Origin of the sequence: Bradyrhizobium sp., from assembly GCF_047605465.1 — a bacterium.
Lineage (GTDB): Bacteria > Pseudomonadota > Alphaproteobacteria > Rhizobiales > Xanthobacteraceae > Bradyrhizobium.
The window spans coordinates 166,381-278,031 of the sequence record NZ_JASGFS010000005.1 but is presented as its reverse complement, the minus strand read 5'-3'; the positions used below and the strand labels follow the sequence as shown (position 1 = coordinate 278,031).

Here is a 111,651-nt window from a genome sequence, read left to right as displayed (position 1 = left end):
GTTGATCGGCTTGGTCGAGGACGTGGTCTGGCGGAAGCCGTTGTCCCAGATCTTCTCCATGACCTCGAGGCCGGCCTTGTTGATCTCGCCCCGGACATAGGCGCCGAGGTCGCCGTCCATGGCCTTCCAGACCGTGGGATAATCCGGGAACGCGAAGCCGATGCCGTTGATCGAGGCCGCCGGCACCAGGGTCGCCAGGATCAGGCCGGACAGCGTGAAGAACTCGACGCCGCCGGAGCGCACCTGGCTCAGCATGTCGGTGTCGGAGCCGAGCTGGCTGTTCGGGAAGACCTGAAGGTCGAACCGGCCATTGGTCTCAGTCTTGATCGCAGCCGCCATCTCGCGGGCGCGTGCCACGAACGGGTGCGACTCCGGCAGGTTGTTGGCGAACTTGTAGGAGAACTCGGCGGCCTGGGCACGGGCCACGTAGGGCGCGCTGACGCCACCGAAGACGGCGGTCGCGGCGGAGGCCTTCAGAAGCGTGCGTCGGGAAAAGCTCATTGGGTTTGCTTCCTCAAAAAGTTTGTTGTTGTTCTGAGACGCAAACCATACGGACGTCGGGTCAGAAGGTCATCTGCGATCTCGCGGAACTTCGCTTATTGCAGCCGGACAACGTCGCGGCAATATCGGCTTTCGGCACATGGACCCCAATGGCCGGCGCGGATTCAAAATGCGAAAAACAACCCCATGCACAGTAGCGGTCAAGCGCTGAGGCGATGGTCGAGGCTCAAGCCGAAAGAGCGCTGCAGCGAAGGCTGAGTTGCAGGAAGTCCGGCTAAATATCTGATCTAATTGTACATAAAGATATTCCATAATATACCTTATGCGAATTGTGGATATGGGTTGAGGTCCTTGGCCATCCGCCGACCTGGCTTGATCTCCCATTCCTCCCTCGCGTCTGCCGGACGGCTCGACGCGGGTTTGCCGGCGGCGCTGGAGGCCGCCGGCAACCGCCATCCGGTTTGGTCCGCTCGCGTTACCGTTCGGCGCGCTGCGCGGCCTGGTGGACGTCGGCGACGGCCACCGCAACGAAGGTGATGGCGACGCAGGCGGCGATCACGGCAAAGAACATCGGGGCACCGTAGTTGAGGGCGAACGTGCCGACATAGGCGCTCACGATGGCCCCTGCTCGGCCAAATCCGGCGGCGGCGCCGACGCCGGTCGACCGGACGTTGGTCGGGTACACATAGGCCGCCAGCGCATACAGCGAGCCCTGGGCGCCGAGCAGGAAGAATCCTTCGGCGCACAGCAGTGCCATCAGCAACGGCTGGGTTTCGGTCGACAGCGGGATCGAGGCCAGGATGGCCGCGCCGACGGCTGCAGCGCCCGCGACGGTCAGGATCGCGGCGCGGGAGCCGTAGCGGCCGATGGCCCATCCGGTGACGATGCAGCCGCCGACGCCGCCGAAGTTGAACAGCGCCAGGCCGAAGCTGGCGGTCTGAACGTCGAAGCCCTTGCCGGTCAGAAGCGTCGGCGCCCAGGCGTAGAGCACATAGACCGGCAAGAGGCAGAAGAAGAACGCGATCCAGAGCGCCGTCGTGGTCCGACGGAGGCCGGCCACGAACAGCGCGGTGAGCGATGCCCGTTCGCCCCCGGCGTCGCGCCGGTCGACAAAGACGCTGGACGCAGCGACGTTGCCGTCGAGGATCCGCACGGATTTGGCGACTCTCTTGGCGTCGGCGCCACGCGCCAGCAGGTATTGCGGCGATTCCGGCAGCGCGGCCGCGAGGACCAGCGCGACGATGATCGGCAACACGCCGCTCACCACGAACAGCATCCGCCAGCCGTACTCAGGCTGCAATTGCGCTGCGAGCACGCCGCCGATCATGCCGCCGATCGGAATGCAGACGATTCCCAGCATCACCGAAAGGCTGCGGTTGCGGCTGGGCGTGAATTCAGCGATCAGGGCGGTTGCCGCCGGCAGCGCGCCGCCGAGGCCGAGCCCTGCCAGGAACCGGTACAGGCTCACCTCACCCACGCCGTGTGCGGCAGCAATGGCCAGGGTCGCCGCGCCGAACAGGAACACCGATGCGATCAGGGCCACCTTGCGGCCAAGCCAGTCGCCGACGATGCCGCCCAGCGGAGTGCCGACGGTCATTCCGACGAATCCGAGCGCGAGCGCCGGCGCGAAATCACCTCGCGTGACGCTCCATTCCTTGATCATCGACGGTATGGCGAAGCCGAGGATCTGGTTGTCCAGACCATCCAGGATGATCGCCAGGGCGCACAGCAGAAGCACCTGCTTGCGCGAATTGGTCCACGCCCCCTCCTCTGCCAGTGTTCCGATGTCGATGACCGGTTGCTGCGTCGTCTCCAGGACCTGCGTCGTCACGATGTGTCTCCCCCTTTGTGTCAATCGTTGCGAAGTCTCGTCATCCGCGGAGCCGCGCGAGGCAGTTTCCGCGGAGGCGTGGTGTCTTGTTGCCGTCGCGTCCGATCAGGCTGCCGCTGAAGCGTCGGCTTCCGCCGCCTTCGATCGCGCGACCGCCATGCGCGCGGCACTCAGCGTGTTGGCGAGCAGGCAGGCGATGGTCATCGGCCCGACGCCTCCGGGCACCGGCGTGATCGCGCCGGCGACCTCGATCGCCTCGTCGAAGGCGACGTCGCCGACGAGTTTTTCGTTGCCGGAGCCTGATCTGATGCGGGTGATACCGACGTCGATGACCGTTGCGCCCGGCTTGATGAAGCGGCCACGGATCAGGCCTGGGACGCCGGTGGCGACGACGAGGATGTCGGCCTCCCTGCATCGACGTTCGAGGTCGGTCGTCCGGATATGCGCGATCGAGACCGTGCACAGCTCCTGCAGTAGCAACCGCGCCATCGGGCGGCCGACGACGTTCGAGGCCCCCACGACGAGCGCGCCAAGTCCCGCGATATCGGCGTGCACCGACCGGATCAGGCGCATCACGCCGAGCGGCGTGCACGGAACCAGGGCGTCCTCCATGCCGGCCGCGGTTCGCCCGACGTTCAGCGGGTTGAACCCGTCGACGTCCTTGTCCGGGCGGATGGCCGTCACGACGCGTGCCGTATCGATGTGGGACGGCAGCGGAAACTGAACCAGGATGCCGCTTACCGCCGGGTCGCGGTTCAGCGTCTCGATCACGTCCAGAAGCTGCCGTTCCGTCGTCTCGGCATCGAGAACGAATTGGCGAGACCGCATGCCGACGGCTTCGGTCTGTCTGATCTTGTTCGCGACGTAGACGTGGCTGGCGGGATCATCGCCGATCAGCACGACGGCCAGTTCCGGCACCGCGCCGCCACCGGTAACGAGGGCGGCGACGCCCTCGGCCACCTCTTGCCGGACCACGCCGGCAAGCGCCTTTCCGTCGATGATGCGCGCGGTCATGGCTGCCGCTCAGATCGCGGACAGATCGGCGCGCCGGTTGTCCTTCTTGTAAGGCGCCGGTGCCACCTTGGCGCTGATCTGCTTCTGCCGCCGTCCGGGCTCGCCCCAGAGCACCGTGACCTCAGTGCCGATCTCCGAATGATCGACGTCGATCGTGCACAGCGACAACATCTCGCGGAAGAAGTAGCTGTACCCACGCGAGGTGGTCACGCCGACGTCCCTTCCGCCGCTCAGGACTCGATCGGCATACATGAAGCCGCGCTGGTCGCGGGGCATCTCCATGTACTGATAGGGCTCCTGATCCTTCCGGAACAGCGAGGCGTGGACGTCGGCGACGTCGTCGCCATTCCAGACCAGGGTGCGGATCACGCGTTTCGGATTGGCGACCTCCTGCTCCAGCGCCGCGCGGCCGATGAAGTCGTGGTCGAACTTGATGTTCTTGCTCCAGCCGAGTTCGACCGGGCTGCGATACCAGTCGCGGATGTCGTCGGACTGATAGCTGCCGGCGATGTTGAAGGTCGAGGCGAAGCCCGGCATCGCGGCGCGGAATTCATCCTGATAGTCCTTCATGTCGTCGTCGAAGATCGCGGGCATGTAGTCGGTGACGATGGTCGGGAAGCAGGCCTCGAGGTGGTTGATGAAGATCGCGCGGCCGCCGATGCGGCGGAGGCCGAACTCCTGCCCGGCGGCGACGATGGCGTCGTAGACGGCGGCGGCCTGGGCCATGGGACCCTGAAGCTCGAAACCGATCTCGCCCGACATGCCCTGCCGCAACGCGAGCATCCTGCACCCGGCGATCTCGATCTCACCCGAATGCATGAACTTCACGTCGCGCAGGGACCGCCCCGCGACCTTTTCGAGAAGCGCCAGCGACGTCGGTCCCTGGACCTGGAAATTGAACCAGTCGTCGGCCGCGGAGGTGACGTCATAGTTGCCGTGACGGCGGATGTAGTCGACCCAGAACGTGCCGCGGCCGAACAGCATGAATTCGTCTTCGGACAGGCGCGTCAGAATGCCTTCCGCGATGACCTTACCCTGCTTGTTGGTGTGCACGACGTGCTTCGACTGCCGGATGTCGAATTTCTGGAAACTGTTGACCGACGTATCCGAGAACAGCTTCAGGGCATCCGGCCCCTTGAAGCGCCGCTCCCACAGGAACGACCAGTCGCCGAGTGCGCAGGTCTCCTTCCACGACATGCTCTCGTCGATCCAGTCGGTGTATTCGGGAAGGCCCCAGCGCGAGGTGAAATAGCCTTCAGGCGTCCTGCGCATGCCCTTGGGGGTCAACATGATCGTTCTCCGTTATGCTCTAGTCGGCGAAGACAATGGTCCGGTCGCCATTGATGATGACGCGGTCCTCGAGGAAGAGATGAACCGCGCGTGAAAGGACCCGGCGCTCGATGTCGCGGCCCTTGCGGACCAGATCTTCCGGCGTGTCGCGATGACTGACGCGTTCGACGTCCTGCTCGATGATCGGTCCTTCATCGAGATCGCCGGTGGCGAAGTGTGCCGTCGCACCGATCAGCTTGACGCCGCGCGCATGCGCCTGGTGATACGGCTTGGCTCCCTTGAAGCCCGGCAGGAAGCTGTGATGGATGTTGATGCAGCGGCCCTGGAGATGGCGCGCGAGATCGTCCGACAGGATCTGCATGTAGCGGGCGAGCACGACGAGATCGGGTCTCGTCGCATCGACGAGCGCCTTGATCTGCGCTTCCTGCTCCGCCTTCGTTTCCCTGGTGACCGGGAAGTGATGGAATGGGATCTCGCCGACCAGGCTGACGGCAAGCGCCGAACGCGGGTGGTTCGAGACGATCCCGACGATGTCCATGGGCAGTTCGCCGAGCCGATGGCGGTACAAGAGATCGCCGAGACAGTGATCGAATTTGGAGACCAGCAGCAGCACCCGCTTGCGTTCGGCCTGAGAGCGCAGCGTCCATTCCATGCCGAACTTGCGCGCGACGGCCTCGATGCTCCTGCGCGCGCCGTCCGCGCCTTCGCCCGAGAGCGTGACGCCGACCCTCATGAAGAAGCGCTCGCTCATGATCTCGTCGACCTGCGCGGCTTCGACGATGTTGCCGCCGTTCTCGAACAGGCAGCGCGTGACGTCGGTGACGATGCCGGGAACGTCGCGGCACGACAAAGTGAGGATGTATTTCTCTCTGAGAGCAGTTTCAGCGTGCATGAAGATGCGGCCCCTCGCGGCCACGGCGATCGATTCCAGCGGCACCGGCGCGGTGAGCGGATGGGTTGGGAAAACCGACGGGCGGATCAGGGAACGGTGTCAGGCAAGCCAGCGCGACGGCGACGCTATGCCTCTGATTTCACTCCCGGACCGCCCCCTTCGGGGCGTTGTGGGGAGACCATCGCCTAGATCTCAGACATTGAAAATCCTGTATTCTTCAATACAAGCTATCCGCATGATGGATATCAGGCGGCTCGATCTGAACCTGCTCCTGCTCTTCGACGGGCTGTTCCGGACGCAGAATCTCTCGGCGGTCTCGCGCCAGCTCGGCGTGAGCCAGCCGACGGCCAGCGCCGACCTGCGCAAGCTGCGCGATTTCTTCGGCGACCCGCTGTTCCTGTCGACCGGACGCGGCATGCGGCCGACGCCATTCGCGGAATCGATCTCGGACGCCGTCCGGACGGTCCTTGCGACGATCGACCAGCAGATCCTGCGCAAGCCGCGCTTCGTGCCCGAGGAGAGCGACCGCGTCTTCACGGTGACGGCCTCGGACATCGGCGTCCTGATCTTCATTCCGCCGATCCTGCAGAGGATACGCACGATGGCTCCGGGCGCGAGCCTGAGATGCGTGCCGACGTCGCATGAGCATCTGGAGGACGCGCTCGAAAGCGGAGAGATCGACCTCGCCATCGGCTACTTCCCGGATCTCGTCGGTCCGAACATCGCGACCGAAGACCTGTTCGATCATCCCTTCACCTGCATCGTCCGGAAGGATCATCCGACGATCGGCGACAGCCTGTCGCTCGAGCAGTTCCTGGCCGCCGACCATATCGTCGTCAATCAACAGGGACGCAGTCAGGAAATCTTCGAGAGGCGCGTCCGCGATCTCAAGCTGCAGCGCCGCGTCGTCCTGCACCTGCCGCATTTCATGAGCGTGCCGCAACTGATCGCGACGAGCGACATGATCTCCACCGTGCCGTTCTCGCTGGGAGCCTGGTACGCGAACGCGGGCCTGAAGCTGTTGCCGCCGCCGGTCTCCATTCCGCTGATCGAATTGAAGCAGCACTGGCATCGCCGGATGGACAACGAACCCGCCGTGCGGTGGCTGCAATCGATCGTCGCCGAAGAACTGCGCGATCGCGATCCGGCTCTGGCGATGTCCGCGGACTATGCCAAGTCGCGCGCGCAGGCGACCGGGCCTGCCGTGTCGCGGCCGGCGCCGGAGGGCAAGACGCGCCATCGATGAGCCGGCTCCGCGCGCCCGGACCGTCGCTTCGGATCCGGCCAGGCGCTCCGCGGCAACGCTCTAGCGCAGTGGCAACAGGTCGAGCTGGCTCTGTGCCTTGCCGACAGCCGCCGCGAACCAGCTCTGTCCCGGCGCTTCCCTGGCGAAGCATTTGGTGTAGGCGTCCATGGCCTGGTCCTCGCGCGCCATGTCGTCGCGCGGGTCCTTCTTGTTGAGCGGCCTCGCCATCATCTGCTTCCAGACCTTCTCGCAGCCCGGAATCTCCGCGGTCTTCACGGCGTCGGTGACGGCGAGGAAGAAGACCTTCTCGCCCTGGATCGCGACGACGTCGATTTCGTGCGGCGGCCCCTTCAGGTCGCCATTGCCGCGCACGCCCAGCACGGCGACCGCGACGCTCGCCGATGCGGGTTTCGCGATCGGCAACTCCGCATATTTGGCGAAGGCGGCATCCTGGATCGCGTAATAGTAGAAGCGGTCCGACCTCAGCGCGGCGCCGATCTCCTGCGGCATGCCGTCATGGCGATGCTCGGCAAGCCAATGCTTGAGCAGGCCGGTCGTCGAGACCACGGCTTGCATCTTGTCGCCTTCGGAGGCGAAGCCGAGCCCGTCGAGATGGCCGAAGCCGATGTCACCCTTGAAGAGCGTGTCGACGTTCGACTTGCCGTCCACGGCCAGCCCCTTGATCGTGGCAGGTCCGATCAAGCCGCGCAGTACGCCTGTCAGCTCGTTGAGCGCCGCATCGTGCTGCTTCATGGTCTCGTCGTTCTCGGGGGCCTTCGAGAACTTGGCGATGAAGCCATCGCGAAGGTCGAGATAGCGCTGTTCGGGAGCGGCAGCATCGGCATTCGTGGCGAACACCAGCAGGCAGAGCACGGCAGGCCATTTCATCGAAATTTCCGGGACAGGACAGACCTGCAGCTTTGTACCGGGGACCGGCCCGAAGGTTCATCGGCGAACGCCCGCGCCGATCCCGGATCGGCTGTCACGGCCAGTCGGCGAAATTCAGCGTCGGCCTCGATCGTCCGGCCTTGGTGCGCGCGGCCACGCGTTGCCGCCACGCGCCGGGCGCCTCGCCGGTGTGCTTGCGAAAGAACCGGCTGAAATAGGCCGCATCCTTGAAGCCGAGCGCGAAGGCGACCTGCTTGACCGTGCTGGTGCCGGACTCCAGCCGCGTCGCGGCTTCCCTGACCACGCGTTGCTGGATCAATTCGCTCGGCGAGCGCCCGAGTTCGCGACTGCACAGGGAATGCAGCCGGTCCGCTGTCATGCCGAGCAGGTTGGCGTAGTCGGTCATGCGCAGGTGCTGCTGGTAGCGTTCCTCGACCAGCCTGCGGAAGCGGCTCAAGATCTCGGTGGTGCTGCCCTCCTCGCCCTGATCCTGGTCGCCGGCGAAGAGCCGCCAGAAGCGCAGCACGCACAGCGTCAGTTCGGCGGACATGATTGATGCCGCTGCGGTCCGCGCCGGCGTTGCGATCTCGGTTGCGATGGCCGCGATCGAACGCGACATCGAGATGATGAGATCGGGCTCCGCCGGAAGCGCCAGGATGCCGCTGGCGCCTTCGAGCGCCAGATAGGCCGGCTCGGCCGACGGCGGCAGATAGCGATGCCACAGTCCCGCGCGCAGCCGGAGCAAGTCGGCCGTCGCTCCCGCCGAGACCTCCATGTATTCCGCCGAGCCCGCCGGGAGCCAGACGATGGTCGGTCCGGTCAGCGCGACGGTCTTGCGGGCCTGACGGACCTCGCCCGTGGCTCCGGCGTGCAGGCAGAAGACGTGGATGAACGGCCGTGCCGCCTTGGACTCGAGCATCCAGCGGCGCGCGGCATAGTGCGATGCCATCAGCTCGGCACCGATTGTCGCAGGCCCGCTGATCACAGCCTGCGGCGGCTGCGCATCGGCCCCCGCGACCCCTCGACGCAGATGGCCCGTGTGGCCAGAATTGTCCAATCTTTCCCCCGATCTGTCCATTGTGCGAACAAATCCGACGGTGCTTCCTAGGTCAAGCCCTGGATCGGAGGCGCGCCCGCAAGGCCGCCGAACAAAGAACGGGGCGAGAGGAAACGACCCACTTTCACCGTGCGAGCAATCGCCGGCGAAACACCAAGGAGGCTCGAGATGTTTTCGGCGAACCGTCGCAAATTGCTGCGCGTCACCGGTCTGGCTGCGCTGACCACAGCTCTGACGGCCTTTGCGTCGACGGCCGACGCGCAGGAAAAAATCCGGATCGGCTACGCGATCTCGAAGACCGGCCCCTATGCCGGCGGTGCCGGCATCACCACCCTGCCCAATTACGAGCTGTGGGTGAAGGATGTGAACGCGGCCGGCGGCATCAAGCTCGGCGACAAGAAGCTGCCCATCGAAATCGTCGAATACGACGACCGCAGCAGCTCCGAGGAAGCCGTCAAGGCGGTCGAGCGCCTCGCCAACCAGGACAAGGTCGATTTCATTCTTCCGCCCTGGAGCACGGGCCTCAATCTCGCGGTCGGCCCGACCCTGAACCGTCTCGGCTATCCGCACCTCGCGGTGACCTCGGTGACCGACAAGGCGCCCGAGCTCGCCAAGCGCTGGTCGAACGCGACGTTCTGGCTCGGCACGTCGGCGCAGATCTCCGAGGCGCTCGCCGACCTGCTCGGCAAGTTGAAGAGCGAGGGCAAGGTCGGCGCGAACATCGCGATGGTCAGCATCGCCGATCAGTTCGGCATCGAGCTTGCGGCCGCCGGCCGCGAGGCCTTCAAGAAACACGGCTTTACGCTCACCTACGACAAGACCTATCCGATGGGCGCGCAGGATCTCCAGCCGCTGCTGAAGGATGCGATCGCGTCCAATCCTGATGCGTTCATCGCTTTCAGCTACCCCCCGGACACGATCGCGCTGACCGAGCAGGCGCAGCTGCTGAAGTTCAATCCGAAGGTGTTCTATGTCGGCGTCGGCACCGCCTTCCCGCTCTACAAGGGCAAGTTCGCCGCCAACAGCGAGGGTGTGATGGGAATCGGCGGCTGGGATGCGGACTCTCCCGCGCTGAAGGACTATCTCGTGCGCCACAAGGCTGCGACCGGCAAGGAGCCCGATCGCTGGGCCAGCCCCATCACCTATGCGAGCCTGCAGGTGCTCCAGCAGGCCATCGAGAAGGTCGGCAAGATCGATCGCGCCGCCGTCGCCGCCGAGATCCGCTCGGGCACGTTCGACACCATCATCGGCAAGATCAAGCTGAAGGACGGCCTGCTGCAGGAGGTGTGGAGCGTGGGCCAGTGGCAGAACGGCGAGTTCTACGGCGTTGCGCCGACCTCGCTCGCCGGCGCGCGCGCACCGGTCGTGCCGAACCCGCAGTGGCAGTACGGGCCGGCGGGCCTCGTCATCGAGGCCCGCCTCCCGTCCGCCGATAGGACGCCGTTTCATGTTGTTCGTCGACATCGTCCTGCCGGGCCTCGTGCTGGGAGGCATGTACGCCCTGATCGCGCTCGGCTTGACGCTGCAATACGGCGTGGCGCGCGTGATGAACCTCTCCTACGGGGAATCCCTCGTTGCAGCCGCTTTCGGCGCGCTGTCGCTCTATTCGGGCCTCGGCCTGAGTCCGCTCGTATCGTTGCTGCTGGCCGTTCCGGTTGCGGTCGGGCTGAACTGGCTGCTCTACCGCGTCCTGCTCGGGCGGTTGCTGCGCCGGGGCAAGGACAAGGGCGCGCAGGAAATCGACGGCATCCTCGTCACCTTCGGCGTCCTGTTCGTGATCCAGGGCGTCATGCTGGTGGCGTTCGGCGGGCAGTACTACAGCTACAGCTATCTCTCCGTTCCCGTCGTCGTGCTGGGATCGACGCTGGCGGTCAACCGGCTCGTCGCGCTGCTGTTCGCTGCGGTGGTCGGCATGGCCGTGTATCTGGCGCTGACGCGGACGCGGATCGGCACGGCGGTCCGCGCCATCGCGGTCGACGCCAACGCGGCGCGGCTCGTCGGCATCGACGTCGCCGCCCTGTCGGGCTGGGCGTTCGCCTTCGGCGGCGGCCTCGTTGCCGTCGGAGGGGTGCTCGTCAGCATGTTCCTGACCTTCAACGCCTCGATGGGCGTGATCTTCACCATGAAGGCGCTGGTCGTCGTGATCATGGGCGGCGTCGGCAACGTGATGGGCGCCCTGGTCGCGGGACTGTTGCTCGGCGTGGTCGAGACCGCGGTGGCACGGCTCGTCGATCCCGGCCTCACGCTTGCCGCCACCTATGCGCTGTTTCTCGGCGTGCTGCTGGTCAAGCCCACCGGCCTGTTCGGGAGGGCATCGTCGTGAGAGGCGCCACGGGAACATTGCTGTGGGGTGCGGGGCTGCTGCTCGCGGCGGCGACCATCGCCTATCCGTTCTATGCCAACGGCTATTATCTCGCGCTCGGCATCAGCATCCTCTACTTCACGATCCTGGCCACGGCCTGGGCGATGTTCTCGGGCCCGACCCGTTACGTGTCGCTCGCGACCGTCGCCTTCTTCGGGCTCGGCGCCTACACCGCGGCGGTGCTCGGCGAGACGATGCCGTGGCCGGTCGTGCTGCTCGCCGCGGCCGGGTTCGGCGCGCTGGTTGCCGCCGTCACCGGGCTGTCGACGCTGCGCCTGTCCGGAATCTATTTCGTCATCTTCTCCTTCGGTCTGGCCGAGCTCATTCGCCAGCTCGTGATCTGGTACGAGGTCAACGTCCACAAATCGGTCGGACGCTATCTCTTCAGCGCGGTGACCCAGGAGGTCATCTACTGGCAGCTTCTCGGTCTTGCGGCCCTCGTCTTCCTGGTCGGCTGGCTGCTCGGGCGCTCGCGCTACGGACTGGCGCTGCGCGCCATCGGCGCGGACGAAACTGCCGCCAGTCATTCCGGGATCGACGCCACGCGGGTCAAGCTCGCCGTGTTCGTCCTCAGCGCGACCTTCATGTCGGTGACCGGCGCGGTGATGGCGCCGCGGTGGACCTATATCGACCCCTCGATCGCGTTCAATCCGACGATCTCGTTCCAGGTCGTGATCATGGCCCTGCTGGGTGGAGCAGGCTCGCTGTTCGGGCCGGTGCTCGGCGTCATTCCGCTCGTGCTCTTGTTCGAGGTCCTCACCGCGACGCTGCCCAATCATTTCAGCATCGTGCTCGGAATCATCTTCGTCCTCATCGTCATGCTGCTGCCCAACGGCGTCATCGGCCTGATCGGAACGGGACGGCGGCGGACGCCGCCTGATGGCGCCCCGACCAGGCGCGCCTCGGACGCGCCGCGGCTCACGGTCGAGGGCGTGAGCAAGTCGTTCAGCGGGCTTCGCGCCGTCGACGGCGTGAGCTTCACGGTCGCGCCGGGGCAGATCGTCGGGATCATCGGCCCCAACGGCTCCGGCAAGACCACGCTGTTGAACACGCTGTCCGGCGCCCTCGCCCCGTCATCGGGCACGATCCGGCTCGGAGATTCCGTAATCAACGGCCTGCGCCCGTACCGGATCGCGCGGCTCGGCCTGGCGCGCACTTTCCAGCTGGTCCGGGTCATGTCGGACCTGACGGCCGCCGAGAACGTCGCGGCCGCGCGCCTGTTCGGAACCGCTCCGGCGTCGTCCGCCGGCACGAGCGCGACAGGCCGGGAGCTGCTCGATCTCGTCGGGCTCGGCGCGATGCACGACACGCCCGCCGGAGAGCTCACCTATATCGATCAGAAGCGGCTGGAGCTTGCCCGCGCGCTGGCGCTGCAGCCCCGCATCGTGCTGCTCGACGAATGGCTGGCGGGTCTCAATCCGAGCGAGCTGGAAACCGGCATCGAGCTGATCGCGAAACTGCGCGAGCGCGGTATGACCGTCATCATGGTCGAGCATGTCATGGATGCGATCCGCGCGCTGTGCAGCCACTGCATCGTCATGAGCGCCGGCAGCGTGATTGCCCGCGGCGTACCGGACGACGTCCTGTCCGATCCGAAGGTCATCGCCGCCTATCTCGGAGACGAGGATGCTTGAGGTCTCCGCCCTCTCCCACTTCTACGGCAAGCACCGGGCCCTGGCCGACGTCGCGCTCGGTACTACGCAGGGCGAGATCGTCGCGATCCTCGGTGCCAACGGCGCCGGCAAGTCGACGCTGCTCAAGAGCATCGCCGGTCTGGTCAAGCCGGCCCCCGGCGCGATCCTCCGTTTCGACGGACAGGACATCGGCGCGCTGCCCGCGCACCTGATCGTCGAGCGGGGCATTGCGCTGGTTCCGGAGGGGCGCGGCGTGTTCGGCGAACTGACGGTCGCCGAAAACCTGCAACTCGGCGCCTATCCCGCCCGGGCACGCCAGGGGGAAGCCGACCGGCTCGCCGGCATCCTGAAGCTCTTCCCGCGGCTGTCCGAACGGATGAGCCAGGCCGTCCGCACCATGAGCGGCGGCGAGCAGCAGATGGTCGCGATCGGCCGCGCGCTGATGTCGAACCCCCTGCTGTTGCTGCTCGACGAACCCTCGCTCGGCCTGTCGCCCCTGCTCAGCCGCGAAGTGTTTCGCGCGCTCGGCCAGATTCGCGCCGGCGGCGTCGGCGTGCTGCTGGTCGAGCAGAATGCGCGCGCGAGCCTCGACATCGCCGACCGGGTCTATCTGATCGAGTCCGGCCGCAACGTCGGCAGCGGATCGGCGCACGACATGAAGAACAATCCCGACATCCAGCGCGCCTATCTCGGCAAGGCGCGCACCGCGTCAACCTCACGCAGCTAACCCGCAACCCATGGAGAGCTCCATGAACGCAATCGGCCTTCTCATCGGCGGCAAGGACCAGGCAGCCAGCAACCAGCGAACGTTCCAGCGACACAATCCGATCAGCGGCGAGGTCGCGACCATCGTCGCGGCCGCCTCGATCGACGATGCGATGCGCGCCGCCGATGCGGCGGCCGCGGCGTTTCCGGCCTGGTCGCAGCTCGGCCCGTCCGAGCGGCGCAAGCGGCTCAGCGCCGCCGCCGACATCCTCGCCCGCCGTGCGTCCGAGTTCACGGCCCTGATGGTCGCCGAAACCGGCGCGACCGCCGGATGGGCCGGCTTCAACGTGCATCTCGCCGAAGGCATGCTGCGCGAGGCCGCCGCCATGACGACGCAGATCTCCGGCGAGGTCATTCCGACCGACAAGCCCGACAACCTCGCGATGGCATTCCGCCAGCCGGTCGGTGTCGTGCTCGGTATCGCGCCCTGGAATGCGCCGGTGATCCTGGGCGTGCGCGCGCTCGCGATGCCGCTCGCCTGCGGCAATACGGTGGTGATGAAGGCCTCCGAGATGAGCCCCGGCGTGCACCGGCTGATCGGAACCTGCCTCAACGAAGCGGGCCTCGGCGACGGCGTCGTCAACGTCGTCACCAACGCGCCGGAAGATGCGCAGGCCGTGGTCGAGGCGCTGATCGCGCATCCCGCCATCCGCCGCGTCAATTTCACCGGCTCGACCCGGGTCGGGCGCCTCATCGCCCTCGCCTGCGCCAAGCACCTCAAGCGCGCGCTGCTCGAACTCGGCGGCAAGGCGCCGCTGGTCATCCTCGACGACGCCGATCTCGACGCGGCCGTGAACGCGGCGGCCTTCGGTGCCTTCATGAACCAGGGCCAGATCTGCATGTCGACGGAGCGGATCGTCCTCGACGACAAGATCGCCGACGCCTTCATCGCCAAATTCGCCGCCAAGGCGAACAGTCTCCCGTTCGGTGATCCGCGCAAGGGCAATGTGGTGCTGGGCTCGCTGGTCAGCGGCGCGGCCTGTGATCGCGTCGCAGGCCTGATCGAAGATGCCGTCGCCAAGGGCGCGGTGGTGGCGGCCGGCGGGCGCGGCAGCGGCACCATCATGCCGGCCACGATCGTCGATCACGTCACGCCCGCCATGCGCATCTACAGCGAGGAGAGCTTCGGTCCGGTCGTGACCGTCGTTCGCGTCAGCGGCGTCGATGAGGCTGTTCGTGTGGCCAACGACACCGAATACGGCCTCTCCTCCGCGGTGTTCGGGCGCGACATCCCGCGCGCGCTCGCGGTGGCAAAACGGATCGAGGCCGGCATCTGCCACATCAACGCGCCGACCGTGCATGACGAGCCGCAGATGCCGTTCGGCGGCACCAAGGCGTCGGGCTATGGCCGCTTCGGCGGCAAGGCCGCCATCGACGAGTTCACGGAGCTGCGCTGGATCACGCTGCAGACCGGGCCGCGGCACTACCCGTTCTGACCCGGGCCGGATGGGAAACGCCGTCGCCCTGCTGTAAGCTCGATCCGAGGCAGGATCGGCGCGGAGATGATGGCATGACGGAGCCCGGCTTTGGTCGGTTCATGAAGGACCACAGGGAATTTTTCGACGCGCTGGCCGACGATGGCTGGCGCGCCGTTCCCGGTTATGTCGGCGTCGAGGAAAAGATCCTGTCCGGCCGCTTCGATCATCCGGCGCGAGCCGGCGCCGTGACCCGCCTGTCGCGCTGGGCCGCCGGCGCATCGGTCGATCATCCGGTCTCGCATGAGTGGTGCGAGGAGGTCTTTCTGGTATCTGGCACGCTGTCCATCGGCTCGGCGTCGCAGGAAGCACGGCAGCTGGAGGCCGGCACCTACGCCGTGCGGCCGGCCCATGTCGAGCATGGCCCGTTCTTTACCCGCGACGGGTGCCTGATGATCGAGTTTCTTTACTACCCGCCACAGGCGTAGCGATCGATCCGGTGGGTCAAGCTGCCGTTGGCGCGCCTAGCCCTTGTGACAGCACGAGCCACTCGCGCCGTCGGTCTCGCCCGCGAGCACGCTGCGGCTGTTGCGATCCGGCGGGATGTCGCCGGCGGCATTGGCGGCGAAGAAGCCGGTCGGCTTCAGCGTGAAGCCGGCATATTCGACCGGCATGATCGGGAAATCCTCGGGCTTGCAGACATGGGTGTGGCCGAAGGAGTGCCAGACCACGATATCGGCGTTCTCGATGTTGCGGTTCTGCGCGGCGTAGCGCGGCAGCCCGTCGCCGCCGGCATGGACGTTGGGGTAGTCGCCGCTGGCGTATTTCTCGTCCGTGTCGAACGCGGTGACCCAGACGTGCTTCGTGGCGAAGCCGCCGCGCTTGCGGACGTAGCTGCCCTCCTGCGCCAACATCAGCGGGCTCGGATTGACGACGAGCTTGTAGGCCGGCGGATTGCCGACCGAATTGGTCTGGTTTGGATTGCTGATCTTCCAGAACCGGCCGGTCTCGCCATTGGCGATCGCGGCCGCGTCGCGCTCGCGCGACAGCACGCGCGTCGTGGTGTCGAACACGTTGCCATGCGGATTGTCCCGGCCCCAGGGCCGCGGCACGAAGTCGTGCTCGGTGACGGTGTTGCCGCCGCCGTCGAGATCCATGTGCAGGCGCACGTTGAAGAAGTGCTGATGCGTCGGCCCGCCCAGATTGTCGTCGACCATGCCCCCCCATTTGTATGTCTCGCCCGGCCGCACCGCGGCGGTCTGGATGATGCCGGTGAGCTTGGTCTCGAGCTGGACCGTGCCGTCCTGGTAGAGATACCAGTAGAAGCCGTAATCGTAATTGCCGACCGTGGCGAAGAACGAGATGACGAGCCGCCGCGAGCGCCGGACCTCGAACAGGCCGTTGCGGAATTCGTAGTGCTTCCAGGCAATTCCGTAGTCTTCTTCATGCATGCAGATCGCGTTCTGCATGACGAAGGGCTCGCCCTTGCTGTCGGCCGCCGGCACGTCGAAATAATGGATGTGGCCGAGGCAGTCGCAGCCGAGCTCGAGTGCGTTGGCGAGCATGCCGAGCCCATACTCGCCGGCGTCGAACGCCGACTTCCAGAAATGGTTGGCGGTCGGATCGGCGTAAGGCACCACCATCTCGGTGACGCTGGCACGGTGGATCAACGACCGCTTGCGCGCGCCGTCCTGATAGCCGAGCTGGTGCAGCACCAATCCCTCGCGCGGCGTGAAGCCGATACGGAAGCTCCATTTCTGCCAGTCGACCTTCCAGCCCTCGACGCGGAAGCTCGCGCCCTCTGGCTGCTCGATGTGCAGCGGCTTGATGTCGGTACGCGGGTTGCTGACCTCGTGGGCGCCGTAGTTCCGCTTCTTGCGCGGGATCGGCACGATCGGGTCTTCGTCGGTGAGGTCGATGACCCTGCCCCCGATCAGGTCGACGACGGCGACGACGCCCTCGATCGGATGGGCATAGCCGTTGTCCTGGGGATGCTCTCGGAAATAACTCACAGCGCGCACGATGCGGGCGCCGCGCTCGAACGCCATGTCGAAGAAGCCCGAGGAGAACGGATCGATCTGGACCAGCTCGATCTCGGCATCCGTCAGGCCGCGCCGATGCATGGCTGCGCGCCAGCCGGGATCGGCCTTGACCACGGCCTCGCACTTGAAGAATTCCTCCAGCATCACCGACGGCTGCCCATAGGGCGCCTCGCGGTTCGGCACGACCTTGCGTGCGACGATCTCGCCGCGGCCGAGATCGACGACGTGCTCGATCGCCTCGCCGGTCACGACGTCCAGGGTCAGCGCGAAGGCGCGGCGCGGCAGCGCTGACTCACCGGAGGCCAGCTCCTGCTTGGTCGGCTCTTCGAGCCGCACCGTCGGAAAGCGACAGTTCTCCGGCGAGGCCGCGGCGGCACGCACCAGCGTGCAGGCCGCCGTGATCTCCTCGGCGGTCAGCGGATCGAGCGGATGAGGTGCGGCGGCTTGCGTCTGCGATCTGGTCTTGACGGTGTCGAGCATGATGATTGCCTGAGGTCAGCGCGGAGCGAGATGCGTGGTGATGGCACGGAAGGCGGCGAGCCAGCGGAGATCGAGCGGCACGTCCATCGCCTTCGGCTGGGTCGCGAACTTGACGATGACGGTGTCGGTGGCGGCATCGACATAGAGCCACTGGCCGTGGATGCCGATCGCGGCGAGATCGTTGCGCGAAGGATCAATCGTGTACCATTTGCTGCGGTAGCGGGCGCCCGGGAAGATGTCGGCGAGATCGCCGTCGGCCCACGCCTTGGGGTCGCCGTTCTCGTGGATGTCGTCGATCCACCAGCCCGGCACCACCTGCCGCCCCTCGACCACGCCGTGGCAGCGGATCATTTCGCCGAAGCGCAGGAGGTCGCGCGCGGTGACGGACAGGCCGCCGGCGATGCGTCCCATGCCGTGGCTGTCGAGCGTCATCGAACCGTCGTCCTCCGCGCCCAGGGGCTGCCAGAGATAGTCCGACAGAATCCGCGGATAGGGCATCCCGCAGGCGCGCTCATAGACCCAGCCGAGCACCTCAGTGTTGGTCGAGACGTAATGGAACACCTTGCCGTGCGGCTTGCCGGTCCCGCGCAGTGTCGCGAGATAGGCGCGCTGGTGACCCGCCTCGACGCCGGGCGGCGGCACATCCCAGCCCGAGGAGAAGCGATAGCGTGCCACATCGCCGGCCGGGTCTTCGTAGTCCTCTTCGAACTTGATGGCCACGGCCATGTCGAGGACGTCGCGGACGGTGCAGCCGCCGTAGACCGACGTCTCGAGCTCCGGCACGTAACGCACCACCCTCGCCTCGGGATCGACCAGGCCGCGCGCGGCCAGCACGCCGCCGAGCGTGCCGGCGATCGACTTGCTGATCGAGCAGATCAGGTGCGGCGTGATGGCGCTCATGCCGTCGCCGTACCATTCGTGGACCAGCGTGCCCCGGTGCATCACGAGCAGCGCATCGCCGAAGGTCTCGCGCAGCGTGGCTTCGATCGTGGTCGGCTTGCCGTCCGGCCCGGTGAAGCCGAGCCTCGAGAGGTCGCGCGGCGCGCTCGCGATCGGCGTCGGATGCGCCGAGCGGCGCACCTCCGCGGTCGGCAGCACCTCGCGGACATGGGTGAAGCCCCAGCGGATGGCGGGAAAGGTACGCCAGTTGGCGTGGGTCACCTGGGCCTCGGGCGCAGGCGGACTGCCGCGCATGATCTCGGTCGGTCGCATCTCGATCCTCCGCAAGGCGATCCCGACGGCGGTGTCGGGCGCGGCACGGAACACTGCATCGGCGCGATATGAGGCGTTATCGAGATCCGGCAATATTTTGCTGGACACGGGCCATGGCCGTGCCAGTCTGGCGCGGTTCTTGCTAGCAGTTCGGCTTATAGATTCTGACGTGCTGTCATGGCCTTAAGCGCAACTCTTCCGATTCAGGACTCGCCTGCGGACCTGTTCCAGGCCAGCAGCACGGATGTCGACGAGCATTGCGCGAGCCTCGGCCATTGGCGGCTCAGCTACGACCAGATCAGCCCGGGCGCTTTCCGGGGCAGTTTCACGCAGCTCTCGCTGCCCCGTCTCGAGGTGTTCCGCGAGGTCACCAGCCAGCAGGTCCGCCAATATGGTCAGCTCGGCGCCGACAGCTTCGGCATCGGCCTGCCCTGGGACGGCGACGGCGAGGTGAATTGCAATGGTGCCGATGCCACCGGGGCCAAGGTGATCGCCTGCATCGACGCCGAGGTCGACATGTGCACGCCGAAGGCGTTCGAGTTTCGCGGCATCGTCACCAGTGCGGCGCTGATCGAAGAGCTGGCGGCACGACTCGACATCGGATTGCCGCGCAGCGTCTGGCATCAGTTGCGGGTGATCGAGATGGCGGAGGCGCCGGTCGCGCGGCTGCGGCAGCACCTTGCCGTGATCCTCGACACCATTGCGACCCGACGCGGACGGCTCGACGATCCGGCCGCCCGGCAGGCGCTCGAAGACGCCCTCCTCGTCGAGATCATGGACATGCTGCCGACGGCGCGGCCCTGCGATCCCGGCCGCAGTTCCGCCGCGCGCCGGCGCACCGTCGACCGCGCCCGCGAACTGATGCACGGCAGCGGCGATCGCTCGCTCTCGCTGCTGGAGGTCTGCAAGGCCGTCGGCGCCAGCCCGCGCAAGCTGGGCTACTGTTTTCAGGAGGTGCTGGGCACGAGCCCGATGCACTACTGGCGCGCGATGCGCCTGAACCGCGTGCGTCGCGAGCTCAAGCGTTCGGGCGACGCCGCGACCTCAGTCTACGACGTCGCCGTGCAGCAGGGCTTCTGGCACTTCAGCCAGTTCTCGCTCGACTACAAACGCCACTTCTCGGAGCTGCCGTCGGAGACGCTGCGACGCGCCAGGGCAGCGGCCTGAGCGCTACCAGGTCGGCAGATACGTGCCCTTGAAGCGCGTCTCCAGGAACGCCTTCACGGCATCGGAGTGGTAGGCCTCGATCAACTGCTTGACCCAGGGCTTGTCCTTGTCTTCCTCGCGCACGGCAAGGATGTTCACCCATGGACCGTCGGCGTTCTCGCGGGCGATCGCGTCGACCGCCGGATTGAGGCCGGCCTGCACCGCGTAATTGTTGTTGATCGAGACGACGTCCACGTCCTGGAGCGCGCGTGGAAGCTGGGCGGCATCGAGCTCGACGAACCGAAGCTTCTTCGGGTTGTCGGTGATGTCGGCAATCGTCGAGCTGACGTTGTTCGGATCCTTCAGCTTGATCACGCCATGCAGCGCCAGGATCATCAGGCCGCGGGCACCGTTGGAGGGATCGTTGGCGATCGCCACGCGGGCGCCTTCCGGCAGGTCGGCGAGCTTCTTGTATTTCTGGGAATAGACGCCCTGGGGCGAGCCGATCGTGGTCGCGACCTTGACGAGCTTCCAGCCGGTCTTGGAGATCTGGTTCTTCAGGTACGGCTCGTGCTGGAACGAGTTCGCCTCGAGGTCCTTCAGCGCCAGCGCCTGGTTCGGGATCACGTAGTCGGTGAACTCGACGACCTTGATGTCGAGGCCGCGTTCGGCACCCACCTTCTTCACGACGTCCATGATCTCGGCATGGGGGCCGGCGGTCACGCCGACGCGGATGGTTTCGGCCTCAGCCGTATTCGCGAGCAGGAAGGCCGCAGCCGCGAGGGTTGCCAGTAAACGCATAAGTCTCTCCAATGTCAGAAAATGAGTGTCAGCGATTGCGCAGCCGGCGGTTGACCCGGCGCGCGAGATAGTCGCCCGCGCTCTGAACGAGCTGCACCAGAGCGATCAGCACGACGACGACGGCCAGCATCATCTCCGGCATGAAGCGCTGATAGCCGTAGCGGATGCCGAGATCGCCGAGCCCGCCGCCGCCGACGGCACCGACCATGGCGGAATAGCCGAGCAGGCTGACCACCGCGAGCGTCAGCGCCAGCAGTAGGCCGGGGAGCGCCTCGGGGATCAGGACCTTGAACACGATCTGGATTGGCGAAGCCCCGAATGAGGATGCCGTCTCGATCAGGCCGCCATCGACCTCGCGGATCGCGGCTTCGACCAGACGCGCGATGAACGGCGTCGATGCAATCGTCAGCGGCACGATGGCCGCGGACGAGCCGATCGACGTGCCGGCGACGAGCCGCGTGAACGGGATGATGGCGACGACGAGGATGATGAAGGGCGTCGAGCGCGTCGCATTGACGACGATGCCGAGCAATCCGTTCACGGCAGGCGCGGCGAACAGCTCGCCTTTCCGGCTGGTGGCGAGAAACACGCCGAGCGGCAGGCCGAAGGCGGTGCCGAGCAGCGCCGCGATGCCGACCATGTAGAGGCTCTCGCCCGTGGCCTGGACGATCAGGTTGATGAGTTCAGGCGACATAGCCGAGACGCTCCGCCGAGAATTGATATTGCGACAGCCAGGCCAGGACGCGCGTGGTCGCGCCCTCCCCGCCGGGACTGCCGATGGACGTACCAAGGGGGATGCCGAGTGTCAGCGATCCCACATGCTGGCCGCCGATCTCGTCGATGCGCGCCGACAGAAGCGACACGTCGAGGCTCAGTTCGCGCGCCAGCCGCGCGACCACCGTGTCGCCGGCGCCTGCGCCGCGGACCTGGACGCGGATCACCGCCTGGCCGCCCGCAACCGGCTCGGCCACGATCCGGCTCGCCAGCGACACCGGCAGGTTGTCGCCGATCACTTCGGACAAGAACGACTGCGTGATGGGGTGCTTCGGATGGGTGAAGATATCGGCGACATGGCCGCTCTCGACGACATGGCCGCCGTCGAGCACCACGACCTCCTTCGCAAGCTGGCGGACGACGGACATTTCATGCGTGATCAGCACGATGGTTACGCCGAGCTCACGGTTGATGTTCGCAAGCAGGTCGAGGATCGCACGGGTGGTCTGCGGGTCGAGCGCCGAGGTCGCCTCGTCCGACAACAATACGCTCGGCCGGGTTGCCAACGCACGCGCGATGCCGACGCGCTGCTTCTGGCCGCCGGAGAGCTCCGACGGATAGCGATCGTGCTTGTCGGCGATGCCCACGAGGGCCAGCAGTTCGTTCACGCGCGCCCTGATGTCGGCTTTGCTCCAGCCGGCGATCTCGAGCGGCAGCGCGATATTGTCGGCTGCCGTGCGCGACGACAGCAGGTTGAAGTGCTGGAAGATCATGCCGATCGAACGCTGCGCCAGCCGCAGCTCGTGACCGGCCAGGGCGGAGATGTCGCGGCCATCGACGACGACGCGCCCCGTGGTCGGCTTCTCCAGCCCGTTGATCAGCCGGACCAGGCTCGACTTGCCGGCGCCGGAGCGCCCGATCACGCCGGTGATCGAGCCGCGCGGAATCGCGAAGTCGATCGACTGCAGCGCGTGGACGCCGGGCTTGCCGCGGAAGGCCGGATAGACCTTCGAGATGCCTTCGAACCGGACCATCGCGTCCGGCGAAATCGCTTGTGGGGTTTCGACCGGCTGTCCGATCGCAAGCGATTGGTGCGCGTTCATGGAAAAGGCTTTCATGTACGACAGGCCGCCTGCCCGCACGCCTTGAGGCGCGCGAGGGCCAAGTCGCCTCTGCGACGGGAAATCGGCCAGCACGGAGCACCGATGCGGCGCGCTGCACTGCAGCACACACCATCGCCCGATCCGGTCTTTGTTGCAATTTCAGATATTTGGGAGGGGTTGGATGAAGTTTTCCCGATTCCGGTCGCTGGAAGAAAAATCATCTGCACCGGCGGAGACGGCTCCTGCGTTGCCTACTGGGTTACCTGCAGCCAGGGCAGTACGATTAGGAGCAGCCCCGCGAAGTAGATCAGCCCGAAGATCAGGCCGAAGCCCCAGAACTGGGCCTTCCCGATATAGCCGCTGCCGAAATACATCGGCGCGGGTCCGGTGGCGTAAGGCGAGATCACGCCCATCAGGCCGAGCGAATACATGCAGAGCATGGCGAGCGTCGCGACCGGCAGACCGGCGATGCCGGACCCGACCGCGAGCACGACGGGCAGCACGGCGGCCGCGTGCGAGGTGATGCTCGAGAAGAAATAGTGGATCCAGAAGAACAGCGCGACCAGCAGGATCATCGCGGCCGAGGGCGACAGTCCGGCGAGCGGCTTGGCGTATTCGTTCGCGAACCATTTGATGAAGCCGATCTCGTTGAGACCGGATGCCAGCGTCAGCAGCGAGGTGAAATAGAAGAACACCTCCCAGGCGCTCTTCTCGCTGACGATGTCCGAGAATTCGATGACGCCCGTCACCAGCATCAGCGAGATCACGATGAACACGACGGTGGTGGCATTGACGAAGTTCGATCCGAGCAGCGGCACGCGGATATCGGGGCTCGAGCCCGCGATCCACAGGAACATCGCCAGCACGATCAGGCCGGACATGATCCACTCGTTGCGCGACATCGGCCCCATCGTCGCGAGTTCCTTGGACGCCCATGCGGAGATTTCCGGACTCTGCTTCACCTCCGGCCGGCACACGACGTAGCTCAGCAAGGGCACCAGCAGCATCAGGAGGATGCCGAGCGGCGCGAAGCCGACGAACCACTGGCCCCAGCTGACCTCGACACCGACCGTTTTCTTGGCGATCGCGAGCGCCGCCGCATTGGGCGCGAGCGCGGTGAAGAACAGCGAGCTGGTCACGGCGGTCGCCGCGAACGCGGTCCACATCACATAGGTGCCGATCTTGCCCGCGGTCGGTCCCGGCTCGGAGCCGTAGATGCGCGGAATGTTGCTGATGATGGGATAGACGATGCCGCCGCTCCGCGCCGTGTTGGACGGCGTCGCCGGCGCGAGCAGGAAGTCGGACATCGCGACTGCATAACCCAGTCCAAGCGTATTCCGCCCGAGCTTTTGCACCAGCACCAGCGCGATGCGCCGGCCCAGCGCGCTCTTGCGATAACCGATCGAGAACACGAAGGCGCCGACGATCAGCCACACCGTGCTCTCGGCGAAACCGGCCAGCATCCAGCGCAGCGACTTGTTGGGATCGGGGTCGATGTAGCCGCCGACGCCCGCGACCGTGAGCCCGATCAGCCCGACGGCGCCGACCGGCATCGATTCCAGAATGAGCCCGGTGATGACGGCCGCGAAAACCGCGAAATAGTGCCATTGATTGGCATTGAGACCCGCGGGGACCGGCCACAGATAGACCGCCAGCCAGACCACCAGCGGGGCGATCAGCCTCCAGCGAAATCCCTTCGCCTCAGGCGCCTGTGAGCCAGCGGTCATGAGCCCTCCCCCTTGATGTTGGTCGCAATCGCGGGCCCGTTGGCCGGGCCGCTTCTGTTGTCTGGCCTATACGAACTGCCCACGGTCCGATCAATGGTCCGGGTCCGGTTCTACCGTCCCTTGAACCGTGGCTTGCGGCGGCCGAGAAACGCCTCGACACCTTCCCTGTGATCCTCGCTGAGACTTGCGAGCGCGAACTGATCGACGTCCATATGGCTCGCCAGATCGTCCAGCGCATGCGCCAGCCGGTTGACGGTGAGCTTGGTCATGGCGACCGAGAGCGGCGGCTGCGCGGCGACCTTGCGGGCCAGCTCCAAGGCCGCATCGAACGCCCGGCCGGGATCGGTGACTTGCTCCACGAGACCCCAGTCATGAGCCTCGTCCGCCGAGATGCGCTGATCGGCGAGGATCACCGCCTGTTTGGTGCGGGCCGGCCCGATCAGATGCAGCATGCGCGGGACGCTCTGCCAGCTCATGTTCATGCCGAGCCCGATCTCGGGCACGCGCAGATGCGCATCGCGCCCCATGATGCGAAAATCGAGCGCCACGGCCAACGCGACGCCGCCGCCGACGCAAAAGCCCTCGATCGCGCCGATCGTGATCTGCTCCATCTCCTGCCACGCATGGGTCAGGCGAGGCCCGAGCTTCAGGTGCCGCCTGAGCGAGCCGAGATCCATGTCCTTGCGTGCGCGCCCTTCGGCGTCCTTCAGATCGAACCCCGCGCTGAACGCGTTGGCGCTGCCGGTGAGCACCACGACGGAGGTCGCCGCATCGTCCTCGAAGCTCCGCGCCGCCGCTGTGAGCTGCCGCAACGCCTCCGGCGACAAGGCATTGATGCCGTCGCCGCGGTCGAACCGAACCACGGCGATGCGTCCCTCGGGCCCAAGGCCTTTCTCGATGCGTACAAACTCGGTCATGGGCGTCTCCAAGGCTGATTTTTCCGGATGCTAGCGCACAAATGGCGTCACGAATATGGGACGGGTTGCGCGGCAACGAGTGCTCGACAGGCAAGGACCATTGCGCCTATCCTCGGCGACATGAGCCATGATCACGACCACCACCACGATCATTCCGAGTTGTCGGAGACCGAGCTGCGCGTGCGTGCGCTCGAGACGATCCTGACGGAAAAGGGCTATGTCGAGCCGGCCGCGCTCGACGCGATCATCCAGGCCTATGAGACCAAGATCGGCCCGCACAACGGCGCGCGCGTCGTCGCCAAGGCCTGGACCGATCCGGACTTCAAGGCGGCGTTGCTGGCGGACGGATCGCAGGCGGTCGGGACGCTCGGCCATGTCAGCCGCGTCGGCGACCATCTCGTCGTGGTCGAGAACACGCCGCAGCGGCACAACATGGTCGTGTGCACGCTGTGCTCCTGCTACCCCTGGGAAATGCTCGGTCTGCCGCCGGTCTGGTACAAGGCTTCGCCCTATCGCTCTCGCGCGGTGAAGGATCCGCGCGGCGTGCTGGCCGATTTCGGCGTCACGGTGCCCAAGGACATTGAAATCCGGGTGTGGGATTCGACAGCCGAGACACGCTTCCTGGTGCTGCCGATGCGCCCGGAAGGCACGGAAGGCTGGAGCGAAGAGCAACTCGCCGAACTCGTCACGCGCGATTCCATGATCGGGACCGGCTTTCCCCGAAAGCCCGGAGCGCCGTCATGAACGGCGTGCACGACATGGGCGGCATGGATGGCTTCGGCAAGGTCGAGCCCGAGCCCAATGAGCCGATGTTCCACGCGAACTGGGAAGCGCGCGTCATGGCGATGGTGCGCGCCATGGGCGCCGCGGGCGCCTACAACATCGACACCTCGCGCTTCTACCGCGAGACGCTGCCGCCGCACGTCTACCTGTCGAGCTCCTACTACAAGAAATGGTTTCTCGGGCTCGAGGAGATGCTGATCGAGAAGGGTTACCTCACCAGGGAGGAGGTCGTCGCCGGCCATGCGATGCAGCCGGCAAAGGCGCTCAAGCACGGCAAGTTCGATCTCGACGACGTCGATCGCGTCATGGTGCGCGGCAAGTTCGCGCGCCCTGCCCCGGCGGCTGCGAGGTTCAGCATCGGCGACCGCGTGCGCGCGAAGAACATTCATCCGGCCACGCATACGAGACTGCCGCGCTATGTGCGCGGCCATGTCGGCATCGTGGAATTGAACCACGGCTGCCACGTGTTCCCGGATTCAGCGGCCATGGAGCTCGGCGAGAATCCGCAATGGCTCTACACGGTGGTGTTCGAAGGCCGCGATCTCTGGGGCGCGGACGGCGATCCGACCGTGAAGGTTTCGATCGACGCATTCGAACCCTATCTGGACTCGGTGTGATGAGCCGCAATGCTGCGGACGCAACGGCAGCCATTCCGAGTATCCCGCGTGACGACGACGGCCCGGTGTTCCGCGCGCCCTGGGAGGCGCATGCCTTCGCGATGGCATTGACGCTGCACGACCGCGGCCTGTTCACCTGGACCGAATGGGCTGCTGCCCTGGCTGACGAGATCAAGCGCGCGCAAGCCGCAGGCGATCCCGACACTGGCGAGACCTACTACCTGCACTGGCTCGCGACGCTGGAAAAGCTCGTCGCCCACAAGGGCGTCGCATCGAGCGAGACCCTGCACCGCTACCGTGATGCCTGGGATCACGCCGCCGACCGCACGCCCCACGGCAAGCCGATCGAGCTTCGGCCCGAGGATTTTGGTTAGCGCGCGCCGGCTGCCCATGATATGCAGCCCTCCGATGGACTTGGCGCTCGGTTCCGCTTGAGCGCGTCCAGCTGTGACGCCCTGAGCGGCGTCTCGTCCGCACACGGCTGTTGCTATGATTGACATGAACGAACGACAAAAACTCACCCCGCCCGGCGGCCACAAGCGTGTGCTGCTGCATTCCTGCTGCGCGCCGTGCTCAGGCGAGGTGATGGAGGCGATGCTGGCCTCGGGCATCGACTACACCATCTTCTTCTACAATCCGAACATCCATCCGCAGAAGGAATATCTGCTGCGCAAGGACGAGAACGTGCGCTTCGCCGAAAAGCACGGCGTGCCCTTCGTCGATGCCGACTACGACACCGAGAACTGGTTCGCGCGGGCCAAGGGCATGGAATGGGAGCCCGAGCGCGGCGTTCGCTGCACCATGTGCTTCGACATGCGTTTCGAGCGCACGGCGCTGCATGCGCACGAGCACGGCTTTCCGGTGATAACCTCCTCGCTCGGCATCTCGCGCTGGAAGAACATGGCCCAGATCAACGATTGCGGGCATCGCGCGGCCGGCCGCTACGACGAGCTCAGCTATTGGGATTTCAACTGGCGCAAGGGCGGCGGCGCCGCGCGCATGATCGAGATCAGCAAGCGCGAGGAGTTCTACCAGCAGGAATATTGCGGCTGCGTCTATTCGCTTCGCGACACCAACCAGCATCGCCGCAGCCAGGGACGTCCCTCCATCACCCTCGGCACGCAGTTCTACGGCCGGAGCGAGGACGAGACCTCGTCCTGAGGGCTCGGAGGTTTCGCCGGCCTTGGATCTTCCGCGGCGGTCTCATTCGTCATCGCGCGCGCAGCGAAGCGATCCGGAGTCTTTCTGCGGCGGCGGTCTGCTTCGCTGCGCTCGCAGTGACGCTGAAGGCTTAGGGAATTAGCTGCGGGCCGCGTACTCGCGCCAGCCCTTCGCCCGCAGGCTGCATGCCGGGCACTCCCCGCAGCCATAGCCCCAATCGTGCCGCGCGCCGCGTTCGCCGAGATAGCAGGTGTGCGATTGGTCGCGGATGAGGTCGACGAGCCCGTCGCCGCCGAGATCATGCGCGAGCTTCCACGTCGCGGCCTTGTCGATCCACATCAGCGGGGTATGCAGTTCGAAGGTCCGGGCCATGCCCAGCGACAGCGCGGCCTGCATGGCGCGGATGGTGTCGTCGCGGCAATCGGGATAGCCGGAATAGTCGGTCTCGCACATGCCGCCGACGATGTGGACGATGCCGCGCCGGTAGGCTAGCGCCGCGGCAAAGGTGAGGAACACCAGGTTGCGGCCGGGCACGAACGTGTTCGGTAGGCCGTCGGCGCCCATCGCGATCGCGACGTCGCGGGTCAGTGCCGTCTCGGACACGGCCGCCAGGGTCGGGATCGACAGCGTGTGGCTCTCGCCGAGCCTGGAGGCCCAGTCGGCCTTGAGGTCCTTGATGCCGTCGAACAGGCGGTCGCGGCAGGCAAGCTCGATGGCATGACGCTGGCCGTAATCGAACCCCAGCGTCTCCACGCGTGCGAAGCGGCTCAACGCCCAGGCCAGGCAGGTGGTGGAATCCTGGCCGCCGGAGAACAGCACCAGCGCGGTTTGTGATGAAAATGCGTCGCTCATGGTCCGCGCTTTAGCACCGCCGGACCGGCGCGCCAATCGGTGGAAATCGGTCCATTCCGCCGCGCCCCGCTGGGAACGGCGGGCCGCTTTTGGCATAAGGCTGGGGAGCCAGGAGACGCCCCCGCAATGACCCCTTCCCGCGACATTTCCCGCCTGATCGAGATCATGGCGGCGCTGCGTACGCCCGTGACCGGCTGCCCCTGGGACCTCGAGCAGAATTTCGCGACCATCGCGCCCTATACGATCGAGGAAGCCTATGAGGTGGTCGACGCGATCACGCGCGATGATCTCGGCGACCTCTGCGAGGAGCTCGGCGATCTCCTGCTGCAGGTGGTGTTCCACGCCCGGATGGCGGAGGAGCAGAACGCTTTCGCTTTCGGCGACGTCGTCGAGGCCATCACCCGCAAGATGATCCGGCGTCATCCCCACGTCTTCGCCGACAGCAACGGCAACCTCGCGCCCTCGCACGTCAAGGAGCTTTGGGATCGCATCAAGGCCGAGGAGAAGGCCGAACGCGCCGCTCGCCGGCCGCCGGAAGAAACGCCGTCGCACAAATCGCTGCTCGCGGGCGTGAAGGTCGGCCAGCCGGCGCTGACGCGGGCCATGGAGCTTCAGCGCAAGGCGTCCACCGTCGGGTTCGACTGGAACGATCCGCGCGCCGTGCTGCAGAAGATCCGTGAGGAAACCGACGAGATCGAGGCCGCGCTCGACCGCAACGACAAGCAGGAAATCGCCGAGGAGACCGGCGATCTGATGTTCGCACTCGTCAACCTCGCCCGCCATGTCGACGCTGATCCGGAAGCCGCGTTGCGCGCGACGAATGCGAAATTCGAGCGGCGCTTTGCCTATATCGAGCGCAGCCTGGAAGCTCGGGGCCGCACGCTCGAGCAGGCGTCGCTGCAAGAAATGGATGCGCTCTGGAACGAAGCCAAGACGGCGTCATGATGGAGGCGCGCAAGGTGGAGATCAGGCAGGACGACCCGACGGCACGATACGTCGCCGACCTGCTGGCGCATCATCTGGAAGAGCTGCGCAGCGTCATGGGCGAGCACGCGCAGGCGCTGGATGCGAGCGGTCTTTCGGCCGCAAGCGTGACGTTCTGGACGGTCTGGCAGGGCGACGTGCTGGCCGGCTTCGGTGCTCTCAAGCAGCTGGATGAGACGCATGGCGAGGTGAAGTCGATGCGCGCCGCACCGGCTGCGCGTGGGACCGGCGTCGGTCGTGCGATCCTGCACCACATCATCGCCGAAGCCCGCAAGCGAGGCTATACGCGCCTCAGCCTGGAGACCGGCACGGCACCGCTGCACGCGCCCGCCATCTCGCTCTACCGCAGCGCCGGCTTCGTATCCTGCGAGCCGTTCGAGGACTATCAGGCGAGCCCGCACAACCAGTTTCTGCGTCTCGATCTATCCAGATAATTCGGCTCATCGCGGCGATGGAATGCGAGGTGCGAGGAGCAATCCCCGCGCGCTATCGTCCTGGCGAAAGCCAGGACCCATTACCCCAGGCAATGGTTCGGCGAGAGCCCTTGGCCGCAAGCAGGTCGGAGACTGCGCTGCCTTCGGCAGATCACGCGCAGTATGGATCCCGGCTTTCGCCGGGACGATTACGTCGCCGACAGATGCGGTACGGCGTCGAAGCGCGATACCACGATGTCCCGCTTGGTCTCGTCGACCCGCACGGTCATATCGAAGCGGCCGTCGTGCAGCTCCTTCGCCAGCACCTCGGCATTGCGATGAAGCCACGAGATACCGGCGCCGTCGGCGGCGTCGATCGAGAGATCGAGCGTGGTGCGGCTGGCCGCGAGCCGCTCCTCGATCGCAGCGAGCAGCGCGTCGATGCCCTCGCCTGACACCGCGGAAACGAGCATCGCCGGATGATCCTCCGGCCGGCGCGCGGCGATGTTCAGCAGCTCCTCGCGTTGCTCCGCGTCGAAGCGATCGATCTTGTTCCAGACCTCGATGATGCGGCCGGAATCGTCCGGGTTGATGCCGAGCTGGCGCAGGACCGCATCGACGTCGCTCTGCTGCGCCTCGGCGTCCTCGTGCGAGATGTCGCGGACATGCAGGATGACGTCGGCCTCGAGCACTTCCTCCAGCGTGGCGCGGAAGGCCGCGACGAGCTGGGTCGGCAGGTTCGAGATGAAGCCGACCGTGTCGGACAGCATCGCCTTGCCGCCATGCGGCAGGCTGAGCGCGCGCAGGGTCGGATCGAGCGTCGCGAACAGCATGTCGGCAGCTTGCACGTCTGCACGCGTCAGGCGGTTGAACAGCGTCGACTTGCCGGCATTGGTGTAGCCGACCAGCGCCACCACGCGATACGGCACGCGCTGGCGGCCGGCCCGATGCAGCCGGCGTGTCGCCTGCACCTTCTTCAGTTCGCCTTCGAGCTTGGAGATGCGTTCCTGGATCAGGCGGCGGTCAGCCTCGATCTGCGTCTCGCCCGGGCCGCCCATGAATCCGAAGCCGCCGCGCTGGCGTTCGAGATGGGTCCACGAACGCACGAGGCGCGAGCGCTGGTAGTTGAGGTGAGCGAGCTCGACCTGGAGCGAGCCTTCCTTGGTCTTGGCGCGGCGGCCGAAGATCTCCAGGATCAGCCCGGTGCGGTCGAGCACCTTGGCGTGCCATTCCTTCTCGAGATTGCGTTGCTGGATCGGCGACAGCGCGCAATCCATCACCACGAGTTCGACCTCCAGGCCCTTGATCAGTCCCGAAATCTCCTCGACCTTGCCTTTGCCGATATAGGTCGCAGGCCTGATCTGGCTGATCGGCGCGATGATCGTGTCCGCAACGACGAGATCGATCGCGCGCGCGAGGCCCGCGGCTTCATCGAGCCGGGCCTCGGCGTCTCGCAGGACATGACCTTCCGATTGCGCGTCGGCACCTCCAGCGCGCACCCGCAAATAGGGGCCGATGACGAGCACCCGCCCCGTTTGCCTAGCCCCTGCCGACCGCGGACGGTCAGCCTCCCCGTCGAAATTCCGGGGGTCCAATCAGATCACTCTCAAGCCGGCTGGTCCTCGCCGCCTTCGAACAACTGGATCGGAGCGCCCGGCATGATGGTCGAGATCGCGTGCTTGTAGACGAGCTGCGAATGACCGTCGCGCCGAAGCAGCAAACAGAAATTGTCGAACCAGGTCACGATGCCCTGGAGCTTCACTCCGTTGACCAGAAAGATCGTCAGTGGCGTCTTGGTTTTGCGAACGTGATTAAGGAAGGTGTCCTGTAGGTTTTGTGCGCGGTCTGCCGCCATTGTTTTTGTCTCGCTTTGAGTTTCTTTTTATTGCGCCGGTTGCGACCCTCTTCTGAAAAATCGGGGTCTCTTCCGGTTGCTGTCCCTCATGAGATCCCCCTCGGAGGTCCAGCGGTACGATTAGAGGACAGGTGGCTCTATTAGGCAAGCCGCTTCACACGGCAGACCGCCTCCGAAAGCTCCGAAAAACTACGGAAATCGATGATTTTCCTCGCTTATCCCTCAGGTGTGACCGCAAGGCCCCGGCCTCAGCCGACGCCGAGCGCCTTCAATTTCCGGTGCAAGGCCGAGCGTTCCATGCCGACGAACTCGGCTGTCCGCGAGATATTGCCCGAAAACCGGCTGATCTGCGCGATCAGATAGTCGCGCTCGAACACTTCGCGCGCCTCGCGCAGCGGCAGGCCCATGATGTGCTCGCCATTGTTGCTGGTCGGCATCGCCGGCACCATCGAGCCGACGTCCTGCGGCAGCATGTCGGCGGTGATGATCACCTCCGGCCCGCCGGCGGCCAGAATCATGACTCTCTCAACGTTGTTGCGGAGCTGACGGACATTGCCGGGCCATACGTGCGATTGCAGTACCGCCATCGCATCCTGCCCGATCTGCCGCTTGGGCAGGCCGCTTCCGGCGGAAATCTGCTCCATGAAGTAGTCGATCAGCTCCGGAATGTCTTCGCGTCGCTCCGACAGCGCGGGCACGCGGATCGGCACCACCGAGAGCCGGTGATAGAGGTCCTCGCGGAAATGGCCGGCCGCAATCTCCTCTTCGAGATTGCGCGCGGTCGAGGAGATGATGCGCACGTCGACCTGCACCTTGGCGGTGCCGCCGACGCGCTGGAACGATTGCTCGACCAGCACGCGCAGGATCTTATTCTGGGTCTCGCGCGGCATGTCCGCGATCTCGTCGATGAACAGCGTGCCGCCATGCGCTTCCTCGAGCGCGCCGGGCTTGCGCGGCTGTTCGCCGTTCGACTGTTCGACGCCGAACAGCTCATGCTCCATCCGCTCAGGCGTGATGGCGGCGGCGTTGATGACCACGAAGGGACCATCGGCGCGGCCCGAGGCCGTGTGCAGCGTGCGTGCGGTCAGCTCCTTGCCCGCGCCGGCCGGGCCGACGATCAGGATGCGGCTGTTGGCCTTGGCCGCACGCTCGATGGTCTGGCGCAGCTGGTTCATGCTGGGCGAACGGCCGACGAGCTGGCTCGCGCTCGGGGCGAGCTGTTTCAGCTCCTTCACTTCGCGCTTCAGGCGCGAGTTCTCCAGCGCGCGGGTCGCGACCAGGATCAGCCGGTCGGCCTTGAAGGGCTTCTCGATGAAATCGTAGGCGCCGCGCTTGATCGCGGCCACTGCGGTCTCGATGTTGCCGTGACCGGAGATCATCACGACCGGCAAATCGGCATTGTCCTTCTTGACCTGCTCGAGGAGCTGCAAGCCGTCGAGCTTCGAGCCCTGCAGCCAGATGTCGAGGAACACCAGATGGGGCCTGCGATTGGCGATCTCGGCCAGTGCCGAATCGCTGTCGCGCGCCGTCCGGGTGACGAACCCCTCGTCTTCGAGAATGCCCGCAACGAGATCCCGAATATCGGCCTCATCATCGACAATCAGAATTTCACTTGCCATGGGTCGCGCCTGTCTTGTCAGCTGCCTGTTGAGGCTTCGATCTTCGTTGAATCATTGGTCTTTTTCAGCCGGCTCTTTGGTTTCGGCGGCCGGCTCTTTTGTTTCCTGTTTCTCGACGGCGGCCGCCGCCGCCGCTTCCGTGATTGATTCCCTGGCTGCGGCCGGCGCCTGCTCGGACGCCTCCGCCTTGGCCGGATGCCCCGTGACGGCAAAGCGCATGCGCATCCAGGCGCCGCGCTGACCTTCGCGGAAATCGGACGCATCCTTCAATTCGATGCGGCCGCCGTGGTCTTCCAGAACACGGCCGACGATCGCGAGGCCGAGTCCGGTGCCCTTGGCGCGCGTCGTCACATACGGCTCGAGCAGCCGGGAACGCGCGACCTTGGGAAGCCCGATGCCGTTGTCGATGACGTCGATCAGCACGTCCTCGCCCTCGCGGGACACGACAACGTCGATGCGGCCCTTGCCGAGCTCCTCCGCAGGGACCTGCTCGATCGCCTCGGTGGCGTTCTTGACGATGTTGGTGACCGCCTGCGAAATCAGCCGCCGGTCGAACTGCGCGCGCAGCGGATCTTCCTTGAACTCGGCCTCGATATCGATTTCGGGATGGGCGACCTTCATCAGGAACACCGCCTGCCGCACGGTGTCGGCGACGTCTTCGCCTTCCATCACCGGCTTCGGCATCCGGGCGAAGCGCGAGAACTCGTCGACCATGCGCCTGATGTCGTCGACCTGGCGGACGATCGTATCGGTGCACTGGTCGAAGATCTGCTTGTCCTTGTCCTCGGTGATGCTCTTGCCGAACTTGCGGCGAATACGCTCGGCCGAGAGCTGGATCGGCGTCAGCGGATTCTTGATCTCGTGGGCGATGCGGCGCGCGACGTCGCCCCAGGCCGAGGTGCGCTGCGCCGAGACCAGTTCGGTGATGTCGTCGAGTGTGATGATGTAGCTGTCGTGGGGCTGGCTGGTCTTCTCCGCGCTAACGCGGACCGACAGATTACGTTCCTGCGCGTCGCGCGTGATCGTGATCTGGCCCTGCACCAGACGCTGGGTCCCTTCCCGCGCCGTCTTCATCATCTCGTCGAGTTCGGGCAGCACGTCGGAGAGCGAATGGCCGAGTGTTTCGGCTTCGGAGTGTCCGATCAGCTTTTCAGCCGAACGGTTGAGGATGCCGACGCTGCCGGACGTGTCGACGCCGATGATGCCGGCGCTCGCCGAAGACAGCACCGCCTCGATGAAGCGGCGGCGGCTGTCGATGAGATCGCTGGCGTTGACGAGCTCGTCGCGCTGGCTGCGCAATTCCTGCGTCATCTTGTTGAAGGTCTCGCCCAGCTGGGCCAGGTCGCCTTCCGACTGATGCACGGGCACCTTGACGTGCAGGTCGCCGGTCGAGACCGTATGCGCCGCGTTCATCAGCCGCCGGATCGGGGCCACCAGTGAATTGGCGAAGTTGAGGCCGATCAGTACCGACGCCATCAGGATGGTCAGCGCGATCACCGCGAACATCAGCGCGAAGGCGACCTGGATGCCGAGACGGCGCGACTCGATCTGGGCGTATTCGGCGACGCTGACCTCGGTCTGCTTGAGCTGGTTGACGACGTTCGGATCGAGCGGCCGCGCGACATAGAGGAAGGTATCGTTGAAGGCGCGCAGGCGGATCACCGCCGCGACGAAGCTCGCATCCGGCAGCACCGCGATCTCGGGCTCGGACTCATTGACGTTGCTCAGGAAGTCCGGCGCGGGCGGCGAATAGGCCAGCCGCATCCCGGTCTCCGCCGATTCCAGGATGTTGGTGTTCTTGTCGATGATCATGGCTCCCGGCAAGTTGCGGGAACCGGCGCTGGCCGTGAGCAGCTCGCGGAACGACCGGCGATCCTGGTCGTAGAGCGGCCGGGCATGCGCGATGTCGTTGGCCATGCCGATGATGTCGCCGCGGATCAACTGCGCGTGATCCTGCATGTAGGCGCGCGCGATCGTCAGCGAATTCTGGATCACTTCCTTGGTCGGCCCGGAGAACAGCCGGTCGAGACCGCGCTCGATCGTCACGTTGGCGACGACGGCGACCAGCACCGCCGGCAGCACCGCCACGATGGAGAACAGGCTGACGATCTGGACGTGAAGACGCGCGGCCGCCCTTCCCCGCCGGCGGGCCAGGATGAGCTGCCACAGCTCGCGGACGATGATGCCGACCAGCAGCAGGATCGTGCCCGCGTTGATAAGATAGAACGAGCGGACCACCTCCGGCGTCGGATCGATCTTGGTCAGACCGGTCAGGACCAGGAAGGTCAGGAACGCCGACAGCAGCGCCAGCGCCACGGCGAACGGCGCAAGCCAGCGCCGGGCCGACCAGCGCCGGGGCTCTTCGGCTGGGGCCGTGTCAAAAGCTGCGGCCGAGGTGTCTGCGCTGGTCATTCCGGCAATGGAGGTGCTGAAAACGGGTGTCCGCGGACGGCGGATACTGATGCATTCCTACCACAATGTTGCCGAATTGCGACAATTCCGCGGCGCGCTCCCCGCGATGCACCGGCGCATCCACAGCCGATGCCGGGTCGATTGCGGGTTTCCCGGAACGGATGTCCGGTAGTTCGGCTTAACCCCGCATGGACAGGTTCTTTCTCGCAATCATGGTGTCGGCGGTTCTGTTGATGATCGTGGCCGCCGATCTGCTGGTCAACGGCCCGGTGATCCAGGACCCTACGGCAAGCATGGCCAACGCCATGCCGGTCTCGAGCCGGCTGGTCAGGTGACGTGCGACACCGAGGTCTGCGGCCGAATGACCAATTCTTATGTTCCGGCGGAACATATCCGCGCGCTTCCGACTTCTGCTCACCGTGCCGGCCAAGGCGGCCTGCGCGATCCGGACAGGCTCAGCTCCGCTTTGGTAGGGGGAGCTGAGCCACCGTCCGTTCGGAAAGACTAGCCCCCGCTCCGATACACTTGGATGTCCAGATCACGGATCTTCTTCCGCAGCGTGTTGCGGTTGAGGCCGAGCAGGTCGGCGGCGCGGATCTGGTTGCCGCGGGTCGCGGCCAGCGCGGCCGTGAGCAGCGGCACCTCGATCTCCTTGAGAATGCGATGGTAGAGGCCCGGCGGCGGCATGCCGTTCGGAAAGCCCTGGAAGTGCGAGGACAGATAGGCCTCCACGGCGCCACCGAGATTGTCGACGCCTTGCTGTACCGCCGCGCCTGGGCTCACCGAGGGTGGCGCGAGCTCGCCGTCGATGACGGAGGCCGTGATCACGTCCTGCGGATAGAGTGCCGCCAGCCGGCGCGCCAGGTTTTCGAGTTCGCGGACGTTGCCGGGCCAGCGGTGCTGCTTCAGCCGCTCCAGCGCCAGCGCGTCGAGCTTCTTCGGCGGCAGGCCGTCCTTCTCGGCGAGCGCGAAGAAGTGCCGCACGAGATCGGGCAGATCCTCGATGCGCTCGCGCAACGGGGGTAGCCGCAGCGGCACGACGTTGAGTCGGAAGAACAGGTCTTCGCGGAACAGGCCCTGCTGGATCAGGACGCGCAGATCCTTGTTGGAGGCCGCGACGATGCGCACGTCGGTCTTGATCGGCGTGCGGCCGCCGACGGTGGTGTATTCGCCCTGCTGCAGCACGCGCAGCAAGCGGGTCTGCGCCTCCATCGGCATGTCGCCGATCTCGTCGAGGAACAGCGTGCCCCCCTCCGCCTGCTCGAACCGGCCGGAGGCGCGGGTGTTGGCCCCGGTGAACGCGCCGCGCTCATGGCCGAACAGTTCGGATTCGATCAGGTCGCGCGGGATCGCCGCCATGTTGACCGCCACGAACGGGCCATTGCGACGCTTGCCGTAATCGTGCAGCGCGCGCGCGACCAGTTCCTTGCCGGTTCCGGACTCGCCCGTGATCATCACGGTGAGATCGGTCTGCATCAGGCGCGCGAGCACCCGGTAGATTTCCTGCATCGCCGGCGAGCGGCCGACCAGCGGGATCGCCTCCATCTCGGCGTCCTCGTCCGGCGTCGAGGTCCGCTCCTTCGGCTCGGCGAGCGCGCGGCCGACGATGGCGATCAGCTCCTTTAGGTCGAAGGGCTTCGGCAGATATTCGTAGGCCCCGCGCTCGGAGGCGCGGATCGCCGTCATGAAGGTGTTCTGCGCGCTCATGACGATGACGGGCAAATTCGGCCGCATCTTCTTGATCCGCGGCAGCAGGTCGAAGGCGTTCTCGTCGGGCATCACCACGTCGGTGATCACGAGATCGCCCTCGCCCTGACTCACCCATCGCCACAGCGTCGCGGCATTGCCGGTCAGCCTAACTTCGTAACCGGCGCGGGAAAGTGCCTGATTGAGAACCGTGCGGATGGCGGTGTCGTCATCAGCAACGAGAATGCTACCTGCGGGCATCGTTAATCCTCATTTTGCCCCCTGTGACGCAGACGACGACTTCCCGGCAGAGCCGTCGCGACTGCTTGGATCGGTGTGTTTGGCCGATGTCGAGTACATCGGCATCAGCACGCGGAAGGTGGTCTTGCGCGGCTGAGACTCGCATTCGATGATGCCGCCATGATCCCCGACGATCTTTGCGACGAGCGCCAGGCCGAGACCCGAGCCCGTCTGCTTGGTGGTCACGAAGGGATCGAACAGGTTGGGCAGAAGATCGTCCGGCACGCCCGGTCCGTTGTCCCTGACGCAGAATTCGAGCGGCAGGGATACTCGGGATTTTTGACCGGGCACTGACAGGCGCACGCCGGGGCGGAACGCTGTGGTGAGCTGGATCTCGGCGTCGGGCACGTCGATCAGGGCTTCCGCGGCGTTCTTCACCAGATTGAGGAACACCTGGATCAGCTGATCCTGGTTCGCCAGCACCGGCGGCAGCGACGGATCGTAGTCCTCGATGAACCGGATGTTGCGGGCAAAGCCGGACTGCGCCAGCCGCTTCACGTGATCGAGTACCGAATGGATGTTGACCGGGCCGCGCACCACGGGACGCTCGTCGCCGAACACCTCCATGCGGTCGACCAGCGTCACGATGCGGTCCGCCTCGTCGCAGATCAGCCGCGTCAGCATGCGGTCCTCTGACGAGGCCTGCTGTTCGAGGAGCTGCGCGGCGCCGCGAATCCCCGAGAGCGGGTTCTTGATCTCGTGCGCGAGCATCGCCGCCAGCGCGATCACCGAGCGCGCGGCGCTGCGGTGGGTGAGCTGCCGGTCCATCTTGTCGGCGATGGTGCGCTCCTGCAGCATCACCACGATGTGCCCGGGCCGCTCGGTGAGCGGGGCGACGTGGAGATCGACCTGCCGGTCGCCGCCCATGCGCGGCGTGCCCAGATCGACCTTGTATTCGTTGACCGGTGAATTCGACGAGCGCACCTGGTCGATCAGCGCCAGCAAGGGACTGCCGAACGGCACCAGTTCCTTCAGCGACTGCCGCTTCAGAAACTGCGTCGAGATCTCGAAGAACGCTTCGGTCGCGATGTTGGCGGCGACGATCTTGCCGTCCGGCCCGATCATGAGCACGGGATTGGGCAACGCATCCAGGATCGCGTCGCTGTCGGACGGGATCGGCCGACGATGGTCAGCAGCTGAGCTCATGCAGCAGCGCTCCATGCGAAGTCGTCAAAGGCATCTTGCAGTGACTGGTGGACCTGGCGTGGATCCTCGGAGGTGAGGATCGTCTGACGCCACGCCTTGAGTTTTTCCACCGGCGCGCGGCTCGTGTCGGCTGCGACGTCGAGCGCCCAGCCGAGGTGCTTGCGTGCATGCCGCAGACCGACGCGCAGGCCGTAGAGGGCGCAGACGCCCTCGTAGAGCGTGCGGACATAGGCGAGCTGCAGCTCGAGCGACGGCACGGCTTCCTCTGCCCCGCCCATCAGGCGCCGGCCGATCTGGCCGGGCAGCCAGGGCTGGCCCTGCGCGCCGCGGCCGATCATCACGGCGTCGGCGCCGGAGGCCTCCAGCGCCGCGAGCGCCTTTTCGTAAGAGGTGATGTCGCCGTTGACGACCAGCGGAATGGAGATCGCCTGCCGCACCGCGCGGATCGCATCCCAATCGGCCTCGCCCTTGTAGAACTGGCATCGGGTCCGGCCGTGGACGGTCACGAGCCTGACGCCGGCAGCTTCGGCGCGGCGCGCCAGTTCCGGCGCGTTGCGGGTGCGGTCGTCCCAGCCGAGCCGCATCTTGAGCGTGACCGGCACTTTCACGGCCGCAATCGTCGCTTCGATCAGGCTCTCGGCGTGGTCGAGATCCCGCATCAGGGCCGAGCCCGACTGACCGCCGGTGACATGGCGGGCCGGGCAGCCCATGTTGATATCGATGATGTCGGCGCCTTCCGCTTCCGCGATCCGGGCGCCTTCCTGCATCCAGTGCGCCTCGCAGCCGGCAAGCTGGACCACGTGCGGACCGATGCCGGTCGCTTCGCAGCGCAAACGCGACATCCGGTGGCCATTGGCGAGCTCGTCGCTGGCGGTCATCTCAGACACGACCAGGCCTGCCCCCAGCTCGGCGGCGAGCCGGCGCACGGGCGAGTCGGTCACGCCCGACATCGGCGCCAGGAAAACCGGGGTCGCGACGTCAATCTCGCCTATTTTCAACGCCTTAGAGCCTGATACTGCCGAGCCGGTCACAGGGGTCTCGTTGGGTGGGCAGGGCCTCATCGCGCCTGCCATGACTTATCTTGCGCACAATTCTTGTGCAGTCAAGCGTCATGCCTACAGTTTAGACAGTTCTGCAGATCTTTCAAGTGCAGTGCAGCAAATTGCTGTTTCCCACAATCCGGGGAAACCCCCTTTTTTTGCGGGCCTGCCGTGCTAGAGGCATGCCGGCAATCACCCCACTCCCCGACTCTTCACCAGCAACTGAGTATTCGAGTCCTATGGCGAAATCTGTGCGCACGGCAGTTGTTCTCGTCGCAGCCGGTCGCGGCCTGCGCGCCGGCGCAGGCGGGCCGAAGCAATACCGCTCGATCGGCGGCCAGCCCGTGATCTATCGAGCCATGGAGCCGTTCAGCCGTCACCCGGACGTGTTCGCGGTGCAACCGGTGGTCAACCCCGATGACAGCGCCATGTTCAGCGCCGCAGTCGCTGGGTTGAAGCACGAGGCGCCGACCAATGGCGGCGCAACGCGCCAAGCCTCGGTGCTCGCCGGCCTCGAGGCGCTGGCGAGGCACAAGCCCGACATCGTCCTCATCCACGATGCCGCGCGCCCCTTCGTCTCGGAAGGCGTGATCTCGCGCGCGATCGAAGCGGCAAGCCGCACCGGCGCCGCGATCCCCGTCGTCCCCGTGACCGACACCATCAAGATCACCGGCGAGAGCGGTGACGTCGAGGGCACGCCGGACCGGGCGCGATTGCGAATCGCGCAGACGCCGCAATCCTTTCGCTTCGACGTCATCCTCGAGGCGCATCGTCGCGCGGCAAAGGATGGACGCAGCGATTTCACCGACGATGCCGCAATTGCCGAATGGGCGGGATTGACGGTCGCAACCTTTGAAGGCGATGTTGCCAACATGAAGCTCACCACCCCCGAGGATTTCGTGCGCGAGGAAGCGCGCCTGGCGAGCCTGCTCGGCGACATCAGGACCGGCACGGGCTATGACGTGCACGCCTTCGGCGAAGGCGACCACGTCATGATCTGCGGCGTGCGCGTGCCGCACAGCAAGGGCTTCCTGGCCCACTCCGACGGCGACGTCGGGCTGCATGCGCTGGTCGACGCCATCCTCGGTGCGCTCGCCGACGGCGACATCGGCTCGCACTTCCCGCCGAGCGATGCGAAGTGGAAGGGCGCCTCCTCCGACCAGTTCCTGAAATACGCCATCGACCGCGTCGCACAGCGCGGCGGCCGTGTCGCCAACCTCGAGGTCACGCTGATCTGCGAGCGGCCGAAGATCGGCCCCCTGCGCGACACCATGCGCGCACGCATCGCCGAGATTTCGGGCGTCGACATTTCCCGCGTTGCCGTGAAGGCGACGACGAGCGAGCGGCTCGGCTTCACCGGCCGCGAGGAAGGCATCGCGGCGACCGCGAGCGCCACCGTCCGGCTGCCGTTCAACGAAAAGAGCTGGAGCAACTAGGTCATGGGCGGCAGCGACGCACGCGCCCTCTCCCGCTCGCTGCTCGACCTGTGCCGGATGCGCAAGCTGACGATCGCGACGGCTGAGTCCTGCACCGGCGGCCTCGTCGCCGGCGCGCTGACCGACATCCCCGGCTCGTCCGATGTGATCGATCGTGGCTTCGTCACCTACTCCAACGATGCCAAGCGCGCGATGCTCGGGGTCGAAGCCGGCACGCTCACGAATTTCGGCGCCGTCAGCAAGGAGACCGCAACGGCCATGGCGGTCGGCGCGCTGGAGCGTGCCGGCGTCGACCTCGCCGTCGCGATCACCGGCATCGCCGGTCCCGGCGGGGCCACGCCCGGAAAGCCGGTCGGCCTCGTGCACTTCGCCGCCGCCGCGCGCGACGGCCGTATCATCCACCGCGAGCACCGCTTTGGCGCGATCGGCCGCACGGCGGTTCGCCAGCGCTCGGTGGTCGAGGCTCTGCGCATGCTGATGGACCTTGCCCGCGGCCCGCAAGCTCCGGCCAAGCCGCGCCGTGCTGCCGCAGCGACCCGCCTGCGCCCCCGCGTCACGCGCTCGCCGCGCCGGCACGTGGTCAAGCGCAGGACGCCGCGGTCTCCGCGCGCCTGAGGTCCGGCAACCGCGGCAAGGCAAGCGATGAAGTCATTTTGGCTGGCGAAGGCAAAAGCCAATCTGCTCTATCACGACATCCCCGGGCACGGTTCTCCGCTCGTCTTCATTCATGGACTGGGATGCGCGTCGTCCTGCGATTATCCGGCGGTCGCCGCGGATCCCGCCCTGGCCGGCAGGCGCATGCTGCTGGTCGATCTGCTCGGATCGGGCTTCAGCGACCGGCCCGCCGGTTTCAGCTACACCGTGGCGGACCATGCGCAGACGATAGCCGATGTCGTGACGGAGATCGCGCCCGGAGGTGTCGATCTCTTCGGTCACAGCATGGGCGGAGCGGTCGCCATCATGGCCGCAAGGCTGCTCGGACCCTGCGTTCGCACGCTCATTCTGGCAGAGTCCAATCTCGACCCCGGCGGTGGAGCGTCCAGCCGGAAGATCGCTGCGATGTCCGAGGCGGATTACGTGGCGCAGGGACACGAGGTGCTGATCAGGGCGTCCCGGCTCGACGGCAATATCGCCTGGGCTGCATCGCTGGCGCTCAGCGCGCCCATCGCGGTTCATCGCGCCTCGCGATCGCTGGTCGCCGGCTGCGATCCGACGTGGCGTGCCATGCTTCTCGAACTGCCGATCCCGCGCAGGATGATCTTCGGCGAGCTGTCTCTTGCGAGCAGCTCCGACGCGACACGGCTGCCCCGAGAAGGCATCGACGTTGAGATTATCGCGAAGGCCGGCCACGGGATCGCTACGGACAATGCCGCAGGGCTGGCTTCCGCGATCCGCCGGGCACTGCCTATGGACTGACGTCCTGCGAGATCGCCATCCGGGCGACGGCTTACGCTGCCGCGAGCAGCGCGCTCGCATGGTCGAGCACCCGCTGCTTGACCGCATCGGCATCGGATGGTTTCACCTTCGCGCTCACGGTCAATTCCACGACGGGCGCCGCCGGATCGGCGGCGATGACCTTCGATACATTCACAGACGGCGCGGCGTGATCGTCGACACGGGGGTCCTCCCGCAACTCCTTCAGGATCTGATCTGCCAGCGTATTGGCCGATCCCGCCCTGACCGGGAACGTCACCTTGACTTCGCCCGTACCGGGATAGGCGCTGTGATTGACGATAGCCGCGCCCCACACCTGCCCGTTCGGCAGCAGGATCTGCGTGTTGTCGGGTGCGACCAGCTCGGTCATGAACAGGGAGAGCGATCGCACCTTGCCGGCCTTGCCGCCGACCTCGACGTCATCGCCGATGTGAAACGGCCGGAACAGCAGCAGCATCACGCCGGCCGCGAGATTCGACAGCGTGCCCTGCAATGCCAGGCCAATGGCGAGAGATGTCGCGCCCAGCACGGCCACGAGGCTGGCGGTCTGGATGCCGAAGAGCTGAAGCACGGCGATTCCGACCACCGCCAGCACGGCATAGCGCGTGACGCTGGACACGAAAAAGGTGACGAGCGGATCAACCTTGTGCGCGACGCTCAGCACGCGCGTGACGAAGCGCTGCATTGCGCCTGACAGGTACCAGCCGACGGCGAGCAGCAAAATGGCATAGATGGCATTCAGCCCGTACAGGACGAGCGAAGCCTTCAACGTGTCGAAATTGATCGTCATGGCGTCTCCAACCGGGCACAATCGGTCGAAAACGCTTCGGCGCGGAAAATGATCCCATTCTGCAGACGCGAATGGCCGGTGGACCGGCGCTCACATCTCAGCGCGATCGCGCGATCATTGTCTCACCCGTTTGGTCCCGTGCATGACGGGAAGCTTCTCCTCGATCGACTTGGCCAGCACCGTGCCCGTGGTACGGCCGAGTTCCTTCGCGATCATCGTGATTGGTTTCGTGCCCGCGAGCGATCGAAGCTTGTTGAGCTCCTCCGCGCTCCAGGACTGCTTCCAGCGTGCCATGTCTCCCGGTCCCGCATAGTCCCCCATCCACCGACTCGTACTTTAGTTGAGCGCCCCAACAAATGCAGCTTTGCCGGTGTGCCTCTCACGGCAATGGGTGTTCCGCGAGCATGTCGCGGTTTGGCACAAACTGCACTTGCCAAGGTTTCGCCGAGCGCAGGTTGATTGCGGATCGCGCTGCGCCGAGGATAAAACTCCCGAGCGGCAGGCCGGTTCAGCAACGTCCTCTAAAATCCGCGCGAAACCTGCCGAAATGTTTCACGATCGCGTTGAGGCGCCGCACTATCCGGAGATGGGCAAGGTCGTCGATCGCGCCTGCAATGGCGATGTGGGACGGATGCGCCCGCCGGGTCTATGACGACGCCAGCTTCGGCCGCCCGTAAATCGCATCGGCCCGTTTTTCGAACGCAATGGAGAAGCGCGCGAATGCGGCGTCGAACATCGAACCCATCAGCAGCGCCAGCATGCGGCTCTTGAATTCATAGGCCAGGAAGAAGCCGACGTCGCAGACGCTCTCCTCCTTGGGTTCGAACGTCCAGCGGTTCTCCAGATTGCTGAACGGACCTTGCTGATATTCGACGAGGATCTTCAGGTTGGCGCGGTCGAGGGTCACGCGGCTGGTGAAGGACTCCTTCACCAGCTTGAACGACACCGTCATGTCGGCGACCAGCACCTCGGTGCCGTCGGGCTTCGCCATCCGTTGGCGCACCTTCAGCGCGCTGCACAGCGGCACGAACTCCGGATAGCGCTCGACGTCGGCGACCAGATCAAACATCTCGGATGCGCTGTGATTGACACGGCGCTTGCTCGAAAATCGGGGCATGGCGGTTCAGCGGGCGTGTGCGGCCCGCGCAGCTTTCAGTCTCGCGAAATCCTCGCCGGCATGATGCGACGAACGGGTGAGCGGGCTCGCCGACACCATCAGGAAACCCTTGGTGTAGGCGATCTTCTCGTAGGACGAGAACTCGTCCGGCGGCACGTAGCGCATCACCGCGTGATGCTTGCGTGTCGGCTGGAGATACTGGCCGATGGTCAGGAAGTCGACGTCCGCCGAACGCAGGTCGTCCATCACCTGCTGCACCTCGTGGCGCTCTTCGCCGAGGCCGACCATGATGCCGGACTTGGTGAAGATGGTGGAATCGAGCTCCTTGACCCGCTGCAGCAGCCGGATCGAATGGAAGTAGCGCGCCCCGGGCCGCACCGTGAGGTAGCGCGACGGCACCGTCTCGAGATTATGATTGAAGACGTCGGGCCGGGCCGCGACGACGACCTCCAGAGCACCCTCCTTGCGGAGGAAGTCGGGCGTCAGGATCTCGATCGTGGTCGAGGGACAGGCCGCGCGGATGGCGCGGATGGTCCTGGCGAAATGCTCGGCGCCGCCATCGGCAAGGTCGTCGCGGTCGACCGACGTAATGACGACGTGCGCAAGCCCGAGCTTGGCGACGGCCTCGGCGACGTTGTCCGGTTCGGCCGCATCCAGCGCATTGGGCAGGCCGGTCTTGACGTTGCAGAAGGCGCAGGCGCGGGTGCAGGTGTCACCCATGATCATGAACGTCGCGTGCTTCTTGTCCCAGCACTCGCCGATGTTCGGGCAGCCCGCCTCCTCGCACACCGTGTGCAGGCCGTTGGCGCGCACGATGTTGCGGGTGTCGGCGTAGCCGCGCGTGTTCGGCGCACGCACGCGAATCCAGTCCGGCTTCGGCGGCGAAGCGGAATCGGGGCGATTCACCTTTTCGGGGTGACGCGGGCGCAGCGGGTTCGAGATCGTGTCGACAATGACGACCATGGGATGTCCGGTCTGTTCGGGTCCTACGTAATCGGTATCGCAGGGCATCGCAACCCGGCTCGCCCTGCTTCAGGGAACATGGCAGATATGGGGAATAACCTGCTCCGCTCTCAGGCGATTCTCATCTCGAATGGCTCCAAGAACCGTGCCCAGGCCGCCCTCCTCCACACCCCGTCTCGGCAAGCCGCTCAAGCGCGGCTTTTTTGCGCGCAGCGTGCACCAGGTCGCGCCCGACCTGATCGGTGCGACCATGCTGGTCGACGGCGTCGGCGGCCTCATCGTCGAGGTCGAGGCCTATCATCATACCGAACCGGCGGCGCACTCCTACAACGGGCCGACGCCGCGGAACCAGGTGATGTTCGGCCCGCCCGGCTTCGCCTATGTCTACCGCTCCTACGGCATCCACTGGTGTGTGAATTTCGTCTGCGAGGAGGAAGGCTCGGCCAGCGCCGTGCTGATCCGCGCGCTGGAGCCGACCCACGGCATCGCCACGATGCGCCGCCGCCGCCATCTCCAGGACCTGCATGCGCTGTGTTCGGGACCGGGCAAGCTGACCGAAGCGCTCGCTATCACCATCGCGCACAACGCCCTGCCGCTTGACCGTCCTCCGATCGCGCTGCATGCGCGGACGGAGGACGTCGATGTGGCCAAGGGAATCAGGATCGGCATCACCAAGGCCGTCGAGCTGCCCTGGCGCTATGGTGTCCGAGGCTCGAAATTCCTGAGCAAGCCGTTCCCGAAATAGTCGTCGCTCCTAAGCACGTCGCAACGTGAACCCGGAACCTCGCGATTCCCGGTCTGGTCCTACGGACCAGCCGGAATGACGGCGAGAACTACGAGACCTGCTTCAGGCGTTCCTGCGCCTCGAGCAGCTTGGCCTTGCGCGCCAATGCCGCTTCGCGCTTCTCGCGCTCTTCCTCGACGACCTCTTCCGCCGCGTTGGCGACGAACTTCTCGTTGGCCAGCTTGGATTCGGCGCGCTTGATATCGGCCTCCGCCTTGGCGATCTCCTTGTCGAGGCGGGTGCGCTCGGCGGCAAGATCGATCACGCCTTTCAGCGGCAGCGCGGCGACCTCGCCGCGCACGAGGAGCTGGACCGCGCCATCGGGGGCGCGATCGGCGAAGGCGATGTCGGACAACCGCGCCATGCGCTTGATGACGTCGGTCCAGCGCGGCACGCGCTCCCGGGTCTCGGCCGAGGCGCCCGCAAGCACCAGGGCCGTCAGGGTTGCCGGCGGAATGTTCATCTCGGCGCGCACCGACCGAATCTGCGTGACGAGGTCGATCACCCAGCCGATCTCGGCCTCCGCCGCGGGATCGGTGAAGTCGGCATGGTCGAAGATCGGCAACACCCACGCCGGCGAGACGAACGGATCGGTCGGCCCGGCGGCCGCGGCAAGCATCGCAAGCTGTTCCGGCGTCGGCGCGGCCGGCTTCAGCGGCCATGGCGCCAGCGCCAGCATGCCCTCGCGTTTGGCCGTCACCTCCCACAGCTCTTCGGTGATGAAGGGCATGAAGGGATGCAGCAGCTTCAGGATCTCGTCGCGCGCCCAGGCGACCATGGCGCGGGTCTCGGTCTTGGCTGGACCGTCCGGGCCGAGCAGAACCGGCTTGGCAAGTTCGAGATACCAGTCGCAATAGACGTTCCAGACGAAGCGGTAGATCGCGCCGGCGGCATCGTTGAATCGATACGCCTCGATGGCTTCGGTCACCTCGCGCGTGGTGTGCGCGGTCTCATGCGCGATCCAGCGGCTCAGCGTCTCCTTGGCCTTCGCCGGCTCGAAACCCTCGGGCACGGCGCAGTTGTTCATCTCCGCGAAGCGCGAGGCGTTCCAGAGCTTGGTCGCGAAGTTGCGGTAGCCCTCGACGCGGCTGGTGGCGAGCTTGATGTCGCGCCCCTGCGCCGCCATCGCGGCCAGCGTGAAGCGCAGCGCGTCAGCGCCGTATTCGTCGATCAGGTTGAGGGGATCGATGACGTTGCCCTTCGACTTCGACATCTTGGCGCCCTTCTCGTCGCGGACGAGGGCGTGGATGTAGATCGTCGAGAACGGCACTTCCTTCATGAAGTGCAGGCCCATCATCATCATCCGGGCGACCCAAAAGAAGATGATGTCGAAGCCGGTGACCAAGGCGTTGGTCGGATAATAGCGCTTCACCTCCGGCGTGTCGTCCGGCCAGCCGAGCGTGGAGAACGGCCACAGCGCCGACGAGAACCAGGTGTCGAGCACGTCTTCGTCGCGCGTGATGAAGCCCTCGCGCTTGTTGCGGTCGAGCGCCATCTCGCGGCCCTGCTCGGGCGTGATCACTTCCTGCTCGACGTAATAGCCGAGCGCGTGGCTGATCGCCTCCTCCTCGGTCTCGGCGACGAACACCTTGCCGTCAGGCCCGTACCAGGCGGGAATCTGGTGGCCCCACCAGAGCTGGCGCGAGATGCACCAGGGCTGGATGTTCTCCATCCATTCGAAATAGGTCTTTTCCCAGTTCTTCGGCACGAAGCTGGTCTCGCCCGAGCGCACGGCCGCGATCGCAGGCCGCGCCAGCGTCTTGGCGTCGACGTACCACTGGTCGGTCAGGTAAGGCTCGATCACGGTGCCGGAGCGGTCGCCGTGCGGCACCATGTGCGTGTGAGGCTCGATCCGCTCGACGAAGCCGAACGATTCCAGCCGCTCGACGATGCGCTTGCGCGCCGCGAAGCGGTCGACCCTGTGAAACTCCTCGGCGAATTGCGAGGCGCCTTCGGGCAGGTCGCGCAGATAATCCTCGTTGTCGAGGAGATCGAGACAGCCTTCCTTGTCGATGACGCTGATCCGGGCCAGGCCGTGGCGGTTGCCGACCTCGAAGTCGTTGAAGTCGTGCGCCGGGGTGATCTTCACCGCGCCCGAACCCTTCTCGGGATCGGAATAGTCGTCGGCGACGATCCTGATCTTGCGGCCGACCAGCGGCAGGATCACGTTCTTGCCGACCAGCTTCTGATAGCGCTCGTCATCGGGATGCACGGCCACGCCGGTGTCGCCGAGCATGGTCTCGGGGCGCGTGGTGGCGACGACGATGAAGCTCGAGGGATCTTCGGGACTGAAGGTCTTGCCCTCGATCGGGTAGCGCAGATACCAGAGGCTGCCCTTGACCTCGGTCTGCTGCACCTCGAGATCGGAGATCGCGGTGAGCAGCTTGGTGTCCCAGTTCACCAGCCGCTTGTCCTTGTAGATCAGGCCATCGCGGTGCAGTTCGACGAACACCTTGACGACGGCCTTGGACAGGCCTTCGTCCATGGTGAAGCGTTCGCGCGACCAGTCGCAGGACGCGCCGAGCCGCTTGAGCTGGTTGATGATGGTGTCGCCGCTCTCGGCCTTCCACTGCCAGACCCGTTCCAGGAACTTCTCGCGTCCCATCTCGCGGCGACCGGGCTGCTGACGCTCCATCAACTGCCGCTCGACCACCATCTGGGTGGCAATGCCGGCATGGTCGGTGCCTGGCTGCCACAGCACATCGCGGCCGCGCATGCGCTCGAAACGGCACAGGACGTCCTGAAGCGTGTTGTTGAGGGCGTGGCCCATGTGCAGCGAGCCCGTCACGTTCGGCGGCGGGATCACGATGGTAAAGGGCGCTGCGTCGCGGCGGTCGGGCCGGCCGGCCTTGAAGGCAAGGCCATCCTCCCAGACGACGGAGATCCGGGCTTCGATATCGGCGGGCTGGTAGTTTTTCTCGATCATGGGGCGCTAGAAAGCCGCGCGCGGGGTGCAAGTCAACGGAAAGCTCAGCGGCAAGAGCGCTTTCCGGCCCGATCAGCGGATCAGATAAAACACGAAAGCAGGGCGTTATCGGGGCCGAGCGATCCGGCCCTACCGCCCTCCGCGCGAGACCCTTTCGATTTCGGCCTTCACGATGCGTTCGACGAGGCCCGGCAGGTTGTCGTCGAGCCAGGACTTCAGCATCGGCCGCAGCATTTCCTTGACCAGGTCCTCGAGCGTCCGCGCGTTGCTGCTGAGGACGGTATGAGCCAGGGAGTTGAAGGCGGATTCAACCGCCGACACCGTCGTCTGGGCGAGGATCGGCTGCTGCGGCGGCAGCGGCGGCGTATCGAAGTCCACCGGCGCGTAGGACGGCGCCGGACGGGGCGGAGGCGGCGCTTCGTCGAATTCGAGATCGTCCCGGGGCTCGACCTTGCGGAAGCTCGGCGGTGGCGGTGGAGGTGTCGGCGCCGGATCCATTGCCATGTCGTCGGTCAGTTCGAGCACGTCGGGTTCAGGTTCAGGCTCGGGCTCAGGTTCCCGGGCGCGGACTTCCGGCGCCGGCGTAGCATCGTCCAGACCGGCCAGCAGGGCATCGATATCGTCCTGGCTGTTGGGGGCTGCTGCCGCGGCGGGCGCGGCTGGCGGCGGCGCGGGTTTCGCGGCTGGCGGTGGAGCGGGCTTTTCGGCGGCCGGCTTGGCCGGTGCGACCTTGGAAGGTGGAGCGTCGTTCATCGCCTGCGGCCTCGGCGGCGGTGCCGCGGGTGCCTTCTCGGGTTTGGCGGCTTCGGTCGGCGGCGGCTTGGCCTCGTCGTCGGCAATGATGCGCCGGATCGAGGCCAGAATCTCCTCCATCGAGGGTTCTGTGACCTTTGCAGGCTGCGTCATCTCCGACTCCACATCATCAACGCCCTCGCATGCGTTGTTTTACACCAAGCTCGACAGGATTGGCCGGTTCCGGACGAGCGGCCGGACATTTTCGTCGCGACAGCCTGACTTGTCCCCAGATCGCGGCACAACGTACGGCGGTGCGCCCCTGCCCCCGGTACTCACGCGTTACACGTACGATATCGACTGCGGGCGAATCGACCCGCAACGTCCTGGCAAGGCTATGTCAGGGATTTTGATGATTGCAAGCAAACCACTGGTCAGCCTCGCCTGTTGTTCGCGAGGCCGACCCGATTGCGGCGATCAGCGTCCGTCGGGCGTGCGCACGCCTGCCCAGCTGTCACGAACCTGCTGGTAGTGAACGGAGGGATCATAGACCGTGGTGTTGAGGCCGAGCACCTGCGGTGCGAGCCGGCCGACCGCGTTGAGCACCGAATAGGACGCGACCACGCGGTCGTGCTGCGCGGTGACGAGCGCGACCCGCGCGTTGACCAGGGCCTGCTGCGCGTTCAGCACGTCGAGCGTGGTGCGCTGTCCGGCCTTGGCTTCTTCGCGCACGCCGTTCAGCGCGATCTCGGAGGCGGTGACCTGAGCCTGCGCGGACTGAACCTGCGCCTTGCCGGCTTCCAGCTGTCCCCAGGCCTGCACGACGTTGGCGCGGGTCTGATCCCGGGTGGTTTCGAGATTCAGGCGCTGCTGTGCCAGATTCTCTTTCGATTGACGGATCAGCGAATACTCCGCGCCGCCCTGGTAAATCGGCACGCTGGCCGTCGCGATCGCGGACGCGGTATTCGTTCGGAAAACCGTCAGGGTCTGCTGGTAAGCCGTGCTGACGCCGGCCTGCAGCGTGACCGTGGGCAACAGCGCGCCCTCGTTGATCTTGACCTGGAGGTAGTTGACGTCGATGCCGTACATCGAGGCCGTGACGCTGGGGTTCTCCACCAGACTGAGATTGACGGCGGAGGCGATCGATGCGGGCAGGAAGCGATCGACCGGGGAGCCCGGAGCAAGGTTGGTCGGCTCGTTGCCGATGATTCGGCGGAAGTTCGCGCGCGTCGTCGTGAGATTTGATTCGGCGGTCAGCGCCTGGGTCTTGCCGGCGGCAAGCTGCGCTTCGGATTGCGCCACGTCGGTTCGCGTCACCTCGCCGACGTTGAAGCGGTCGCGCGTCTGCTTCAGCGTCTGTTCGAGCACGCGCACGTTGCTGCGCTGAACTTCGAGAGTCGCCGCATCGCGCAGATAGTCCATATAGGCCGTGGCGGCCTGCAGGAGGACCGTCTGTTCGAGGACACGGAGTGCCTCGCGGGATCCCGAGACCTGGCTCTCCGCCGCGCGCGTCCTGTTGGCGGTCTGACCGCCGTTGTAAAGCGTCTGGTTGACGGTCAGGCTGGCGCTATTGGCCTGCAGGGGGTCGTTGTGGAGCGGGGCACCCTTCTGCACCGCCTGGATATCCTGGTATTGATAGCCGGTGGCGAGGGTCAAATTGACCTTGGGCCGATAGCCCGACAGCGCCTGCGGCACGTTTTCGTCGGTCGAGCGCACCTGGGCGCGCTGTGCATTGAGCTGCGGGTTATTCTGATAGGCGCGTACCAGCGCAGCCTCGATCGTGTCCGCCAACGCGGGCGTCGGCCCGGCGAGAGCTAGCAGCAGGACCGAAACCGCAGCTCCGGTGAAGAGCTTCACCCCAAACATCCCTGAAATTCCGTTCATCTTAGCGTCCGGCTCGTGCCCGCGAGCTGGGTTACCGTCTACCGAGTGGAGTCGTTGCCCCGTAGCAACATAGGACGCGACCGCGCGCGACGGAACTACCTGAGGGCAGTTCCCGGTGGAAACTCTTCACGTGCAGCTTCCCGGCCACACTTCTGATTCAGAATGGGATTTTAACAGCCTAAGCCCGTCAGAAGACGAAGGCGGCGGCCTTTTCCAGCCCCGGAAGGACCGGAGCGGCCGCATCAAACAGGGCCCGATGGCCGAATTCGCCGTGCGATCTGGTCACGATCATCGCCCGCGCCGGCTGGGATTCGGCCGAGACCCCCACCAGGCGCCCGCCCTCCTTGAGCTGGCCGAGGAGCTTTTCGGGAATCACCTCGGACGCGCCGTTGAGAACGATGACATCGTAGGGCGCCGCAGCGGTATCCCCATCGGCGCAGGGCGCAGCCTTGCAGGCGACGTTGGCCAGCCCAAGGGCGGAGATGGCCTCTCCGGCCTTGGCGGCCAAGGCCGAATCGCATTCGGTCGCGGTGACCTGCCGGGTCAGCTTCGCGGTCAGTGCGGCAAGGTAGCCCGTGGCGCAGCCGACGACGAGCACATTGTCGTTCTCGCCGATTTCGGCCGCCTGGAGCAGCTTGGCGGTCAGGGCCGCCGTGATCAGGAAGCGCTTGGCCGCCCCACCCTCGCTCACATCGAGGTCGAGGTCGAGATAAGCCAGTGCCTGGCGGCTCGCGGGCACGAAGGCCTCGCGCGGAACCGTGAGCATGGCATCGAGAATACGGCGATCGGTGACGTCACTGGCGCGCACCTGGCCATCGACCATTTTTTGGCGCGCGGTCGAAAAACCGGACATTTGCGGACCCTGAAATGCGGCCGATGCCGCGGACGGAAGTTGGCGGCATCTTTGGAACAAGCACGGCGAAAACGCAACAAGACCGTTGGCGCAGAGGCCCGGCCTTTACGCAACCCACCGCATCAGGAACAGAGGCTGGTCTATTCGATCGCGACCGCAAGACGGCCGATCAGCGCCGCCACTTCGTCCAGCCGTGCGGAATCGGGCGTCTCGACCGCGCGCGCGAGACAGGCCAGGCATTCATCGTCGCTGAGTTCGGGAATGTCCGCCGGCAGAATCGAAGGGGCCATGGAACGGTCGACCTGAACGTGTGGCATTGAATCAGCTCCGTAATGATCCGGCGCCAGCAGGCTCGATGCGAATTAAGTCGATTTGGCGCCACCCGCGCGGCGCATCACACACATCTGCTTGAACGCGATTCTGCGCGGGATTTGGGCCTCGCGGCGTTGGGGCAAGGCCGGATATCGACTGCTGCATCAATATACGGATGTAAATCACTGAAATCGCGAGCGAACCCGAAAAAGCAATCGCCAATCGCGATAAACGCGCTCGCCTTGGATCGCCAGGGACGAACGTCGGCTCTAGGCCCCAGTAGACTTCACGGAATTACCACGCGTAGCGCACAACGCCTTTGCCGGCGTAGCTCGACGTCACGTTGGAGAACGCGCCTTCGAAGGTGCCGGCGACCGACCAGCCGTTGCGCCATTTCATCTCGATCGACGCGGTGGTGAGTGCGGAGTCCGCGGCTTGCGCGGCGCCGTTCACGACGAACGACGCACCGGGCAATGTCTGGAACGTGGCGGCGATCGAGCGGTTCGGATCGTAATCATGCGCCCAGGCGAACCGGGTGCGGAACGTCAGCAGGCCGTCATTGACGATCCACGATTTGTCGGTGCGGAAACCGAGTTCGCTGCGTGGATCCGTGACGCTCTTGGCACCATAGGCCAATCCGAAGGTATTGAGGCCGACGGTCGCAGACTCCGCGTAAGCCGGCAGATCGAACGTCACGAACTGCGCGGCTGCATAGGGCGTGATGCCGACACCGAACGTGGCCGGCGAGACGAAGCGATATCCACCTTCGACGCGTCCCGACCACGCATTCGCATTGAACTCGGCGTGGAGACGATCGGAGCCTGCGACGGTCACCGTGCGGTTGGTGGTGATGTCCTGCCAGCCGTAAGCGAATGCCGCGGAAACATAGGCCGGCCCTGCGGTATGACGCACGTTGGCCCCGACTTGAAACAGATCCGATCGTCCGGTGCCGCCATTGGCCACACTGAAATTGGTGCCCCCACCGGCCATCGCAAAGCCCGCGATGGTATTCGGCGAGAACAGATAGTCGGCGCCGACCGCCGTGCCATAGATGCTGCTGGTGGTGTTGTTCGAACCGAGCGCACCATTGCCCGATGTCGATTGCGACCCGCCGAATCCGGCGCCCCATACGCTCCAGCGCTGCGCGAAGGTTTGTGGCGGAGCCTTTGTAAATTGCGCGAATGCGTCGGTCGGAGTGGATTTCGCAGCGTAGGCGTTCTCCGCCGCATAGCGGCTCGCGGGTGATGTGCCGGAGCTCTCGCCGCGCATCGTGAACGGATCGATCATGGCGCCCATGAACTGGCCCATCGCGTCGAACGTCGTCTGCTGTGATCCAACGGCGGTCTCGCCGGAGATCTGTGTCAGCCCCGCCTGCGTGAGTCCGCCGAAGATGAGGGGAATGCTGCCATTGGTGTTGAAGAAGTTGATGATGGCGTTGGCCGTCCCCTGCTGGTTGCCGCTGTTGTTGTAGCCCGGCGGCGGCACGAAGTTGAGCGCCAGATCGAGATAGGCATGGGTCGCGTCATAGCTGAGCGTGGTGTGAAAACCCGACGGCAGGTTGGTGTCGATCGTCGAACCGAACGTTCCGCTGATGCTGCCTGCGGTCAGGATCATGTACTGCTTGGCGACGTAACTGCCGTCGGCGAACAACGCACGCACGGTCGCGCCGCCGAGGGTCGCCGTACCGTATGCCGTTGTGAACGACGACGTCGTCGGATTGAGCGAGACGACATAAAGCGCGCCCGATTGGAAGGCGAGATTGCCGCCGATCGTTATCGACGAACCCGGCGTCCCATTGCCGGGCGTCAACGTGCCCCCGCTCATGATGGTTGTCGTCGCCGGCAACGGATCGACGAATCCGGTGCCGGTCAGTGTTCCACCCGTGTTGACCGTGACGTTCATAGAGCTTGCGATCGAGCCATCGACCTGCAGCGTGCCGCCATTGATGGTCGTGGCGCCCGTGTAGGTGTTGTCTCCGGTCAGCGTTTCGTGGCCGCTCGACAAGACCAGATTGCCGCCGTTGCCACTGATCTTGCCCGCGAACGTATCGTTCGCGGCGGTCAGCGTCAGCGTCTTGCCGCCATCGAGAAAGACGTTCGCGCTGGTGTTGGTGCCGGCCAGCGTGGTGATCGACGCGCCTGTCGTGGTGACGGACAGATCCAGCGAGCCGTTGTCGATGACCTTGCTCGAACTCGCGATCGAGCCGGTACCGATGAGCCCGAGGTCCGCGCCGCTGTTGATCGTGGTGACGCCGGTATAGCCGTTGCTGCCGCTGAGATTTTGCGTGCCGCCGGAGATGGTCAATCCGCCGCTGCCGTTGATGGCGCCGGCAAATTGGTTGCCCGACTGCCCAACCGTGCTGGTGAGCGTCTGGCTGCCGAGCGTGACCACGCCGTCGCTCGCGCCTGCGAGCCCCTGGATCGACGCGCCGGACGTCGTGCCCGAAATGTCGAAAGTCGCCGTGCCGGTGCCGTTGCCGACCGTGACCAAGGATGACTGCGCGATCGAGCCCGTCCCGATCAACGCCAGCGTGCCGCCCGTGATCGTGGTCGCCCCGGTATAGGTGTTGGTCCCCGACAAGGTCTGCGTGCCGCCGGATACGCCGAATGAGCCTCCGGTGTTGTTGTTGATGCCGCCGTCCTTGATCACACCGGCAAAGGTGCTCGAACCGTTGGTGATGGTCAGCGACCTGAAGCCAAGCGCAACCACGCCGGTCTGGTCACTGGCCGTATTGCCCAACGTCGTGATCGAGGCGCCGCTGCCGGTCTGCGAAACGTCGAAGATGCCCCCGGTTGCCAGATTGACCGCGTTTGAATTGGCGACGGACCCGCTTCCCGACAATGCCAGCGTTGCGCCCGTGCCGATCGTGGTTGCGCCGCTATAGGTGTTGGTGCCGGAGAGTGTCAGCACGGTATTGGAATTGGACACCGAGAGAGCGATGGCGGCGGAGGTGCCGTCCTGGATCACGCCGCTGAATGTCGAGGACGCTCCGCCCTGAATGGTCAGCGTGCTGGTGCCGCCACCGGCACTGTTGGTGACCGTGCCTCCCCCGCTGAGCGACGCCAGCGCCTGATCGGAGCCTCCGAGATCGAGCACACTGCCGGAATTGACCTGCATGGCCGATGCACTGCCGAACGCATTGGTGGCGCCGCCCTGGAGCGTCACGGCCAGATTGCCGTAGCCGCCGACGATGGTCGTACCCGAGTAAGTTGCGTTGGCCGTCGTCACCCTGAGAAGGTCGGCGGTCGCGCTGTTGTCCGCACCCCAGATATTGGTCACAGCCGTCGATGTGCCGGTGTAGGTGGCCATCGCATTGCTGGTGCCGGTGACCTCGATATTCGGATCACCGCTCACGTTGACCGCGTTCGCCAGCGTGATGTTGTTGAGAACGAGTGTGGAGCCCGCGAGCATCGAGATGCTGCCGGCGTTGGCCCCCGAACCGAGCGCGGCGCTATTGCTGAGACTGAGGCGACTGTCGGCATTGATCGTGATGCTGCCCGTGAAGCCCGTATTGGCCCCGCTGATGATCACGGCTCTGCCGCCGTCGGTCGTGATCTGCAGCGCTCCGGAGCCGGTGAACTGATTGTTCTGGGAATAATTGAAGCCGCCCGCGATCGCACCCGAGGCCGCCGTCTGATTCAGGATGAGCGTGGTGCCGCTGGTCCAATTGATCGAGCCGATCAGGCTCGCGTTGCTGGCGCTCGACGTGTAGCTGTTGGTGCCGCCGGTGAAATCGATCGCATTGGCTTGTCCGTTGCTGCCGGTGCCGCCGGCGATCGTTCCGCCGTTGATGATGGTCAGACCTCCGCCCATGATGCCGACGGCGCCGCGGCCGCCGCTGCCGTCGGGACCGTTGTTGGACCCGATATAGGGGCCGCTCGTGATGGCGAACCCCTGCCCGCCCGCACCACCACTGCCGCCGTTGCCGCCCTGAATGGTGCCGCTATTGGTCAGAGTCGCGCCGCTGGTCTGGAAGAGGATTCCGATGCCTCCGTCTCCACCATTTCCGCCGCCGTCGCCGACACCGTTCGGCGCGGCGCCGCCGGCACCGCCATTGCCGCCATTGCCGCCCGTGATGGTCGATGTGTTGCTGTTGGTCGTCGCTCCGGTCACGATCAGGCCGTAGCCGCCGGCACCGCCACCGCCGCCGCCACCGCTGAGCCCGGTGCCGGAAGCATTGCCGCCCGCGCCGCCATTCCCGCCGTTCTGGCCGGTCAGCGTCGCCGTGTTGCTGATAGAGGTTATCGTCAGCCCGTTGTTGCCGCCGTTACCGCCGCCGCCGCCACCGGCGCCGTTTTCGGAGCCCGAACTGTCGCTGCCGGCATTGCCCGCCGTACCGCCGGCGACACCGACGCCGGAATTGTTGCTGCCGGAGCCACCCGTGCCCCCGATGCCTCCGCCCGCACCACCGCCGCCGCCGCCACCGCCACCCGCACCCGCACTGGGAGCAGCCCCGCCCTGACCGTCGCTTCCCGGTTGCTCGAAACCACCGCCTGTACCGCCATTGCCGTCGAGATCCGAGTTTTGGGTCCGGAGGTTGGTGCCGCCGCCGTTGCCGCCGGTGAGACTTTGCGCCGAGCCAGGTCCCGTAACCGCAGCGACGAGCGCAAATGACGACAACAGTGTGAGGCAAACCGAAGCCAGCCAACTTCGTGCAGCTTCGGCCGCAATTCCACGTCGTCCCGCGCGCATTTCCTGTGCCCCGCTCACGGCAATCGTCCGCGCATGCCATTTGCCGGGCAAACGACGTCGCGCGCGCCCATGCTTCGATCGGACGCGTTGGCGCCGAAATTTGCTGAAGTTCGGAAGAGCCGCTAGGTCCCGGGCCGTCTTAGGACCATGGAAAACAACGGTGGTGTTGTCTTCGCGCCACAACCGGGCTCCGAGCTCCAGGCCCTAGGCTTTAGGCTCGATGGCGCCCTACGGTCTTGTTCATGACTTTTTCGCGGCCATCGTCAGATTGACGATGGCGGCACGCAACCGGCCGTTCGACACCGGCTTGTGCAGCAAGAAGCAATCGCTCGCAGTCGCCTGGCGGATTCGATCAGGCGCCGTGTCGCCCGTCATGAGGATCGCGGGAATGTCGCTATTGAACTCGGAGCGTAACCGCTCGATCGTGGTGATACCTTCTTCATCGTCCCGCAGGCGATAATCGGAAATGATCAGATCCGGGGTACTGGTGAAATCGGATGCGTGATCGTGCATCTCGGCACAGGAGCCCGCGGTGACCACGTGATGTCCCCAACCCGAAAGCAATGCGGCCATCGCTTCCTGGATGGCGATCTCGTCGTCGATCACCAGGATGAAAAGCGGCGGCTGATGAGACGGAGATGCCTCGATTGAGGGCTCGACTTCCGCAGCACCAGCGGCCAGCTCGACCGACACCTTGAACACCGATCCCCGGCCGACATGCGAGCGCATCTGCATCGGCGTATGCAATATCCGAGTCAGGCGCTGCACAATGGCGAGTCCGAGTCCAAGGCCGCGGGCCCGGTCGCGTTCCGGATTGCCGATCTGAAAGAACTCCTGGAAAATCTGATCCTGCTGATGAACGGGAATACCGCGCCCGAATCCCATACTTCGATACTCAGCCGGGCGCCGCGTCGACAGCCGATGACGACGCGTCCGATATCGGTGTAGCGAACCGCGTTCGAAATGAGGTTGCGCAGGACACGCTCGATCAGCACCGGGTCGGTCTGCACCGTGAGGCTGCAGGGAACGAGGCGCAATGAAATGCCCTTTCGATCGACTTCCGGCATCTCGTCGCGGCAGATTCGTTCGAGCAGGGGCTGGACGGCGAACGCCCGCGGCCGGGCCTCGATCACGCCGGCATCCAGTCGCGAAATGTCGAGAATGGCGCCAAACAGGCTGTCGAGCGCGGCCACCGAATTCTGGATTTGCCGTACCAGCCGGCTGCTCGGCTCATCGAGAGCCCGCTCGTGCAATGCGCCGACGAACATGCCGAGGGCATGCACGGGTTGCCGCAGATCGTGACTGGCCGAGGCCAGGAAATTCGACTTGGCAACGTTGGCCGCTTCGGCACGCTCCTTCTGACGAAGCAGATCTCTGGCGAGATCGAGGTTGGCAAATTGCAGGACGAGCGAGTCGATCAGCAGCTTGCTGAACGAATTGGCGAGAACCGCAACGACGGCCATCCAGAGTACGCAGAGCGCCGCATAGGTCCAATGCAGGGGATCGCCGCGCAGCGCCGACCAGATACAGCTCGGCACCATGATGGTGAACAGGTTGCAATAATAGGACGGCAGGTAGGTGCCGAATGCCGTGATCGACCCCGCGGCAAGCCCCGCACAGGTCAGCAGGATCAGGAATTGATATTCCGGAGGGGCCGTATTCACCATGAACAATGCGCCCAGTCCCCAGCATGATCCGCCGACGAGCGCAGTCGCGATGGCCCAAAAGGCCCAGCGACGCCAGTCCTTGGCCGGCGGTTTGAGCCACAGGTAGACGCGGACCAGGATCAGGCGCGCCGCCGTGCTCATGGCCAGCGTGAGGATGAAGACGACGGCGACGCGGAAGCCTATCGCGCCCTCATAAAGCAGCATTCCCGTCTGGATGGGGGCTGCGATCATGCCCCCGATCGTGCCCGGGGTAGAATTGCGATAGAAGCCTGCAATCTGCTCCGCGCGCAGCTCATCCAGACGGTGCGGAGACATGTCCACTTTCGTCACAGCAGATTCCCAAATAGTCGCGATCGGGCCGGCCACGCGGAATGCGGTTAACGGCGTAACGTCATAACGACGGGGCGTAAAGCCAGCCCCGGATGGATTGAATGGCATTTCCGGAGTAAAAGCCTCTGGAGCGTCGGCTTTCCGCTCCGGGGTGATTCCGAGAAATAATCGCGTATGAAGCTGCTCATAGTCGATGATCACGCCGTCTTGCGCGAAGGGCTCGCCGCCCTGCTCCGGCAATTCGAGCAGGCCGCGGACGTGCTGCAGGCGTCCGACGTCGCGGAAGGATTGCGATTGGTCGAGGCGAATCCCGATCTCGATGCCGTCTTTCTCGATCTCAACATGCCCGACGAAGGCGGCATGGGAGCAATACCGGTCCTGGCGAAACGAAGTCCGCAACTGCCGGTGATCGTGTTGTCGTCTTCGGAAGATCCGACCGACGTCCGCCGCGCCCTGAAGTCAGGCGCCTGCGGTTATGTGCCGAAGTCGGCCAGCCCGCGGAATATCCTGTCGGCACTGCGCCTGGTCCTCGCCGGCGAGATCTATGTCCCGCCGATCTTGCTCGATTTCTCTCCCGCCGCGGCCGACGAGGTTGACCGGGTGACAAGCAATCCCGGTGAGCGCCTGACCGAGCGCCAGACCGAGGTCCTGCGGGAGCTGTGCCGTGGACTCACCAATCGCGAGATCAGCCGCGCGCTCGAGCTCTCCGAGAAAACGACCAAGTCGCACGTCACAGCGATCTTCAAGGCGCTTGGCGTGGTGAACCGCACCCAGGCGGCTGCGGCGGCGCGGCGCGCCGGGATCGTGACTTAGCAAGTCTGATCCTACGTCGTGGGCAAAATAACTGCGTGATTCAGCCCTGAAGCGCCTGGTTGGCCTGGCCGCGGACCGAGACGGCCTTTCTGCGATGCGGCTAGCAGTGGCTTTTCGTCGATGCCCGCTTTGGCGGGCGGACGTCGCCATCCTGGGTGCGTGTGGAGAGGTCGGTCTTTCCAGATCGCGCTTCGATTCGGGAACCTCACAGCATGCGACTGGGCAGCCCCGTTCAGGGCCGCGCCCTGCGAGCCCTTCTTGAGAACTCGAGACCGGAGGTGATTCTTCGGGGATACGAATGACGGCTGAGCCGGGATGGGAATATTGAACGAAATTTTGTTGCCGCAAACTTTGATTGTTTGCGTTATTTCGTTGAAATCATTGAAAGATTTTGGCTCCCCGGGCTGGATTCGAACCAGCGACCATCCGATTAACAGTCGGATGCTCTACCGCTGAGCTACCGAGGAAAGGGCGAACCGACGTTCGCGCGCGGCTGCGTATAACAAAGCCGCTTGCGCTTGCAAAGGACGAATTCGTCATCTTTCGCAAGACGCGGAGGATGGGCCCCAGAAAGGTTCGGGTCCCTCCTCCCGGCTGCTGAAGGAAGCCTATTCGGCCGTGAAGGACGTGGTCTTGGTGCCGGGGTCGTAGCGCAATCTCAGCACGTTGAACTTGCAGAGGTTGACGTTCTTCCACAGCACGGATTCGTCGTAATTCTGCCAATCGACGCGGATGTTCCAGACGCATCCCTCATCGTCATTGTCGAACTCGACATAGGTGCTGGCCTGGTTCTGCAAGACCTTGTCGAGTTCGTTGTCCCATTCGTCCATGCCGTCGTCCGGCGCGTTGAAGCCGAGAAACTTGATGGCGTAGCCGGTTTCGTTGACGACGGAGACGTTGCGGGAATCGGCGGCTTGGGTCGGCGCGGCAGCAATCGCGAGACCGATGGCGATCAGTCCCGAGAGAAAATACTTCATGTGAAATCCCCCGATCGAAACAGGCTTCGGCGCCTGACGTCGATCGGCACAGGCGCCGCGGCAACCAATGGCGTTGCCTCAGAGGGCCATCCGACGCACGACCAAATGGTTGATCACATCGGAAGACGTGCGCGATGCGCACGTCTTGTTCTCATCGATTCCGCTCACTGCGGCAATGAATGGGCATTCATAGATCGGCGGTGTTTGTTTTCTCTCCGGCGGCCGCTGCTGCGGGCGCGATCGCAGCGCCGTTGCCCTTGCCGGTCACCGCGCCGACCAGCGCCTTGACGGGATCGTCTCCTGGCGCAAAGCCGCTCTGGCGCAGGATCTCGTCGATCATCGGGCGCAGCGCGTGCACCTTGAGAAGTTCGCCCGCGAGCCCCTCGCCGAAGCCGACGTTGCCCGCGCCGTTACCGCTGCCGCCGAACGCGCCTCCTGTGTGCAGGATGCGGACGTCCTTGAGGTTCGCGATCGGCCTGACCATTTCGGCGAGTGCCGAAGGCATCGTCTCGATCCGCTTCTTGGCGATCTCGAAATCGATGACGTTGCTGCCCAGCTTGTTCTGGGCTTCGTTCTTCATGGTGATGACGGCCGCTTCCGCCTCACCGATATTACGGACGCCGACCGCCTTGATCTTGTTGGACTCCGCTTCCGCGGTCGCCAGCGTCTTGGTGGCCTCGGCGCGATCGAGTGCGGCCTTCTTCTCGGCTTCGGCCGCGACGATCAGCTCGGTCGATTTGCGCTCGGCCTCGGTGCGTGCGGCGAGCACCTGGGTCAGACGGCCGCGGTCGGCGACCTCGACGGCGCGTGCGGTCACGACCTTTTCCTCGGCCGAGACGGCGACGGCTTCGGCGGCCTTGGCTTCGGCCACCGCCTCCGAGGTCTGCTTGCTCTTGGCCGCGATCTGGATCTCGTTTTCCTGCGTTGCGATCTGGATCTCGCGCTGGGCGTCGGTCTTGCGCTTGTTGATCGCCAGATCCGATTCGATGACAGCGGTTTCCTTGACCTGCTTGGCGCCGGCCTCCTTCTCGGCGACCGCCCTGTCGGTGTCGATGCGGGCGTTCTCCTCGGTGAGGCGCGCGGTCTGCGTGGCGCTGGCGACCTCGGCTCGGGTGCTCGCGGTCTTGTTGGCGATGTCGCGCTCTTGCGACAACTCGGCTTCCTTCTTGGTGCGCTCGATCCCGAGGGTCTGCTGCCGCGCCTCGAGATCCTTCTGGGCGATCGCCACCTCGTTGTCGCGCACGATGGCGTTGCGGTCTCGGCGGCGGGTTTCGGTGACGGTCTTGAGCTGGGTGAGGCCTTCGGCGTCGAAGAAATTCTCGGGGTTGAAGAACTTCACGTCGGTCTGGTCGAGTTTCGTCAATGACACCGACTCGAGTTCGAGACCGTTCGACTTCACGTCGGATTCGACCGTGGACTGCACGTGCTTGACGAAGTCCGACCGCTTCTCCTGAAGCTCCAGAATGGTCATGGTCGCGGCGACCGAGCGCAGGCCGTCGACGAACTTGGCCTCGACCTGATTGCGCAGCGCCTCGGCGTCGTTGGTCAGCGCGCCCAGCGTCTGGCTTGCCAGCGCGATGCTCTCTTCGTCCGGGCGGACGCGCACGTAGAATTCGGCGACGATGTCGACGCGCAGGCGATCCTTGGTGATCAGCGATTCCCGCTCCTTGCGTTCGACCGTGAGCCGCAGCGTCTTCAGGTTGACGCTAGCGTAGGAGTGGAAGATCGGCAGGATCATGGCGCCGCCGTCGAGCACGACCTTCTTGCCTCCGAGGCCGGTGCGCACGAAGGCCTCGTCGCGGGTGGCTCGCTTGTAGAGGATGGTGAAGACGATGCCCAAGACGACGATCAGCGCGACGCCGATCATGGCCGGGACTGCGATGTCGAACATGACTTTCTCCGGTATGACTTACTAGCTGCTTAGACTGGACTTCGGTGGTTTGAGTTCATCCTCGGCCTTGACCGCCACGAAGCGGGTGCCGGCGCGATCGACCAGAAGGACCATAGTTCCCTGCGGCAGGGGGGACGACGACGGCGCGGCGACCGCCCAGACGAAATGGCGGTTGCCGTGGACGTCGGCGACGCTGACGCGGCCCGGCGGGCCCTGGTCGAGCGGTCCGATCACGACCTCGCCGACGCGGCCGACGAGATCGCCGAGCCCGACCGCGTAGCTCTCATCTTTTGGGATGACCCGCGCGATCGCACCGCTCGTCGCGCGGACAAGTGGAATAGAGACGACGACCGCTCCGATGGACGCCGCTATCGCCGGCAAAGGACCAGCGATCATCCGCGCGATATCCTGGATCAGGAAACCGGTGATGGAGAAGGCGCCGAGCAACAGCAGCAGGAAGATCAGCAGCGGGACACCGCCGACATTGATCCACGAGATGGCGTTAATCACGCCATTGTCGCTGGGATGGCCGAAGTCGACGGTGGTGCCGAGCATCTCGCTAAGGGAGGCCCCGACCAGCATCGAGATCACTTCGATCGATCCGACGATGAGGATCATGGCCGCCGCGATCGCGAACGGCCTGACCTCCGGCGCCATCACGTGTTCGAGCAGAATGCTCATGACACGGTACTCAGGAGCGCGACTTCAGCCGCGCCAGCCTCGCCGCAATCTCCTTGTCGCGATGCAACGTGCTGAGCTCGTCGATGTCGCTCGAATACGGGATGCCCGGCGGCACGCCGGTGGCGCGTGCCACCGCCCTGCCCGCACGCAACGCCTTCGCCGTCGCTGACGCCCCGCCGGCCTTCCGGGGCGACGTCGCAGACTGGTGGCTCGCGGCGATTTCGCTCCTCTCGAGATCGGCACGGCGCTGTTCGGCGTCCTGCAGGGCAGACAGCACTGCACGGAGCGAGGTGACGCACTGCTCGATCTTCTCGTTGTTCTCGTCGATGGCACGCGAAAGCACCTCGAACTGCGCCTCAAGGTCCATCTGTCGTGCAATGCCTGAGCGCGCGAGGTCGTCGCGGCCCTCCTCGATCGCACCCTGGATCTTCGCCGCGAGATCGGTCATCTCGCGTTCGATCTCCTTGCGCCTGGCGTTGAGGCGGTATTCTTCGGCCCGCGCCGCCGCGAGCGCATCGCGCGCCTCGCTCTCTGCGCGTTCGATTTCGCGGATGGCCTGGCCGACCACCCCGAGCTTGTTCTTGCCTTCCGCCTGCTCGATCGCGTCGTAGGCGATCCCGGCGATCAGGCGTCCGATCCGGGACAGGAAATTGTCGGGAGCGGCAGCGATGGTATCCATGGCGTTCTCCTCCTCTGGCAGACTGTTCGGCGTGACGCCGTAGTGAATCTCAAAGCCGTCATCGGTGCGGATGAGGCGCGCGGGCGCGCTCTGTCCCCACCCTTCGGCATAGCCGGCATAATCGAATGGCACGCTGAAGCGCCCCTGCACGGTCGAGATCGAAATCGTGGCGGGGCCCTTGATCTTGGCGAGCTTGTCGTCGAGCGGCAGGCGGCGGCCCTGCGCGGCGCGATAATCGGCGCGGTCGCGCAAACCCAGCGTCACCAGCCGTGACGGCAGCGCCGTCTGCTTTCGGATCGGCTCATAGGCATGGGCATGAAGCAACACGACGTTGGACCCGACGTTGTGGTTGCGCGCGACCTCGTCGAGGATGTCCATCATCTGGTCATAGGCTTGGAACGTCGCCTCCAGAGCGGCCTTCGCGGCCGGGTCAGGGGCAAGCCTGTATCGAAGCGCGGACGGGGCGTTTCGGGGCGACGGGTTCATGGAAAGCACTAAAGCACCATTTTGGTGCTTTCGAAAGCCGGCGATCAATCACGTTCCGCTGATCATCCATGATGGGCTCTATGGGTTAGTCGCTCTCGCATGGAGGGACGTTCAAGACTGGCCGTCGCCCCGCCGTGCCGGAAAGACGCAACGGGCGGCTTGCGGCCCTTCCGGCCCCCGTGCGGCCCTCATCAACAGCCTGTCCGCAGCATATCCACAGGCCGGTCGCGGCGGATTTGTGAGAAAGCGTAAGCTACTTGCTGCGCACAAACCCACAAGCCGCGGCTAGCCGCCGCCCTGATCGAAAACTGTGCGGCAGGCTTCGCTCAGATTGGCCCGGTTGCGCCGCAGGCACGCGGTAATGGCGCGCACGTTGGGGATTTCGCCGGCGCAGAACCGGTAGACGTCTGGCGTGCAGGCGCGTCGCTGCTCCGGGGTCCCCTGCGCCGAGGCGGCTGACGCGAACAGCGTGAGGAACAATCCGATCGTCGAGGCGCGGCGCGCCCGGCTTTTCGCGCCCGCATACCTCAAGAACCTTGCCTTCATGATGATTTCTCCCGTCTGGCCGTCCGGACCGCGTCGGCCGGTGTCGGGAGAAGAGGTAGGGAAAATAAGCCAGTGAGAATGTGATCTCTTTCACACTGTCAGTCCTCACGCGCCGCATACGGTTCACATCGGGACTATTCAGAGATCGCTAACCAATCGGGCCCTGATCGCCGGATCGTTAAAATGCAAACGATCCGCTCAATCGGGCAACAAACCAGCTTTGCGACATTGCGCCATCCGCGTTTCGGAGGGTGTGATGAGCGAAGCCGAATTCAACTTGCTGCTGGATGCCGTCCGGGACGCCATGGCGCCCGTGCCGGAGGAGGACTTCGTGTCGCGCTCGTGGATGTTTGACGCTACCCCGAAGGCCGCCAACGACAATGAGGGCGCCTGGCCCCTGATTCCGTTTCCCGACGGCTGGTACGCGGCGAGCTGAGACTTCTCGCGGGGCCACGCGACCCGGTTGGAAAGTCGGATGAAGGCGGTTGCCTAAACCCCTCATCCTCTATATTGCTCCGCCCTCACGGGGCCACGTGGCGGAGTGGTTACGCAACGGTCTGCAAAACCGTGTACACCAGTTCAATTCTGGTCGTGGCCTCCATCACAAATCTCTGGATTTATTGATCTAATTTCCCTCTGTCCGGGGTTCCGCGCGCCGGGCTGGGAAACTCGGCACAGATGCCTGTCCGGCGAGCAAAAGCCGGCCGAGCCTACGCCTTGGCCTTGCCGGCACCGCCGAGATACCGCCCGAGAATCTCCTCGACCGTGCCGGCCGCGGTGATTTGTCCCTCCTGCAGCAGGATCGCGCGGTTGCAGGTGCTCTTGATCAACTCGATGTCGTGTGACGCCAGCACCAGGATGCCGGCCTGCGCCACGATCTGGTCGAGCCGCTCCCGGGCCTTCTTGCGGAACTGTTGATCGCCGACGCCGATCCATTCGTCGAGCAGTACGATCTCGCCCTCGACGGACGTCGCGACCGCGAAGATGAGGCGCAGCATCATGCCGCTGGAATAGGTCCGCAGCGGCAGGTCCAGGCGGTCGCCAAGCTCGGTGAAGTCCGCGATCTCCGCGCGCCGCGCATCGATCTCGGCGCGCCGCGCGCCGATCACGAGCCCGCGCCGCATGATGTTCTCGTAGCCGGTGGCTTCCTCGTCGAAGCCCGCCTGCAGATCGAACAGCGACAGGCAGCGTCCGGCCACGTCCACGTTGCCGGACGTCGGGTGATAGATGCCGGCAAGAACCCTGAGCAGCGTGGTCTTGCCCGCGCCGTTGGCGCCGATGATGCCGAGGCGGTCCCCGGCGCGAATGTCGAGATTGACGTCCTTCAGCGCGGAGACGGCATGCGGGCGCGAGGCGCTCCGGCGTAGCGTCACGGCGTTGACGATGCGGCTGCGCAGCGAGCGGTCGCGGAACGACATCACCGGAAAACTGACCGAGACGTCGCGAAGTACGATACGGGCTGCGATACTCATTCCTGCCTCACAGCCAATACGCCACCCGGCGGCGGTAGTTCGCATAACAGGCGAGACCGATCCCGGCCACGACGATCGCGTAGATTACCCCCAGCAGCCATTGATCAAGATCGGTCGGCTGCGACAGCAGCGGCCTGCGCACCAGGTCGAGCAGGGTCGCGAACGGATTGACGCGCGTCAGCCAGTGAAACGAGGTGCCGCGCACGGTGTCGGGAGTCCAGATGATCGGCGTGAGGAAGAAGACGAATTGCAGTCCGCTGACGATCGCCGAGCCGATGTCACGAAAGCGCGCGCAGAGCATCCCGAGCGCGACCGAGCCGCCGAGAAGCACGATCAGCAGGATCACGAAGCCCGGCACCGCGAGCAGCATGTTCCAATGCAGGGGCCATGGCATCACGACATAGAGCAGGACGACGATCAGCAGATGATGGGCGAAGATCAGCACGTTGCGCGCGATCATCTGCAGCACGTGCACGATCAGCGGCGCAGGCACCGCCTTGATCAGATGGCCGGAGGTCACGAAGATGTTGGCCCCTTCCTGCAGCGTCGTGGCGATCAGGGTCCAGACGATCAGGCCGACGGCGAAGGACGGCAGGAATCCGGTGATGTCCTGCTTGAAAAGCGCGGCATAGACCGTGCCGACGCTGCCGACGGTTGCCGCGAGGGTGAGCGTGATCCACAGCGGACCGATGACGGTGCGCCGATAGCGCAGCGAAATGTCCATCAGGGCGAGCGTGCCCCAACGATCCAGCCGCCCTGCCTGTGCAAGGATCTCCTGCGTTGCGCGTTGAATTAGACTGCCCCTTCCGCTTCCGGCTGTCCGATGCGACCGCGACGATCCGGTCGCCCGTCGGCCGATAACCCGTCCGCTCCCCATCGGACAATCGATCGTAGGGATGATATGGGCGGAGTCAGGGCCGCTGGCCTCGCTCGCAGGCCGGCTTCCGTGCCGATCCCGATCGCCATGATGGTTCGGAGAGCTCCAGGCAGAAACAAACTCACGACGGCCTCCCGCGCCGGAAATCGCGCCGACGGCCTTTGGCCGCCGGACGCGGCGCGAGCTCCGGCATCTCCGCCTGCACCTCGCGATAGCGCGCCAGCATCCGCTCGAAACTCGCGTGCAGCGCCTCGGCGATGCCGGGGCTGCGTTCGAGCGCCGCCAGCATCGTCGCGGCCGCTTCGATGGTCGACAGCCCGTCGCGGCGTGGCTCGCGGCGCAGGCGTCCGTAGCGCGAAGGGCGGGCCGGATTGAGGATCACGCGTTGGCATTTCAGCATCCAGGGATTTCGCCACCACAGCGCCTTGGCCTGGCTCCAGGTGCCGTCGAGCAGCACGACGCCTTCGAGCTTGCCCAGGATGGCGCGCTGGTTCTCCGCGATCTCTCCCTTTCGGGTCAGCGCGACGATCTCGCCTTCGGCCTCCAGGTCGGCCGCACGTGCCGAGCCGAGATAGAGCACGGCCCAGCGCGCCGCATTCTCGACCGGCCGCCCCAGCGCCTTGGCTAGGCTCGGCCAGGACAGGCCGACGCGCACCGTCGCATTCGTGAAATGCTTCGCCGTGAGGCGGGCCGTCCCGAGCGCCCTGTCCTGCTCCTGCGGATGCTGCAGGATCAGGAGCGAAATCCGGTTCTCGATCGTCGTGACGCTGTCACAAATGCACAACGGCATCGGCTTCTGACAGTCCGGGCACTCGGCGACCGGCTCGGCCGGCGCGGCGGCTATATCCTGTGGGTTCGACATGGGCGCCGCTATACGCTCCGCATGATGCTTCAACAACCCGTCTATTCCGCCGGCACGGCCATCGCGCGCGGCTCGGAGCGGCGGCGCAGACGGTCGATCAGCAGGTAGATCACGGGCGTGGTGTAGAGCGTGAGGATCTGCGAGACGAACAGACCTCCGATGATGGTGATGCCGAGCGGACGGCGGAGCTCGGTGCCTGGACCGGTCGCGATGACCAGGGGAATGCCGGCGAACAGTGCCGCCATGGTGGTCATCAGGATGGGACGGAAGCGCGCCAGGCAGGCCTCGAAGATCGCCGCCGCCGAGGACAGGCCGCGCTGCCGTTCGGCTTCCAGCGCGAAATCGACCATCATGATGCCGTTCTTCTTCACGATGCCGATCAGCAGGATGATGCCGACGAAGGCAATCACAGTCAGCGGCGTATTGGTGATCTGGAGCGCGAGCAGCGCGCCGAGCCCGGCCGACGGCAGCGTCGAGATGATCGTCAGCGGATGGGCGAGGCTCTCATAGAGCACGCCGAGCACGATGTACATCGCCACCAGCGCGCCGAGGATCAGGAGCGGCTGGCGGCCGCTGGTCCGGGCGAAATCGCCGGCATTGCCGTCGAAGCTGCCGCGGATGCCCTCGGGCATGTGCAATTCCTCGACCGCGCGCTGGACGTTCTGGGTTGCGACCTGGAGCGGCACGTCCGGCAGCAGGTTGAACGACACCGTTGTCGAGGGGAACGACTGCGAATGATAGACCGCGAGCGCAGCGAGGCCGCGTGTCGCGTGCACGACGGCCGAGAGAGGCACCTGCACGCCGTTGGCACCGGCGACGAAGATGCGCTCGAGGTTGGAGGGATCGACCTGGAATTTCGGGTCGATCTCCAGGACCGTCATGTACTGGTTGCGCTGCGTATAGATGATCGAGATCTGCCGCTGCGAGAACGCGTTGTTGAGCGCGTTGTCGATGTCCTGCACGCGGACGCCGAGCATGGCGGCCTTCTGGCGATCGATGCTCAGCGAGAGCTGGAGGCCACCGGGATCGCGATCGCTGGAGATGTCCGTGATGCCTTCGACCGTCTCCATGCGCTTGGCCACGATCGGCGCCCATTTCTGCAGCAGCTCGAGATCGGTGCTGGAGAGCGTGAACTGGTAATCGGAGTCGCTCTGCCGTCCGCCGGCCCGCACGTCCTGTGCGGCGAACATGAAGAGCCGGATTCCGGGCACGGGGAACAGCGCGCGCCTGAGACGGTCGATCACGGCCTGCGTCGAGACGTGATCGCGCTCCTCCGGCGGCTTCAGGCTGATGAACATGGTGCCGCGGTTCGAGGTCGCCCCGCCCGGCCCGCCGCCACCGCTGCCGACCGTCGAACCGATGCCCGCCACGGCCGGATCCTGCATCACGATGTCGGCGAGTTGCTGCTGAAGGCTCAGCATCGACTGGAACGAGATGTCGGCCGAGGCGCGCGTCGCGCCGATGACAAAGCCGGAATCGTCCGTCGGGAAATAGCCCTTGGGGACCTTGATGTAGAGCGTCACGGTCAGACCGATGGTGGCGAAGAACACCAGCAGCGTCAGCAGCGGGAAGTCCAGCACGGTGCGCAGGGTCCGGGCATAGAACGCGATGATGCGCGACAGCGAGCCCTCGATCAGGCGATCGAACAGCGTCGCCGTGCCGGACGTCGTCTGCCGGATGTAATGGGCACAGATCATCGGCGTGACCGTCAGCGATACCAGCGTCGAGACCACGATCGCGAAGGTCAATGTCAGCGAGAATTCGCGCAGCAGGCGGCCGACGATGCCGTCCATGAAGATCAGCGGGGTGAAGGCCGCGATCAGCGACAGACTGATCGACACGACGGTGAAGCCGATCTGCCGTGCGCCCTCCTGGGCCGCCTGAAACGGCCGCATGCCGTGCTCGAGATTGCGGAACATGTTCTCGATCATGACGATGGCGTCGTCGACCACGAAGCCGACCGAGATCGCCAGCGCCATCAAGGACAGATTGTCGATGGAGAAGCCCGCGACCCACATCCCGGCGCATGTGCCGGCCAGCGCGAGCGGCACGGAAATTCCGGCGGCGATGGTCGGCGTGAGGCGGCGCAGGAAGACGAACACGACCACCATCACGAGGAAGGCGGTCGCCAGCAGGGTCCATTGCATGTCGAGAACGCTGGCGCGGATCGTGCCGGTGCGGTCGACCAGCGTCGAAATATCGACGCCGGCCGGAATCCATTGCTTCAGCTCGGGGATCAGCGCCTTCACGCGGTCCACGGTGTCGATCACGTTGGCATCGCCCTGCTTGGTGATCTGGATCAGCACCGCCGGCTGCTTGTTGAACCAGGCGATGGAGCGGGCATTGCGGACGGAGTCCTCGATGTCGGCGATGTCCGAGAGCCGCACGAAATTGCCGTTGGAACTCTTGACGACGATGTCGCGGAACTCCTTCGCCGTGCGCATCTGCCGGTTCAGCGACAGCGTCTCGCTCTGGCGCTCGCCGTTGAAAATGCCGACGGGGCCGAGCGGATTGGCATTGATGATCGCGGTCCGCACGTCGTCCGTGGCAATGCCGGCGTTCGACAGCGCGACCGGGTTGAGCTGGATCCGCACCGCCGGCTGATCGGCACCGCTCACCGTGACGTCGCCGACGCCCGGCACCTGCGAGATGCGCTGCGCGAGAACCGTATCGGCGACGTCGTAGATCGCGCTGGCGGACAGAGTCTTGGAGGTCAGCGCCAGCACGAAGACAGGCGCGCCGGCCGTATTCGCCTTGCGGAAGCGCGGCAGCGTCGGCAGGTCGCTCGGCAAATCGACCAGGGCCGCATTGATCGCCGCCTGCACGTCGCGCGCGGCCTTGTCGATGTTGCGGCCGATGTCGAACTGCAGCTGGATGCTGGCCGTGCCGAGCGAACTCGTCGAGGTGATCTGGTTGATGCCGGCGATCTCGCCGAGCCGTCGCTCCAGCGGCGAGGCCACGGTCGCGGCCATCACCGACGGATCGGCGCCAGGCCGGCTGGCCGAAACGAAGATGGCGGGAAAATCGACGTTCGGGACCGATGCGACCGGCAGGAATTCGTAGGCGACGACACCCAGCAGGAACAACCCGATCGACAACAGGGTGGTCGCGACCGGCCGCCTGATGAAAGGCTCCGAGATCGACACCATCACTGCATCCCCTCGGTCGCACCCGCGACCGGCGGGCCGCCGGACTCGGCAGGCGGCAACGCCCGTTCGAGGCGGCGGTTGATCCGGTCGAGCGCGAGATAGATCACGGGCGTCGTGTAGAGCGTCAGCAATTGGCTGAGCAGCAGTCCGCCGATGATGGAGATGCCGAGCGGAAAGCGCAGCTCGGCGCCGGTGCCGCTCTCGATCGCGAGCGGCAGTGCTCCGAACAGCGCCGCCAGTGTCGTCATCATGATCGGACGGAAGCGCAACAGGCAGGCCTGCACGATCGCCTCGTTCGCCGACATCCCCTGCCCGCGCTCTGCCTCGAGCGCGAAGTCGATCATCATGATCGCGTTCTTCTTGACGATGCCCATCAGGAGGATGATGCCGATCAGGCCGATGACCGACAGGTCCTGCCCGCACAGCAGCAGCGCCACGATCGCGCCGACGCCGGCCGATGGCAGCGTCGAGAGGATGGTGATCGGGTGGATGTAGCTCTCGTAGAGTACGCCGAGCACGATGTAGATCGTGATCACGGCGGCGAGCAGCAGCCAGGGCTGGCCGGCAAGCGCCTTGGCGAATTCGGCGGCATCGCCCGCGTAGACGCCGACGATGCTGTTGGGCATGCCGATGCGGGTCTCGATCGTCTTCACCGCCTCCACGGCATCGCCGAGCGCCGCGCCCGGGGCGAGGTTGAAGCTGAGCGACACGGCCGGGAATTGCGCCTGGTGCGAGATCGCGAGCGGCGCGGTGGTGCGGGTCAGTGTCGCCACGGCGGACAGCGGCACCTGCGCGTCGGACGTGCCCGGCAGGTACAGCTTCGACAACACCGAGGGATCGCGCTGGTACATCGGCAGCGCTTCCAGCACCACGCGGTACTGGTTGGCCTGGCCGTAGATGGTCGAGATCTGACGCTGCGCGAAGGCATCGTTCAGGGTGTCGGTGATGCTCTGGAGGCTGACGCCGAGCTGGCCCGCGCGCGTGCGGTCGACATCGAGCTGCGCCCGCAAACCGCCCTCCTGCGCCTCCGAGGAGACGTCCTGGAACAGCGGATCCTGCCGCATCTCCGCGACCAGCTTGCGCGCCCATTCCGAGACCAGCGTCGCGTCGGTGCCGGTCAGCGTGTACTGATACTGCGACCGGCTCGACTGGGTCGAGATCTGGACGTCCTGCACCGGCTGGAAATAGACGGTCATGCCGGGAATGCCGGCGACCCTCTCCTTCAGGCGGGTAATGACCACGCCGACATCGTCCCGCCGCTCGCCGCGCGGCTTCAGCGTCATGACGAGACGACCGACATTGGTGGTCGGGTTGACCGAGCCGGCTCCGATCACCGAGACCACGCCGATCACGTCGGGATCGGCCTTGATGGCGTCGGCGGCTTCGGCCTGCCGCTTCTGCATCTCCGCGAACGACACGTCAGGCCCCGCCTCCGTCACCGCCGTGATCGAGGCGGTATCCTGCAGCGGCAGGAATCCCTTCGGCGCCACGACGTAGAGAGCGAGGGTCGCGACCAGCGTCGCGAGGGTCACGAGCAGTGTCGCGCGCTGGCGTTCGAGCACCCAGAGCAGCGTCCTGTGATAGACCTCGACGGTCCTGTCGATGAAGCGGCTGATGGCGGCGAGCCCCGGCACCGCCAGTTCCTCATGGGCGTGCCGGAGCAGGCGCGAGCACATCATCGGCGTCAGCGTCAGCGAGATCACGGCCGACGTGACCACCGCGATCGTCAGCGTCAGCGCGAACTCGCGGAACATGCGTCCGACCAGGCCGGACATGAACAGCAGCGGGATGAACACCGCGATCAGCGAGACCGTCAGCGAGATCACCGTGAAACCGATCTCGCTGGCGCCCTTGAGCGAGGCCTCCATCGCGCTCTCGCCGTTCTCCATGTGACGGACGATATTCTCGATCATGACGATGGCATCGTCGACCACGAAGCCGGTGCCGATGGTGAGCGCCATCAGCGACAAATTGTCGAGGCTGAACCCGGCGAAATACATGATGCCGAAGCTGGTGATCAGCGACAGCGGCAGCGCCACGCCGGCGATGAGAGTGGCGCGGAGCGAGCGCAGGAACAGCAGCACCACGAGCGTCACCAGCACGACGCTGAGGACCAGCGTGAACTGCACGTCGTGGACGGAGGCGCGGATCGTGTCGGTCCGGTCCGACACGATCGTCAGGTTCACGCCGGTCGGTATCGCGCGCTGGACCTTGGGGATCTCGGCCCGGATCTGCTTGACGACATCGATCACGTTGGCGCCCGGCTGGCGCTGGATGTCGATGATGACGGCCGGCGTGCCCTGGTACCAGCCGCCGGTACGGTCGTTTTCCAGGCCGTCGACGATCTGCGCGACGTCGCCGATCGTGACCGGGGAGCCGTTCCGGTAGGCGATGATGATGGGCTTGTAGGCGTCGGCGGCGGCGATCTGGTCGTTGGCCGCGATGATGTAGGACTGCTGCGCGCCGTCGAGCGACCCCTTCGGCCCGGAGACGTTGGCGTTGGCGATCGCGGCGCGCAGGTCCTCCATGGCGATGCCGTAGGCCGCAAGCCGGGCCAGATCCGCCTGGATGCGAACCGCCGGCTTCAGGCCACCCAGCACCGAGACCCGCCCGACCCCGGAGATCTGGCTCAGCCGCTGCGCCAGGATGGTATCGGCAATGTCGCTCATCACCCGAAGCGAGATCGTTTCGGAGCGCAGCGCCAATGTCATCACCGGCGCATCCGCCGGGTTCACCTTGGCGTAGATCGGAGGATAAGGCAGCGTCTTCGGCAGCACACCTGCGGCCGCGTTGATGGCGGCCTGCACGTCCTGGGTCGCACCGTCGATATCACGGTTGAGATCGAACTGGAGCGAGATCTGGCTGACGCCGAACGAGCTCGTCGAGTTCATCGCCGAGAGCGACGGGATCTGTCCGAGTTGCCGCTCCAGCGGCGCGGTGATCAGTGAGGCGATCACGTCCGGGCTCGCGCCGGGCAGTTGCGTCGTCACCTGCACTGTCGGGAAATCGACCTGCGGCAGCGCCGAGACCGGCAGCGCGAAATAGCCGAGGGCGCCGCCGATCAGCAGCGCGATGCCGAGCAGCGACGTCGCGATCGGCCGACGGATGAAGGGTTCGGAGACGCCCATGAGACGCGCCTGCCGCTCAAGCGGCTGTTGTCGGGATCATGGCTGCTTCGCTCCACTCCCCGGTGAATCAGCCCCCTGCGCCGGTGCCGGTCCGGTCTGGCCCTTCTGGTCGCCCTCGCCATTCATTCGCTTGGCGCGGCGTTCCTGCCAGTCCTTCGCTCCGTCCTTCGACTGGCCGTCCTTCTGGTCCTTGGCCTGGCCGCCCTTGCCGTCGCTGCCCTGCGGTCCGCGCGAGCGCTTGCGCGGCGCCAGATCGGCCGACGGCGTCTGGCTGTCGTGGCCGACGACCACCTTGGATCCGTCGGACAGATTGGCGAAGCCCGTGGTGACGACCCGATCATTCGGCGACAGGCCGCTCGCGATCACCGCGTCGTGCTCGTTCTGTTGCGTCACCGTGACGGGCTTGGCCGAGACGATATCGCCTTCGCCGATGACGTAGCTGAACGTCCCGACCGGTCCGCGCTGCACGGCCGATGTCGGCACCACGATCGCCTGCACCAGCGTATCGACCTTGAGACGGACATTGACGAATTGGCCAGGCCAAAGCTGGTAATGCGCGTTGGGGAACTCGGCCTTGAGCTTGAGCGTGCCGGTGGTCTGGTCGACCTGATTGTCGATGCCGGTCAGCTTGCCGGTGTCGATCACGGTGACGCCGTCATTGCCGAACACGTCCACCGCCAGTGCGCCCTTGGCGGCGGCGGCATTGACGCGTGTGATCTGCTGCTGCGGGAGGCTGAACCACACCGCGATCGGCTGCAATTGCGTGATCACCACGAGGCCGGTGGTGTCCGAGGCGTGGATGATGTTGCCCTGATCGACCTGACGCAAGCCGACTCGGCCCGAGATCGGCGCCACGATCTTGGTATAGCTCAGCGTCGCCGCCGCATTGTCGATTGCGGCCTGGTCGGCCTTGACCAGAGCCTCGGTCTGCGCGACGAGCGCGCGCTGGGTGTCGGCCTGCTGCTTGGAGCCCGCGTTGGAAGCCGCAAGCTGCTCGTAGCGCACGAGGTCGAGCCGCTGGTTGGCCAGTTGCGCCTGGTCCTGCGCCTTCTTGGCCACGGCCTGGTCGTACTGCGCCTGATAGATCGCGGGATCGATTTCGCCGAGGACATCGTCCTTCTTGACGTCCTGGCCTTCGGTGAAATTCACTGCGATCAGCTTGCCGTCGACCTGAGAGCGGACCGTAACCGTATTGAGCGCGCGGATCGCGCCGACGCCGTCCAGATAGACCGGGACGTCCTGAATGCGCGGGGTCGCCGCCAGCACCGGTACCGGCAGGTCGGGCCGCTGGTTGCGGCCGTTCGCCTGCTGCTGCTGATGCGTCGCGGTCCAGCCGACATAGCCGAGGCCGCCCAGGATCGCGAGCGTGACCAGGGTCATGACGAAGCCGCGGCCGCGCGATTTTTTCGCGGTCCCGGTCTTCGCGTCATCCTTCGTATCCGGCTTAAAGAGCATTGACCGGTTTCTCCATTCGCGGCTCCCAGCCCCCACCGAGCGCCTGATACAGGCTGACGATGGCGAGAAGCCGTGCCAATTGGGCCTGCGACAGCGTGTCTTGCGCCTGGAACAGCGTCAGTTGCGTGTTGAGGACCGTCACGATGTCGGCCGTGCCGGCGCGCAATTGCTGCTCGGCAAGGTCGAAAGCGCGCCGCGAGGCGGCAACGACATCGCGCTGCAATTGCAGCTTGATTGTGGTCTGCTTGATCGAGAACAGCGCGTTGTCGACGTCGGAAAAGGACTGCACGATGGTCTTGCGATAGGTCTGCAGCAACTCGTCCTGCCGCGCCTTGGCGTATTCGAAATTGCCGAGGATCTTGCCGCCGTCGAAGATCGGCTGGGTGGCGCTGCCGACGAGCTGGAAGAACGCCGCATGCGGCTGGAACAGAGATACCAGCGCCGCGCTCTGATAGCCGCCATTGCCGGTGAGCTGGATGCTCGGGAAGAACTGAGCCCTTGCGTTGCCGATATTCGCGGTGGCCGAGGCGAGCTGCGCCTCCTGCCTGCGAATATCCGGCCGCTGGGTCAGCAGTTCCGACGGCAGGCCCGGCGTCACGCGCGGGATCGCGATCCGGTTCAGCGAACCGCCGAGGACGCGAACGCTCTCCGGCGGCCGCGACACCAGCACGGCCAGCGCGTTGACGTTCTGATCGAGCGTCTGCCGCAGCGGCGGCACCAGCGCCTTCTGGTTCGCCAGCACGCTCTCCTGCTGGGCGACGTCGAGATCGGTCCCGGTGCCGGCCTTGCGGCGTTCGCGGATGGCATCGAGGATGCGCTGCGCGCTCGCGATGTTGCTCTGGGCCGTGCGCAGGCGGTCCTGCGAGGCCAGTACCTGAAAATACGCGTTGGCGACGCCGGCCAGCGTCGTCAAAACCACGACGTCCCGATCGAAGCGGTTGGCGTTGGCGGTCTCTTCCGCCGTCTGCAGCGCGTCGCGGTTCTGGCCCCAGAAGTCGAGCTGGTAGCTCGCGCTCAGCGAGGACGAATAGTTGACGACCTCACGGCCACCGTTGGTGAGTCCGGAGGACGACGAGCCCGAGGTGCGCGAGTAGGTCTCCGAGCCGCTGCCCGACAGGCTCGGCAGCAGCGCCGCGCCTGCCTGCCGTGCCTGGGCGTCGGCCTGGACGATGCGCGCCACGGCGGCAGCGATGTCGAGGTTGACGGTGTGCGCCTCTTCCATCAACTGCGTCAGCTCGGCGGAGCGGAAGCCGCGCCACCAATCCAGCGTGGGCGGCGCATCCGGCTTGCCGGCATATTTGTACTGGGCAGGGACGTCGAGCGCGGGATCCGGGAGGTCCTGCGTCAGCACGCAGGCGCCCGAACTCGCCGCAAGGCAAAGCACGGCAAACCAGCGCGCCGTACGCAGCGTCCGGAAAGCAGAGCCAAGAGGCCGCCACATGGCGACCGCCGGAACGTCCTGTGTCACATCCACCCCCTGCCGGGCAGATCGCGCCGCCACTGCGATGCGGGATTACCCGATTCGCGGCGGAACGTTTGGCAGGCTCTGGGCAACTCGTTCACGGCGGTGATGCTTTCTGCGGAACCGGAAATCCATCCTAGCCGGGCGTGGAACCGCGGGACAGTCCCGCACCCGCCCGGCGCGCATCCTCTAGCGTCGATCTCGGGCTCGAAAAATACAAAATAGTCCTGTCTTGCAAGGGTTTTCCGTGTTCCCTCCTGCGGCCGGAAGCCTCGCAAGCTTACCAAGATTTCATGTGATATTGCCGCCACAGCGGCGCGAGAGCCACCACCTCGTGTGGCTTCTCCACGGCCATCAGCGGCGTCCGGGCCCGCGGGCGTCAAATGTTGCGAGGGTCGCCGCGATGAAACCCGCTTGGCGGCCGGTGAAACCCGCGCATATAGTATCTGCCGCTGACCATTGGTGGGGCGCGCTTGGGTCCAGCGATCGAGACGGGATGGGCGCGCCGTGCCCATGGTCGGACTGTATCCGTTCAAGTGATGGATCCGACGATGCCCAACGCCATCCCTGTCACGCCCGAGAACGTGGAGACGGTGCTCGCTGACCTGCCGCGGGTGGTCCGCCTCGCGCTCGCATTCGGCTCGCGGTTGCGGCGCGGCACGCTGGACGTCATCCTGCCCGACGGCCGCCTGATCCGGCTCGGCGGCCAGGAGCCGGGCCCGAATGCGGTGATGCGGCTGCACAATTTCGGCTTCGCCTCGCGCCTGATCAATGGCGGCGACATCGGCATCGCGGAAGCCTATCTCGCGGGCGATTGGGATACGCCCGACCTCACGCAATTCCTCTATCTGTTCTGCGTCAACCACGACCTGATCCAGGCCATGCTGCGCGACAAGCCGCTGATCCGGCTCGCGCAGGTGGTCCGGCACTGGTTCAATCGCAACACCCGCCGTCAGGCCCGGCGGAACATCCACGCCCATTACGACATCGGCAACGCCTTCTATTCGGCCTGGCTCGATCCCAGCATGACCTACTCCTCGGCCCTGTTCGAGGAGAGCACCAGCGACCTGACGGCGGCGCAGACCAACAAATACCGCCGGCTCGCGGAGGCACTCGACCTGAGACCGGGGCAGAAGCTGCTCGAGATCGGTTGCGGCTGGGGCGGCTTCGCCGAGTTTGCCGCCAAGACCTTCGGCACCCGTGTGGTCGGACTGACGATCTCGACCGAGCAACGCGATTTCGCGCGCAAGCGCATCCACGAGGCGGGCCTTGCCGAGCAGGTGGAAATCCGTCTGCAGGACTATCGCGACGAGCGCGACCGCTACGACCGGATCGCCTCGATCGAGATGATCGAAGCCGTCGGGGAGCAGTTCTGGCCGAGATATTTCGCGCAGCTCCGAGACCGGTTGCTGCCGGGCGGCCTCGCCGGCATCCAGGCCATCACGATCCAGGACAAGCTGTTTCAAAGCTACCGGCGCGAGGTCGATTTCATCCAGCGCTACGTGTTTCCCGGGGGGATGCTGCCTTCGCCGGCCGTTCTCAAGTCGCTCGGGGACAGCTTCGGCGTCCCCGTCATTCGCGAGCGGATCTTCGGGGAAGACTACGCCAAGACGCTTGCCACCTGGCGGAGCAACTTCCGCGCCGCATGGCCGAATCTCGTGCCGCTCGGCTTCGACGACCGGTTCCGGCGCCTGTGGGAATACTACCTCTCCTATTGCGAGGCGGGATTCCTGTCCGGCAACATCGACGTCCGGCAGGTCATCTTCGCAAAGCAGCAATAAGAGTTTGCGGGGTCGGCTTGTCTGGCAGGCAGCCCTCCTTTAGGGTCGCCCGCGATTGCGAAACCGACCGGTAAGTCCCTGACATGACCATTCGAAATGACGTTGTCGAAGCCATCGGCAACACCCTGCTGATCAAGCTCGAGCGCGCCTCCGAGGCGACCGGCTGCACCATTCTCGGCAAGGCCGAGTTCATGAATCCCGGCCAGTCCGTCAAGGACCGTGCCGGGAAATGGATGATCCTCGAGGCGGAGAAGCGCGGAGAGCTCAGGCCCGGCGGGCTCGTGGTGGAGGCGACCGCCGGCAACACCGGCATCGGACTTGCCGTCGTGGCGAGCGCTCGCGGCTACCGGACGCTGATCGTGATCCCGGAAACGCAGAGCCAGGAGAAGAAGGACTTCCTGAAGCTGTGCGGCGCCGAGCTGATCGAGGTGCCGGCCCTGCCCTACGCCAACCCCAACAACTATCAGCATGTCGGCCGCCGGCTGGCCGACGAATTGCGCAAGACCGAGCCCAATGGCGTGCTGTTCGCCGATCAGTGGAACAACCTCGACAACGCCAAGGCGCACTATGAATCCACGGGCCCCGAGATATGGGAGCAGACGGGCGGCAAGGTCGACGGTTTCGTCTGCTCGGTCGGCAGCGGGGGCACGCTCGCGGGCACCAGCCGCTATCTGAAGGACAAGAACAAGAACGTCCGCATCGCCTGCGCCGATCCGCACGGTGCCGGCATGTACGAATATTTCCGGACCGGCGAAGCCAAGGCGACGCCCGGCGGCTCCATCACCGAAGGCATCGGTCTCAATCGGGCGACCGCGATCGTCGAGACCGCGAAGGTCGACGATGCCTATCTCATTCCCGATGCCGAAGCCGTCAACGTGATCTACGAGCTGCTCCAGCACGAAGGCCTATGCCTCGGCGGCTCGACCGGCGTCAACATCGCCGGCGCCATGCGCCTCGCGAAGCAGCTCGGACCGGGCAAGACCATCGTCACCGTGCTCTGCGATTCCGGCAGCCGCTATCAGTCCAAGCTGTTCAATGCGGACTTCATGCGCGCCAAGAATCTCCCGGTGCCCGAGTGGCTGGAGAAGCGCAGCAACATCAAGCCGCCGTTCGTCTAGGGCGGCAGCATCGGGCGACCGTCATGCCGCTCAGCTCGCGGCCGTCCAGGTCGGACGCGGCGCGCCCTGGGAAATGCGCGCAAGGCGTTGGTTCGAGAGCGAGGGGCCGGGGCCGGAACGTGACCGGCCGGAAATGCTGCCGGAGCCCTCGCTGTCGAGGCTCGGCCAGAACAGAAGCGCAAGCATCAGCACGAGACTGACCGACGCGCCGACCCAGGTGCCCTGGTGCTCCTGGCCGACCGTCCAGGCTGGAAAGCGGGGCGCGATGACGTGATCGACGAGCGACAGCGCAATCCACGCCGGGATCACGCAGACGGGATCCCACCCGATGTCGCGGATACGCATCGATTGCAGCATGAAGGTCGCAAGGCCGAACAGAGCTATTGCGGCGAGCGTCGCCCAGCTTTTCATGAGATCTTCCGCCCGGATCTGGCTGGCACCATTCCGCAATACGACCATCGCGATGGCGAAGCAGATCGCGGTCATCACCATCGCCAGCGCGACCGACGCCAGGAAATACTGCAAGCGACCCAGACGGGCGTTGAGGCCGAACACGAAACCAAGCATAGGCGCGCTCCTTTGAGGCTACCTGCGCAGAAAGAGCTTTCCGGCGCGTGAAGCAGGCAAAGGTCGCGTGCGGCATGGTTTTCCGATCGCCGCAAAGACGTCTAAACTTTTACGCTTCTGGCACGCGTAGGCGGAGGATTACCGCAGGATCTGGCTCAGGAAGAGTTTCGAGCGCGCATGCTGCGGATTGGCGAAGAACTCGCCGGGCGTGTTGGACTCGATGATCTGGCCGGCGTCCATGAACACCACGCGATTGGCGACCTCCCGCGCAAAGCCCATCTCGTGCGTAACGACCAGCATGGTCATGCCCTCCCGCGCGAGGTCGACCATGGTGTCGAGCACCTCCTTGACCATTTCGGGGTCGAGTGCCGAGGTCGGCTCGTCGAACAGCATGACCTTCGGATTCATCGTCAGCGCGCGCGCGATCGCGACGCGCTGCTGCTGGCCGCCGGACATCTGCCCCGGAAACTTGTTGGCCTGATGCGGAATCTTGACCCGCTCCAGGAATTTCATGGCGGTCGCCTCGGCATCCTTCTTGGGGATGTTGCGCACCCAGATCGGCGCCAGCGTGCAATTGTCCAGCACCGTCAGATGCGGGAACAGGTTGAAGCTCTGGAACACCATGCCGACCTCGCGGCGCACCGCGTCGACGTGCTTGAGGTTCGGGCCCAGCGCGATGCCGTCGACGACGATCTGTCCCTCCTGGAATTCCTCCAGCGCGTTGATGCAGCGTATCAGCGTCGACTTGCCCGAGCCCGAGGGGCCGCAGATCACGATGCGCTCGCCCTTCTCGACCTCGAGGTCGATGTCGCGCAGCACGTGAAACTCGCCGTACCATTTGTTGAGGCCGGAAATACTGACGATTGAATTATCGGACATGGTGAGCTCGATCAGTTGCGACGGTGGGCGTTGAGACGTTTCTCGACGAAAAGCGAGTAGCGCGACATTCCAAAGCAGAAGATGAAGTAGATGATCCCGGCGAAAGCGAAGCCGGTGAACAGCGTCGACGGCGTCGACCATTTCGGATCCGCGAACGAGGCGCGCAGCGACCCCAGCAGGTCGAACAGCGCCACGATCGAGACCAGCGACGTATCCTTGAACAGCGAGATGAAGCTGTTGACGAGGTTCGGGATCACGTGCCGCAGCGCCTGCGGCAGCACGATCAGCGACGTCGTCTTCCACCAAGACAGTCCGAGCGCCGCCGCCGCCTCGCCCTGCCCGCGCGGGATCGCGGCGAGTCCGCCGCGGACATTCTCGGCCTGATAGGCGCCCGTGAACAGCGCGATGCCGATCAGGGCACGCATGAGACCGTCGACGGTGAAATTGCCGGGCAGGAACAGCGGCAGCATGTAGGTGGCGAAGAACAGAACGGTGATCAGCGGTACGCCGCGCCAGAACTCGATGAACGCGATCGAGAATATCCGGATCAGCGGAATGGTGGAGCGGCGCCCAAGCGCCAGCGCGATGCCGATCGGCAACGAGGTGACGATGCCGGTCACGGAGACCACGAGCGTCACCAGCAGACCACCCCAGAGCCGCGTCTGCACGACGGGGAGTCCGCCGTGGTCGAGCCCCATCAGTTTGATCACGACCGCGATCGCCGCGAACGTGGCGATGCTCGACGCCAGCGTGCGCCAGCCGGCGCGCAGGCCGCCGGTCAGTCCGAAAGCGATCAGGGAGACGACGACAGCCGTGATAGCGAAGTCGGTCCAGAGCGACTGGCCCGTCTCCCGCAACTGATCGCGCAGCCAGGTCAGCGGGAAGATCAGCCAGTGGATCGCGGTGCCGACCAGCACGATGACGTGGCCGACCACCCACAACAGCGGCGCGATTGCCGAGGTCTTGCTGAGGCCGATCAGGATCTGTCCGGCCTCCATGAGGCTGTCGTCGAACAATTGCAGCAGGCTTGCCGTCCAGCTCAGGCCGAAGCCGGTGATGCCGCCGCCATACAGCAGGAAAAAGGCGACCGCCGGGAAGGCGAAGAAGAACAGGCCGGCATTCAGTCCCTTCGCCGGCAGGCGCGGAATCAACAGCGGCAGCAGGAGAGCGGCGGCAAGCCCGAGCGTGAGATTGACCCGCCAGCGTTCAGCCTCGGGATAGAAGCCGTAGATCAGCTGCGGAAGCTTCGCCTGGATGTAGGGCCAGCAGGCGCCGACGGCAAAACCGGCGTTCTCCGTCAGGCACGCCGCCCTGTCCTTGCCGGTCCAGACCGCATCGACCATCAGGAATTTGACGGACGGAACGATCGTGAACCACAGCAGCGACGCGCTCACGATGGTGAGCAGGATGTTGGTCGGCGAATTGAGCAGGCGCGTCCGGACGAGCCCGATGAAGCCCGTGGTCTTCACCGGCGCGGGACGCTCCGAGAGCAGGTCCTGACGGACGAAGCCGGATGAGGCGATGTCGGTCATGCGCCAAGGCTCCGGCTGACGCGCCAACCGTACAGGCTCATGACGGCACTGGTGACGAACGAGATCAGGAGATAGACGCCCATCGTCATCGCGATGATCTCAATCGCCTGTCCGGTCTGGCTCAGCGACGTTCCGGCGAACACGGATACGAGGTCGGGGTAGCCGATCGCCACCGCCAGCGACGAGTTCTTGGTGAGGTTGAGATACTGGTTGGTCAGCGGCGGAACGATCACGCGCATCGCCTGCGGCAGCACGATGAGCCGCAGCGTAGTGCCCCGGCTGAGGCCAAGTGACGATCCCGCTTCCATCTGGCCCTTGTGGACGGACAGGATGCCGGCGCGCACGATCTCGGCGATGAAGGCGGCGGTATAGGTCGACAGCGCCACCGTCAGCGCCACGAATTCGGGAATGACCCGCGAGCCGCCCGCGAAATTGAAGCCCTTGAGCTGCGGCATCTCGAAGGTGAAGGGCACGCCGAACACCAGGATGGTCAGGAGCGGCAGCGCGATCAGCAGGCTCACCACGTAGGGCCAGATACGGATCATCCGCCCTTCGACGAACAGTGCGCGCCGCGCGCGGAAGCGGAGCGCGAGCGAGGCGACGATGCCGAAGGCCAGCACCGCCAGGAACGGCTCGAGGCCGCCCTCCCCGATTGGACGCGGAATGACCAGTCCGCGATTGCTGATGAAGGCGATGCCGAGCAGCGAGATGCTCTGGCGTGGATTCGGCAATGCTGCGAGCACCGCGAGATACCAGAACAGGATCTGGAACAGCAGCGGCAGGTTGCGGATGATCTCGACATAGATCTCGCCGACGCGCGCCAGCAGCCAATTGGGCGAAAGCCGGCAGAGCGCGACGATGAAGCCGATCACGGTGGCGAAGACGATGCCGACCACCGAGACCACGATCGTGTTCAGAAGCCCGACCACGAACACGCGCAGGAACGTGTCCGAGCCGGTGTAGGAAATCAGCGTCTGGTTGACGTCGAAGCCCGCATTGTTCCTGAGAAAGCCGAAGCCGGCGGCGATGTGCTGGTTTTCGAGATTGGCCCGGGCGTTGGAGATGATCTCGTAACCGATCCATCCCAGGATCGCCGCGAAGGCGAACTGGACGGCGACGCCGTTCCAGCCGGCCTGGCCACCCAGGACGCGCCTGATCTTCAGCGCGATTTGGGCTGGCGGTTTACGGGCCTCAGTGCTCATCGCCGCGAGCCGCGGATCAGGCGTGATCAGCGGATCGGCGGCGCGTACTGCAGACCTCCCTTGTTCCAGAGATTGTTGAGGCCGCGGCTGATGGCGAGCGGCGAGCCCGAGCCGACGTTGCGGTCGAACACCTCGCCGTAATTGCCCACGGCCTTCACGATCCGGATCACCCAATCCTTGGTCAGGCCGAGTTGCTCACCGAAATTGCCGTCGGTGCCGAGCACGCGCTTCAGCTCCGGATTCTCCATTTTCGCCTTCTCGTCGACGTTCTTCGAGGTCACGCCGAGCTCCTCGGCTGTGACCATGGCGAACAGGGTCCATTTCACGATGTCGAACCATTGGTCGTCACCGTGGCGCACCATCGGCCCGAGCGGCTCCTTCGAGATGATTTCGGGGAGCACCATGTGATCGGCGGGATTGGCGAGCTTCAAACGGTTGGCATAGAGCCCCGACTGGTCCGTGGTGAAGACGTCGCAGCGTCCGGCCTCGTAGGCCTTGACCGTTTCGTCGTTGGTGCCGAACGCGATCACCTCATACTTCATGTTGTTGGCCTTGAAGTAGTCGGCGAGATTCTGCTCGGTCGTGGTGCCGGTCTGCACGCAGACCGAGGCGCTGTTGAGTTCGAGGGCGGAATTCACCTTGAGCGACTTCTTCACCATGAAGCCCTGCCCGTCATAGTAAGTCACGCCGGTGAAATTGGCGCCGAGCGAGGTGTCGCGCGAGATGGTCCAGGTGGTGTTGCGCGAGAGCACGTCGATTTCGCCGGACTGCAGCGCGGTGAAGCGATCCTTGGCAGAGGTCGGCACGAACTTGACCTTGGTCGGGTCGTTGAAGACGGCAGCGGCGATCGCGCGGCAGACGTCGACGTCGAGCCCGGTCCAGTTGCCCTTGTCGTCGGGTGAGGAGAAGCCCGGCAGGCCCTGGCTGACGCCGCAGGACAGCACGCCGCGGTCCTTGACCGTCTTGAGCGTTTGCGCATCCGCAGCGTGGACGGTCAGGCCGGTGGCGACAGCGAGAGTGAGAGCCAAGGTTACGCGTTTCATGGGCTTTGGGCCTTTCAAGGTCGTCTCAAGGTCAGGAAGGTTGTCTCAGGATCGTCTCTGCCAGGGTTGCCCTTGCAAGAGTCATGCTGGGAAACTTTGCCGAACACCCGCCCATCCTGGGAGGCCATACCTTAATCCCCGCCGCAGGCGCCGGCCGTTGTGGCTTTGGCGCGTGGTCCGGTCAGACGATGGATCGAAGGTCGCGGCAGGCCCCTCAACATGCGGCGACTGAATAGCACCTGCGCATCACAGAACGACTGGCGAGCCGGGTCAAGGGGTTGACGGGACTCTTCTGTGTTCTGTTATTAACGCTCGTGGCCTCCCGCCGGCCCGCTGGCGCCGTGCGCGTCCAGCGGAAACGCGCTTTTGAAAGCAGACGCATGGACTCCTCGCACCCCCTGCAACAGCACGCCGATACCCGGCTGGTGACCTCCGGCCGCGACACCAAGGCGCAGAAGGGGTTCGTCAATCCACCGGTGGTCCACGGTTCGACCGTGCTCTATCCGACCGCCGAGGACCTGCATGCCCACCGCGGCGAGTTCCAGTACGGCCGCCACGGCACGCCCACCACCCGGGCGCTCCAGGACACGCTGATCGCCCTGGAGGGACCGCAATGCGCCGGCGTTGGCATTGCACCATCGGGGCTCGCGGCGATCTCCACCTCCCTGCTCGCGGTGTTGAAGGCCGGCGACCACCTGCTGGTCTGCGACAACGTCTATCGACCCACGCGCAATTTCTGCAACGGCCTGCTCGCCCGCTACGGGGTCGAGACCAGCTATTTCGATCCGCTGATCGGCGCAGGGATCGCGACGCTGTTCAAGCCCAATACCCGCGCTGTGCTGATCGAGGCACCGGGCTCGCAATCCTTCGAGATGCCCGACATCCGCGCCATCGCCGAAGTCGCGCATGCGCGTGACGCGCTGGTGATCGACGACAACACCTGGGCGACGCCGCTCTATCGCCGCTCGCTCGAGCAAGGCGTCGACATCAGCATGCAGGCCGCCACCAAATATATCGGCGGCCATTCCGACATCATGTTCGGCACGATCTCGGCCAACGCGAAGGCTTGGCCGCAGATCGCCGAAGGCATCCGCCTGCTCGGCGTCTGCGCCGGCCCCGACGACGTCTTCCTCGCGCTGCGCGGCCTGCGCACGCTCTCGGTGCGCCTCGCACAGCATCATCGTTCCGGGCTCGACATGGCGCGCTGGCTCGCCGCCAGACCCGAGGTCGCGCGCGTGCTGCATCCCGGGCTCGAGACCGATCCGGGCCATGCGATCTGGAAGCGCGACTTCACCGGCGCATCCGGCCTTTTCAGCATCGTCCTGAAGCCGGCGCCGCAAAAGGCGGTCGACACCATGCTCGATACGCTCAAGCTGTTCGGGATGGGCTTCTCCTGGGGCGGCTTCGAGAGCCTCGTGATCCCCTTCGATTGCGATGCCTATCGCACAGCGACCAAGTGGTCGCCCGGCGGCCCGACGCTGCGACTGCATATCGGGCTCGAAAATGTCGACGACCTCAAGGCCGATCTCGATCGCGGCTTCGCTGCCCTCAAGGCGGCAATGTGAGCCTGCTCACAAGGCATCGCGCCCGCGGAACGCGCAGGCACGGCACGCGTTAACGCCGATGCGCCAATCAGGGGTTTGATCCGCCGGAGATTGGCGCTAGCCTCATCAATCGACTCTAGTCCGGATACGGAGCATGGGAACGTTGGTTCTGCTCGATCTGATGGGCGGCGTTGCGCTGCTGCTGTGGGGCCTGCACATGGTCCACAGCGGAATCCTGCGCGCGTTCGGCCCCGACCTGCGGCGCCTGCTCGGCAAGGCGCTGAGCAATCGCTTCAGCGCCTTCGCCGCCGGTCTCGGGCTCACGGCGCTGCTCCAGAGCAGCACGGCCACCGCGCTGATCACGAGTTCCTTTGCCGCCGAGGGTCTGGTCAGCCTCGCCGCCGCGCTCGCCATCATGCTCGGCGCCAATGTCGGCACGACGCTGATCGTTCAGGTTCTGTCGTTCAACATCGCTGCGGTCGCACCGGTCCTGTTCGTGCTCGGTCTCGTCGCCTTCCGCGCCGGCCCGCGCTCACGGATCAAGGACATCGGCCGCGTCTGCATCGGCCTTGGCCTGATGCTACTGTCGCTGCACATCCTGCTCGACACCCTGGCGCCGGCGGAGAGCGCGCCCGGCGTTCGCGTCATGATGTCGGCGATCACGGGCGATCCGGTCCTGTGCATCGTCATTGCCGCTCTGATCACCTGGGCCGTGCATTCGAGCGTCGCCAGCGTGCTCCTGATCATGTCGCTGGCCTATTCGCAGTTCATCACGCCCTATGCGGCGCTGGCGCTGGTGCTCGGCGCCAATCTCGGCAGCGCCATCAATCCCGTGTTCGAGGGAGCCAGGCGTGACAATGCTGCGAGCTACCGCCTGCCGGTCGGCAACCTCGTCAATCGCCTGGTCGGGATTGCGCTGGTCCTGCCGTTCCTGAATGTGATCGCCGGGCACATGCACGCCTGGCAGCCCGATCTCGCCAGGATGACGGCTGCCTTCCACATCGCCTTCAACGTCGGCACCGCCGTGATCTTCATCGGTCTGCTCGACACCATGTCGCGCCTGTTGACCCGCTTCCTGCCGGATCGCGTGCAGGAGACCGATCCGGCTCGTCCGCGTTATCTCGACGAGACAGCTCTGGAAACTCCGTCGCTGGCGCTGGCCGATGCCTCGCGCGAGACCTTGCGCATGGGCGATCTCGTCGAAGTCATGCTGCGCAAGGTCATGGCGGCGATGATGACGGGCGACCGAACGCTGGTCGACGAGGTCTCGAAGACGGACAACATCGTCGACAGTCTCGACGAGGCGATCAAGCTCTACGTCACCAAGCTGACGCGCGGCAGCCTGGACGAGAGCGAGGGCCGGAGGGCGATGGAGATCATCTCCTTCGCGATCAACCTCGAGCATATCGGCGACATCATCGACAAGAATCTGAGTGAGCTTGCGACCAAGAAGATCAAGCGGCGCTTCCAGTTCTCGGCCGAGGGTGCCGAGGAGCTCGCAGCGTTCCACAAACGCACGATGGATTCGCTGCGCATCGCCTTCGGCGTGTTCATGTCCGGCGACGCCAGCGAGGCACGCAAGCTGCTGGTGGAGAAGACCGCGTTGAGAAACACCGAGCTTGCCGCCGTGGAGCGTCATCTCGATCGCCTGCGCGAGGGCCGTCCCGAGACCATCGAGACCACGTCCCTGCATCTGGACGTGCTGCGCGACCTGCGCCGCATCCATTCGCACATCTGCTCGGTCGCCTATCCGGTGCTGGATGCGGCCGGCGAGCCCTATCGCAGGACCGAGGCGGACTCGGCTGCCCTGCCCGCCTCCGGCGCTGCGTCGGCCCTGCCGCGCTAGCGATCAGCGATTGAGCGTCTTCGACGCGCTGCCGCGGTTCTTCCAGATCAGCATGATGTTGCGGACATAGATGACCGTCGCCAGCGCCTGGCCGAGGATGATCACGGGCTCGCGCTTCACGACGCCGTAGACCAGGGTCATCATGCCTCCGCCCATCGAGCAGAACCAGAACGCCATGGGCACCACGCTGTTGCCGGCGCGCTCGCTCGCGATCCACTGCACCAGGAAACGCGCCGTGAAGAACAGCTGCGCGACCAGGCCGAACGCGAGCCAGAAATCGAACTTGGCGACGAAGACGTCGTAGAAATAGTTGCTCAGCGCCTGACCGTATTGGATGATCATGCCTTCACCTCAGTCACATCTGGTGTCGGCTTCTTGCGGCGGATCAGCCACCACACGCCGGCGAGATCCATGATCCCGATCCATAGCCGGTCGAAGAAGCCGTAGTTCGACACGCCGGAACGGCGCGGCCGGTCGATGACGTCGACATAGGCGATCGCGTAGCCCTCGCGGCGGACGAGCGCCGGCAGGAAGCGATGGAGCCCGTCGAAATAGGGCATCATCAGGAATACGTCGCGCCGGAACGCCTTCAACCCGCAACCGGTGTCGCGCGTTCCGTCCTTCAGGATCGCGTTGCGCACGCCGTTCGCGACGCGCGACTGGAATTTCTTGAAGCCGGTGTCCTTGCGCCCCACCCGCTGACCGGCGGCAAGCCCGACGCGTTCATCCTTTTCCACCGCGGCGATCAGGTCCGGCAGGAAGGCGGGATTGTTCTGGCCGTCGCCGTCCAGCGTCGCCACGATCACGCCCTGCGCCGCACGCACGCCGCTCCGTACCGCCGCGGACTGGCCGGTCGATTTCGCGTGGCGGAGCTGACGCAGATTGTCCCGCTGCGCCATGATCGCTTCGAGCCGCTCGCCGGTCGCATCCGTCGAGCCGTCGTTGACATAGATGATCTCGTAGGGCCAGCGGCCGTCGAGCGCCGCCGTGATCTCCTCGATCAGGGGCGCAATGTTGTCGGCTTCGTTGCGCACAGGAACAACGATGGAAACCGAAGGCTGGGACGACGACAAATCGGAAGCTCGTGGTTGGAATTGGCTGCCGCGGGAACCGGAGGTGCGACAAGCAGCCGCTTTTATGGGGCGGTCGCTCCGTGGGCAACCCTTTTGAGGCGTCCCGCGGACGGTCCCGGAAGGGCCAGGATGGTGCCGTCGGCGAGAATGGCAAAGCCGAGCCGGCGTGCGGCGAACCAGTAGCGGACGGCCATCGCCCCGACCGTGCCGACCATGGCGCCCGCCACCACGTCGCTCGGGTGGTGTGCCAGCAGCACCAGCCTCGTCAGCAGGATGATGATCGCATAGGTGAACATGAACACGCGCAGGCGCGGCCACAGTGCGGAGACGGCGAAAGCCAGGGCGAACGCGGTCACCGCATGTCCGGACGGGAGACTGGCATGGGCCGCCGTGCCCTCGAACGGCACGAAATTGAACGGGTCGGCCTTGCCGCCGACGAACGGACGCCCGCGGCCGATGAGATATTTGAGGATCTCGGCGGCGAACACCGGCACGGCAACCGACAGAAACATGAACTGCAGCCGGGTGCCGAAACCGAGCAGCAATGCGCGGCGGGTGCCGTGCACCCCTGCCGCAACGAGCGCCACGACGACCAGCGCAATCCCAAGCAGCGAGAGAACATTCTCGTCCTTGCCGAAATCCGTGAGGATGCGGATCGGCCACAGACTCGCCGTGCCGCGTGCCGGCATCAACTGGATTTCGGTCCGATCAAAGGCGACCATGAGTACGATGACCAGGGCCGCACCTGCCGCACTGAGCCAGAGCGAGTGCCGAGCCAGCCGCCGCCCGGCCTCGGCACGGCGCGAATGCGAGGGCGCCCGGACCAGTTGCGTCAGCGAGCGCGCCGCTATGGCGAACAATTGCACGGGATAGCTTGCGCGTGCGGTGCTGACGGAGCCCGGCATCTTACTCGGTGCCCTCCGAACGGAAGATCGAGATCGAGATCGCGCGTCCCTGCGAGAAATTATAGCCGTCGATGCGGGTGCCGACCTTGTAGCGAAGTCCGATCGCTTCGGCGCGCTGCGCGAAGCTGCGCTCCGAACGCTGCTCGATCAACGCGAAGCGGCAGCTTCCCTGCCGGAGGAAATCCGCCGCCCCCGAACCGTCGGTGAGCAGCGTCTGGGTGCCCGTCAGGAAGACGAGGCTCGGCTCGTGGTAACCCGCAGCCGCCGCTTTCGGCCCGACGCAGGTGACGTTGCGCAGGGCGCGGGCGACCTCGATGCTCGGAAACAGCGGCGTCAGCGACGGCAGCACGATGCCGTAGACCGTCACCGCCAGCATCAGGGCCGCCACCAGCGCGTTGAGCAGAGAGCGCTCGGCGCGATTGTTGTCGTAGAGCCACCAGGCGAACAATCCGAAGATCAGCGCAGCCGCGATGAACGGCCAGGCGGCGAAGGCAGGCTGTCGCGTCAGCATGACCGCGCCGACCACGGCGAGGATCGAACCCGCCGCGGGGATCGCGAACCACCAGGCAGAGCCGCGCATCAGCCAGGAGCGCGACAGCACGTTTCGCTCCAGCGCGCCGACGGTGAGGATCGCGATCGCCGGATAGAGCGGCAACACGTAATGCGGCAGCTTGGTCAGCACCGCCTCGAACACGATCCAGGAGGGGATCAGCCAGGCCAGCAGAAACTGGGCGCCGGGCTCCCGCCGCGCGCGCCAGACGGCGGGCGCCGCCATCGCCGCAAGCGGAGCGCCCGGCCAGAAGGTGATCCAGAACAGCGCCAGGTAGAGTCCGGGTGGCGCGCCGTGCGATTCCTGGGCGCCGATCTTGCTCAGCATGTCGCCGCCGACGGAATCGGCGAAGAAGGCGTCGCCCGCCCGCCAGAAGATCGCGATGAACCAGGGCAGCACCAGCACCAGCATCCACATCAGGCCCCAGAGCGGGCGCAGACGCCACAGCCAGGAGGCATCGCGGTCCTGGATCGCGAGCACGACCACGGTCAGGGCCGCGAACATCAGGATCAGCGGGCCCTTGATCAGGATGCCGACCGCGAGCGCGGTCCAGAAGATCGCCGGCCAGCTCCACGGCGGATGCGTCTCGTCCTCGCCGCGCTGCCAGGACAAATAGGCGCGCGCCATCGCGCCCATCGCGGAGACGACCGTGAGCAGCAGCATCGCGTCGGTCTTCGCGAGCCGTGCCTCGACGCCGAGCAGCACCGAGGCGCACATCATCAGCGCGGCGAGCACCGCGGCGCGGCGCGTCACGAAGCCGAGCGCCGCCCAATACGTCATGAGGACCGCGCCGGTCGCGCCGATCAGCGACGGCAGCCGGTAGACCCAGATGCGCAGTTCGGCCTTCGGCAGCCTGAGCGCCGAAGCGGCTTCAACCGCGGCGGATTGCAACCAGTAGATGCCGACGGGCTTCTTGTAACGGACGTCCTCCTGGAAGCGGATGTCGACATAATCGCCGCTCTCGACCATCTGTTTGGTCGCCTGCGCAAAGCGTGCCTCGTCGCGGTCGACCGGGGGAATGGTGAAGAATCCCGGCAGGAAGAGCAGCAGCGCGCATAGCACCAGGAAGGCGACCGCGCGGGCATGGCTGGCCGTGACGACGTCGAGCATGCGCACGAGCCCGCGGCCCGGATTCACGGGCGATTTCGGCTCACGCGGTGCTCCAAAACGAGGCGGTGGATAGGTCTCGGCCATTGGTTCCGCTTACGCTGAAACCGCCATCGCCACAACCGCTTAAGGCGGGGTCATTGAATTCGAATGACGACTGTGTCCGCGGCGCCCGTAGCGTCGATCACGGTCAGGCGGGCAAAGCCCGGACCGGGCGGATCGATCAGGCGCTGGCGACGGCCGTCGATCTCGCCGAGGGCCGTGCCATTGACCATGACGGTCATCGGGAGCACGCCGCCGGCAACCTTCACGGGCATGGCCGCGGCGTCCGGCCCGCCCGAGCGATTGACGTCGATTCGGCAGCCGTTCAGCGGGAACTGGATGTGCAAGGCCTGCTCGCCCCCGGCGCGCACAAGATCCCCGACGGGGCGGAACCGCTTGAGCGGCAACGGCAACTTCGCATTGCTGGCGACCAGGGTTCCTTTCGGCGGCTTTGGTAGCGGAGCGAGCGTCTTGCCGGTCCGGGCGAAGGCGTCGAACAAGATGGGCGCGGCGGCGACACGGCCGATCAGGCCGGGAACCGGCGCGCCATCGGGCCGACCGACCCAGACCCCGATCGTCATGCGGCCGTCGAACCCGACCGACCAGGCGTCGCGATAGCCGTAGGAGGTGCCGGTCTTGAAGGCGATCCGGTTGTGGACGGCGTTCTCCGGCGGCGGCGTGCCCAGCAGCACATTTCCGACCTGCCAGGCCGCCACCGGATCGAGGAGCCGTAGCGGCTCGCGATCGTCATTGCCGACCATGACCTCACGCAGTGGTCGCGTCGTGCCGAGGCGGGCGAAACCCGTGTAGAGCTGGACGAGGTCCTGCAGCGTGACGCCGACGCCGCCGAGGCCCATGGCAAGTCCCGGCGCCTCGTCCTTCGGCAACACCAGATTGCCGCCGGCCTGCCGCAGCCGTGACGACAGCCGGCTCGCGCCGACGCGGTCGAGCAGCACGATCGCCGGGACGTTCAGCGACAATTGCAGCGCCTTCTTCACCGGCACCGTGCCCTGGAACGTCATGTCGAAATTCTCGGGCGCGTAGGAGCCGAAGCGGACCGGCCTGTCCTCGATCAGGCTCTCGGGGTGAACGAAGCCGTCCTCGAAGGCGAGCCCGTAGATGAACGGCTTCAAGGTCGATCCCGGCGATCGAATCGCGCGGGTCATGTCGACCTGCCCTGCCCGGGTCTCGTCGAAATAATCGGCCGAGCCGACGCGGGCGAGCACGTCGCCGCTCTCATTGTCGACCACGATGATGCCGACCGAGATGTTCGGCCCGAGCGCGATGGCACGGTCGCGCGCCAGCGGCTCCAGCATCTTCTGGAGATTGGCATCCAGCGTCAGCTTGATGACCGGCGCATCCTTGACGGTCGCAAGCGCTGTGTCAGAGGCGTGCGGCGCCAGGATCGGCATCGGCTTGCGCAGCTTCGGCACGGGCACGGCCTTGGCCTGCCTTGCGTCGTCGGCGCCGACCACATGCTCCTCGACCATGCGATCCAGCACGCGGTCGCGTGCCTTGCGTGCGGCCTCGGGATAGCGATCGAGCCGGCGCGTTTCCGGCGATTGCGGCAGCGCCACCAGCAGCGCCGCTTCAGCCAGCGACAGCCGCTTGGGCTCCTTGCCGAAATAGGCGATCGAGGCGGCCCGGATGCCTTCGAGATTGCCGCCATAGGGAGCCAGCGCGAGATAGAGATCGAGAATCTCGGCCTTGCTGAGGGCTCGCTCCAGCTCGATTGCGCGCACGATCTGGTGCAGCTTTGCATGCAGCGAGCGTTGACGCCGCGGCTCCATCAACCGCGCCAGCTGCATGCTGATGGTCGAGCCGCCGGACACGATGTGGCCGCGCGTCGCGAGCTGCAGCGCGGCGCGGCCGAGCGCCAGCGGATCGATGCCGCCATGCGCGTGGAAGCGCCGGTCCTCGTAGGCGAGCAGCAGCTTCAGATAGGCCGGATCGACATTGGCCTTCGCATCCACCGGCAGCCGCCAGCGCCCGTCCGCCATCGCATAGGCGCGCAGCAGCTTGCCGTTGCGGTCGACGACCGTGGTGGAGACCCGGCGCGCCTCGTCGAGCGGCAGCGGGCCGAGGGAGTAGACCCAGCCGACGAAGGTCATGATGGCGAGGATCAGCGCGAGTGCGGCGACGGAGACGACGCGAAGGCCGATGCCCCTTGCGTCTCTGCCGTCATTCCGGGGCGGCTCGAACAGCCGAGCCCGGCATCTCGAGCTTCCGGGTTCGGTGCTTTGCACCGCCCCGGAATGACCGGCAAATTGGTCCGCCCCACTCATGTCCTGGCTCACTTCGCCGCCTGTACCTCGACGGTGCCCGTTCCTGTCCGGCCATAGCGCGAGGGATTGTACATGTCCTCGACATAGGCCTGAGGCAGCACGTACTTGCCGGGCGAGACCGCGCGCACGACGTAGGCGACGGTGAACACCGACTTGGAGTCCGAGGCACGGTCGAGTGCCGCAGTGAAGCGGTCGTCGCGGAACTCGGTATTCTCCGGCTCCTCGCCGTCCTCGATCCAGTCCAGCGTACCGCTGTCACCCGACGACACCAGATGCGGATTGTCGATCTCGAGACCGGCCGGGAGATAGTCGGACACCATGATGTGGCCGTACTCGGGCTTGGCCTCGGTGATCTTCAGCACCACCGCAAAACGGTCGTTCTGCTTGACTTTGCTGATGTTGGCGGGTTTGCCGTCGAGCGTGAAGTAGCTGCGCTCGATCTTGAAGCCCGCCGAAGCGGCCGGCTCGGGCGTGACAGGCGAGCCCGACACCGAAACCACCGCCTGCACCGGCGCGTCGCCGGTGTTGGTGATCTTCAGCGGCTTGCCCTCCAGCGTCGCGGCCTTGTAGCTGCGATAGAGCGCGGTCTTGACCGGCTGGCCGTCAACCTCGATCGAGAGGTTCTCCTTCGCCAGCGCACGCGCCGCCAGCACCAGCCACGCGTTCTCCTGCGTGGACGTGTAGGGCGTGAGCCCGCGCGCGGTCTCGACCCGCGACACGGCCTGCGTCAGCGTCGCCTTCGGCGCGTTGCCTTCGCTGGCGAGCGAAACCAGCGCCGCGGCATCGCGAAGCTGCGAGCCGTAGTCGGTACGGCCGAATTCCAGCACCGGCTTCGGCGCCAACGAATCCAGTGCCGCGCCGTAGACCCGTTCCGCGCGGTTGCGGTCGCCGACCAGTGCCAGCGCCGCCGCAAGCTGCGACTTCGCAATCGGCGTCGCGAGGTTGGAGAGCTTGGTGTCGGCGAGATAGCGGAGGTCTCCGATCGGCGCCGCACCATTGCGGGCGAGCACGTAGAGGCCATAGGCGAGATCGCGGCCTCCGTCCTTTTCGGGCTCGTTGGCGTTGACCACGGCGTTGCGGATGCGGTCGAGCGCGCTCTTGAACAGCACGTCCGGCACCACGAAGCCCTTTTCGCGGGCACGGGTCAGGAAGTCCGTCACATAGGCATCGAGCCACGCGTCGTCGCCGCCTGCCGACCACAGGCCGAACGAACCGTTCGAGCCCTGGCGCGCCAGCAACCGCTCGATCGCGTCGCGGATGCGCTGGTCGACCTCGGTGTCCATCGCGAGATGCTCGCCGGCCGCCAGGTCGTTGACATAGAGCAGCGGCATCGCACGGCTGGTGATCTGCTCCGAACAGCCGTAGGGATAGCGGTCCAGCGCCTTGAGGATCGTGGCCGCGTCGAGCGCAGTCGACAGGCTGGCCGAGACCGAGACGCTGCCGGTGCCCGGCACCAGATCGGAGAACATGTCCGATGTCAGCGTCAGGCTTTCGCCCTTGGCCAGCGTGCGGATCGAACGGCGCGCCAGCACCTGCGCCGCCGCCTTGACGTCGAGCGCATAGTGGCGCGCGAGGGCAAGCCCGTTCGGTCCCTTGATGTCGACGTCGAGCGTTGCCGGTCCCGCCGCCGTCGCGTCGAGCGCGAGCGACAGCGAATTGCGCTGCTTGGCGGCGAGCCTGACCGTGGTCGCGGAATTGCCGGTCATCTTCACCGGCCCGCCGGTCGCGACGTTGACGACATAGTCGCCGGCCTGCCCTTCGACATTGTCGATCTCGAGATTGACGGTGCCATGGTCGCCGTTGAGCAGGAAGCGCGGCAGCGTCGCGGTCAGGACCACGGGATCGCGGATCACGACATCGGTGTTGGCGCGGCCGAGCTTCGTGGCGGTCCATGCGACAGCCATGACGCGCGCGGTGCCCGCGAACTCGGGGACGTCGAAGCTGACTTCCGCGGTGCCGTCGGCGCCGACCGTGACGATGCCCGAATACAGCGCGAGCGGCTTCTGCGTGGGCGGCGAGCCCTGCAATTCGGCGGCGCCCGCATCGCCACCGGACTTGATCTGTCCGCGCGTGCCCGACATACCGTCGATGAGTTGGCCGTAGAGATCGCGGATCTCCGCGCTCAGGCGGCGTTGGCCGAGGTAGTAGTCGTCCGGCGCCGGCGGCTTGTAATTGGTGAGGTTGAGGATGCCGACATCGACCGCCGCGACCACGACCTTGGCGTCCTCGCCCGGATTGAGCCCGTCGAGCTTGACGGGAATCTTCAGCGCGGCATTCGGCCGGATCAGGTCGGGCGGCGTCAGCTTCACCGCCAGCGTTCGGGCCTGCTTGTCGATGCCGAACCATTTCAGGCCGATCGCCCGGCCCGGCATGCGTTGCGCGGCGGCGTCGAGCGGACGGCGCAGCGTCGCCACCACATAGGCGCCGGTGCCCCAATCCTTGCCGACCGGGAGTTTCACCTGCGCCGTGCCCTCCTTGACGTCGATGGTCTGCGTCGTCAGCAGGCGGTCGCCGAACACGTTGACCGTCAGCTTGCCGGCCGAGCGCACGTTGACCGACACCGTCATGGTGTCGCCGGAGGTGTATTGCGGCTTGTCGATCGAGGTCTCCAGCAGATCCGGCGTGTCGGCGCTGCCGTCCGAGTACCAGCCGACGTCGAACTGGGCGGACGTGACCGGGCCGTCCGCGTCGTTGGACTTCACGTCGAGCCGGTAGCGGCCGGGCTGCGGGTTGAGGGAAATCCGCGACGGCTTGTCCGCGGCGATCGTGACTTCACCGTCGGCAACGCGCGAGGTCGACTTGACCGGCTCGTACTCCCAGTAATTGTTCTGGCGATACCATTGGTAGCGCGACTCCATCTTCAGGAGCTCGTAGCGCAGCCCGTCACGTCGCAGCCTTTCGCCTTCCGGCGAGACGAACACGACGTCGAATTCGGCCTTGTCGCCCTCGGCAACGTTCTTGTCGCCGAACAGCGGCTTGACGCCGATCATGGCGCCCGCAGGCGCGACCGGCAGCACGAGCTTGCGCTCGACCGCGCGGCCGCCCGCCTCGACCATGCGGACGAAGATCTGCGCCTCCTGCGGCCGCGTCGAGGCCGGCTGCTTGTCCAGAGTCACCGGGAAGGTCGCAACGCCGTTGGCGTCGGCCTCGGGCAGGTTCTCCAGCGGAGTCCGCTCGTTCGAGGTGGTTTCCTCGTCCGCGACGCCGAACTGGTAGCCGGCGAAGCCCGGCCGTTCGCTCGCAGGCGCGACCAGCATGTCGCCCTCGAGCTGGAGGCCCGAAGCCGGCGCGCCATAGAGGAAATGACCGTCCGCCTTAAGCTCCACTGGAGCGTTAGCTTTGATCAGCTTGTCCTTGGCGGACAAATCGAATTCGATCCGATCGGGGACGTAGTCCTCGACCATGAAGGTGGTCTCGCCGACCGACGCCCCCTTCGGATCGGTGAAGGCCCGCACCCGCCACGTCCCGGTCGGGACAGCCGAGTTGAGCGGCACTGACAGCGTACGGCCGCCGGCGCCCTGGTCTGGCAGCACGGCGCGGCGGAATTCGACGCCGTCGGGACGCTCGATCACCAGCGTCAGCGGGCCGCCGGCCACGGCATTGCCCTGCCCGTCACGCAGCAGCGCGGTGAGGTAGACGGTCTCGCTGGAGCGATACACGCCGCGCTCGGCATAGACGAAGGCGTCGGCGCCGGCCGGCACGGCACGTCCCGCGACGCCGCGGTCGGACAGATCGAAGGCCGAGGTCTTCAGGCTGAGGAAGGCATAGTCGGCCTTCTCGCCGGTAACCGTGAGCATCGCCGGCGACAGGCCGCCCTCGCCGCGCGCGAGCCCTGCCTCGAACAGCACGTGACCGCTCTCGTCGGTCTTGCGCGTCGCCAGGATCTCGTTGTTGCGCGCGACCAGCCGGACCTCCGCCTTGCCGACCGGATCGGTCGAGGCCAGCGAATTGACGAAGACGTGGATGCCGTCATTGCCGGAATAGGCCGACACGCCGAGATCGGAAACGATGAACCATTGCGTGGCGAGCTGAGAATCGTCGTCCGAGCCCGGGCCCTTCGCCGCGGCGGTCATCACGTAGACGCCGGGCTGGAGCTCGCCCAGCGCCTGATCGACCGGGAATGCCGTGGTGACGTCCTGGTTCAACGTCATCGCGGTCGCGAGCTCGCCGGACCAGACCTTGACGCCGCGCTCGTCGCCGAGGTCCGAGAGCTGGTACCTGGACAGCGTCTTCTGGAAATCGCTGTCGACGACCGTGTTGATCAGGTTGCGGTCGCCGATCCGGAAGACGTTGATGTTGACCGCGGGCGTATTGACGCTGACTACGGGAATGCCGCGCTGGCCGGTCCGCGGCAGCACGTAGGCGCGGCTGGTGAAGCGCACGAACGGCTTGCGGTCGCGCACATAGACGTTGAACTCGGCGGATTTCGGCAGGCCTTCCTTGACCGTCGACGGCAGGCCGGCGCGCAGATTGATGTTGTAGCGCTCACCATGCTTGAGCCCGTCGACGCAGAGCTGCTTGCCCTCGGCCGACAGCGCCGGCTTGTCCTGGCCCGCCAGCGCCAGGAACGGCGCGAAGTCGGTACGCTTGGCCAATTCCTCGGAGAACTGGAAGCAGGCACGCGGGCTCGCTGAATCCGAGTCCACGGTATAGTCGAGCAGCCGGAAACCGTGCTCGTCGCGCATCTTCTCGTATTGACCGCGGACGTCGGCGACCTCGCGCATGTCGAGCGACAGCCGCAGCGCATCCAGCGCCGGCCGCCACAGCTTGCGTTCGGCCAGTGACTTTCCGAGGACCGCGAGCGCGTCCGCCTCCTCGCCCGGATTGCCCGCGCGCATGTATGCGATGTAGGCGGCGGTCGAGGCGCGCTCCAGCAGGAACGTCTGCTCGCTCGAACTCTTCGGCGTGATCTGGAAGATGACCTTGGCGAGGCGCAGCCAGTTGCCGGCATCCTCCGGCGCGGTCGCGGCGATCTGGCCGAGCACCGACAGGCCGGTCCGGACATCATTGCGCCGGAAGGCGGCATCGGCGTCGGTGCGCAGCGTCGCGCCGGTCTTGGCGACCGGTCCCGCCTCGCTTTTGATCTGGGCCTCGAGCTTGATCGCGGAATCAGCGAGGTCGTCGCGCTTGAACGTCTTGTCCGCGGCCTGGGCCGCCGTCAGGCCGAATGCGAGCGTTGCGCAGAGTGTAACGGCGCGGACCAGACCGATCATGAAGGACTCCCGGGATCGCGGGCGAACGCCGCGATGATGATGAAGTGCGCGGAAAGGTGACGGACTCAAGGCGCTGGAACCAGAGGTGCAAAACGTCGCATCCGCCATGACAAGGCAAGCCCAAGGCTGCCCGAACGACCGCCGTATCCGGCAGCCAAGGAAGATTCAAGCAAGACTACAGGGTGGAGCATGCTCCGGACATGACACGGCTTGAAGCCGTGTTGCAAAGCCCGTCGACCGACACCGCCGCTCCGCTTTGTCGTCTCGCGGAGGAAAACGGTTCGGTCCGGTTTGGAGGGAACGCCGGATTCGGCGAATGGCGATCCCAGCAGGACTCGAACCTGCAACCCGCGGAGTAGAAATCCGCTACTCTATCCAGTTGAGCTATGGGACCATCCGGTGCCAGCCGCAGCTGCCGCCTGCTTGTCTTGTATCATGCCAAATATGAAAAATCCGCAGCCTCGCCAAGTCTGAAACGAGCTGTTTTCCTCGGACTGTGTGCGCTGCCGGCTTTCCGGAAGAAATCGAAATGTCGATGGTGAAGTGGCGCGCCGGCGAATGTCCGCGATCCTTGGATCGATCAGATGCGATGTTGTGTGTGCTGGAGCGGATCGGGCCGGCTGCGCCCGCATCGTAAGGTTGATTTGGTCCGGAACCACTACACAGCGAACGCGTTGACCGCGCGGCTTTCAGTGGTGCCGACGCGCCAGCCCGTCGGCTTTGAAGGACCCCGTGCTTCCGCGAGCACGGGGTTTTTCTCATTCCATCGCCCGGCGGCTTGGCGACTGGCCGGGGGCGGTAAGGCCACCGCCTGCAACCGACTCTGGCCGGCCAACGGCTCCTCCGGCCGTTCGCCCCCCCGAAAGGGACCGATGAGGTTAGGTATCATTTGGCCACAAATGTGAATTGCCTCACACGACCGACGGCCAGCCTCCGCTACAGAGACTGGAACCGCTCCGCAGAGCGCGAGAAAGCATGGGGTCTTTCCCGTCATGGCACCAGAAGTCGCCGCAGAAGCGGATGTCTCGACTGAACGGCAGAAACCGGATCTCCTCGGCATCGCCTGCCTCGCGACCATGGGCATCGTGACCGTGGCCTGGATCGGTTTCCTGATCTGGGGCGCCAGCGCCGTACTGAGCTGGCTCACATCGTGAGCCCGACGACGGGATCGTCGAGCCGGTCGAAATGAAAAGAGGCGGGACATCGCCCGCCTCCCTCACGTCAGATTGCAATCAGGGCCTCAGCGGCATGCCCGCGGATCGGCCATGACGTATTGGCCGTTCGGATAGCGGTAGTAGCAATTGCCCTGCGCCCAATAGTATCCGGGCTGCGAAGCGGCTGTCGCGCCGGCGATCGCGCCGGTCGCTCCACCGAGAACCGCACCCGCGGCCGCACCGGTGGCATTGCCCGAGAGCAGGCCTCCCAGTACACCACCGACGATGGCGCCGCCGAGGGCGCTCGCACCGGGGTCGGCAGGCGGGGGCGGCGGCGGAGGTGGCGCATACGCGGCCGGCGGCGGCGCATAAGCCACCGGCACGTCGTCGACGTAGTCCTCCGAAATATAGGCGGGCGGTCCTTCGACCCGCTGCGGATAATAATACCAGACGCCGCCGACGTCCCACCACCAGCCCATGCGGCCGTCGTGGATCTCGTGGCGCCAGCGCCCGCCATCCCAGGCGAGATTGCCCCGATAGCTGTGTCCGCCCCAATCGCGCGCCGGCGCGGGTCCGCGCGCGACGAAGCGTCCGGGCGGCGGACCGCCCGCACTGCGTGGGCCAGGGCCGGGACCGGGGCCCATATGAGCCTGGCCGCCGGGCTGTGGCCCGGGCCGGCCCGCCTGTTGCGGTGGCGGTCCCTTGCGCGCGTTCTGCGGGTTGTTCGGAGGCGGTGCACCGGCGCCTGCTCCAGGTGGCTGGCCGCCCCTCCCCGGGCCTGTCTCCTGCGCATGCGCCGAAAGCGCGAGCAAGGACATGGCCGAAACCAAGGGAATGATGATCTTCATGCGGCTGGACGCACTCATCGTGCCTACCCCCTACTTCTCGATTGCCGTGGTCCCGGGCGCGACCGGTGATTCGACCGCGCCGGGGTGATGCCGACTGCTATAACTGATCCGCCCGATAGGCGGAGTCCCGTTACAAATGTTTAAGATCACGGCAATTTTTCGTTCGGACGCGGCTCGCTGGAGCCTCTCTAACGAGCCGGCTCGATCACATTGCAGTTGGTTCGCCCCGACATCAGGCAATCCTGCATCCGGCTCGCCGCCGTGAGGTCGTGGGCCAGCCAAAGGCCAACGCCGAGGATCACGACAGCGATGATCAGTCCGGCGAGTGCGCCGCGGCGGTTGTCGCCCGAGCGGGGTCTTGTCCGCGCGGTGCCGGGCTGAGACGCGCTCGCCTGGGACTTGGATGCTTCGCCGGTTTCGGGCTTGGACATGGCCACCTTGTAGCTGGGTGAGGCGGCTTTACCACCTCTGCGACCGCACGTCACATCGTGGTCAGCCCCTGCTCGGCTTGATCGCGTCCTTGCGCGACGTCTCGACCGCGGGTACAGCCCCCTGCCCGCGCGGAGCGCAGGTGGTCAGCACGAAGGCGATCTGGGTGCATTCCCAGGCGGCGCCGAGAACAGTGCTCTCATACGTCTGTGGACGGGCCAGCAGCAATACGGCGCCGACCAAGGCCGTGACCGTACAGGTGATAGCGAGCGCCTTCAGGCTCAGCCGGGAAAAAGTCATGGCCGTTGCTCCGTATCATCCGGGGTCGACGCTACGCGCCCTCCCCGTGCTCCCCTGTTGGGGAAATCACAATTCGGCAGTTTTTCCGGGCTACGAGAGATCGTCGGGGTCGAGATTTTTCGTCTACCTGATTGGCTGCGATTTATATGGCTTCGCGGCGCTCAGCGATGTACACGCTGTCCGTCACGCGGCGCCGCGCTATGCCCAGCCGACGTACCCACGATTGGTGATGTAGGATTGAAAGCGAGGATGACAAGGCTCGTTCGATGAGTGGATTCAGGGAACCCGGGTATGCAGACCGGCAAAAGGCGGCACAGGACGCCCGCAAAAATCTTTTGAACAAATTCAAATCGCAGCCGGGACCAGACGATCCCGCTGTCGCCGCACGGCGTGCCGAGCGCGAGGCTCTCGCGGCCAAGCGCACCGAGGCGAAGGCCGCGCGCGAAGCCGAAAAGGCCGAGCAGAAGCGTCTCGCGGAAGAGGTTGCGGCAGCCGAAGCAGCGCGGATCGCGCGCGAAGCCGAAGAAGCCGCTGAACAGCAGGCGGCTCTCGAAGCCGAGCAGAAGGCCAAGCGCGACGCGCGCTACGCTGCGCGCAAGGCCAAGCGAAAGTAACGTTCAATTCAATTTGAACGGAAGCGTCATTCCGGGACGGTCCACATGACCGTCGCCGGAATCTCGCGGCAGCGCGCTCGCCTCTTCAGGCGGATCGCGGCGACGAATGTGGATCAGTTCTTCTTCATCATCCCGTCGTCTTTCTTCATACCGTCCTTCGACATCGAATCCTTCTTCATGCCGTCGTCCTTGGACATGTGATCCTTCTTCATTCCCTCTTTCGACATCGTGTCCTTCTTCATCATGCCGTCGTCCTTGCCCATCTTGTCCTGAGCAAAGGCGGCCGGCGATAGCGCCAGGCCAAGCGAGAGAGCGGCAGCCGAAACGCCGAGCACGATGCGGGTGCGAATGGTCATGATTCATCTTCCCTTCGAGATGGTGTTTGTCAGCGACGGATGCCGCTATCTGGATTCGACGGATCAGCGCCCCCCGCTGTTACGCACCCGCGGATGATTTTCGCCGGTCTCGTCGCCATCCATCGTTCGGTGGAGGAAATTTGCGTGCGACGGCGACCATGAGTGTGCAGCGCAGCAAGGCCGACACTTGCCGCGACGTTCCGTCTCGAACTATCAGATGAGAGAATATCGGGCGGAAGACGGGCTAGGATGGGCGTCCTCGCCAGTCTCGTGACCCACCCAAATCACGTCAAACAAGAACCGTTCAAGGGGATCAATCCATGTTCACGCGCCGCCATCTGCTCGCGACCGCCGTCGCCGCGCCCGCCATCCTCCGATTCGGCATCGGGACCGCGCACGCGGCGACCACGCTGAAGATCTCGCATCAGTTCCCGGGCGGCACCGTCGACAAGGGCGATTTCCGTGACCGCCTTTGCCGCATGTTCGCCGCCGAAGTGGCCAAGCGCAGCAATGGCGACATCGCCGCCGAGATCTACCCGAACTCCTCGCTGATCAAGACCAACGCGCAGTTCTCCGCCATGCGCAAGGGTGCGCTCGATATCAGCCTCTATCCGATGCCTTACGCCGGCGGCGAATTGCCGGAAACCAATATCGGTCTGATGCCCGGCCTCGTCACGACCTACGATCAGGGCCTGCGCTGGAAGAAGGAGCCGGTCGGCAAGGCGCTGACCGACTTCCTCGCCGACAAGGGCATCATCCTGCTGACCTGGGTGTGGCAGGCCGGCGGCGTCGCCAGCCGCTCCAAGGCGATCGTGTCGCCAGAGGATGCCAAGGGCATGAAGGTGCGCGGCGGCTCGCGCGAGATGGACATGGTGCTGCAGACCGCCGGCGCTTCGGTGCTGTCGGTCCCCTCCAATGAAATCTATGCGGCGATGCAGACCGGCGCCTGCGATGCCGGCATCACCTCCTCCACCAGCCTGCTCGAGCCGCTGATGATGTCGAAGGCGATCTTCGACAAGCTGCCGAAGAACCAGCAGGACATCCTGCTTGCGGTTGGTGAAGAGCTCGAAGCCTTCGGCCGCAAGGGCGCGCAGGACGACGACATCGAGGTCGCCAAGGTCTACGAGAAGGCCGGCGCCAAGGTGTCAGCGCTCGATGCCGCCACCGTCGGCAAATGGCGCGACATCGCCCGCGACACCGCCTGGAAGGATTACGGCGCGAAGACCGCGACCGCCGCGAACCTTCTCAAGCTCGCCTCCGACGTCGCGGCATGAGCCACGGTCCGCTTCCGGATCGTGACGACCAGATGAACGTCGCCGCAAGCCAGGGCTTCGCGGCGGCGCTCGATCGTTGTCTCGCCATCCTCAACCGCATCATCGTCGTCTTCGCCGCGCTCGCGCTGGTCGCGTCCTGCGCGATCCTGAGCTACAGCGTGCTCAGCCGCGCGCTGTTCAAGGCCGCCAACTACTGGCAGGACGAGGCCGCGGTGTTCCTGCTGGTCGGCGCGACCTTCATGACGGCGGCCTATGTGCAGCAGAATCGCGGCCACATCGGCATCGAGGCGTTCGTCGGCCTGCTGTCGCCGCTGGCGAACAAGATCAGGCTCTGGCTGGTCGATGCCGCGACGCTGCTGTTCTGTCTGTTCTTCACTTGGAAATCCTGGACGCTCACCCACGAGGCCTATGTCGATGGCCAAGTCTCGAACTCGATGTGGTCGCCGCCGCTCGCCATTCCCTACGCACTGATGGCGCTCGGCATGAGCCTGCTCTGCGTGCAGATCATCGTGCAGCTCGCGCTGCCCTTCGCTGGAGCCAAGCGGCCATGAGCGTTTTCGGTATCGGCCTCGCTTACGGCTTTGCGACGCTGTTCGCGATGTTTTCAGGCATGCCCATCGCCTTCGCGCTCGGCGCCGTCGCGGTCGTGTTCATGGGCATCTACATGCCTGCTGCCTCCCTCGATACGGTGACGCAGAACGTCTACGAGGAAATGGCCTCGATCACGCTGCTGTCGATTCCGCTATTCATCCTGAAGGGCGCGGCGATCGGCAAGTCGCGCGCCGGACAGGACCTCTACTCGGCACTGCATGCCTGGCTGCATCGCGTCCCCGGCGGTCTCGGTGTCGCCAACGTGTTCGCCTGCGCGTTGTTCGCGGCGATGGCCGGCTCCTCGCCCGCAACCTGCTCGGCGATCGGCTCCGCCGGCATCCCCGAGATGCGCAAGCGCGGCTATTCCGGCGGGTTCGCGGCCGGCATCATCGCTGCCGGCGGCACGCTCGGAATCCTGTTGCCGCCCTCGATCACCATGATCCTGTTCGCGGTCGCGGCCGAGAAGTCGCTGGGACGGCTATTCCTCGCCGGCATCGGCCCCGGCCTGCTCCTGGTCTCGCTGTTCGGATTCTACGCGGTGTTCCGCTTCCGCCGGGAATATGCCGCCGCCGAAGCGGCCTACAAGAACGGCGGGCCGGAGACCGCGATCCTCGCCCGCGACGAGTACACGCTCGCGGAACGCTTCAGCGTGCTGCCGCGCGTGATCCCGTTCGTATTGTTGCTGACTGGCGTCATGGCGGCGCTCTATGGCGGTTTTGCCACGCCCTCGGAGACGGCGGGCCTGGGCGGCCTGCTGGCGCTCGGACTGATCGCGGCGATCTACGGCGTGTGGCGGCCGGAAGATCTCGGGCCCATCATGAAGTCGACGGTCCGGGAATCGACCATGCTGATGATGATCATCGGCATGTCGCTGCTCTATTCCTACGTGATGAGCTATCTGCACATCTCGCAATCGGCCGCCGAATCCGTCGTCGCGATGCATCTGCCGCGCTGGGGCCTCCTGTTCGCCATCCTCGTCATGGTGGTCGTGCTCGGCTTCTTCCTGCCGCCGGTCTCGATCATCCTGATGACCGCACCGATCATCCTGCCGCCGCTGCGCGCGGCGAACTTCGACATCATCTGGTTCGGCGTGGTCATGACGATCGTCATGGAGATGGGGCTGATCCACCCGCCGGTCGGCCTCAACATCTTCGTCATCCGCAACGTCGCACCCGACATCCCGCTCAGCGAGGTGATCTGGGGCACATTGCCCTTCGTGCTGTTGATGATGGCCGCGGTGCTGCTGCTCTGCTTCGTGCCGGGGATATCGACCTGGCTGCCGGACCTCGTCATGGGGCCGGACGGGAGCAGGTAGCTCCGCAAACACCGGCGCCGCAGAGTGGGCAAAGGCGTACAACGCCGTGCCCACATCTCTCAGCGATCGGAGTTCCGAATGGCGGGCATGCCGCGCCTTTGCCGCCCGACGGGATCAGGTCGCGCCCAAACGCCGTCATTGCGAGGAGCGAGGCGACGAGGCAATCCAGGCCCCTTCGCCAGAGCCAATCTGGATTGCTTCGCAAAGCCTGTCATCGGGCCGCACCACGCGCGGACCCGTTGGCTCGCCATGGCGGAGCATCAGGAAGCCGTGCGTTTCTTCTTCGCGTTGAGCGCCGATGCCACCCGGCTCACGGGCGGCTTGCCCAGCAGGCCGCTCATCTCGTTGGTGGCGGCGAGCAGCTTCTCCATGTCGACGCCCGTCGTCACGCCCATGCCTTCGAGCATGTAGACGACGTCCTCGGTCGCGACGTTGCCGGTCGCGCCGGGGGCATAGGGACAGCCGCCGAGGCCGCCCGCGGCGGCGTCGATGACGCGGACGCCCTCCTCCATTCCCGCATAGAGATTGGCGAGCGCCTGGCCGTAGGTGTCGTGAAAATGCATCGCGAGCTTGGCGGCGGGAATGTTGACGGCAACCGCGCGCAGCATCTCCTTCGCCTTGTCCGGCGTGCCGACACCGATGGTATCGCCGAGCGAAATCTCGTAGCAGCCGAGATCCCAGAGCGTGTTGGCGAGATCGGCGACGGCCTTGGGCTTGATCTCTCCGTCGAACGGACAGCCCAGCACGCAGGAGATATAGCCGCGCACCGGCACGCCATCGGCCTTGGCGCGCGCCAGCACCGGCTTGAACCGCTCGATGGATTCCGCGACCGTGCAGTTGATATTGGCGCGGGAGAAACCTTCGGAGGCCGCCGCGAACACGGAGACCACCTTCGCGGCGGCCGCACGTGCCGCGTCATAGCCTTTCTCGTTCGGCACCAGCACGTGGAATTCAGCGTCCTTCAAATGGCTCACGCCGCGCAGCACGGCGTCCGAGCTCGCCATCTGCGGGATCGCCTTGGGCGAGACGAAGGCGCCGACCTCGACCGTGGAGAGGCCGGACGCGACGAGTGCCTCGACGAAGGCGATGCGCGCCTCGACGCTGACCGGCGTCTTTTCGTTCTGGAGGCCGTCGCGCGGCCCCATCTCAATGATCCTGACCTGATCGCTCATGTTTCTCATTCACCGGAGGGTTCGACGACGGCCAGCTCGATGCCTTCCTGGACGATGTCGCCGACCTTGCACTTGATGGACTTCAGGACGCCTGTATAGGGCGCGCGCAGCGTCTGTTCCATCTTCATCACTTCCAGCGTCAGGATCGGCGCCCCCTTCTCGAGCATGGCGCCCTCCTCGGCCAGCACGGCGACGACAGTGCCGGGCAGCGGCGCCGCGATCTTGTCGACGCCGGTCTGCTCTTCCGTCTCGCCGCCGAACGGGTCGACCCAGTGCAGGTCGAGGCGGCCGTTGCGCGTGCGCAGATAGAGCTCGTGGCCATCGATCACGGCCGCGACGGACGATTTGACGCCATCGAGCGTCAGGTCGAAGCCGCCATCCTTGGCCACGAACGTGAACGCCAGCGCACGCTCGCCGATCACGAGCGTCGAAGGCCCGCTGCCGTAATTCAGCGTGATCTTCTGCTCGGGCCCGTGCCCGACGCGGAAGGCGAAGCCGCGCTGGCGGCGGCCGACCGGCATCCAGCCGAAGGTCTGCCAGGGTGAGCCCGCATCCGCCTGCGCATCGCGGCGTTCGTCGTTGACGATCGCGGCAACGGCGGCGCAGAGCTCGAGATCCCCGGGAGCCGGGGCCGCGGATGTCAGTGCCGCCAGCTCACGCTCGATGAAGCCGGTGTCGATCGCATTCGCCCGTACCTTCGGGTGCGTGATCAACGCCGACAGGAACGGGATATTGGTGACGATGCCGCGGACGTCGGAATCCTCCAGCCCACGGTTCAGCCGCTCGATCGCGGCGTCCCGCGTCGGCGCCCACGCGATCATCTTGGCCAGCATCGCGTCGTAATAGGGCGAGACGCTGTCGCCCTCGCGGTAGCCGGCGTCGATGCGCAGGCCGCCCGTCTCGGCCGGCAACCGCCAGGTCGAGATCCGGCCGACCGACGGCATGAAGTTCTTGGTCGGGTTTTCCGCATAGACGCGCGCCTCGACCGCGTGACCATTGAGGCGGATCTCGTCCTGCTTCAGGGGCAGCTTCTCGCCGAAGGCGACGCGCAACTGCCATTCGACGAGGTCGATCCCGGTGATCAGCTCGGTAACGGGATGCTCGACCTGCAGGCGCGTGTTCATCTCGATGAAGAACACATCCTTCCCATCCGAGACGAACTCGATGGTGCCGGCACCGACATAGTTGACCGCTCCGGCCGCCTTGCGGGCGGCCGCGCATACCGTCTCGCGCTGCGCGGGATTGAGCGTCGGTGATGGCGCTTCCTCGATCACCTTCTGGTGCCGCCGCTGCAGCGTGCATTCGCGCTCGAACAGCGAGAGCAGATTGCCGTGGCTGTCGCCGATCACCTGCACTTCGATGTGCCGGGGATTGTCGACGTATTTCTCGATCAGCATGCGATCGTCGCCGAACGCCGCCTTGGCCTCTCGCTTGGCGCTGACGATCGCAGGCCCGAGCTCCTCCGCCGAGCGCACGATGCGCATGCCGCGGCCACCGCCGCCGGCGGAGGCCTTCACCAGAACCGGGAAGCCGATCTTGTCGGCCGCCTTCGACAGCGTCGCCTCGTCCTGGGCCTCGCCGTGATAGCCCGGCACCAGCGGCACGCCGGCCTTCTCCATCAGCGCTTTCGAGCCGGATTTCGAGCCCATTGCGGTCATCATCTCGGCGGTCGGGCCGACGAAGACGAGGCCCGCATTCAGGCAGGCCTGCGCGAATTCGGCGTTCTCCGACAGGAAGCCGTAGCCTGGATGGACCGCCTCGGCGCCGGTCTTGCGGGCGGCCTCGATCAACCGCTCGACATTGAGATAGCTGTCGCGGGCCCGTGCGGGTCCCAGCAGCACGGCCTCGTCGGCGAGCGCGACATGCATGGCGTCACGATCGGCCTCGGAATAGACCGCGACCGTACGCAGGCCCATGGCCCGCGCGGTGCGAATGACGCGGCAGGCGATCTCGCCGCGGTTGGCGATGAGGAGCGTGCGAAAACGGCGGTAGAGCTTTGAACGGTCCATCGCATCACATCCTGAACAGGCCGAATTTCGTCGGTTCGATCGGCGCATTCGACGCCGCCGAGAGGCCGAGGCCGAGCACGAGGCGGGTGTCGGCCGGGTCGATCACGCCGTCGTCCCAGAGCCGCGCGGTCGCGTAATACGGGTGCCCCTGGCTCTCATATTGGTCGCGGATCGGCTTGCGGAACTTGTCTTCCTCCTCCTTCGACCAGCTATCGCCCTTGGCCTCGATGTTGTCGCGGCGGACCTGGCTCAGCACCATCGAGGCCTGCTCGCCGCCCATCACCGAGATGCGCGCGTTCGGCCACATCCAGAGGAAGCGCGGCGAGTAGGCACGGCCGCACATGCCGTAATTGCCGGCGCCGTAGGAACCGCCGATCACGACGGTGAATTTCGGCACCGAGGCGGTCGCGACCGCCGTGACCAGCTTGGCGCCGTCGCGCGCGATGCCGCCGGCCTCGTATTTCTTGCCGACCATGAAGCCCGTGATGTTCTGCAGGAACACCAGGGGAATGCCACGCTGGCAGCAAAGCTCGATGAAATGCGCACCCTTCAGCGAGCTCTCGCTGAACAGGATGCCGTTGTTGGCGATGATGCCGACC

92 protein-coding genes, 3 tRNA genes and 2 pseudogenes (1 of these 97 only partly in view) are annotated in these 111,651 nt (G+C 65.6%); 31 read left to right on the top strand and 66 right to left on the bottom strand.

Translation table 11 applies throughout. The features are described from left to right. The 5 genes from QM712_RS08215 to purU form a co-directional block, all read right to left on the bottom strand. Positions 1–501: TRAP transporter substrate-binding protein (locus QM712_RS08215; RefSeq protein WP_415022561.1), on the bottom strand; the 501-nt coding region annotated here is incomplete at its 3' end. 475 nt (positions 502–976) lie between these two features. Next, entirely contained in the window at positions 977–2,332 is a 1,356-nt protein-coding gene (locus QM712_RS08210) for an MFS transporter (protein WP_415022560.1), read from the bottom strand. A gap of 105 nt (positions 2,333–2,437) precedes the next feature. After that, on the bottom strand, positions 2,438–3,346 hold the full coding sequence (locus tag QM712_RS08205; RefSeq protein ID WP_415022559.1) for a bifunctional 5,10-methylenetetrahydrofolate dehydrogenase/5,10-methenyltetrahydrofolate cyclohydrolase: 909 nt from the start codon (positions 3,344–3,346) through the stop codon (positions 2,438–2,440). 9 nt (positions 3,347–3,355) lie between these two features. Next, positions 3,356–4,636: a glycine cleavage T C-terminal barrel domain-containing protein gene (locus tag QM712_RS08200; protein ID WP_415022558.1), complete on the bottom strand. Its 1,281-nt coding sequence runs from the start codon at positions 4,634–4,636 to the stop codon at positions 3,356–3,358. Positions 4,637–4,655: 19 nt separating this feature from the next. Further along, positions 4,656–5,528: a formyltetrahydrofolate deformylase gene (gene purU / locus QM712_RS08195; RefSeq protein WP_415022557.1), complete on the bottom strand. Its 873-nt coding sequence runs from the start codon at positions 5,526–5,528 to the stop codon at positions 4,656–4,658. Positions 5,529–5,763: 235 nt separating this feature from the next. Between purU and QM712_RS08190 the strand changes: the two genes are divergently transcribed. Continuing rightward, positions 5,764–6,774 (top strand): LysR family transcriptional regulator, encoded by a 1,011-nt coding sequence (locus QM712_RS08190; RefSeq protein WP_415022556.1) that lies wholly within the window; start codon positions 5,764–5,766, stop codon positions 6,772–6,774. Positions 6,775–6,834: 60 nt separating this feature from the next. Here QM712_RS08190 and QM712_RS08185 read toward each other — a convergent pair whose 3' ends face one another. Both QM712_RS08185 and QM712_RS08180 read right to left on the bottom strand, forming a co-directional pair. Further along, positions 6,835–7,662 carry a hypothetical protein gene (locus tag QM712_RS08185; RefSeq protein WP_415022555.1) on the bottom strand — a complete coding sequence of 276 codons (828 nt, stop codon included), beginning with the start codon at positions 7,660–7,662 and terminating at the stop codon, positions 6,835–6,837. Between the two features lie 94 nt (positions 7,663–7,756). Next, entirely contained in the window at positions 7,757–8,068 is a 312-nt protein-coding gene (locus QM712_RS08180) for a helix-turn-helix domain-containing protein (RefSeq protein ID WP_415022574.1), read from the bottom strand. Between the two features lie 819 nt (positions 8,069–8,887). Here QM712_RS08180 and QM712_RS08175 point away from each other — a divergent pair. The 6 genes and pseudogenes from QM712_RS08175 to QM712_RS08150 all read left to right on the top strand — a co-directional run. Then, positions 8,888–9,973: pseudogene (locus QM712_RS08175) on the top strand (amino acid ABC transporter substrate-binding protein); the annotation flags it as partial. A 193-nt stretch (positions 9,974–10,166) separates the two neighbouring features. After that, positions 10,167–11,042, top strand: coding sequence for a branched-chain amino acid ABC transporter permease (locus tag QM712_RS08170; RefSeq protein ID WP_415022573.1), 876 nt, complete (start codon positions 10,167–10,169; stop codon positions 11,040–11,042). Next, positions 11,039–12,715 (top strand): ABC transporter permease subunit, encoded by a 1,677-nt coding sequence (locus tag QM712_RS08165; RefSeq protein ID WP_415022572.1) that lies wholly within the window; start codon positions 11,039–11,041, stop codon positions 12,713–12,715. Before QM712_RS08170 ends, QM712_RS08165 begins: the two co-directional genes overlap by 4 nt. Next, entirely contained in the window at positions 12,708–13,442 is a 735-nt protein-coding gene (locus tag QM712_RS08160) for an ABC transporter ATP-binding protein (protein WP_415022554.1), read from the top strand. The genes QM712_RS08165 and QM712_RS08160 overlap by 8 nt, the downstream gene beginning before the upstream one ends. Before the next feature lie 22 nt (positions 13,443–13,464). Further along, positions 13,465–14,916, top strand: a complete 1,452-nt coding sequence (locus QM712_RS08155) for an aldehyde dehydrogenase (protein ID WP_415022553.1) — start codon at positions 13,465–13,467, stop codon at positions 14,914–14,916. 74 nt (positions 14,917–14,990) lie between these two features. Further along, on the top strand, positions 14,991–15,383 hold the full coding sequence (locus QM712_RS08150) for a cupin domain-containing protein (RefSeq protein WP_415022552.1): 393 nt from the start codon (positions 14,991–14,993) through the stop codon (positions 15,381–15,383). 36 nt (positions 15,384–15,419) lie between these two features. On the opposite strand, the gene QM712_RS08145 is transcribed toward QM712_RS08150, so the two are convergent. Then, a complete protein-coding gene (locus QM712_RS08145) occupies positions 15,420–17,417 on the bottom strand; it encodes a primary-amine oxidase (RefSeq protein WP_415022551.1) in 1,998 nt (665 codons plus the stop codon). Between the two features lie 15 nt (positions 17,418–17,432). Beyond that, entirely contained in the window at positions 17,433–18,629 is a 1,197-nt protein-coding gene (locus tag QM712_RS08140; RefSeq protein WP_415022571.1) for a serine hydrolase domain-containing protein, read from the bottom strand. 177 nt (positions 18,630–18,806) lie between these two features. Between QM712_RS08140 and QM712_RS08135 the strand changes: the two genes are divergently transcribed. Further along, positions 18,807–19,796 (top strand): helix-turn-helix domain-containing protein, encoded by a 990-nt coding sequence (locus QM712_RS08135; protein ID WP_415022550.1) that lies wholly within the window; start codon positions 18,807–18,809, stop codon positions 19,794–19,796. 3 nt (positions 19,797–19,799) lie between these two features. Here the strand turns inward: QM712_RS08135 and QM712_RS08130 are convergent, their stop codons facing one another. From QM712_RS08130 to QM712_RS08110, 5 genes are all read right to left on the bottom strand, one after another. Then, complete coding sequence (locus QM712_RS08130) at positions 19,800–20,576, bottom strand: MetQ/NlpA family ABC transporter substrate-binding protein (RefSeq protein WP_415022549.1); 777 nt, start codon at positions 20,574–20,576, stop codon at positions 19,800–19,802. 28 nt (positions 20,577–20,604) lie between these two features. Then, positions 20,605–21,270: a methionine ABC transporter permease gene (locus tag QM712_RS08125; protein ID WP_415022548.1), complete on the bottom strand. Its 666-nt coding sequence runs from the start codon at positions 21,268–21,270 to the stop codon at positions 20,605–20,607. Continuing rightward, positions 21,260–22,408, bottom strand: coding sequence for a methionine ABC transporter ATP-binding protein (locus tag QM712_RS08120; RefSeq protein ID WP_415022547.1), 1,149 nt, complete (start codon positions 22,406–22,408; stop codon positions 21,260–21,262). Before QM712_RS08120 ends, QM712_RS08125 begins: the two co-directional genes overlap by 11 nt. Positions 22,409–22,644: 236 nt before the next feature. Next, on the bottom strand, positions 22,645–24,120 hold the full coding sequence (locus QM712_RS08115) for a DASS family sodium-coupled anion symporter (RefSeq protein WP_415022546.1): 1,476 nt from the start codon (positions 24,118–24,120) through the stop codon (positions 22,645–22,647). Between the two features lie 110 nt (positions 24,121–24,230). Beyond that, positions 24,231–25,037 carry an enoyl-CoA hydratase/isomerase family protein gene (locus tag QM712_RS08110; protein ID WP_415022545.1) on the bottom strand — a complete coding sequence of 269 codons (807 nt, stop codon included), beginning with the start codon at positions 25,035–25,037 and terminating at the stop codon, positions 24,231–24,233. A 120-nt stretch (positions 25,038–25,157) separates the two neighbouring features. Here QM712_RS08110 and nthA point away from each other — a divergent pair, with 120 nt between their 5' ends. From nthA to QM712_RS08090, 4 genes are all read left to right on the top strand, one after another. Next, a complete protein-coding gene (gene nthA, locus QM712_RS08105; protein ID WP_415022544.1) occupies positions 25,158–25,781 on the top strand; it encodes a nitrile hydratase subunit alpha in 624 nt (207 codons plus the stop codon). Continuing rightward, complete coding sequence (gene nthB, locus QM712_RS08100) at positions 25,778–26,437, top strand: nitrile hydratase subunit beta (protein WP_415022543.1); 660 nt, start codon at positions 25,778–25,780, stop codon at positions 26,435–26,437. The genes nthA and nthB overlap by 4 nt, the downstream gene beginning before the upstream one ends. After that, entirely contained in the window at positions 26,437–26,811 is a 375-nt protein-coding gene (locus QM712_RS08095) for a nitrile hydratase accessory protein (RefSeq protein WP_415022542.1), read from the top strand. The genes nthB and QM712_RS08095 overlap by 1 nt, the downstream gene beginning before the upstream one ends. A gap of 124 nt (positions 26,812–26,935) precedes the next feature. Beyond that, positions 26,936–27,598, top strand: a complete 663-nt coding sequence (locus QM712_RS08090; protein WP_415022541.1) for an epoxyqueuosine reductase QueH — start codon at positions 26,936–26,938, stop codon at positions 27,596–27,598. 138 nt (positions 27,599–27,736) lie between these two features. Here QM712_RS08090 and queC read toward each other — a convergent pair whose 3' ends face one another. Then, the gene (gene queC / locus QM712_RS08085) at positions 27,737–28,450 is read right to left on the bottom strand and encodes a 7-cyano-7-deazaguanine synthase QueC (protein WP_415022540.1); all 714 of its coding nucleotides are present in this window, start codon (positions 28,448–28,450) and stop codon (positions 27,737–27,739) included. A gap of 126 nt (positions 28,451–28,576) precedes the next feature. On the opposite strand from queC, the gene mazG reads away from it, so the two are divergent. Together mazG and QM712_RS08075 are read left to right on the top strand one after the other, a co-directional pair. Further along, complete coding sequence (gene mazG, locus QM712_RS08080; RefSeq protein ID WP_415022539.1) at positions 28,577–29,395, top strand: nucleoside triphosphate pyrophosphohydrolase; 819 nt, start codon at positions 28,577–28,579, stop codon at positions 29,393–29,395. After that, a complete protein-coding gene (locus tag QM712_RS08075; protein WP_415022538.1) occupies positions 29,392–29,868 on the top strand; it encodes a GNAT family N-acetyltransferase in 477 nt (158 codons plus the stop codon). The genes mazG and QM712_RS08075 overlap by 4 nt, the downstream gene beginning before the upstream one ends. A 188-nt stretch (positions 29,869–30,056) precedes the next feature. Here QM712_RS08075 and hflX read toward each other — a convergent pair whose 3' ends face one another. The 4 genes and pseudogenes from hflX to QM712_RS08055 form a co-directional block, all read right to left on the bottom strand. Beyond that, positions 30,057–31,442: a GTPase HflX gene (gene hflX, locus QM712_RS08070; RefSeq protein ID WP_415022537.1), complete on the bottom strand. Its 1,386-nt coding sequence runs from the start codon at positions 31,440–31,442 to the stop codon at positions 30,057–30,059. An 11-nt stretch (positions 31,443–31,453) separates the two neighbouring features. Continuing rightward, positions 31,454–31,702: an RNA chaperone Hfq gene (gene hfq, locus QM712_RS08065; RefSeq protein WP_007591126.1), complete on the bottom strand. Its 249-nt coding sequence runs from the start codon at positions 31,700–31,702 to the stop codon at positions 31,454–31,456. Between the two features lie 248 nt (positions 31,703–31,950). Continuing rightward, positions 31,951–33,321 carry a sigma-54-dependent transcriptional regulator gene (locus QM712_RS08060; RefSeq protein ID WP_092301233.1) on the bottom strand — a complete coding sequence of 457 codons (1,371 nt, stop codon included), beginning with the start codon at positions 33,319–33,321 and terminating at the stop codon, positions 31,951–31,953. Positions 33,322–33,338: 17 nt separating this feature from the next. Then, positions 33,339–35,733, bottom strand: a pseudogene (locus QM712_RS08055) (ATP-binding protein). Between the two features lie 188 nt (positions 35,734–35,921). On the opposite strand from QM712_RS08055, the gene QM712_RS08050 reads away from it, so the two are divergent. Then, a complete protein-coding gene (locus QM712_RS08050) occupies positions 35,922–36,068 on the top strand; it encodes a hypothetical protein (RefSeq protein ID WP_415022536.1) in 147 nt (48 codons plus the stop codon). Between the two features lie 169 nt (positions 36,069–36,237). Here QM712_RS08050 and ntrC read toward each other — a convergent pair whose 3' ends face one another. Genes ntrC through dusB form a run of 3 tightly spaced genes read right to left on the bottom strand, consistent with a single transcriptional unit; the run spans position 36,238 to position 39,863 of the window. Further along, complete coding sequence (gene ntrC / locus QM712_RS08045) at positions 36,238–37,680, bottom strand: nitrogen regulation protein NR(I) (RefSeq protein WP_415022535.1); 1,443 nt, start codon at positions 37,678–37,680, stop codon at positions 36,238–36,240. 9 nt (positions 37,681–37,689) lie between these two features. Beyond that, positions 37,690–38,865, bottom strand: a complete 1,176-nt coding sequence (locus QM712_RS08040; protein WP_415022534.1) for a two-component system sensor histidine kinase NtrB — start codon at positions 38,863–38,865, stop codon at positions 37,690–37,692. After that, the gene (gene dusB / locus QM712_RS08035) at positions 38,862–39,863 is read right to left on the bottom strand and encodes a tRNA dihydrouridine synthase DusB (protein ID WP_415022570.1); all 1,002 of its coding nucleotides are present in this window, start codon (positions 39,861–39,863) and stop codon (positions 38,862–38,864) included. Before dusB ends, QM712_RS08040 begins: the two co-directional genes overlap by 4 nt. A gap of 281 nt (positions 39,864–40,144) precedes the next feature. Between dusB and QM712_RS08030 the strand changes: the two genes are divergently transcribed. The 3 genes from QM712_RS08030 to QM712_RS08020 are packed head-to-tail and all read left to right on the top strand — an operon-like array spanning position 40,145 to position 42,757. Continuing rightward, positions 40,145–41,341, top strand: a complete 1,197-nt coding sequence (locus tag QM712_RS08030; RefSeq protein ID WP_415022533.1) for a bifunctional 2-C-methyl-D-erythritol 4-phosphate cytidylyltransferase/2-C-methyl-D-erythritol 2,4-cyclodiphosphate synthase — start codon at positions 40,145–40,147, stop codon at positions 41,339–41,341. A gap of 3 nt (positions 41,342–41,344) precedes the next feature. Next, complete coding sequence (locus QM712_RS08025; RefSeq protein WP_415022532.1) at positions 41,345–41,956, top strand: CinA family protein; 612 nt, start codon at positions 41,345–41,347, stop codon at positions 41,954–41,956. Positions 41,957–41,983: 27 nt separating this feature from the next. Then, positions 41,984–42,757, top strand: a complete 774-nt coding sequence (locus QM712_RS08020) for an alpha/beta fold hydrolase (protein WP_415022531.1) — start codon at positions 41,984–41,986, stop codon at positions 42,755–42,757. A 31-nt stretch (positions 42,758–42,788) separates the two neighbouring features. Here the strand turns inward: QM712_RS08020 and QM712_RS08015 are convergent, their stop codons facing one another. The 4 genes from QM712_RS08015 to lipA form a co-directional block, all read right to left on the bottom strand. Continuing rightward, a complete protein-coding gene (locus tag QM712_RS08015; protein WP_415022530.1) occupies positions 42,789–43,565 on the bottom strand; it encodes a mechanosensitive ion channel family protein in 777 nt (258 codons plus the stop codon). Between the two features lie 114 nt (positions 43,566–43,679). Then, positions 43,680–43,859: a hypothetical protein gene (locus tag QM712_RS08010; protein ID WP_415022529.1), complete on the bottom strand. Its 180-nt coding sequence runs from the start codon at positions 43,857–43,859 to the stop codon at positions 43,680–43,682. A gap of 352 nt (positions 43,860–44,211) precedes the next feature. Further along, positions 44,212–44,682: a type II toxin-antitoxin system RatA family toxin gene (locus tag QM712_RS08005; protein ID WP_415022528.1), complete on the bottom strand. Its 471-nt coding sequence runs from the start codon at positions 44,680–44,682 to the stop codon at positions 44,212–44,214. Positions 44,683–44,688: 6 nt separating this feature from the next. Further along, the gene (gene lipA, locus QM712_RS08000; RefSeq protein WP_415022527.1) at positions 44,689–45,645 is read right to left on the bottom strand and encodes a lipoyl synthase; all 957 of its coding nucleotides are present in this window, start codon (positions 45,643–45,645) and stop codon (positions 44,689–44,691) included. Between the two features lie 130 nt (positions 45,646–45,775). Here lipA and QM712_RS07995 point away from each other — a divergent pair, with 130 nt between their 5' ends. Next, positions 45,776–46,390, top strand: coding sequence for a DNA-3-methyladenine glycosylase (locus QM712_RS07995; RefSeq protein ID WP_415022526.1), 615 nt, complete (start codon positions 45,776–45,778; stop codon positions 46,388–46,390). A gap of 88 nt (positions 46,391–46,478) precedes the next feature. On the opposite strand, the gene QM712_RS07990 is transcribed toward QM712_RS07995, so the two are convergent. The 8 genes from QM712_RS07990 to QM712_RS07955 all read right to left on the bottom strand — a co-directional run bounded on the left by QM712_RS07990 (position 46,479) and on the right by QM712_RS07955 (position 60,026). Continuing rightward, positions 46,479–49,355 (bottom strand): valine--tRNA ligase, encoded by a 2,877-nt coding sequence (locus QM712_RS07990; protein WP_415022525.1) that lies wholly within the window; start codon positions 49,353–49,355, stop codon positions 46,479–46,481. A 129-nt stretch (positions 49,356–49,484) separates the two neighbouring features. Further along, on the bottom strand, positions 49,485–50,261 hold the full coding sequence (locus QM712_RS07985; protein ID WP_415022524.1) for a PopZ family protein: 777 nt from the start codon (positions 50,259–50,261) through the stop codon (positions 49,485–49,487). 303 nt (positions 50,262–50,564) lie between these two features. Then, on the bottom strand, positions 50,565–51,953 hold the full coding sequence (locus tag QM712_RS07980; protein ID WP_415022523.1) for a TolC family outer membrane protein: 1,389 nt from the start codon (positions 51,951–51,953) through the stop codon (positions 50,565–50,567). A 205-nt stretch (positions 51,954–52,158) separates the two neighbouring features. Then, positions 52,159–52,824: a protein-L-isoaspartate O-methyltransferase family protein gene (locus QM712_RS07975; RefSeq protein ID WP_415022522.1), complete on the bottom strand. Its 666-nt coding sequence runs from the start codon at positions 52,822–52,824 to the stop codon at positions 52,159–52,161. Positions 52,825–52,964: 140 nt separating this feature from the next. Beyond that, the gene (locus QM712_RS07970; protein WP_415022575.1) at positions 52,965–53,114 is read right to left on the bottom strand and encodes a hypothetical protein; all 150 of its coding nucleotides are present in this window, start codon (positions 53,112–53,114) and stop codon (positions 52,965–52,967) included. A 316-nt stretch (positions 53,115–53,430) separates the two neighbouring features. Next, complete coding sequence (locus QM712_RS07965; protein WP_415022521.1) at positions 53,431–57,756, bottom strand: autotransporter domain-containing protein; 4,326 nt, start codon at positions 57,754–57,756, stop codon at positions 53,431–53,433. A 312-nt stretch (positions 57,757–58,068) separates the two neighbouring features. Beyond that, positions 58,069–58,650 carry a response regulator gene (locus QM712_RS07960; RefSeq protein ID WP_415022569.1) on the bottom strand — a complete coding sequence of 194 codons (582 nt, stop codon included), beginning with the start codon at positions 58,648–58,650 and terminating at the stop codon, positions 58,069–58,071. After that, positions 58,584–60,026, bottom strand: coding sequence for a sensor histidine kinase (locus QM712_RS07955; RefSeq protein ID WP_415022520.1), 1,443 nt, complete (start codon positions 60,024–60,026; stop codon positions 58,584–58,586). Before QM712_RS07955 ends, QM712_RS07960 begins: the two co-directional genes overlap by 67 nt. Between QM712_RS07955 and QM712_RS07950 the strand changes: the two genes are divergently transcribed. Then, positions 60,000–60,638 (top strand): response regulator transcription factor, encoded by a 639-nt coding sequence (locus tag QM712_RS07950; RefSeq protein ID WP_415022519.1) that lies wholly within the window; start codon positions 60,000–60,002, stop codon positions 60,636–60,638. The genes QM712_RS07955 and QM712_RS07950 overlap by 27 nt on opposite strands. 392 nt (positions 60,639–61,030) lie before the next feature. On the opposite strand, the gene QM712_RS07945 is transcribed toward QM712_RS07950, so the two are convergent. From QM712_RS07945 to QM712_RS07920, 6 genes are all read right to left on the bottom strand, one after another. Next, positions 61,031–61,105, bottom strand: a tRNA-Asn gene (locus QM712_RS07945). A 141-nt stretch (positions 61,106–61,246) separates the two neighbouring features. Then, positions 61,247–61,615 carry a hypothetical protein gene (locus tag QM712_RS07940; protein ID WP_415022518.1) on the bottom strand — a complete coding sequence of 123 codons (369 nt, stop codon included), beginning with the start codon at positions 61,613–61,615 and terminating at the stop codon, positions 61,247–61,249. A gap of 187 nt (positions 61,616–61,802) precedes the next feature. Next, positions 61,803–63,506 (bottom strand): flotillin family protein, encoded by a 1,704-nt coding sequence (locus tag QM712_RS07935; RefSeq protein WP_415022517.1) that lies wholly within the window; start codon positions 63,504–63,506, stop codon positions 61,803–61,805. Positions 63,507–63,527: 21 nt separating this feature from the next. Next, on the bottom strand, positions 63,528–64,187 hold the full coding sequence (locus QM712_RS07930; RefSeq protein WP_415022516.1) for an OB-fold-containig protein: 660 nt from the start codon (positions 64,185–64,187) through the stop codon (positions 63,528–63,530). A 10-nt stretch (positions 64,188–64,197) separates the two neighbouring features. Further along, the gene (locus QM712_RS07925) at positions 64,198–65,361 is read right to left on the bottom strand and encodes a PspA/IM30 family protein (RefSeq protein WP_415022515.1); all 1,164 of its coding nucleotides are present in this window, start codon (positions 65,359–65,361) and stop codon (positions 64,198–64,200) included. Positions 65,362–65,637: 276 nt separating this feature from the next. Then, positions 65,638–65,898 carry a hypothetical protein gene (locus QM712_RS07920; protein ID WP_415022514.1) on the bottom strand — a complete coding sequence of 87 codons (261 nt, stop codon included), beginning with the start codon at positions 65,896–65,898 and terminating at the stop codon, positions 65,638–65,640. 256 nt (positions 65,899–66,154) lie between these two features. Here QM712_RS07920 and QM712_RS07915 point away from each other — a divergent pair, with 256 nt between their 5' ends. After that, on the top strand, positions 66,155–66,334 hold the full coding sequence (locus QM712_RS07915; protein WP_415022513.1) for a hypothetical protein: 180 nt from the start codon (positions 66,155–66,157) through the stop codon (positions 66,332–66,334). Between the two features lie 91 nt (positions 66,335–66,425). Then, a tRNA-Cys gene (locus tag QM712_RS07910) sits at positions 66,426–66,499 on the top strand. 109 nt (positions 66,500–66,608) lie between these two features. Here the strand turns inward: QM712_RS07910 and QM712_RS07905 are convergent. From QM712_RS07905 to QM712_RS07875, 7 genes are all read right to left on the bottom strand, one after another. After that, positions 66,609–67,370, bottom strand: coding sequence for an ABC transporter ATP-binding protein (locus QM712_RS07905; RefSeq protein WP_415022512.1), 762 nt, complete (start codon positions 67,368–67,370; stop codon positions 66,609–66,611). Positions 67,371–67,377: 7 nt separating this feature from the next. Continuing rightward, entirely contained in the window at positions 67,378–68,094 is a 717-nt protein-coding gene (locus tag QM712_RS07900; RefSeq protein ID WP_415022511.1) for an ABC transporter permease, read from the bottom strand. A 274-nt stretch (positions 68,095–68,368) separates the two neighbouring features. Then, on the bottom strand, positions 68,369–69,109 hold the full coding sequence (locus tag QM712_RS07895) for a tRNA-uridine aminocarboxypropyltransferase (RefSeq protein WP_415022510.1): 741 nt from the start codon (positions 69,107–69,109) through the stop codon (positions 68,369–68,371). A gap of 41 nt (positions 69,110–69,150) precedes the next feature. After that, entirely contained in the window at positions 69,151–72,258 is a 3,108-nt protein-coding gene (locus QM712_RS07890) for an efflux RND transporter permease subunit (RefSeq protein WP_415022509.1), read from the bottom strand. After that, complete coding sequence (locus QM712_RS07885; RefSeq protein ID WP_415022508.1) at positions 72,258–75,386, bottom strand: efflux RND transporter permease subunit; 3,129 nt, start codon at positions 75,384–75,386, stop codon at positions 72,258–72,260. Before QM712_RS07885 ends, QM712_RS07890 begins: the two co-directional genes overlap by 1 nt. Before the next feature lie 36 nt (positions 75,387–75,422). Continuing rightward, positions 75,423–76,841 carry an efflux RND transporter periplasmic adaptor subunit gene (locus QM712_RS07880; RefSeq protein WP_415022507.1) on the bottom strand — a complete coding sequence of 473 codons (1,419 nt, stop codon included), beginning with the start codon at positions 76,839–76,841 and terminating at the stop codon, positions 75,423–75,425. Continuing rightward, positions 76,831–78,282, bottom strand: a complete 1,452-nt coding sequence (locus QM712_RS07875) for an efflux transporter outer membrane subunit (protein WP_415022506.1) — start codon at positions 78,280–78,282, stop codon at positions 76,831–76,833. Before QM712_RS07875 ends, QM712_RS07880 begins: the two co-directional genes overlap by 11 nt. Before the next feature lie 572 nt (positions 78,283–78,854). On the opposite strand from QM712_RS07875, the gene QM712_RS07870 reads away from it, so the two are divergent. Both QM712_RS07870 and QM712_RS07865 read left to right on the top strand, forming a co-directional pair. After that, positions 78,855–80,084, top strand: coding sequence for a class I SAM-dependent methyltransferase (locus tag QM712_RS07870; protein WP_415022505.1), 1,230 nt, complete (start codon positions 78,855–78,857; stop codon positions 80,082–80,084). Between the two features lie 83 nt (positions 80,085–80,167). Further along, positions 80,168–81,202, top strand: a complete 1,035-nt coding sequence (locus QM712_RS07865) for a cysteine synthase A (RefSeq protein ID WP_415022504.1) — start codon at positions 80,168–80,170, stop codon at positions 81,200–81,202. Positions 81,203–81,232: 30 nt separating this feature from the next. On the opposite strand, the gene QM712_RS07860 is transcribed toward QM712_RS07865, so the two are convergent. From QM712_RS07860 to QM712_RS07840, 5 genes are all read right to left on the bottom strand, one after another. Next, the gene (locus QM712_RS07860) at positions 81,233–81,769 is read right to left on the bottom strand and encodes a DUF805 domain-containing protein (protein ID WP_415022503.1); all 537 of its coding nucleotides are present in this window, start codon (positions 81,767–81,769) and stop codon (positions 81,233–81,235) included. A 138-nt stretch (positions 81,770–81,907) separates the two neighbouring features. Then, on the bottom strand, positions 81,908–82,648 hold the full coding sequence (locus QM712_RS07855; protein WP_415022502.1) for an amino acid ABC transporter ATP-binding protein: 741 nt from the start codon (positions 82,646–82,648) through the stop codon (positions 81,908–81,910). An 11-nt stretch (positions 82,649–82,659) separates the two neighbouring features. Next, positions 82,660–84,180 carry an amino acid ABC transporter permease gene (locus tag QM712_RS07850; RefSeq protein WP_415022501.1) on the bottom strand — a complete coding sequence of 507 codons (1,521 nt, stop codon included), beginning with the start codon at positions 84,178–84,180 and terminating at the stop codon, positions 82,660–82,662. Further along, the gene (locus QM712_RS07845) at positions 84,177–85,382 is read right to left on the bottom strand and encodes an amino acid ABC transporter permease (protein WP_415022500.1); all 1,206 of its coding nucleotides are present in this window, start codon (positions 85,380–85,382) and stop codon (positions 84,177–84,179) included. Before QM712_RS07845 ends, QM712_RS07850 begins: the two co-directional genes overlap by 4 nt. 26 nt (positions 85,383–85,408) lie before the next feature. Further along, entirely contained in the window at positions 85,409–86,425 is a 1,017-nt protein-coding gene (locus QM712_RS07840; protein ID WP_415022499.1) for an amino acid ABC transporter substrate-binding protein, read from the bottom strand. Positions 86,426–86,805: 380 nt separating this feature from the next. On the opposite strand from QM712_RS07840, the gene metC reads away from it, so the two are divergent. Both metC and QM712_RS07830 read left to right on the top strand, forming a co-directional pair. After that, entirely contained in the window at positions 86,806–87,990 is a 1,185-nt protein-coding gene (gene metC / locus QM712_RS07835) for a cystathionine beta-lyase (protein WP_415022498.1), read from the top strand. 133 nt (positions 87,991–88,123) lie between these two features. Next, on the top strand, positions 88,124–89,815 hold the full coding sequence (locus tag QM712_RS07830; RefSeq protein ID WP_415022497.1) for a Na/Pi cotransporter family protein: 1,692 nt from the start codon (positions 88,124–88,126) through the stop codon (positions 89,813–89,815). A 3-nt stretch (positions 89,816–89,818) separates the two neighbouring features. On the opposite strand, the gene QM712_RS07825 is transcribed toward QM712_RS07830, so the two are convergent. From QM712_RS07825 to QM712_RS07795, 7 genes are all read right to left on the bottom strand, one after another. Beyond that, a complete protein-coding gene (locus tag QM712_RS07825; protein WP_415022496.1) occupies positions 89,819–90,157 on the bottom strand; it encodes a lipid-A-disaccharide synthase N-terminal domain-containing protein in 339 nt (112 codons plus the stop codon). Next, positions 90,154–90,888 (bottom strand): glycosyltransferase family 2 protein, encoded by a 735-nt coding sequence (locus QM712_RS07820; RefSeq protein ID WP_415022495.1) that lies wholly within the window; start codon positions 90,886–90,888, stop codon positions 90,154–90,156. The genes QM712_RS07825 and QM712_RS07820 overlap by 4 nt, the downstream gene beginning before the upstream one ends. A gap of 62 nt (positions 90,889–90,950) precedes the next feature. Next, positions 90,951–91,793: a phosphatase PAP2 family protein gene (locus QM712_RS07815; RefSeq protein WP_415022494.1), complete on the bottom strand. Its 843-nt coding sequence runs from the start codon at positions 91,791–91,793 to the stop codon at positions 90,951–90,953. A gap of 1 nt (position 91,794) precedes the next feature. Beyond that, the gene (locus tag QM712_RS07810) at positions 91,795–93,537 is read right to left on the bottom strand and encodes an ArnT family glycosyltransferase (RefSeq protein WP_415022493.1); all 1,743 of its coding nucleotides are present in this window, start codon (positions 93,535–93,537) and stop codon (positions 91,795–91,797) included. 50 nt (positions 93,538–93,587) lie between these two features. Further along, on the bottom strand, positions 93,588–95,603 hold the full coding sequence (pbpC, locus tag QM712_RS07805; RefSeq protein WP_415022568.1) for a penicillin-binding protein 1C: 2,016 nt from the start codon (positions 95,601–95,603) through the stop codon (positions 93,588–93,590). 182 nt (positions 95,604–95,785) lie between these two features. Continuing rightward, positions 95,786–100,990 (bottom strand): alpha-2-macroglobulin family protein, encoded by a 5,205-nt coding sequence (locus QM712_RS07800; RefSeq protein WP_415022492.1) that lies wholly within the window; start codon positions 100,988–100,990, stop codon positions 95,786–95,788. Positions 100,991–101,307: 317 nt separating this feature from the next. Then, a tRNA-Arg gene (locus QM712_RS07795) sits at positions 101,308–101,384 on the bottom strand. A gap of 598 nt (positions 101,385–101,982) precedes the next feature. Here QM712_RS07795 and QM712_RS07790 point away from each other — a divergent pair. Then, entirely contained in the window at positions 101,983–102,144 is a 162-nt protein-coding gene (locus tag QM712_RS07790; protein WP_415022491.1) for a hypothetical protein, read from the top strand. 86 nt (positions 102,145–102,230) lie between these two features. Here the strand turns inward: QM712_RS07790 and QM712_RS07785 are convergent, their stop codons facing one another. The 3 genes from QM712_RS07785 to QM712_RS07775 all read right to left on the bottom strand — a co-directional run bounded on the left by QM712_RS07785 (position 102,231) and on the right by QM712_RS07775 (position 103,721). After that, positions 102,231–103,010, bottom strand: a complete 780-nt coding sequence (locus QM712_RS07785; RefSeq protein ID WP_415022490.1) for a hypothetical protein — start codon at positions 103,008–103,010, stop codon at positions 102,231–102,233. A gap of 170 nt (positions 103,011–103,180) precedes the next feature. Continuing rightward, entirely contained in the window at positions 103,181–103,423 is a 243-nt protein-coding gene (locus QM712_RS07780; RefSeq protein ID WP_415022489.1) for a DUF2273 domain-containing protein, read from the bottom strand. Positions 103,424–103,484: 61 nt separating this feature from the next. Next, positions 103,485–103,721 (bottom strand): hypothetical protein, encoded by a 237-nt coding sequence (locus QM712_RS07775; RefSeq protein ID WP_415022488.1) that lies wholly within the window; start codon positions 103,719–103,721, stop codon positions 103,485–103,487. 266 nt (positions 103,722–103,987) lie between these two features. On the opposite strand from QM712_RS07775, the gene QM712_RS07770 reads away from it, so the two are divergent. Next, positions 103,988–104,335, top strand: coding sequence for a DUF6481 family protein (locus tag QM712_RS07770; RefSeq protein WP_415022487.1), 348 nt, complete (start codon positions 103,988–103,990; stop codon positions 104,333–104,335). 113 nt (positions 104,336–104,448) lie between these two features. On the opposite strand, the gene QM712_RS07765 is transcribed toward QM712_RS07770, so the two are convergent. Further along, the gene (locus QM712_RS07765) at positions 104,449–104,691 is read right to left on the bottom strand and encodes a pentapeptide MXKDX repeat protein (protein ID WP_415022486.1); all 243 of its coding nucleotides are present in this window, start codon (positions 104,689–104,691) and stop codon (positions 104,449–104,451) included. A gap of 320 nt (positions 104,692–105,011) precedes the next feature. Here QM712_RS07765 and dctP point away from each other — a divergent pair, with 320 nt between their 5' ends. From dctP to QM712_RS07750, 3 genes are read left to right on the top strand one after another with little or no spacing between them, the layout of a single operon-like run. Then, entirely contained in the window at positions 105,012–105,965 is a 954-nt protein-coding gene (dctP, locus tag QM712_RS07760) for a TRAP transporter substrate-binding protein DctP (protein ID WP_415022485.1), read from the top strand. After that, the gene (locus tag QM712_RS07755) at positions 105,962–106,516 is read left to right on the top strand and encodes a TRAP transporter small permease (protein WP_415022484.1); all 555 of its coding nucleotides are present in this window, start codon (positions 105,962–105,964) and stop codon (positions 106,514–106,516) included. Before dctP ends, QM712_RS07755 begins: the two co-directional genes overlap by 4 nt. Continuing rightward, complete coding sequence (locus QM712_RS07750; RefSeq protein WP_415022483.1) at positions 106,513–107,871, top strand: TRAP transporter large permease; 1,359 nt, start codon at positions 106,513–106,515, stop codon at positions 107,869–107,871. Before QM712_RS07755 ends, QM712_RS07750 begins: the two co-directional genes overlap by 4 nt. 260 nt (positions 107,872–108,131) lie before the next feature. On the opposite strand, the gene QM712_RS07745 is transcribed toward QM712_RS07750, so the two are convergent. The 3 genes in view from QM712_RS07745 to QM712_RS07735 are tightly spaced (at most 5 nt apart) and all read right to left on the bottom strand, a layout consistent with a single transcriptional unit that may run on beyond the window. Next, on the bottom strand, positions 108,132–109,043 hold the full coding sequence (locus QM712_RS07745) for a hydroxymethylglutaryl-CoA lyase (protein WP_415022482.1): 912 nt from the start codon (positions 109,041–109,043) through the stop codon (positions 108,132–108,134). Between the two features lie 5 nt (positions 109,044–109,048). Then, complete coding sequence (locus QM712_RS07740) at positions 109,049–111,052, bottom strand: acetyl/propionyl/methylcrotonyl-CoA carboxylase subunit alpha (protein ID WP_415022481.1); 2,004 nt, start codon at positions 111,050–111,052, stop codon at positions 109,049–109,051. 4 nt (positions 111,053–111,056) lie between these two features. After that, positions 111,057–111,651, bottom strand: the 3' portion of a protein-coding gene (locus QM712_RS07735; protein ID WP_415022480.1) for a carboxyl transferase domain-containing protein. Its footprint extends 1,010 nt past the window's final position; the window shows 595 of its 1,605 coding nt (coding positions 1,011–1,605); the start codon falls outside the window, past its right edge; it ends in the stop codon at positions 111,057–111,059.

Excerpts from the sequence above, each read along its gene's own strand:
- QM712_RS08205 (WP_415022559.1), bottom strand. The coding sequence starts at position 3,346 with ATGACCGCGCGCATCATCGACGGAAAGGCGCTTGCCGGCGTGGTCCGG.
- QM712_RS08200 (WP_415022558.1), bottom strand. The coding sequence starts at position 4,636 with ATGTTGACCCCCAAGGGCATGCGCAGGACGCCTGAAGGCTATTTCACC.
- purU (WP_415022557.1), bottom strand. The coding sequence starts at position 5,528 with ATGCACGCTGAAACTGCTCTCAGAGAGAAATACATCCTCACTTTGTCG.
- QM712_RS08190 (WP_415022556.1), top strand. The coding sequence starts at position 5,764 with ATGATGGATATCAGGCGGCTCGATCTGAACCTGCTCCTGCTCTTCGAC.
- QM712_RS08185 (WP_415022555.1), bottom strand. The coding sequence starts at position 7,662 with ATGAAATGGCCTGCCGTGCTCTGCCTGCTGGTGTTCGCCACGAATGCC.
- QM712_RS08180 (WP_415022574.1), bottom strand. The coding sequence starts at position 8,068 with ATGACCGACTACGCCAACCTGCTCGGCATGACAGCGGACCGGCTGCAT.
- QM712_RS08170 (WP_415022573.1), top strand. The coding sequence starts at position 10,167 with ATGTTGTTCGTCGACATCGTCCTGCCGGGCCTCGTGCTGGGAGGCATG.
- QM712_RS08160 (WP_415022554.1), top strand. The coding sequence starts at position 12,708 with ATGCTTGAGGTCTCCGCCCTCTCCCACTTCTACGGCAAGCACCGGGCC.
- QM712_RS08155 (WP_415022553.1), top strand. The coding sequence starts at position 13,465 with ATGAACGCAATCGGCCTTCTCATCGGCGGCAAGGACCAGGCAGCCAGC.
- QM712_RS08150 (WP_415022552.1), top strand. The coding sequence starts at position 14,991 with ATGACGGAGCCCGGCTTTGGTCGGTTCATGAAGGACCACAGGGAATTT.
- QM712_RS08145 (WP_415022551.1), bottom strand. The coding sequence starts at position 17,417 with ATGCTCGACACCGTCAAGACCAGATCGCAGACGCAAGCCGCCGCACCT.
- QM712_RS08140 (WP_415022571.1), bottom strand. The coding sequence starts at position 18,629 with ATGCGACCGACCGAGATCATGCGCGGCAGTCCGCCTGCGCCCGAGGCC.
- QM712_RS08135 (WP_415022550.1), top strand. The coding sequence starts at position 18,807 with ATGGCCTTAAGCGCAACTCTTCCGATTCAGGACTCGCCTGCGGACCTG.
- QM712_RS08130 (WP_415022549.1), bottom strand. The coding sequence starts at position 20,576 with ATGCGTTTACTGGCAACCCTCGCGGCTGCGGCCTTCCTGCTCGCGAAT.
- QM712_RS08125 (WP_415022548.1), bottom strand. The coding sequence starts at position 21,270 with ATGTCGCCTGAACTCATCAACCTGATCGTCCAGGCCACGGGCGAGAGC.
- QM712_RS08120 (WP_415022547.1), bottom strand. The coding sequence starts at position 22,408 with ATGAAAGCCTTTTCCATGAACGCGCACCAATCGCTTGCGATCGGACAG.
- QM712_RS08115 (WP_415022546.1), bottom strand. The coding sequence starts at position 24,120 with ATGACCGCTGGCTCACAGGCGCCTGAGGCGAAGGGATTTCGCTGGAGG.
- QM712_RS08110 (WP_415022545.1), bottom strand. The coding sequence starts at position 25,037 with ATGACCGAGTTTGTACGCATCGAGAAAGGCCTTGGGCCCGAGGGACGC.
- nthA (WP_415022544.1), top strand. The coding sequence starts at position 25,158 with ATGAGCCATGATCACGACCACCACCACGATCATTCCGAGTTGTCGGAG.
- nthB (WP_415022543.1), top strand. The coding sequence starts at position 25,778 with ATGAACGGCGTGCACGACATGGGCGGCATGGATGGCTTCGGCAAGGTC.
- QM712_RS08095 (WP_415022542.1), top strand. The coding sequence starts at position 26,437 with ATGAGCCGCAATGCTGCGGACGCAACGGCAGCCATTCCGAGTATCCCG.
- QM712_RS08090 (WP_415022541.1), top strand. The coding sequence starts at position 26,936 with ATGAACGAACGACAAAAACTCACCCCGCCCGGCGGCCACAAGCGTGTG.
- queC (WP_415022540.1), bottom strand. The coding sequence starts at position 28,450 with ATGAGCGACGCATTTTCATCACAAACCGCGCTGGTGCTGTTCTCCGGC.
- mazG (WP_415022539.1), top strand. The coding sequence starts at position 28,577 with ATGACCCCTTCCCGCGACATTTCCCGCCTGATCGAGATCATGGCGGCG.
- QM712_RS08075 (WP_415022538.1), top strand. The coding sequence starts at position 29,392 with ATGATGGAGGCGCGCAAGGTGGAGATCAGGCAGGACGACCCGACGGCA.
- hfq (WP_007591126.1), bottom strand. The coding sequence starts at position 31,702 with ATGGCGGCAGACCGCGCACAAAACCTACAGGACACCTTCCTTAATCAC.
- QM712_RS08060 (WP_092301233.1), bottom strand. The coding sequence starts at position 33,321 with ATGGCAAGTGAAATTCTGATTGTCGATGATGAGGCCGATATTCGGGAT.
- QM712_RS08050 (WP_415022536.1), top strand. The coding sequence starts at position 35,922 with ATGGACAGGTTCTTTCTCGCAATCATGGTGTCGGCGGTTCTGTTGATG.
- ntrC (WP_415022535.1), bottom strand. The coding sequence starts at position 37,680 with ATGCCCGCAGGTAGCATTCTCGTTGCTGATGACGACACCGCCATCCGC.
- QM712_RS08040 (WP_415022534.1), bottom strand. The coding sequence starts at position 38,865 with ATGAGCTCAGCTGCTGACCATCGTCGGCCGATCCCGTCCGACAGCGAC.
- QM712_RS08030 (WP_415022533.1), top strand. The coding sequence starts at position 40,145 with ATGGCGAAATCTGTGCGCACGGCAGTTGTTCTCGTCGCAGCCGGTCGC.
- QM712_RS08025 (WP_415022532.1), top strand. The coding sequence starts at position 41,345 with ATGGGCGGCAGCGACGCACGCGCCCTCTCCCGCTCGCTGCTCGACCTG.
- QM712_RS08020 (WP_415022531.1), top strand. The coding sequence starts at position 41,984 with ATGAAGTCATTTTGGCTGGCGAAGGCAAAAGCCAATCTGCTCTATCAC.
- QM712_RS08015 (WP_415022530.1), bottom strand. The coding sequence starts at position 43,565 with ATGACGATCAATTTCGACACGTTGAAGGCTTCGCTCGTCCTGTACGGG.
- QM712_RS08010 (WP_415022529.1), bottom strand. The coding sequence starts at position 43,859 with ATGGCACGCTGGAAGCAGTCCTGGAGCGCGGAGGAGCTCAACAAGCTT.
- QM712_RS08005 (WP_415022528.1), bottom strand. The coding sequence starts at position 44,682 with ATGCCCCGATTTTCGAGCAAGCGCCGTGTCAATCACAGCGCATCCGAG.
- lipA (WP_415022527.1), bottom strand. The coding sequence starts at position 45,645 with ATGGTCGTCATTGTCGACACGATCTCGAACCCGCTGCGCCCGCGTCAC.
- QM712_RS07995 (WP_415022526.1), top strand. The coding sequence starts at position 45,776 with ATGGCTCCAAGAACCGTGCCCAGGCCGCCCTCCTCCACACCCCGTCTC.
- QM712_RS07990 (WP_415022525.1), bottom strand. The coding sequence starts at position 49,355 with ATGATCGAGAAAAACTACCAGCCCGCCGATATCGAAGCCCGGATCTCC.
- QM712_RS07985 (WP_415022524.1), bottom strand. The coding sequence starts at position 50,261 with ATGACGCAGCCTGCAAAGGTCACAGAACCCTCGATGGAGGAGATTCTG.
- QM712_RS07980 (WP_415022523.1), bottom strand. The coding sequence starts at position 51,953 with ATGTTTGGGGTGAAGCTCTTCACCGGAGCTGCGGTTTCGGTCCTGCTG.
- QM712_RS07975 (WP_415022522.1), bottom strand. The coding sequence starts at position 52,824 with ATGTCCGGTTTTTCGACCGCGCGCCAAAAAATGGTCGATGGCCAGGTG.
- QM712_RS07970 (WP_415022575.1), bottom strand. The coding sequence starts at position 53,114 with ATGGCCCCTTCGATTCTGCCGGCGGACATTCCCGAACTCAGCGACGAT.
- QM712_RS07950 (WP_415022519.1), top strand. The coding sequence starts at position 60,000 with ATGAAGCTGCTCATAGTCGATGATCACGCCGTCTTGCGCGAAGGGCTC.
- QM712_RS07940 (WP_415022518.1), bottom strand. The coding sequence starts at position 61,615 with ATGAAGTATTTTCTCTCGGGACTGATCGCCATCGGTCTCGCGATTGCT.
- QM712_RS07935 (WP_415022517.1), bottom strand. The coding sequence starts at position 63,506 with ATGTTCGACATCGCAGTCCCGGCCATGATCGGCGTCGCGCTGATCGTC.
- QM712_RS07930 (WP_415022516.1), bottom strand. The coding sequence starts at position 64,187 with ATGAGCATTCTGCTCGAACACGTGATGGCGCCGGAGGTCAGGCCGTTC.
- QM712_RS07920 (WP_415022514.1), bottom strand. The coding sequence starts at position 65,898 with ATGAAGGCAAGGTTCTTGAGGTATGCGGGCGCGAAAAGCCGGGCGCGC.
- QM712_RS07915 (WP_415022513.1), top strand. The coding sequence starts at position 66,155 with ATGAGCGAAGCCGAATTCAACTTGCTGCTGGATGCCGTCCGGGACGCC.
- QM712_RS07905 (WP_415022512.1), bottom strand. The coding sequence starts at position 67,370 with ATGAGTATCGCAGCCCGTATCGTACTTCGCGACGTCTCGGTCAGTTTT.
- QM712_RS07900 (WP_415022511.1), bottom strand. The coding sequence starts at position 68,094 with ATGGACATTTCGCTGCGCTATCGGCGCACCGTCATCGGTCCGCTGTGG.
- QM712_RS07895 (WP_415022510.1), bottom strand. The coding sequence starts at position 69,109 with ATGTCGAACCCACAGGATATAGCCGCCGCGCCGGCCGAGCCGGTCGCC.
- QM712_RS07890 (WP_415022509.1), bottom strand. The coding sequence starts at position 72,258 with ATGGTGTCGATCTCGGAGCCTTTCATCAGGCGGCCGGTCGCGACCACC.
- QM712_RS07885 (WP_415022508.1), bottom strand. The coding sequence starts at position 75,386 with ATGGGCGTCTCCGAACCCTTCATCCGTCGGCCGATCGCGACGTCGCTG.
- QM712_RS07880 (WP_415022507.1), bottom strand. The coding sequence starts at position 76,841 with ATGCTCTTTAAGCCGGATACGAAGGATGACGCGAAGACCGGGACCGCG.
- QM712_RS07875 (WP_415022506.1), bottom strand. The coding sequence starts at position 78,282 with ATGTGGCGGCCTCTTGGCTCTGCTTTCCGGACGCTGCGTACGGCGCGC.
- QM712_RS07870 (WP_415022505.1), top strand. The coding sequence starts at position 78,855 with ATGCCCAACGCCATCCCTGTCACGCCCGAGAACGTGGAGACGGTGCTC.
- QM712_RS07865 (WP_415022504.1), top strand. The coding sequence starts at position 80,168 with ATGACCATTCGAAATGACGTTGTCGAAGCCATCGGCAACACCCTGCTG.
- QM712_RS07860 (WP_415022503.1), bottom strand. The coding sequence starts at position 81,769 with ATGCTTGGTTTCGTGTTCGGCCTCAACGCCCGTCTGGGTCGCTTGCAG.
- QM712_RS07855 (WP_415022502.1), bottom strand. The coding sequence starts at position 82,648 with ATGTCCGATAATTCAATCGTCAGTATTTCCGGCCTCAACAAATGGTAC.
- QM712_RS07850 (WP_415022501.1), bottom strand. The coding sequence starts at position 84,180 with ATGACCGACATCGCCTCATCCGGCTTCGTCCGTCAGGACCTGCTCTCG.
- QM712_RS07845 (WP_415022500.1), bottom strand. The coding sequence starts at position 85,382 with ATGAGCACTGAGGCCCGTAAACCGCCAGCCCAAATCGCGCTGAAGATC.
- QM712_RS07840 (WP_415022499.1), bottom strand. The coding sequence starts at position 86,425 with ATGAAACGCGTAACCTTGGCTCTCACTCTCGCTGTCGCCACCGGCCTG.
- metC (WP_415022498.1), top strand. The coding sequence starts at position 86,806 with ATGGACTCCTCGCACCCCCTGCAACAGCACGCCGATACCCGGCTGGTG.
- QM712_RS07830 (WP_415022497.1), top strand. The coding sequence starts at position 88,124 with ATGGGAACGTTGGTTCTGCTCGATCTGATGGGCGGCGTTGCGCTGCTG.
- QM712_RS07825 (WP_415022496.1), bottom strand. The coding sequence starts at position 90,157 with ATGATCATCCAATACGGTCAGGCGCTGAGCAACTATTTCTACGACGTC.
- QM712_RS07815 (WP_415022494.1), bottom strand. The coding sequence starts at position 91,793 with ATGCCGGGCTCCGTCAGCACCGCACGCGCAAGCTATCCCGTGCAATTG.
- QM712_RS07810 (WP_415022493.1), bottom strand. The coding sequence starts at position 93,537 with ATGGCCGAGACCTATCCACCGCCTCGTTTTGGAGCACCGCGTGAGCCG.
- pbpC (WP_415022568.1), bottom strand. The coding sequence starts at position 95,603 with ATGACCTTCGTCGGCTGGGTCTACTCCCTCGGCCCGCTGCCGCTCGAC.
- QM712_RS07800 (WP_415022492.1), bottom strand. The coding sequence starts at position 100,990 with ATGATCGGTCTGGTCCGCGCCGTTACACTCTGCGCAACGCTCGCATTC.
- QM712_RS07790 (WP_415022491.1), top strand. The coding sequence starts at position 101,983 with ATGGCACCAGAAGTCGCCGCAGAAGCGGATGTCTCGACTGAACGGCAG.
- QM712_RS07785 (WP_415022490.1), bottom strand. The coding sequence starts at position 103,010 with ATGAGTGCGTCCAGCCGCATGAAGATCATCATTCCCTTGGTTTCGGCC.
- QM712_RS07780 (WP_415022489.1), bottom strand. The coding sequence starts at position 103,423 with ATGTCCAAGCCCGAAACCGGCGAAGCATCCAAGTCCCAGGCGAGCGCG.
- QM712_RS07775 (WP_415022488.1), bottom strand. The coding sequence starts at position 103,721 with ATGACTTTTTCCCGGCTGAGCCTGAAGGCGCTCGCTATCACCTGTACG.
- QM712_RS07770 (WP_415022487.1), top strand. The coding sequence starts at position 103,988 with ATGAGTGGATTCAGGGAACCCGGGTATGCAGACCGGCAAAAGGCGGCA.
- QM712_RS07765 (WP_415022486.1), bottom strand. The coding sequence starts at position 104,691 with ATGACCATTCGCACCCGCATCGTGCTCGGCGTTTCGGCTGCCGCTCTC.
- dctP (WP_415022485.1), top strand. The coding sequence starts at position 105,012 with ATGTTCACGCGCCGCCATCTGCTCGCGACCGCCGTCGCCGCGCCCGCC.
- QM712_RS07755 (WP_415022484.1), top strand. The coding sequence starts at position 105,962 with ATGAGCCACGGTCCGCTTCCGGATCGTGACGACCAGATGAACGTCGCC.
- QM712_RS07750 (WP_415022483.1), top strand. The coding sequence starts at position 106,513 with ATGAGCGTTTTCGGTATCGGCCTCGCTTACGGCTTTGCGACGCTGTTC.
- QM712_RS07745 (WP_415022482.1), bottom strand. The coding sequence starts at position 109,043 with ATGAGCGATCAGGTCAGGATCATTGAGATGGGGCCGCGCGACGGCCTC.
- QM712_RS07740 (WP_415022481.1), bottom strand. The coding sequence starts at position 111,052 with ATGGACCGTTCAAAGCTCTACCGCCGTTTTCGCACGCTCCTCATCGCC.